Source organism: Sphingomonas natans, from assembly GCF_030546695.1.
Taxonomy (GTDB): domain Bacteria; phylum Pseudomonadota; class Alphaproteobacteria; order Sphingomonadales; family Sphingomonadaceae; genus Sphingomonas_I; species Sphingomonas_I natans.
The window spans coordinates 393,851-500,476 of record NZ_JAUOTP010000002.1; the positions used below are offsets into that span (position 1 = coordinate 393,851).

General features: G+C 67.6%; 123 protein-coding genes (1 of these 123 running past the window's edge). 56 read left to right on the forward strand and 67 right to left on the reverse strand.

From position 1 onward, the window contains the following. Positions 1-73: 73 nt before the first annotated feature. The gene (locus Q4F19_RS05615; protein ID WP_303540583.1) at positions 74-262 is read right to left on the reverse strand and encodes a hypothetical protein; all 189 of its coding nucleotides are present in this window, start codon (positions 260-262) and stop codon (positions 74-76) included. A gap of 94 nt (positions 263-356) precedes the next feature. Here Q4F19_RS05615 and Q4F19_RS05620 point away from each other — a divergent pair, with 94 nt between their 5' ends. Then, entirely contained in the window at positions 357-1,355 is a 999-nt protein-coding gene (locus tag Q4F19_RS05620) for a ligase-associated DNA damage response exonuclease (protein WP_303540584.1), read from the forward strand. Position 1,356: 1 nt separating this feature from the next. Here the strand turns inward: Q4F19_RS05620 and Q4F19_RS05625 are convergent, their stop codons facing one another. Continuing rightward, positions 1,357-1,854 (reverse strand): glycoside hydrolase family 19 protein, encoded by a 498-nt coding sequence (locus Q4F19_RS05625; protein WP_341850163.1) that lies wholly within the window; start codon positions 1,852-1,854, stop codon positions 1,357-1,359. 13 nt (positions 1,855-1,867) lie between these two features. Here Q4F19_RS05625 and Q4F19_RS05630 point away from each other — a divergent pair, with 13 nt between their 5' ends. The 3 genes from Q4F19_RS05630 to Q4F19_RS05640 all read left to right on the forward strand — a co-directional run bounded on the left by Q4F19_RS05630 (position 1,868) and on the right by Q4F19_RS05640 (position 4,744). Beyond that, entirely contained in the window at positions 1,868-2,122 is a 255-nt protein-coding gene (locus Q4F19_RS05630) for a hypothetical protein (RefSeq protein ID WP_303540586.1), read from the forward strand. Positions 2,123-2,181: 59 nt separating this feature from the next. After that, positions 2,182-3,123, forward strand: a complete 942-nt coding sequence (locus Q4F19_RS05635) for an arginase family protein (protein WP_303540588.1) — start codon at positions 2,182-2,184, stop codon at positions 3,121-3,123. Positions 3,124-3,214: 91 nt separating this feature from the next. Further along, positions 3,215-4,744 (forward strand): catalase, encoded by a 1,530-nt coding sequence (locus tag Q4F19_RS05640; RefSeq protein WP_303540590.1) that lies wholly within the window; start codon positions 3,215-3,217, stop codon positions 4,742-4,744. A gap of 90 nt (positions 4,745-4,834) precedes the next feature. Here Q4F19_RS05640 and pgmG read toward each other — a convergent pair whose 3' ends face one another. From pgmG to Q4F19_RS05655, 3 genes are read right to left on the reverse strand one after another with little or no spacing between them, the layout of a single operon-like run. Beyond that, on the reverse strand, positions 4,835-6,217 hold the full coding sequence (pgmG, locus tag Q4F19_RS05645) for a phosphoglucomutase/phosphomannomutase PgmG (protein WP_303540592.1): 1,383 nt from the start codon (positions 6,215-6,217) through the stop codon (positions 4,835-4,837). Between the two features lie 59 nt (positions 6,218-6,276). Then, a complete protein-coding gene (locus Q4F19_RS05650; RefSeq protein ID WP_303540593.1) occupies positions 6,277-6,684 on the reverse strand; it encodes a J domain-containing protein in 408 nt (135 codons plus the stop codon). Then, entirely contained in the window at positions 6,681-7,502 is an 822-nt protein-coding gene (locus Q4F19_RS05655) for a division plane positioning ATPase MipZ (protein ID WP_303540595.1), read from the reverse strand. Before Q4F19_RS05655 ends, Q4F19_RS05650 begins: the two co-directional genes overlap by 4 nt. 129 nt (positions 7,503-7,631) lie before the next feature. Between Q4F19_RS05655 and Q4F19_RS05660 the strand changes: the two genes are divergently transcribed. Then, entirely contained in the window at positions 7,632-7,913 is a 282-nt protein-coding gene (locus Q4F19_RS05660; RefSeq protein WP_303540597.1) for a hypothetical protein, read from the forward strand. A 123-nt stretch (positions 7,914-8,036) separates the two neighbouring features. Here the strand turns inward: Q4F19_RS05660 and Q4F19_RS05665 are convergent, their stop codons facing one another. Genes Q4F19_RS05665 through Q4F19_RS05680 form a run of 4 tightly spaced genes read right to left on the reverse strand, consistent with a single transcriptional unit; the run spans position 8,037 to position 10,576 of the window. Beyond that, positions 8,037-9,146, reverse strand: a complete 1,110-nt coding sequence (locus Q4F19_RS05665; RefSeq protein WP_303541015.1) for a GNAT family N-acetyltransferase — start codon at positions 9,144-9,146, stop codon at positions 8,037-8,039. A 25-nt stretch (positions 9,147-9,171) separates the two neighbouring features. Continuing rightward, positions 9,172-9,630: a RidA family protein gene (locus Q4F19_RS05670; RefSeq protein ID WP_303540598.1), complete on the reverse strand. Its 459-nt coding sequence runs from the start codon at positions 9,628-9,630 to the stop codon at positions 9,172-9,174. Positions 9,631-9,647: 17 nt separating this feature from the next. Then, a complete protein-coding gene (locus Q4F19_RS05675; RefSeq protein ID WP_303540600.1) occupies positions 9,648-10,277 on the reverse strand; it encodes an HAD family hydrolase in 630 nt (209 codons plus the stop codon). Next, positions 10,274-10,576 carry a DUF3572 domain-containing protein gene (locus tag Q4F19_RS05680; protein WP_303540602.1) on the reverse strand — a complete coding sequence of 101 codons (303 nt, stop codon included), beginning with the start codon at positions 10,574-10,576 and terminating at the stop codon, positions 10,274-10,276. The genes Q4F19_RS05675 and Q4F19_RS05680 overlap by 4 nt, the downstream gene beginning before the upstream one ends. A gap of 16 nt (positions 10,577-10,592) precedes the next feature. On the opposite strand from Q4F19_RS05680, the gene Q4F19_RS05685 reads away from it, so the two are divergent. After that, positions 10,593-10,994: a response regulator gene (locus tag Q4F19_RS05685; RefSeq protein WP_303540603.1), complete on the forward strand. Its 402-nt coding sequence runs from the start codon at positions 10,593-10,595 to the stop codon at positions 10,992-10,994. A 16-nt stretch (positions 10,995-11,010) separates the two neighbouring features. Here Q4F19_RS05685 and ribH read toward each other — a convergent pair whose 3' ends face one another. The 9 genes from ribH to Q4F19_RS05730 all read right to left on the reverse strand — a co-directional run bounded on the left by ribH (position 11,011) and on the right by Q4F19_RS05730 (position 18,456). Continuing rightward, positions 11,011-11,430: a 6,7-dimethyl-8-ribityllumazine synthase gene (gene ribH / locus Q4F19_RS05690; RefSeq protein WP_303540604.1), complete on the reverse strand. Its 420-nt coding sequence runs from the start codon at positions 11,428-11,430 to the stop codon at positions 11,011-11,013. Then, positions 11,430-12,545 carry a 3,4-dihydroxy-2-butanone-4-phosphate synthase gene (gene ribB / locus Q4F19_RS05695; protein ID WP_303540606.1) on the reverse strand — a complete coding sequence of 372 codons (1,116 nt, stop codon included), beginning with the start codon at positions 12,543-12,545 and terminating at the stop codon, positions 11,430-11,432. Before ribB ends, ribH begins: the two co-directional genes overlap by 1 nt. Further along, positions 12,529-13,143 (reverse strand): riboflavin synthase, encoded by a 615-nt coding sequence (locus tag Q4F19_RS05700; protein WP_303540607.1) that lies wholly within the window; start codon positions 13,141-13,143, stop codon positions 12,529-12,531. The genes ribB and Q4F19_RS05700 overlap by 17 nt, the downstream gene beginning before the upstream one ends. A gap of 13 nt (positions 13,144-13,156) precedes the next feature. Next, the gene (ribD, locus tag Q4F19_RS05705) at positions 13,157-14,236 is read right to left on the reverse strand and encodes a bifunctional diaminohydroxyphosphoribosylaminopyrimidine deaminase/5-amino-6-(5-phosphoribosylamino)uracil reductase RibD (RefSeq protein WP_303540608.1); all 1,080 of its coding nucleotides are present in this window, start codon (positions 14,234-14,236) and stop codon (positions 13,157-13,159) included. 17 nt (positions 14,237-14,253) lie between these two features. Further along, a complete protein-coding gene (locus Q4F19_RS05710; RefSeq protein WP_303540610.1) occupies positions 14,254-14,667 on the reverse strand; it encodes a hypothetical protein in 414 nt (137 codons plus the stop codon). Positions 14,668-14,757: 90 nt separating this feature from the next. Then, positions 14,758-16,095, reverse strand: a complete 1,338-nt coding sequence (locus Q4F19_RS05715) for a glutamate--tRNA ligase (protein ID WP_303540611.1) — start codon at positions 16,093-16,095, stop codon at positions 14,758-14,760. Between the two features lies 1 nt (position 16,096). Further along, positions 16,097-17,227 (reverse strand): acyltransferase family protein, encoded by a 1,131-nt coding sequence (locus Q4F19_RS05720; protein WP_303540612.1) that lies wholly within the window; start codon positions 17,225-17,227, stop codon positions 16,097-16,099. A gap of 77 nt (positions 17,228-17,304) precedes the next feature. Continuing rightward, positions 17,305-17,934, reverse strand: a complete 630-nt coding sequence (locus Q4F19_RS05725) for a LysE family translocator (RefSeq protein ID WP_303540613.1) — start codon at positions 17,932-17,934, stop codon at positions 17,305-17,307. A 12-nt stretch (positions 17,935-17,946) separates the two neighbouring features. Then, a complete protein-coding gene (locus tag Q4F19_RS05730) occupies positions 17,947-18,456 on the reverse strand; it encodes a DUF2306 domain-containing protein (RefSeq protein ID WP_303540615.1) in 510 nt (169 codons plus the stop codon). 124 nt (positions 18,457-18,580) lie between these two features. Between Q4F19_RS05730 and Q4F19_RS05735 the strand changes: the two genes are divergently transcribed. Both Q4F19_RS05735 and Q4F19_RS05740 read left to right on the forward strand, forming a co-directional pair. Continuing rightward, positions 18,581-19,354 carry a LytTR family DNA-binding domain-containing protein gene (locus Q4F19_RS05735; protein ID WP_303540616.1) on the forward strand — a complete coding sequence of 258 codons (774 nt, stop codon included), beginning with the start codon at positions 18,581-18,583 and terminating at the stop codon, positions 19,352-19,354. Positions 19,355-19,414: 60 nt separating this feature from the next. Beyond that, on the forward strand, positions 19,415-20,350 hold the full coding sequence (locus tag Q4F19_RS05740) for a ribose-phosphate pyrophosphokinase (protein ID WP_303540617.1): 936 nt from the start codon (positions 19,415-19,417) through the stop codon (positions 20,348-20,350). Between the two features lie 8 nt (positions 20,351-20,358). Here Q4F19_RS05740 and Q4F19_RS05745 read toward each other — a convergent pair whose 3' ends face one another. Next, positions 20,359-21,114, reverse strand: a complete 756-nt coding sequence (locus tag Q4F19_RS05745) for a PEPxxWA-CTERM sorting domain-containing protein (protein WP_303540619.1) — start codon at positions 21,112-21,114, stop codon at positions 20,359-20,361. Positions 21,115-21,235: 121 nt separating this feature from the next. Here Q4F19_RS05745 and hisN point away from each other — a divergent pair, with 121 nt between their 5' ends. Further along, the gene (gene hisN, locus Q4F19_RS05750; protein WP_303540620.1) at positions 21,236-22,003 is read left to right on the forward strand and encodes a histidinol-phosphatase; all 768 of its coding nucleotides are present in this window, start codon (positions 21,236-21,238) and stop codon (positions 22,001-22,003) included. Between the two features lie 9 nt (positions 22,004-22,012). Here the strand turns inward: hisN and Q4F19_RS05755 are convergent, their stop codons facing one another. Further along, positions 22,013-24,148: an AsmA family protein gene (locus Q4F19_RS05755; protein WP_303540621.1), complete on the reverse strand. Its 2,136-nt coding sequence runs from the start codon at positions 24,146-24,148 to the stop codon at positions 22,013-22,015. A 153-nt stretch (positions 24,149-24,301) separates the two neighbouring features. On the opposite strand from Q4F19_RS05755, the gene rpmI reads away from it, so the two are divergent. The 4 genes from rpmI (at position 24,302) to pheT (ending at position 28,468) form a co-directional block, all read left to right on the forward strand. Further along, complete coding sequence (gene rpmI / locus Q4F19_RS05760) at positions 24,302-24,505, forward strand: 50S ribosomal protein L35 (protein WP_303540623.1); 204 nt, start codon at positions 24,302-24,304, stop codon at positions 24,503-24,505. A 13-nt stretch (positions 24,506-24,518) separates the two neighbouring features. Then, positions 24,519-24,896, forward strand: coding sequence for a 50S ribosomal protein L20 (gene rplT / locus Q4F19_RS05765; RefSeq protein ID WP_303540625.1), 378 nt, complete (start codon positions 24,519-24,521; stop codon positions 24,894-24,896). A 111-nt stretch (positions 24,897-25,007) separates the two neighbouring features. After that, positions 25,008-26,102: a phenylalanine--tRNA ligase subunit alpha gene (pheS, locus tag Q4F19_RS05770; protein WP_303540627.1), complete on the forward strand. Its 1,095-nt coding sequence runs from the start codon at positions 25,008-25,010 to the stop codon at positions 26,100-26,102. Then, positions 26,099-28,468 (forward strand): phenylalanine--tRNA ligase subunit beta, encoded by a 2,370-nt coding sequence (pheT, locus tag Q4F19_RS05775; RefSeq protein ID WP_303540628.1) that lies wholly within the window; start codon positions 26,099-26,101, stop codon positions 28,466-28,468. Before pheS ends, pheT begins: the two co-directional genes overlap by 4 nt. A gap of 154 nt (positions 28,469-28,622) precedes the next feature. Here the strand turns inward: pheT and metW are convergent, their stop codons facing one another. The 3 genes from metW to metX are packed head-to-tail and all read right to left on the reverse strand — an operon-like array spanning position 28,623 to position 30,774. Beyond that, positions 28,623-29,210 (reverse strand): methionine biosynthesis protein MetW, encoded by a 588-nt coding sequence (gene metW, locus Q4F19_RS05780; RefSeq protein WP_303540630.1) that lies wholly within the window; start codon positions 29,208-29,210, stop codon positions 28,623-28,625. Next, positions 29,207-29,644 carry a GNAT family N-acetyltransferase gene (locus Q4F19_RS05785; RefSeq protein ID WP_303540631.1) on the reverse strand — a complete coding sequence of 146 codons (438 nt, stop codon included), beginning with the start codon at positions 29,642-29,644 and terminating at the stop codon, positions 29,207-29,209. Before Q4F19_RS05785 ends, metW begins: the two co-directional genes overlap by 4 nt. Beyond that, on the reverse strand, positions 29,641-30,774 hold the full coding sequence (gene metX, locus Q4F19_RS05790; protein ID WP_303540633.1) for a homoserine O-acetyltransferase MetX: 1,134 nt from the start codon (positions 30,772-30,774) through the stop codon (positions 29,641-29,643). Before metX ends, Q4F19_RS05785 begins: the two co-directional genes overlap by 4 nt. 266 nt (positions 30,775-31,040) lie before the next feature. On the opposite strand from metX, the gene hisC reads away from it, so the two are divergent. From hisC to Q4F19_RS05805, 3 genes are all read left to right on the forward strand, one after another. Next, positions 31,041-32,144 carry a histidinol-phosphate transaminase gene (gene hisC / locus Q4F19_RS05795; protein WP_303540635.1) on the forward strand — a complete coding sequence of 368 codons (1,104 nt, stop codon included), beginning with the start codon at positions 31,041-31,043 and terminating at the stop codon, positions 32,142-32,144. Beyond that, positions 32,144-33,052 carry a prephenate/arogenate dehydrogenase family protein gene (locus Q4F19_RS05800; protein ID WP_303540637.1) on the forward strand — a complete coding sequence of 303 codons (909 nt, stop codon included), beginning with the start codon at positions 32,144-32,146 and terminating at the stop codon, positions 33,050-33,052. Before hisC ends, Q4F19_RS05800 begins: the two co-directional genes overlap by 1 nt. A gap of 137 nt (positions 33,053-33,189) precedes the next feature. Beyond that, on the forward strand, positions 33,190-34,497 hold the full coding sequence (locus Q4F19_RS05805) for a homoserine dehydrogenase (protein ID WP_303540638.1): 1,308 nt from the start codon (positions 33,190-33,192) through the stop codon (positions 34,495-34,497). A gap of 5 nt (positions 34,498-34,502) precedes the next feature. Here Q4F19_RS05805 and Q4F19_RS05810 read toward each other — a convergent pair whose 3' ends face one another. Both Q4F19_RS05810 and Q4F19_RS05815 read right to left on the reverse strand, forming a co-directional pair. Next, complete coding sequence (locus Q4F19_RS05810; RefSeq protein WP_303540639.1) at positions 34,503-35,066, reverse strand: hypothetical protein; 564 nt, start codon at positions 35,064-35,066, stop codon at positions 34,503-34,505. A gap of 24 nt (positions 35,067-35,090) precedes the next feature. Continuing rightward, positions 35,091-35,555 (reverse strand): hypothetical protein, encoded by a 465-nt coding sequence (locus Q4F19_RS05815; RefSeq protein WP_303540641.1) that lies wholly within the window; start codon positions 35,553-35,555, stop codon positions 35,091-35,093. A gap of 98 nt (positions 35,556-35,653) precedes the next feature. On the opposite strand from Q4F19_RS05815, the gene glpX reads away from it, so the two are divergent. From glpX to Q4F19_RS05830, 3 genes are all read left to right on the forward strand, one after another. Further along, positions 35,654-36,622 carry a class II fructose-bisphosphatase gene (gene glpX, locus Q4F19_RS05820; RefSeq protein ID WP_303540643.1) on the forward strand — a complete coding sequence of 323 codons (969 nt, stop codon included), beginning with the start codon at positions 35,654-35,656 and terminating at the stop codon, positions 36,620-36,622. A 10-nt stretch (positions 36,623-36,632) separates the two neighbouring features. After that, positions 36,633-37,499, forward strand: a complete 867-nt coding sequence (locus Q4F19_RS05825; RefSeq protein ID WP_303540645.1) for an NAD(P)-dependent oxidoreductase — start codon at positions 36,633-36,635, stop codon at positions 37,497-37,499. Between the two features lie 66 nt (positions 37,500-37,565). Further along, positions 37,566-38,234 carry a CAP domain-containing protein gene (locus tag Q4F19_RS05830; RefSeq protein ID WP_303540647.1) on the forward strand — a complete coding sequence of 223 codons (669 nt, stop codon included), beginning with the start codon at positions 37,566-37,568 and terminating at the stop codon, positions 38,232-38,234. Positions 38,235-38,271: 37 nt separating this feature from the next. Here Q4F19_RS05830 and Q4F19_RS05835 read toward each other — a convergent pair whose 3' ends face one another. Beyond that, positions 38,272-38,469, reverse strand: a complete 198-nt coding sequence (locus Q4F19_RS05835) for a hypothetical protein (protein WP_303540649.1) — start codon at positions 38,467-38,469, stop codon at positions 38,272-38,274. Between the two features lie 159 nt (positions 38,470-38,628). Between Q4F19_RS05835 and Q4F19_RS05840 the strand changes: the two genes are divergently transcribed. Further along, complete coding sequence (locus Q4F19_RS05840) at positions 38,629-39,780, forward strand: hypothetical protein (protein ID WP_303540650.1); 1,152 nt, start codon at positions 38,629-38,631, stop codon at positions 39,778-39,780. 49 nt (positions 39,781-39,829) lie between these two features. After that, entirely contained in the window at positions 39,830-39,970 is a 141-nt protein-coding gene (locus tag Q4F19_RS05845) for a hypothetical protein (RefSeq protein ID WP_303540652.1), read from the forward strand. Positions 39,971-40,151: 181 nt separating this feature from the next. On the opposite strand, the gene rplS is transcribed toward Q4F19_RS05845, so the two are convergent. Genes rplS through ffh form a run of 11 tightly spaced genes read right to left on the reverse strand, consistent with a single transcriptional unit; the run spans position 40,152 to position 46,795 of the window. Further along, positions 40,152-40,538, reverse strand: coding sequence for a 50S ribosomal protein L19 (gene rplS / locus Q4F19_RS05850; RefSeq protein ID WP_303540654.1), 387 nt, complete (start codon positions 40,536-40,538; stop codon positions 40,152-40,154). A 1-nt stretch (position 40,539) separates the two neighbouring features. After that, complete coding sequence (gene trmD, locus Q4F19_RS05855; RefSeq protein WP_303541017.1) at positions 40,540-41,271, reverse strand: tRNA (guanosine(37)-N1)-methyltransferase TrmD; 732 nt, start codon at positions 41,269-41,271, stop codon at positions 40,540-40,542. Positions 41,272-41,325: 54 nt separating this feature from the next. Further along, positions 41,326-41,601: a hypothetical protein gene (locus tag Q4F19_RS05860; RefSeq protein ID WP_303540656.1), complete on the reverse strand. Its 276-nt coding sequence runs from the start codon at positions 41,599-41,601 to the stop codon at positions 41,326-41,328. 26 nt (positions 41,602-41,627) lie between these two features. After that, positions 41,628-43,115 (reverse strand): serine hydrolase domain-containing protein, encoded by a 1,488-nt coding sequence (locus tag Q4F19_RS05865; protein ID WP_303541018.1) that lies wholly within the window; start codon positions 43,113-43,115, stop codon positions 41,628-41,630. Between the two features lie 52 nt (positions 43,116-43,167). Further along, positions 43,168-43,464: a hypothetical protein gene (locus Q4F19_RS05870; protein ID WP_303540658.1), complete on the reverse strand. Its 297-nt coding sequence runs from the start codon at positions 43,462-43,464 to the stop codon at positions 43,168-43,170. Next, the gene (locus tag Q4F19_RS05875) at positions 43,446-43,850 is read right to left on the reverse strand and encodes a type II toxin-antitoxin system VapC family toxin (protein WP_303540660.1); all 405 of its coding nucleotides are present in this window, start codon (positions 43,848-43,850) and stop codon (positions 43,446-43,448) included. The genes Q4F19_RS05870 and Q4F19_RS05875 overlap by 19 nt, the downstream gene beginning before the upstream one ends. Beyond that, on the reverse strand, positions 43,850-44,122 hold the full coding sequence (locus Q4F19_RS05880) for an AbrB/MazE/SpoVT family DNA-binding domain-containing protein (protein ID WP_303540661.1): 273 nt from the start codon (positions 44,120-44,122) through the stop codon (positions 43,850-43,852). The genes Q4F19_RS05875 and Q4F19_RS05880 overlap by 1 nt, the downstream gene beginning before the upstream one ends. Positions 44,123-44,152: 30 nt before the next feature. Then, positions 44,153-44,620, reverse strand: coding sequence for a ribosome maturation factor RimM (rimM, locus tag Q4F19_RS05885; RefSeq protein ID WP_303540663.1), 468 nt, complete (start codon positions 44,618-44,620; stop codon positions 44,153-44,155). Between the two features lie 25 nt (positions 44,621-44,645). Then, positions 44,646-44,807, reverse strand: coding sequence for a hypothetical protein (locus tag Q4F19_RS05890; protein ID WP_303540665.1), 162 nt, complete (start codon positions 44,805-44,807; stop codon positions 44,646-44,648). 57 nt (positions 44,808-44,864) lie between these two features. After that, positions 44,865-45,290, reverse strand: coding sequence for a 30S ribosomal protein S16 (rpsP, locus tag Q4F19_RS05895; RefSeq protein WP_303540667.1), 426 nt, complete (start codon positions 45,288-45,290; stop codon positions 44,865-44,867). A 29-nt stretch (positions 45,291-45,319) separates the two neighbouring features. Further along, a complete protein-coding gene (gene ffh, locus Q4F19_RS05900; RefSeq protein WP_303540669.1) occupies positions 45,320-46,795 on the reverse strand; it encodes a signal recognition particle protein in 1,476 nt (491 codons plus the stop codon). A 396-nt stretch (positions 46,796-47,191) separates the two neighbouring features. On the opposite strand from ffh, the gene Q4F19_RS05905 reads away from it, so the two are divergent. Continuing rightward, on the forward strand, positions 47,192-47,785 hold the full coding sequence (locus tag Q4F19_RS05905; RefSeq protein ID WP_303540671.1) for a hypothetical protein: 594 nt from the start codon (positions 47,192-47,194) through the stop codon (positions 47,783-47,785). A 113-nt stretch (positions 47,786-47,898) separates the two neighbouring features. Here the strand turns inward: Q4F19_RS05905 and Q4F19_RS05910 are convergent, their stop codons facing one another. The 3 genes from Q4F19_RS05910 to Q4F19_RS05920 all read right to left on the reverse strand — a co-directional run bounded on the left by Q4F19_RS05910 (position 47,899) and on the right by Q4F19_RS05920 (position 49,719). After that, positions 47,899-48,714: a transglutaminase family protein gene (locus Q4F19_RS05910; RefSeq protein WP_303540673.1), complete on the reverse strand. Its 816-nt coding sequence runs from the start codon at positions 48,712-48,714 to the stop codon at positions 47,899-47,901. A 53-nt stretch (positions 48,715-48,767) separates the two neighbouring features. After that, positions 48,768-49,142 carry a hypothetical protein gene (locus Q4F19_RS05915; RefSeq protein ID WP_303540675.1) on the reverse strand — a complete coding sequence of 125 codons (375 nt, stop codon included), beginning with the start codon at positions 49,140-49,142 and terminating at the stop codon, positions 48,768-48,770. 91 nt (positions 49,143-49,233) lie between these two features. Further along, positions 49,234-49,719 carry a hypothetical protein gene (locus Q4F19_RS05920; protein WP_303540677.1) on the reverse strand — a complete coding sequence of 162 codons (486 nt, stop codon included), beginning with the start codon at positions 49,717-49,719 and terminating at the stop codon, positions 49,234-49,236. 102 nt (positions 49,720-49,821) lie between these two features. Between Q4F19_RS05920 and Q4F19_RS05925 the strand changes: the two genes are divergently transcribed. After that, positions 49,822-50,427, forward strand: a complete 606-nt coding sequence (locus tag Q4F19_RS05925; RefSeq protein WP_303540678.1) for a TetR/AcrR family transcriptional regulator — start codon at positions 49,822-49,824, stop codon at positions 50,425-50,427. Here the strand turns inward: Q4F19_RS05925 and Q4F19_RS05930 are convergent, their stop codons facing one another. The 4 genes from Q4F19_RS05930 to ctrA all read right to left on the reverse strand — a co-directional run bounded on the left by Q4F19_RS05930 (position 50,428) and on the right by ctrA (position 56,276). Then, on the reverse strand, positions 50,428-51,363 hold the full coding sequence (locus Q4F19_RS05930) for an alpha-E domain-containing protein (protein WP_303540680.1): 936 nt from the start codon (positions 51,361-51,363) through the stop codon (positions 50,428-50,430). It abuts the gene before it with no gap. After that, a complete protein-coding gene (locus Q4F19_RS05935; RefSeq protein WP_303540682.1) occupies positions 51,363-52,844 on the reverse strand; it encodes a circularly permuted type 2 ATP-grasp protein in 1,482 nt (493 codons plus the stop codon). The genes Q4F19_RS05930 and Q4F19_RS05935 overlap by 1 nt, the downstream gene beginning before the upstream one ends. Positions 52,845-52,967: 123 nt before the next feature. Then, a complete protein-coding gene (locus Q4F19_RS05940) occupies positions 52,968-55,457 on the reverse strand; it encodes a PhoX family protein (protein WP_303540683.1) in 2,490 nt (829 codons plus the stop codon). A gap of 123 nt (positions 55,458-55,580) precedes the next feature. Further along, positions 55,581-56,276: a response regulator transcription factor CtrA gene (gene ctrA, locus Q4F19_RS05945; RefSeq protein WP_303540685.1), complete on the reverse strand. Its 696-nt coding sequence runs from the start codon at positions 56,274-56,276 to the stop codon at positions 55,581-55,583. A 172-nt stretch (positions 56,277-56,448) separates the two neighbouring features. Here ctrA and Q4F19_RS05950 point away from each other — a divergent pair, with 172 nt between their 5' ends. Genes Q4F19_RS05950 through Q4F19_RS05965 form a run of 4 tightly spaced genes read left to right on the forward strand, consistent with a single transcriptional unit; the run spans position 56,449 to position 58,299 of the window. Next, entirely contained in the window at positions 56,449-57,114 is a 666-nt protein-coding gene (locus Q4F19_RS05950) for an RluA family pseudouridine synthase (RefSeq protein WP_303540686.1), read from the forward strand. After that, entirely contained in the window at positions 57,101-57,511 is a 411-nt protein-coding gene (arfB, locus tag Q4F19_RS05955) for an alternative ribosome rescue aminoacyl-tRNA hydrolase ArfB (RefSeq protein WP_303540688.1), read from the forward strand. Before Q4F19_RS05950 ends, arfB begins: the two co-directional genes overlap by 14 nt. A 10-nt stretch (positions 57,512-57,521) precedes the next feature. Continuing rightward, on the forward strand, positions 57,522-58,010 hold the full coding sequence (locus Q4F19_RS05960) for a GAF domain-containing protein (RefSeq protein WP_303541020.1): 489 nt from the start codon (positions 57,522-57,524) through the stop codon (positions 58,008-58,010). Positions 58,011-58,056: 46 nt separating this feature from the next. Next, positions 58,057-58,299: a hypothetical protein gene (locus Q4F19_RS05965; RefSeq protein WP_303540690.1), complete on the forward strand. Its 243-nt coding sequence runs from the start codon at positions 58,057-58,059 to the stop codon at positions 58,297-58,299. Here Q4F19_RS05965 and Q4F19_RS05970 read toward each other — a convergent pair. Next, entirely contained in the window at positions 58,296-58,967 is a 672-nt protein-coding gene (locus Q4F19_RS05970) for a glutathione S-transferase family protein (RefSeq protein WP_303540692.1), read from the reverse strand. The genes Q4F19_RS05965 and Q4F19_RS05970 overlap by 4 nt on opposite strands. A gap of 169 nt (positions 58,968-59,136) precedes the next feature. Between Q4F19_RS05970 and Q4F19_RS05975 the strand changes: the two genes are divergently transcribed. After that, complete coding sequence (locus Q4F19_RS05975) at positions 59,137-59,682, forward strand: fasciclin domain-containing protein (protein ID WP_431312367.1); 546 nt, start codon at positions 59,137-59,139, stop codon at positions 59,680-59,682. Positions 59,683-59,802: 120 nt separating this feature from the next. Here Q4F19_RS05975 and Q4F19_RS05980 read toward each other — a convergent pair whose 3' ends face one another. Continuing rightward, positions 59,803-60,987: a phospholipase D-like domain-containing protein gene (locus tag Q4F19_RS05980; RefSeq protein WP_303540693.1), complete on the reverse strand. Its 1,185-nt coding sequence runs from the start codon at positions 60,985-60,987 to the stop codon at positions 59,803-59,805. Positions 60,988-61,039: 52 nt separating this feature from the next. Between Q4F19_RS05980 and rpoZ the strand changes: the two genes are divergently transcribed. Both rpoZ and Q4F19_RS05990 read left to right on the forward strand, forming a co-directional pair. Beyond that, positions 61,040-61,381, forward strand: coding sequence for a DNA-directed RNA polymerase subunit omega (gene rpoZ, locus Q4F19_RS05985; protein ID WP_303540695.1), 342 nt, complete (start codon positions 61,040-61,042; stop codon positions 61,379-61,381). 96 nt (positions 61,382-61,477) lie between these two features. Then, positions 61,478-63,601 carry a RelA/SpoT family protein gene (locus Q4F19_RS05990; RefSeq protein ID WP_303540696.1) on the forward strand — a complete coding sequence of 708 codons (2,124 nt, stop codon included), beginning with the start codon at positions 61,478-61,480 and terminating at the stop codon, positions 63,599-63,601. A gap of 9 nt (positions 63,602-63,610) precedes the next feature. Here Q4F19_RS05990 and nusB read toward each other — a convergent pair whose 3' ends face one another. Genes nusB through hisG form a run of 3 tightly spaced genes read right to left on the reverse strand, consistent with a single transcriptional unit; the run spans position 63,611 to position 66,019 of the window. Next, positions 63,611-64,081, reverse strand: coding sequence for a transcription antitermination factor NusB (gene nusB / locus Q4F19_RS05995; RefSeq protein WP_303540697.1), 471 nt, complete (start codon positions 64,079-64,081; stop codon positions 63,611-63,613). After that, positions 64,078-65,364, reverse strand: a complete 1,287-nt coding sequence (hisD, locus tag Q4F19_RS06000; protein WP_303540699.1) for a histidinol dehydrogenase — start codon at positions 65,362-65,364, stop codon at positions 64,078-64,080. The genes nusB and hisD overlap by 4 nt, the downstream gene beginning before the upstream one ends. Beyond that, the gene (gene hisG / locus Q4F19_RS06005; protein WP_303540701.1) at positions 65,354-66,019 is read right to left on the reverse strand and encodes an ATP phosphoribosyltransferase; all 666 of its coding nucleotides are present in this window, start codon (positions 66,017-66,019) and stop codon (positions 65,354-65,356) included. Before hisG ends, hisD begins: the two co-directional genes overlap by 11 nt. A 48-nt stretch (positions 66,020-66,067) precedes the next feature. Between hisG and Q4F19_RS06010 the strand changes: the two genes are divergently transcribed. Continuing rightward, a complete protein-coding gene (locus Q4F19_RS06010; RefSeq protein ID WP_303540703.1) occupies positions 66,068-67,201 on the forward strand; it encodes a DUF2332 domain-containing protein in 1,134 nt (377 codons plus the stop codon). 52 nt (positions 67,202-67,253) lie between these two features. On the opposite strand, the gene Q4F19_RS06015 is transcribed toward Q4F19_RS06010, so the two are convergent. Next, positions 67,254-67,580 (reverse strand): hypothetical protein, encoded by a 327-nt coding sequence (locus tag Q4F19_RS06015; RefSeq protein ID WP_303540705.1) that lies wholly within the window; start codon positions 67,578-67,580, stop codon positions 67,254-67,256. Between Q4F19_RS06015 and Q4F19_RS06020 the strand changes: the two genes are divergently transcribed. Further along, positions 67,579-67,863, forward strand: coding sequence for a hypothetical protein (locus Q4F19_RS06020; protein WP_303540706.1), 285 nt, complete (start codon positions 67,579-67,581; stop codon positions 67,861-67,863). The two genes, Q4F19_RS06015 and Q4F19_RS06020, sit on opposite strands and share 2 nt — an antisense overlap. Positions 67,864-67,978: 115 nt before the next feature. Here Q4F19_RS06020 and Q4F19_RS06025 read toward each other — a convergent pair whose 3' ends face one another. Genes Q4F19_RS06025 through Q4F19_RS06035 form a run of 3 tightly spaced genes read right to left on the reverse strand, consistent with a single transcriptional unit; the run spans position 67,979 to position 69,539 of the window. Continuing rightward, a complete protein-coding gene (locus tag Q4F19_RS06025) occupies positions 67,979-68,425 on the reverse strand; it encodes an NUDIX hydrolase (protein WP_303540708.1) in 447 nt (148 codons plus the stop codon). Beyond that, positions 68,422-69,255 (reverse strand): glutathione S-transferase, encoded by an 834-nt coding sequence (locus tag Q4F19_RS06030; RefSeq protein ID WP_303540709.1) that lies wholly within the window; start codon positions 69,253-69,255, stop codon positions 68,422-68,424. Before Q4F19_RS06030 ends, Q4F19_RS06025 begins: the two co-directional genes overlap by 4 nt. Further along, positions 69,252-69,539, reverse strand: coding sequence for a BolA family protein (locus Q4F19_RS06035; RefSeq protein ID WP_303540710.1), 288 nt, complete (start codon positions 69,537-69,539; stop codon positions 69,252-69,254). Before Q4F19_RS06035 ends, Q4F19_RS06030 begins: the two co-directional genes overlap by 4 nt. 37 nt (positions 69,540-69,576) lie before the next feature. On the opposite strand from Q4F19_RS06035, the gene Q4F19_RS06040 reads away from it, so the two are divergent. Then, complete coding sequence (locus Q4F19_RS06040; protein WP_431312368.1) at positions 69,577-70,164, forward strand: J domain-containing protein; 588 nt, start codon at positions 69,577-69,579, stop codon at positions 70,162-70,164. A 208-nt stretch (positions 70,165-70,372) separates the two neighbouring features. Here Q4F19_RS06040 and Q4F19_RS06045 read toward each other — a convergent pair whose 3' ends face one another. Genes Q4F19_RS06045 through Q4F19_RS06075 form a run of 6 tightly spaced genes read right to left on the reverse strand, consistent with a single transcriptional unit; the run spans position 70,373 to position 74,015 of the window. Continuing rightward, positions 70,373-70,846 (reverse strand): SRPBCC family protein, encoded by a 474-nt coding sequence (locus Q4F19_RS06045; RefSeq protein WP_303540713.1) that lies wholly within the window; start codon positions 70,844-70,846, stop codon positions 70,373-70,375. Further along, on the reverse strand, positions 70,843-71,331 hold the full coding sequence (locus tag Q4F19_RS06050; RefSeq protein WP_303540715.1) for a VOC family protein: 489 nt from the start codon (positions 71,329-71,331) through the stop codon (positions 70,843-70,845). Before Q4F19_RS06050 ends, Q4F19_RS06045 begins: the two co-directional genes overlap by 4 nt. 9 nt (positions 71,332-71,340) lie before the next feature. Next, positions 71,341-72,129: a VOC family protein gene (locus Q4F19_RS06055; RefSeq protein WP_303540717.1), complete on the reverse strand. Its 789-nt coding sequence runs from the start codon at positions 72,127-72,129 to the stop codon at positions 71,341-71,343. Positions 72,130-72,139: 10 nt separating this feature from the next. After that, on the reverse strand, positions 72,140-72,856 hold the full coding sequence (locus Q4F19_RS21425) for a DUF1428 domain-containing protein (protein WP_431312369.1): 717 nt from the start codon (positions 72,854-72,856) through the stop codon (positions 72,140-72,142). After that, positions 72,853-73,539, reverse strand: a complete 687-nt coding sequence (locus Q4F19_RS06070) for a glutathione S-transferase family protein (RefSeq protein WP_303540718.1) — start codon at positions 73,537-73,539, stop codon at positions 72,853-72,855. The genes Q4F19_RS21425 and Q4F19_RS06070 overlap by 4 nt, the downstream gene beginning before the upstream one ends. A gap of 35 nt (positions 73,540-73,574) precedes the next feature. Then, the gene (locus tag Q4F19_RS06075; protein ID WP_303540720.1) at positions 73,575-74,015 is read right to left on the reverse strand and encodes a VOC family protein; all 441 of its coding nucleotides are present in this window, start codon (positions 74,013-74,015) and stop codon (positions 73,575-73,577) included. Positions 74,016-74,077: 62 nt separating this feature from the next. Between Q4F19_RS06075 and Q4F19_RS06080 the strand changes: the two genes are divergently transcribed. The 3 genes from Q4F19_RS06080 (at position 74,078) to cobT (ending at position 77,711) form a co-directional block, all read left to right on the forward strand. Beyond that, positions 74,078-74,773, forward strand: a complete 696-nt coding sequence (locus Q4F19_RS06080; RefSeq protein WP_303540722.1) for a winged helix-turn-helix transcriptional regulator — start codon at positions 74,078-74,080, stop codon at positions 74,771-74,773. A gap of 98 nt (positions 74,774-74,871) precedes the next feature. Next, entirely contained in the window at positions 74,872-75,876 is a 1,005-nt protein-coding gene (gene cobS / locus Q4F19_RS06085; RefSeq protein WP_303540724.1) for a cobaltochelatase subunit CobS, read from the forward strand. Positions 75,877-75,878: 2 nt separating this feature from the next. Continuing rightward, complete coding sequence (gene cobT / locus Q4F19_RS06090) at positions 75,879-77,711, forward strand: cobaltochelatase subunit CobT (RefSeq protein ID WP_303540725.1); 1,833 nt, start codon at positions 75,879-75,881, stop codon at positions 77,709-77,711. A 156-nt stretch (positions 77,712-77,867) separates the two neighbouring features. On the opposite strand, the gene Q4F19_RS06095 is transcribed toward cobT, so the two are convergent. After that, entirely contained in the window at positions 77,868-78,242 is a 375-nt protein-coding gene (locus tag Q4F19_RS06095) for a glycine zipper 2TM domain-containing protein (protein ID WP_303540727.1), read from the reverse strand. Positions 78,243-78,371: 129 nt separating this feature from the next. Then, positions 78,372-78,659 carry a 50S ribosomal protein L28 gene (rpmB, locus tag Q4F19_RS06100; RefSeq protein WP_303540729.1) on the reverse strand — a complete coding sequence of 96 codons (288 nt, stop codon included), beginning with the start codon at positions 78,657-78,659 and terminating at the stop codon, positions 78,372-78,374. Positions 78,660-78,812: 153 nt separating this feature from the next. Between rpmB and Q4F19_RS06105 the strand changes: the two genes are divergently transcribed. From Q4F19_RS06105 to Q4F19_RS06120, 4 genes are all read left to right on the forward strand, one after another. After that, positions 78,813-79,076, forward strand: a complete 264-nt coding sequence (locus Q4F19_RS06105; protein WP_303540731.1) for a hypothetical protein — start codon at positions 78,813-78,815, stop codon at positions 79,074-79,076. Further along, entirely contained in the window at positions 79,076-79,276 is a 201-nt protein-coding gene (locus Q4F19_RS06110) for a YqaE/Pmp3 family membrane protein (protein WP_303540733.1), read from the forward strand. The genes Q4F19_RS06105 and Q4F19_RS06110 overlap by 1 nt, the downstream gene beginning before the upstream one ends. A 173-nt stretch (positions 79,277-79,449) precedes the next feature. After that, positions 79,450-81,039, forward strand: a complete 1,590-nt coding sequence (locus Q4F19_RS06115) for a flavin monoamine oxidase family protein (protein ID WP_303540736.1) — start codon at positions 79,450-79,452, stop codon at positions 81,037-81,039. A 3-nt stretch (positions 81,040-81,042) separates the two neighbouring features. Beyond that, the gene (locus tag Q4F19_RS06120; RefSeq protein WP_303540737.1) at positions 81,043-81,462 is read left to right on the forward strand and encodes a c-type cytochrome; all 420 of its coding nucleotides are present in this window, start codon (positions 81,043-81,045) and stop codon (positions 81,460-81,462) included. On the opposite strand, the gene Q4F19_RS06125 is transcribed toward Q4F19_RS06120, so the two are convergent. Continuing rightward, complete coding sequence (locus Q4F19_RS06125; RefSeq protein ID WP_303540739.1) at positions 81,463-84,054, reverse strand: GAF domain-containing protein; 2,592 nt, start codon at positions 84,052-84,054, stop codon at positions 81,463-81,465. 109 nt (positions 84,055-84,163) lie between these two features. On the opposite strand from Q4F19_RS06125, the gene Q4F19_RS06130 reads away from it, so the two are divergent. The 15 genes from Q4F19_RS06130 to guaD all read left to right on the forward strand — a co-directional run bounded on the left by Q4F19_RS06130 (position 84,164) and on the right by guaD (position 101,239). Further along, positions 84,164-84,322 (forward strand): AtzG-like protein, encoded by a 159-nt coding sequence (locus tag Q4F19_RS06130; protein ID WP_303540741.1) that lies wholly within the window; start codon positions 84,164-84,166, stop codon positions 84,320-84,322. Then, positions 84,319-85,635: an AtzE family amidohydrolase gene (locus Q4F19_RS06135; protein WP_303540743.1), complete on the forward strand. Its 1,317-nt coding sequence runs from the start codon at positions 84,319-84,321 to the stop codon at positions 85,633-85,635. The genes Q4F19_RS06130 and Q4F19_RS06135 overlap by 4 nt, the downstream gene beginning before the upstream one ends. An 80-nt stretch (positions 85,636-85,715) precedes the next feature. After that, positions 85,716-87,065 carry an NCS2 family permease gene (locus Q4F19_RS06140; RefSeq protein WP_303541025.1) on the forward strand — a complete coding sequence of 450 codons (1,350 nt, stop codon included), beginning with the start codon at positions 85,716-85,718 and terminating at the stop codon, positions 87,063-87,065. Further along, a complete protein-coding gene (locus Q4F19_RS06145) occupies positions 87,065-88,627 on the forward strand; it encodes a gamma-glutamyltransferase family protein (RefSeq protein WP_303540745.1) in 1,563 nt (520 codons plus the stop codon). Before Q4F19_RS06140 ends, Q4F19_RS06145 begins: the two co-directional genes overlap by 1 nt. Beyond that, positions 88,621-89,967, forward strand: coding sequence for a Zn-dependent hydrolase (locus Q4F19_RS06150; RefSeq protein ID WP_303540747.1), 1,347 nt, complete (start codon positions 88,621-88,623; stop codon positions 89,965-89,967). The genes Q4F19_RS06145 and Q4F19_RS06150 overlap by 7 nt, the downstream gene beginning before the upstream one ends. Next, positions 89,954-91,186, forward strand: a complete 1,233-nt coding sequence (locus Q4F19_RS06155) for a pyridoxal-phosphate-dependent aminotransferase family protein (RefSeq protein WP_303541026.1) — start codon at positions 89,954-89,956, stop codon at positions 91,184-91,186. Before Q4F19_RS06150 ends, Q4F19_RS06155 begins: the two co-directional genes overlap by 14 nt. A 103-nt stretch (positions 91,187-91,289) precedes the next feature. Next, the gene (gene puuE, locus Q4F19_RS06160; protein ID WP_303540749.1) at positions 91,290-92,189 is read left to right on the forward strand and encodes an allantoinase PuuE; all 900 of its coding nucleotides are present in this window, start codon (positions 91,290-91,292) and stop codon (positions 92,187-92,189) included. A 157-nt stretch (positions 92,190-92,346) separates the two neighbouring features. Next, entirely contained in the window at positions 92,347-92,727 is a 381-nt protein-coding gene (gene hpxZ / locus Q4F19_RS06165; RefSeq protein ID WP_303540751.1) for an oxalurate catabolism protein HpxZ, read from the forward strand. Continuing rightward, on the forward strand, positions 92,724-93,227 hold the full coding sequence (uraD, locus tag Q4F19_RS06170) for a 2-oxo-4-hydroxy-4-carboxy-5-ureidoimidazoline decarboxylase (RefSeq protein WP_303540754.1): 504 nt from the start codon (positions 92,724-92,726) through the stop codon (positions 93,225-93,227). Before hpxZ ends, uraD begins: the two co-directional genes overlap by 4 nt. A 124-nt stretch (positions 93,228-93,351) precedes the next feature. After that, positions 93,352-94,770, forward strand: coding sequence for an NAD(P)-binding domain-containing protein (locus Q4F19_RS06175; RefSeq protein ID WP_303540756.1), 1,419 nt, complete (start codon positions 93,352-93,354; stop codon positions 94,768-94,770). Beyond that, positions 94,767-95,099: a hydroxyisourate hydrolase gene (gene uraH, locus Q4F19_RS06180; protein ID WP_303540757.1), complete on the forward strand. Its 333-nt coding sequence runs from the start codon at positions 94,767-94,769 to the stop codon at positions 95,097-95,099. Before Q4F19_RS06175 ends, uraH begins: the two co-directional genes overlap by 4 nt. A 1-nt stretch (position 95,100) precedes the next feature. Beyond that, on the forward strand, positions 95,101-96,543 hold the full coding sequence (gene xdhA / locus Q4F19_RS06185; protein WP_303540759.1) for a xanthine dehydrogenase small subunit: 1,443 nt from the start codon (positions 95,101-95,103) through the stop codon (positions 96,541-96,543). Further along, a complete protein-coding gene (xdhB, locus tag Q4F19_RS06190) occupies positions 96,536-98,863 on the forward strand; it encodes a xanthine dehydrogenase molybdopterin binding subunit (RefSeq protein ID WP_303540761.1) in 2,328 nt (775 codons plus the stop codon). The genes xdhA and xdhB overlap by 8 nt, the downstream gene beginning before the upstream one ends. Further along, complete coding sequence (xdhC, locus tag Q4F19_RS06195) at positions 98,860-99,711, forward strand: xanthine dehydrogenase accessory protein XdhC (protein ID WP_303540762.1); 852 nt, start codon at positions 98,860-98,862, stop codon at positions 99,709-99,711. Before xdhB ends, xdhC begins: the two co-directional genes overlap by 4 nt. Before the next feature lie 169 nt (positions 99,712-99,880). Beyond that, positions 99,881-101,239 carry a guanine deaminase gene (gene guaD, locus Q4F19_RS06200; protein ID WP_303540763.1) on the forward strand — a complete coding sequence of 453 codons (1,359 nt, stop codon included), beginning with the start codon at positions 99,881-99,883 and terminating at the stop codon, positions 101,237-101,239. Here guaD and Q4F19_RS06205 read toward each other — a convergent pair. The 3 genes from Q4F19_RS06205 to Q4F19_RS06215 form a co-directional block, all read right to left on the reverse strand. After that, positions 101,167-103,143 (reverse strand): ATP-binding protein, encoded by a 1,977-nt coding sequence (locus Q4F19_RS06205; protein WP_303540765.1) that lies wholly within the window; start codon positions 103,141-103,143, stop codon positions 101,167-101,169. The genes guaD and Q4F19_RS06205 overlap by 73 nt on opposite strands. 44 nt (positions 103,144-103,187) lie before the next feature. Next, positions 103,188-104,378: a serine palmitoyltransferase gene (gene spt / locus Q4F19_RS06210; protein ID WP_303541028.1), complete on the reverse strand. Its 1,191-nt coding sequence runs from the start codon at positions 104,376-104,378 to the stop codon at positions 103,188-103,190. 68 nt (positions 104,379-104,446) lie between these two features. Next, positions 104,447-104,695, reverse strand: coding sequence for an acyl carrier protein (locus Q4F19_RS06215; protein ID WP_303540767.1), 249 nt, complete (start codon positions 104,693-104,695; stop codon positions 104,447-104,449). Between the two features lie 86 nt (positions 104,696-104,781). On the opposite strand from Q4F19_RS06215, the gene Q4F19_RS06220 reads away from it, so the two are divergent. After that, a complete protein-coding gene (locus Q4F19_RS06220) occupies positions 104,782-105,300 on the forward strand; it encodes a Pycsar system effector family protein (protein WP_303540769.1) in 519 nt (172 codons plus the stop codon). Position 105,301: 1 nt separating this feature from the next. On the opposite strand, the gene Q4F19_RS06225 is transcribed toward Q4F19_RS06220, so the two are convergent. Together Q4F19_RS06225 and proB are read right to left on the reverse strand one after the other, a co-directional pair. Further along, positions 105,302-106,210 (reverse strand): NAD-dependent epimerase/dehydratase family protein, encoded by a 909-nt coding sequence (locus Q4F19_RS06225; protein ID WP_303540771.1) that lies wholly within the window; start codon positions 106,208-106,210, stop codon positions 105,302-105,304. After that, positions 106,207-106,626, reverse strand: the 3' end of a protein-coding gene (proB, locus tag Q4F19_RS06230; RefSeq protein ID WP_303540773.1) for a glutamate 5-kinase. The gene runs 732 nt beyond the window's last position; 420 of the gene's 1,152 nt are visible here — the last part of the coding sequence; its start codon lies beyond the right edge, outside the window; it ends in the stop codon at positions 106,207-106,209. The genes Q4F19_RS06225 and proB overlap by 4 nt, the downstream gene beginning before the upstream one ends.

Here is a 106,626-nt window from a genome sequence, read left to right on the forward strand (position 1 = left end):
AGTGCTGGACGCAAGCGACGCACTTTACGCTCCAGCATTCCGGCCTGCGCCGGAATATGGCGGTGTCCGCCAATCAGAACCGCCCCATATCCGGATCCGTCACCTTATCCTGCCGATCGATGCTCCGGTTGAGCGCGCGCGTCGCCTCTTCGGTGCGTCGCATGTCGGCTGCCGTGCGCCGCTTGTTCATGAGCGTCGCCCAGAGCAGGACGATGGCGAGAATGAAGCCGCCGATCGCGGCGACCGTACCGATGCCTTCCATGACTCTCTCCTCTCCCTGCCGGATCAACGAAGCAGCAAGCCCCGGTATCCGGGCGCGGTGGAACTGCGGGCCTCCACACCCATTTGATCAGCGAATGCCCCGCATCGGCGCCTGGATCGAACCGCACCCGCAGGGGCTGTATCTGCCGTCGGCCGACGCGTGGATCGATCCCTCGACGCCGCAGGAACGCGCGCTCGTCACGCATGGCCATGCCGATCATGCGCGCGGCGGTCATGGCAGCGTGCTCGCCACCCCCGAGACGCTCGCGATCATGGACACGCGCTACGGCGCGCAGAACGGCCAGCCGATCGCTTATGGCGAGAGTATCCGGCTCGGCGACATCGACGTGAGCTTCGTCCCCGCCGGCCATGTCCTCGGCTCCGCGCAGATCGTGCTGGAGCGCGGGGCCGAGCGGATCGTCGTCTCGGGCGATTACAAGCGCCGCCCCGATCCCACCTGCCCGCCGTTCGAGCCCGTCCCCTGCGACATCTTCATCACCGAGGCGACGTTCGGCCTGCCCGTCTTCCGCCACCCCGACACGAGCGCGGAGATCGATCGCCTGCTCGCCGCACTTCACGCCAATCCCGATCGCTGCGTGCTCGTCGGCGCCTATGCGCTGGGCAAGGCGCAACGGCTGATCATGGAATTGCGCGGGCGCGGCCACGATGCGCCGATCTACATTCACGGCGCCATGCAGCGATTGTGCGATCTCTATATCGAGCTCGGCGTGCCGCTCGGCGAGCTGCGCCTCGCCACGGGCATCAAGGCCGCCGAGATGAAGGGCCATGTCGTCGTCTCTCCGCCCTCGGCGCTCAACGATCGCTGGTCGCGCCGCCTGCCCGATCCAATCACGGCGATGGCCTCGGGCTGGATGCGCGTCCGCCAGCGCGCCGTGCAGAAGAATGTCGAGCTCCCCCTCGTCGTCTCGGACCATGCCGACTGGGACGAGCTGACCGACACGATCGCCGAGATCGGTCCCTCCGAAGTCTGGGTCACGCACGGCCGCGAGGAGGCGCTCGTCCACTGGTGCATGACCCGCCAGATCAAGGCCAAGGCGCTCGATCTCGTCGGTTTCGAGGACGAGGACGACTGACTCAGGCGAGCACGCCCAGCAGCCGCGCCCGCCGCGCCGCCACGTCGGCCAGTCCGATCGGCGCGACCTTCGGCGTCCGCGAACCACAATTGGTCAGCCCGCGCGCACCGAAATAATCGCCGGCGTCGCAGCATGCGTTGACCCCCGCCCGTGTCCAGAAATCGAGCGCGATGTGCAGCGATACGGCCGGATCCGCCGCTAGCTCCGGATGCGCGACAAGATCGATTCCCAGCCGCGCGCCCGCCGCCCGATAATTGTTGCGGAAGGTCAGCTGCAACATGCCCCGCCCGCGATAGCGCCAGCCGTCGCCGGGGGCGACATTGCCCTCCGCCGGCCGCGCATAGACGCTGTTCGCTATCGCCTCGGGCTTGCCCGCCAGCGCCGCCGCTCTGGCATTGGGACGCTTGGTCGGGGCCTTGGGATCGAGCGCGAAGCGTCCCGGCCAGGTCCGCGCGAGCCCCCGCCGCCGAATAGCGCAGATTCTCCTCGAAGCACCGATAGCCGCCCGTCTCGTGCGCGGTCTGCGCGACGAACTCCGCCAGCCGCGCGGGCGTGGTCATTCCGTAGCGCGCCAGATGTTCGGCACCGGCGGCACCGATCGCCGTCAGCACCGCATCGGGCGGCCGCTCGGCCGCAAAGGCAAACAAGGCGGTGTAAAAGCCGGAACCGCCTTTTTCACCAGCGGGATAGCCCAATGCCGCCAGCGTGCGGCCGCTCATGTCGAATCGGATCATCCCGATGATGTGCCGAACCGGATCCTACATTGATCCAACAATCGCGCAGAACCGACGCGGAACCGCCGACGCTTTCGAAACGTCTCGGCGGGATGACCGAAACCTCCGCCACCAGCCCCGCCGCCAAGAATTTCGTCGGCCTCCCCTCGGCCGATCTCGATGCGCTGGCCGGCGCCAGGGTGGTCGTCCTCGGCGCGTCCGAAGCCTCGCCTTATGTAGCGGGCGAGCGCAGCCACTCGGCCGACGGTCCGGCGATGCTCCGCAAGGCATCGGCGCAGTTCGGCGCGTCGCTCGGCCAATATGATTTCGACGTCGACGCCACGATCTTCCCAGACAAGGACGACAAACGCGGCTGCGTCGATGCCGGCGACGTCCCGACGAGCGCCTGGGAGAGCGAGGCCAATCGCGAGCGCATCCGCGCCGCCGTCGCCAAGATCCTCGAGGCCGGCGCCGTGCCGATCGTGCTGGGCGGCGATGATTCGGTGCCGATCCCGGTCATCGCGGCCTATGAAGGCCATGGCCCGATCACGATCCTGCAGGTCGACGCGCATGTCGATTGGGCCGATGTGCTGAAGGGCAATCCCTACGGCTATGGCTCGACGATGCGCCGCGCGTCCGAATGCCCGGCGGTGACCGCGATGGTCCAGGTCGGCATCCGCGGCCTGGGCTCGGGCGAAGCTTGGCAGCATGACGATGCGCGCGCCTTCGGCTCGAAGCTCGTCTCCAGCTATGCGTTGCACGAACAGGGCCCCGCCGCGGTCCTCGACCATATCGAGCCCGGCGCGCGCGTCTTCCTGTCGATCGATTGCGACGGGATCGACCCCGCCGTCCTGCCGGCGGTCAACATGCCGACGCCGGGCGGGCTGACCTATGAGGACATGGTCCGCATCCTGCGCGGGGTGGCCGCCAAGGCCGAGATCGCCGGCCTCGCGCTCGTCGAATATGTCCCCTCGCGCGACGATCGCCACCAGCTTTCGGGCCTTGTCGCCGCCCGGCTCGCTGCCGTGACGATGGGGCTCGTGCTCGGACGTTAAAATCGTATCCCTCGATATCTCACACCGATTTTTGCCATTGGATCGATCAATCGCGTCCCGGCACTGATCGCGCAGCAGATGGAGAGACGCGATGAGTGACCCCCGCAACCGCAAGACGCTGACGACGACCGCAGGCGCCCCGATCGGCGACAATCAGAATGCGATGACGGTCGGCGAGCGCGGGCCGCTCCTGCTCCAGGATTATCAGCTGATCGAGAAGCTGACGCATCAGAATCGCGAACGGATCCCCGAGCGCGTCGTCCATGCCAAGGGCTGGGGCGCGCATGGCACGCTCAGGATCACCTCGACCGAGGTCACCCGATACACCAACGCCAAGCTGTTCGACGAAGTCGGCAAGGAGACTCCGCTCTTCCTGCGCTTCTCCACCGTCGCCGGCGAACAGGGCGCGGCCGATGCCGAGCGCGACGTGCGCGGCTTCTCGATCAAATTCTATACCGAAGACGGCAATTGGGATCTGGTCGGCAACAACACGCCCGTCTTCTTCGTGCGTGATCCGTACAAATTCCCGGACTTCATCCGCACGCAGAAGCGCCATCCGCGCACCAATCTGCGCTCGCCGACGGCGATGTGGGATTTCTGGTCGCTCTCACCCGAAAGCCTCCACCAGATCACGATCCTCTTCTCGGATCGCGGCCTGCCGGTCGGCCCGCAATATCTGAACGGCTATGGCAGCCACACCTTTTCGTTCTGGAACGATGCGGGCGAGCGCTACTGGGTCAAGTTCCACTTCAAGACCCAGCAGGGCCACAAATTCTACACGAACGACGAGGCCGGCGAGATCATCGGCAAGAGCCGCGAGAGCTATCAGGAGGAGCTCTACACCGCGATCCACACCGGCCATTTCCCGAAATGGACGATGTACGTCCAGATCATGACGATCGAGCAGGCCGAACAGACCGACTTCAACCCGTTCGATCTGACCAAGGTGTGGCCGCATGCCGATTTCCCGCTGATCGAGGTCGGCGAGCTCGAGCTCAACCGCAATCCGGAAAATTATTTCGCCGAGGTCGAGCAGATCGCGATGAGCCCGTCCAACGTGGTCAAGGGCATCAGCTTCTCGCCCGACAAGATGCTCCAGGCGCGGATCTTCTCTTATGCCGATGCGCATCGCTATCGCCTCGGCACGCATTACGAGGCGCTGCCGATCAACCAGCCCAAGTCGCCGGTGAACCATTATCACAAGGATGGGCTGCTCCGCTTCTTCGCCGACAACGGCAATCCGGAGGCTTATTACGAGCCGAACAGCTTCGATGGCCCGGCCGAGGACCCGTCCTATCTCGAGCCGCCGCTGCCCGTGAACGGCGTCGCCAAGCGCTATAATCACCGCGAGAATAACGAGGATTTCAAGCAGCCGCGCGCGCTGTGGGCGATGTTCGACGAGGGCCAGAAGGGCCGGCTCTACGCCAATCTGGCGGCCGCGATGCACGGCATCCCGCAATTCATCATCGATCGCCAACTCGGCCATTTCGAGCAGATCGATCCCGCTTATGCGCAGGGCGTCCGCGATGCGCTCGCCCACATGGATAAGGCGCACGAGAAGCAGGAAACGCAGAAGGACGTGGATCGCATGGCGCTGCCCCAGAGCGAGGGCCCGCGCTGATCGGCTGAACGAGGTTCGGCGAATGGCCCCCACCCATTCGTCGACAGTCGCCGGGCGGGAGCCGCAACCCGCCCGGCGGCATTCACGATATCAATGGCCCGCTTGCGGACCCCGCTCGAGGCCCGAGAGCGCGAGCTGCTCGTCGATCTGCGCCATCAGCCGGTCGAGACCCGCCTGGTCCTTCGCCTCGGCGCGCGCGACGAGCACGTCCTGCGTGTTCGAGGCGCGCAGCAGCCACCAGCCGTCCGGCGTATTGACGCGCGCGCCGTCGGTCCGGTTGACGTCGGCGCCCGACGTCTCCAGCCGATCGAGCACCTCGTCGACCACCGCGAACTTGCGGCTCTCGTCGACCTGGAAGCGCATCTCGGGCGTGTTGACCAGTTCCGGCATCGCCCCCTTGAGCTCCGTCAGCGTCTTGCCCGACATCCGCACCGCGCCGAGCAGGCGGACCGCCGCGTAGAGCGCGTCGTCGAAGCCATACCATTCGTGGCGGAAGAAGATGTGGCCGGACATCTCGCCTGCGAGCGGGCTGTCCGTCTCCTTCATCTTGACCTTGATGAGGCTGTGGCCGGTCTTCCACATGAGCGGCTCGCCGCCCAGTTCCGCGATCCGGTCGTAGAGCATCTGGCTCGCCTTCACGTCGGCGATGATCGTGCTGCCGGGCAGCGCCTTCAGCACCGGCTCGGCCAGGATCGACAGGATCTGGTCGCCCCAGACGACGCGGCCGAGCCCGTCGATCGCGCCGATCCGGTCGGCATCGCCGTCGAAGGCGATCCCGAAATCGAGCCCCTTCTCGGCGACGAGCGCCTTCAGGTCCGCGAGATTCTTTTCCTCGGTCGGATCGGGATGGTGGTTGGGGAAGCTGCCGTCGATCTCGGTGTAGAGCAGATGATGCTCGCCCGGCAGCTTCTCGACGAGCTTCTCCAGGATGCGCCCGCCCGAGCCGTTGCCATTGTCCCAGCCGATCCGGAACGCGCCGCCCGCATAGCCGGCCATCAGGCGATCGACATACAGATCCTCGACGAAGGCATCGGTGACGTCGCCCGTGCCCTCGTCCCAGTCGCCCTCTTCGGCCATCTTGCCGATCGACTGGATGTCCTGCCCGAAGAAGGGCTTGTGCTGGATGACCATCTTGAAGCCGTTATATTCGGCCGGATTGTGGCTGCCCGTGATCTGGACGCCGCCGTCCACCTCCAAGGTCGCCTCGGCATAATAGAGCATCGGCGTCGGCCCGAGCCCGGTGCGGACGACATCGACGCCGCTGTCGGTGAGACCCCGGATCAGCTCGTCGCGCAGGCTTTCGGACGAGACGCGCCCGTCCCAGCCCACCGCCACGCGCGTACCGCCGGCGCGGCGGATGTGGGTCGCGAAGCCGCGCCCGATCGCATAGGCGTCCTCTGTCCCCAGCGTCTTTCCGACAACGCCGCGAATGTCATATTCGCGCAGAGAAGTAGGGTCGAAGCGATGCGTCATGGATCCTCCTGGAGGGCGTCAGGCCGGAATCGGCCGCGCGTTAATCGCCATAGTAACGTTTATCGTTTCACATCCGTTGCGAGCAGCGCATCGCGCGCCTGATTTATTTCGGTGGCAAGATGCGCCGAGCCGCCCACGTCGGGGTGGACGCGCTGGATCAGCCGGCGATGCGCGGCGCGGATCTCCTCGGCGCTGGCGCCGCGGCCGACATCGAGGAGCGCCCGCGCCCGGTCCGTCGACATGCCGCTTTCGGCCGCGCCGCCGCCGCGCTTGCGGAACCACAGCCACCAGCCCGCCCCGCCGATCGCGACGAGCGCGGGCAGCGCCTCGCCCCGGCTGAACAGGCGCATGCCGATCAGCGCCGCGACGACCGCGGCGACATCGCCGAAGCGCAACGTCTTCCAGTCCCGCGTCTTCCACGCCCAATAGGCGATCCCTGCCGCCGCGAGGAGCAGGAGGCCCATCATGCGGGCTCGGCGACCTTTTCGGCGGGCTCCAGCACAGGCAGCTGCAGGCCGGCGATCAGCTCGCGCAGCTCCTGCCGCGCGGCGATATGCGCCATGCCCGCCTCCTGGCCGATCGCGCCGAGGTCGAGCAGGGTCAGTCCCTTGGGGAAGAGCTCGCGATAGATGACGCGCTCGGACAGGCCCGGGATCGTGCGGAAGCCGACGCGCTTGGACAATTCGCCCAAAGCCGCCGCGACGCGCTTCATGTTGCGCGCTTCCAGATGCTGGAGGCGGTTGCGCAGCACGATCCAGTCGACCGTCGCGCCGTCCGCCTTCGCACGCGCCTTGCGCGCATCCCAGACGATCTCGGCATAAAAGCTCGGCCGCGTGACCTTGAACGTCTCGGGGTGGACCTGCCCGATCAGGTCGAGATCGACGAAACTGTCGTTGATCGGCGTCACCAGCGTATCGGCCGAGGAGATCGCGGTGCGGACATGTTCGTTGTCGTTGCCGGGCGTATCGACGACGATGACGTCCATGCCCTCGGCAAGCGCGTCGATCCGCTCGGCGACGGGCACGCCCTTGGCGGCGTCGAACGTCTCGTAGCGCACCGTCGCCAGTTCGCGATCGAGCGTCTTGGCCATCGCCGCGCGATTGTCGAGATAGCGGCCCAGCGTCCGCTGGCGCGTGTCCATGTCGAGCGCCGCTACCTTGCGGCCCGCGCTGGCGAGCGCGATCGCGACATGGACGGCGCTGGTGGATTTGCCGGATCCGCCCTTTTCGTTGGCGAAGACGATGCGATGTGCGGCCACGGAAGCGCTCTTACCCTCTTGGAACATGGGCCGTGGGTCTAGGCGATGCCCATCCGCGCGGCAACGGACTCCGAAAAAGCGTCACAGCGCCCCTCAAGGTTCACGAAGCGTTGTCGTTAATGAGCAGGAAGGCAGTTGCGTAAAGGGATGGTGGGCATGAGCAATCTTTTCGGAGTGAACGGCGCCGAAGGCGTCCGGACCGCGAGCAGCGCGGAAGCCGCATTCGATCTCGGCATGGCCTATTCCAGCGGCAGTGACGGCCTGCCGCTCGATCTGGTCCAGGCGCATCGCTGGCTCAACGTGGCGGCCTTGTGCGGCTATCGCCCGGCTCTGGCCTGGCGCGCCGAGATCGCGGCCGAAATGGAAGGGCGCGAGATCGTCGAGGCCCAGCGCCTCGCCCGCGCCACGATTACGCAGATCGAACGCAAGGCGGCCTGATCCCCGATTGGCCGTTCGGTTCGAGCAGTATCGAGCGAAGCCGAGATACGTCCGTCGAGAACCGTCTCGATTACGATCTCGACGGTGCTCGATCTCCGCTCGAAGCAAACGACATGGGATCGCCTACCCCTTCCGGAACGGCAGCTCTTCGGCGAGCGCCTCGACGTTGCGCTCGATCGCCGCGCGCTCCTGCGCCAGATAATCGTCCACCGCGCGCCGGAAGCCCGCATCCGGGATGAAGTGCGCGGACCAGGTCAGCGTCGGCTCATAGCCTCGCGCCAGTTTGTGATCGCCCTGCGCCCCTGCCTCGACCGTCTTCAGCCCGCGCGCGATCGCGGCATCGATCGCCTGATAATAGCACAGCTCGAAATGGAGGCACGGCACCTCCTCGATGCACCCCCAATAGCGCCCGTACAGCGTCTCGCGGCCGACGAGATTGAGCGCGCCCGCGATCGGCTGGCCATTCCGCAGCGCCAGCATCAGGATCACCTTGTCGCCCATCCGCTCGCCGAGCAGCGAGAAGAACGACCGCGTCAGATAGGGCGTGCCCCACTTCCGCGCGCCCGTATCCTGGTAGAAGCGCCAGAAGGCATCCCAATGCCGCTCCTCGATCTCGCGCCCGGTCAGATGGACGAAGTCGAGGCCCTCGCGCGCGGTCGCACGCTCCTTGCGGATGCCTTTGCGCTTGCGCGATGCGAGCGCGCCCAGGAAATCGTCGAAGTCGCCATAGCCCTGATTGGCCCAATGGAACTGCGTATCGGTGCGGATCAGCCAGCCCGCCGCCTCGAACAGCGGCACCTGCTCCGGCGCGAGGAAGGTCGCATGCGCCGACGACAGATCGTTCTGGACGACGACGCTCTCCGCCGCCGCGATCAGCGCCGCCGCGAGGCTTTCGTCGCGCAGCAGCAGCCGCGGCCCGGGCACGGGCGAGAAGGGTACCGCGATCTGCAGCTTGGGATAATATTGCCCGCCCGCGCGCTGCCAGGCGTCCGCCCAGCCGTGATCGAACACATATTCGCCGCGGCTGTGCGTCTTGGCATAAGCCGGCAGGATTGCCGCCGGCCGCCCCTGCGCATCGTCGATCGCGATCGGCACGGGCTGCCAGCCGGTCCGCGCGACCGCGCTGCCCGAATCCTCGAGCGCGGACAGGAAAGCGTGGCTGACGAACGGATTGTCGTCGCCCGCGCAGGCATCCCAGTCGGGCTGCGAGAAGGCGGCGATCCCGCCCGCCATCCGCGCCACGACCTCGCTCACGCGATCAGGCCCGGACGGCGAAGATCGCGTCGATTTCGACCACCGCGCCCAGCGGCAAAACGGGCACACCCACCGCGCTGCGCGCATGCTTGCCGGGCTCGCCGAACACCGCGACCATCAGCTCGGACGCGCCGTTCGCCACCTTCGGCTGCGCGCTGAAGGTCGGCGCCGAATTCACGAACACGCCGAGCTTCACGACCCGCTCGACCTTGTCGAGCGATCCCAGGGCTGCCTTCACCTGCGCCAGCAGCATCAGCCCGCAGCGTTCCGCCGCCAGCGTGCCATAGGCCTCGTCGCGATCCTCGCCGCAGCGGCCCGCCATCAGCGCGCCGTCGCGAAACGGCAATTGTCCGGAGACATGCAGCAGCCCGCCGGCCAGCACGGTCGGCACATAGGCCGCCACGGGGGCGGCCGCCTGCGGCAGCTCATGGCCGAGTTCGGCCAGCCGATCGTCGATGCTCATCCGTTCATCATCCTCATTCAGGCCGCAACCGTCTCGCCCTGGAAACGCGCCAGGACCCAAACGACCGCTTCGGCCCAGTCGTCGATCCGCGCATGCGCATCGGGCGCAGGGCCGACCTGCGCGGCGATCTCGGGCTCTGCGATCATGTGCAGGCGGAACACGTCGGGCGTGGCCTTCGCCACCGCCGCGTGATGCACCGCCAGATCGTCGACGAACACCGCCACCGACGGGCGATATTCCGCGACCAGTCGTGCGACGGGATCGCCCTTCGATCCCATGCCGTTGCAGATCACGCGATGCTCGATCCCGAAGCGCGCGAGCTGATCGACCCGGCCGGTCAGCGATTCCTCGCCGAGATTGGTGAGGACGACGATGTCGGCGACGTCGGCGATCCGCTCCAGCGCTTCCCGCGCATGCGGCACGAGCGTCTGGCGCGTCATCTCGGTCCGGAAGAAACCGTCGAGCAAAGTCCACATCTCGCTGTCTGCGAGCAAAGACCCGTCCGATTGCCGTCGCGCGGCCTTCGTGAAGAAGCCGCCGTCGGGGCGGAAATCGATCGCATGCGCCTCGTCCAGCCACGCGGTCATGTGCCGCACCATATGCAGCAGCACTTCGTCGCAATCGGTGATGAGCAAGGGCCGGCTCATGCCTGCAACTCGCGCGCCGCCGCCTGGATCGACTCGGGTGCCAATTCCAGCGCCTCGGCGCACGAAATCAGGTCGCTTTCATGCCCCGCGAGGAAGGCGACGACGGCGGCGTGCAGCGAGGGTTCGGAAATTCGTGCCCGGAGATTTTCGGGCTCCAGCCCAGTTAGCGCCAAAAACCGCGAAGCCCGGTCCGCATCGCCCAAAATCCAGCCGAGCGCGCGCAACGCAATGGTTGGCGCGTCGTTCCCGCCATGCAAGACTTGGGATCGTTTCGCCGTCGTGATCGTTTTGTCGCGCATAGAGTGTGAGGGTTCCGTGGCGAAGAAAGTGCTCGTTGTCGAGGATAACGAACTCAATCTGAAGCTGTTCTGCGATCTTTTGCGGGCGCATCATTTTGTGACGGAACCGGTGCCCGACGGGCGCGAGGCGATCGATCGCGCGCGCCATTTCGCGCCCGATCTCATCGTCATGGACATCCAGCTGCCCCACGTCAGCGGCATCGAGCTGATCGAACTGCTGAAGCGCGACGCGGCGCTCGCCGCCATCCCGGTCATGGCCGTCACCGCTTATGCCGCCAAGGGCGACGAGGAGCGCATCCGCGCGGCGGGCGCGGAGGGCTATATCTCGAAGCCGGTGACCGTCAGCAATTTCATGGCCGCCGTGCGCAAGCTGATCGGCCACGATCCGGAAGCCGTCCCCGATCATCGGGCCGCATAAGCAGGCTCCGGCCGGCTTAGCTGAACTGCTCTTTCAGCGTCAGCATCGCGATCGCGGCCTGCGCGGCCTCGCCGCCCTTGTTCTTCTCGGTCATCCGCGCGCGCGCCAGCGCCTGCGCCTCATTCTCCACCGTCAGGATGCCGTTGCCGATCGGCATGCCGTCCAGCGTCAGCGCCATCAGCCCGCGCGCGCTCTCGTTCGAGACCACTTCGAAATGATAGGTCTCGCCGCGGATGATCACGCCCAGGGCGACGAAGCCGTCATAGCGCCCCGTCTCCGCCGCCATCGCGATCGCCGCGGGCACTTCCAGAGCGCCCGGCACGGTCACCGTCTCGTGGCTGTGGCCCGCCGCCTCGATCGCGGTGCGCGCGCCCTCCAGCAGCAGGTCGTTCAGGTGCGTGTAGAAGCGCGCCTCGACGATCAGGAACGACGCCATCAGAAGGTCTCCGGAATGGGCCGCTCGCCGACGACGTTGATGCCATAACCCTCGATCGCGACGATGTTGCGATGCGCGTTCGAGAGCAGTTCGATATCGTGGACGCCGAGGTCCGCCAGGATCTGCGCGCCGATCCCGTAGCTGCGCAGGTCCATCTCGTCGCCCCCGTCGGCGACGCGCGCGGTCGGCTCGGGCCGGTTGGCCAGCAGCACGATCACGCCGGCGCCCTCGCGGCCGATCTCGGCCATGGCGCGCTGCAGCAGCCGCTTGCGCCCGCCCTGCTGGCCCAGCATGTCATCCAGCACCGAGATGGCGTGGACCCGGCACAGGGTCGGCTGGCCGTCGATCACGCGGCCCTTCTGCAGCACCATATGGTGCGCGCCGTCGGTCTTGTCGCGATAGGTGAGCAGCTTCCAGTCGCCGCCATAATCGGAGACGAAAGGCGCCTCCTCGATCTTCTCGACGAGATGATCGTAGCGGCGGCGATAGGCGATCAGGTCGCGGATCGTCCCGATCTTGAGCGCGTGGCGCTGCGCGAAGGCGACGAGGTCGTCGAGGCGGGACATCGTCCCGTCCTCGTTCATCACCTCGCAGATCACGCCCGAGGGATTGAGCCCCGCCAGTCGCGAGACGTCCACCGCCGCCTCGGTATGCCCGGCGCGCACCAGCACGCCGCCGGGGCGCGCGACGAGCGGAAAGACATGGCCCGGCGTCACGATCTCGTCCGGGCCGTTGCTGGCATCGGTGGCGACCGCGATCGTCCGCGCGCGATCCGCCGCCGAAATGCCGGTGGTGACGCCATGCCGCGCCTCGATCGAGACGGTGAAGGCGGTCTCGTGGCGCGTGCCGTTGTTGCGGCTCATCAGCGGCAGCCCGAGCTGGTCGACCCGCTCCTTCGCCAGCGCGAGGCAGATCAGCCCGCGGCCGTGCTTCGCCATGAAATTGATCGCGTCGGGGGTCGCCATCTGCGCCGGGATGATGAGATCGCCCTCATTCTCGCGATCCTCGTCGTCGACGAGGATGTACATCCGGCCGTTGCGCGCCTCGTCGATAATCTCTTCGGGCGAAGACAGGAAAGCGTGGCGCAGCCGCGCGATCTCAGCGTTTGCGGGCATGGTTCAATTCCTCCATCCGGCCGAGATAGCGCGCGAGCACATCGATCTCGATGTTGAGCGCGCGGCCGGGCTGCAATGTCTCGAAAGTCGTCATCTCGGCGGTGTGCGGGATGATGTTGAGGCCGATGATCGAGCCGTCGGGCGTGTCATCGACGGTGTTGACCGTCAGCGAGATCCCGTCGAGCGCGACCGATCCCTTGGCGGCGAGATAGCCCGCCAGATCGTCGGGCACCCTGACCTTGAGCGCGATCGAGCCGCCGACCGGATCGGCGGAGACGATCATGCCCACGCCATCGACATGGCCGGTCACGATATGCCCGCCCAGCTCGTCGCCGACGCGCAAGGCGCGCTCCAGGTTGATCTTCTGGCCCTCCGCCCAGACCGCGCCGGCGGTCCGCGCGACGGTCTCGCCGCTGACGTCGACCGCGAACCAGCCCGGCCCCTTGTCGACGACCGTCAGGCAAGCGCCCGAGCAGGCGATCGACGCGCCGAGATCGATCGAGGCCGTGTCGTAACGCGTGCCGATGCGGACACGCAGATCGCCCTTTTGCTCGATCGCGTCGACCGTGCCGATGTCGGTGATGATGCCGGTGAACATGATTCAGCAATCTCTAGTGGCGGACGCGCTCGTAGACTTCGAGCCGGTCGCTGCCAAGCATCCGCCCATCGACCATCCGCCACCGTTCGTGCGCGTCCGCCAGATCGCCGAGCCCGATGTCGCCGAGCGCCGCCTTGCCCGCCCCGATCAGGATCGGCGCGCGATAGAGAAGCAGCCGATCGACGAGATCGGCGCGCAGGAACGAAGCCGCCGTTTGCGCCCCGCCCTCGACGAACAGGTGATCGACGCCGGTAAGCGAGGCGATGTCGGCGAGCGCGCCGAGGATCTCGCCTCCCCCGCGCAAGCGGGCATCCAAACTGTCTTCTCCGCGTCTCTGCGTCTCTGCGTGAACCAAATTTTCTTTCATGCGGAGACGCGGAGACGCGGAGAGAAGAGAAGAAGCGCCTCCGGCATGATCCCCGCTGTCGCGGGAATGAGTGGAAGAAAGGAGGATGCGCCGCGGGCTCCGTGCCTCCAGCCCCGCCAGCCGCACGTCGAGCCGCGGCGCATCCGCCTCCCACGTTCCACGCCCGACGAGGATCGCCTCGTGCCGGCTCCGCTCCAGATGGACATGCGCGCGCGCCGCCTCCCCGGTGATCCAGCGGCTCGATCCGTCCGCGAGCGCGATCTGCCCATCGAGCGACGTCGCCAGCTTCAGTGTCACGAGCGGCCGCCCGAGCGCGCGCCGCGTCAGGAACCCCGCCATCGCCCGCCGCGCGTGCTCGGCCAGCAGACCGGTCTCGACCACGATCCCCGCTGCGCGCAGCCGCGCAAATCCTTCGCCCGCCGTGCGCGGATCGGGATCCTCGATCGCCGCGACGACCCGCGCCGGCCCCGCCGCGATCAGACCATCGGCACAGGCCGGACCGCGCGGGCTCTCATGCGCGCAGGGCTCCAGCGTCACATAGACCGTCGCGCCTTGCGCCGCCGCGCCCGCCTGCGCCAGCGCCATCGCCTCGGCATGCGGCCGTCCACCCGGCTGGGTCCAGCCGCGCCCGACGACGCGTCCGTCCGCCACGATCACGCAGCCGACATTGGGATTGGGCGCGGTCCGCCCCCGCCCGCGCTCGGACAGCGCGAGCGCCGCGGCCATCCATCTTGCGTCGGGCGTCAAAGCCCCCAGCGGGTCATCGCATCGTCGACCTTCTGGAACTGGCGACGCTTCTCGGCCTTGTAGGTATCGACCACCTTCTGATCGATCTTCTGCTGCTTGATAATCTCCGCATCGGTGCGGTTCGCGGACCAGTCCGCCGCGTAGATCGTCGAGGCGCCGGGCAGCACGCCGTGGCGCGATTCGAGGACGAAGCCGGTGATGATGATCGATGTCATCCCCACCGCCATCGCGCCGAACACCAGCTTGTGGCGCCGGCCCACGGAGAAAAGGCCGCGCAGATCGGCAAGCAGCTCTTTCGGCGGCGCAGGACGAGGAAAATAACCCATGCGCGCCAAGATAAGCGGTTGGCAGCGCAGATGCCAGCCCGCGCAGATCCTCCCCGGCACGGGGAGGGGGACCATGCGCAGCATGGTGGACGGGGCTCCGCACCAGCGCAGCGCCCAGCTGAGCTCCCCCTCCACCAGCCGATGGCTGGTCCCCCTCCCCTTGCAGGGGAGGATCTACCGGCTCGCCGCCCTCAGCCGTTCGACAGCCAAAGCCTTGCCGATGAGCGGCAGAAGCGCCTTCATGTCCGGGCCGTGATCCTGCCCGGTCAGCGCCTGACGCAAAGGCAGGAACAGCGCCTTGCCCTTGCGCCCGCTGCCGGCCTTGAGCGCGCCGGTCAGCGCCGACCAGACGTCAACATCCCACTCCAGCGATGCGGCGACCTTTGCCGCCTCTGCCAGGAAATCACGATCCTCATCGCCGAACGCCGGCGCCTCGATCGCGCCCGACAGCACCGCCAGCCAGTCGCCCGCCTCGGCGACGGTCGAAAGGTTGGGCGCGATTGCCGCCCACTCCGCCGCCCCGATCCCCGCCGGCAGCCGGTCCGCCACCGCCGCGAACGGCATCAGGTGGATCGTCCGCGCATTGAGCCCGGCCAGCTCGTCGAGATCGAACCGCGCCGGCGCCCGCCCGAATCGCGCAAAGTCGATTCCCTCGATCAGAGCCGCCATGTCCGCCACCGGCTCGACCGGATCGCTCGTCCCGATCTTGGCCAGCAAGGCTGCCAGCGCCAGCGGCTCGATCCCGCTCTCGCGCAGCGCATCCGCCCCCAAAGCGCCCAGTCGCTTGGAAAGCTTGCCCTCGCTCCCCGTCAGCAAGGCCTCGTGCGCAAAGGTCGGCGGCGTCGCTCCAAGGGCTGCGAACATCTGCAGCTGCAGCCCGGTATTGGTGACATGGTCCTCGCCGCGCACAACGTGCGTCACGCCCATCTCGATATCGTCGATCACGCTCGGCAGCATGTAGAGCCAGCTGCCATCCTCGCGGCGGATCACCGGATCGGACTGCAGCTTCGGATCGATCCGTTGCTCGCCGCGGACCAGATCCTCCCACACGATCGGCGCGTCATGATCGAGCTTGAAGCGCCAGTGCGGCCGCAGCCCGTCCGCCTCCAGCGCCGCGCGCTCCGCATCGCCCAGCGCCAGCGCGGCGCGATCGTAGATCGGCGGCAGTCCGCGCCCGGCGAGGATCTTGCGCTTCAGGTCCAGCTCCTGCGCACTCTCATAGGCCGGATAGACGCGCCCCGCCGCGCGCAGCCTATCGAACTCGCGCCCGTAGAGCGCGAACCGATCCGACTGGCGCACCTCGTCATCGGGTACGAGCCCCAGCCAGGCGAGATCGGCGCGGATCGCTTCGGCATTTTCCTCGGTCGATCGTTCGGCATCGGTATCGTCGAGCCGCAGCAGGAAGCAGCCCGCATTCTTGCGCGCCCACAGCCAATTGTGGAGCGCGACGCGGATATTGCCGACGTGAAGGCGGCCCGTCGGCGACGGGGCGAAGCGGGTGGTGATGCTCATATCAGGCCGGCGTGCCGGAGGTGCGCGCCGTCTGGCTCGATGCGCCGGCGCCGAGCAGGCGGCGCAGCGTGTCGGTCGCGGGGCGCAGCAGTCGCGCGATCGGCGGCTCGATCTTCGCCGCGACGACCCAGGCGAGGGCGAGCATGAGGCCGAGCACGAGGATCGGCAGCAGAATCGCGGGCAATCCGGGCAGCGCCCCGCCGATCCGCGCGATCAGGCCCACGCCGATCGCGCTGTGCATCAGATAGAAAGGGTAGCTGACGAAGCCGAGCCACAGCACCCACTTCGCCTCCAGCGCGCGCTGGAGCAGCCCGACATGCTGGACGGCGGCGAACAGGATCAGCCCGGCGAAGAGCGCGGCGCGCGACGATTTTTCCATGCCGCCCGGTAGCACCGTCGTGCACGCCGAACACAGCCCGATCGCCACCGCCATCCAGAACAGCCCTTTGTCGCTGTGCACGCGTGCCTTGAGGAACAAGGCGCCGCTCGCGAACCAGCCGAAATTCTGCAGGCCCGCATGATAGAGCAATTTTATCGCCGGGGCCGCCCAGGCAAGGTGCAGCTGGATCGCGATCGGCGTGACGATCAGGCTGAACGCGTACAGCAGCAGCAGCCCGGCGATCGATCGCGCCCAGCCCAATGGGAAGAACATCAGCCCAATCACGACATAGAAGAGCGCCTCGACATAGAGCGACCAGAAGGCGCCATCCAGCGAGCGCGCCGGCAGCGCGAAATAGTGGAAATAGAAAGGGTTGGTCAGCGTCAGCCCCGGCAGCAGATCCACCGGCCGGGGATCGCCCCCCGGCATCGCATCGCCCATCGGCAGCCGGCACGCATAGATGACGAGCGAGGCGACGAGCATGCCGGGAAACAGCCGGACCCAGCGCCGCAGCGCGAAATCGACGAAGCCCGTGCAGCGCTCCAGCGTCAGGAAAATCACATAGCCCGAGATCAGGAAGAACAGGTTCACCCCCGCCCAGCCGTAACGGACCCCCGGCCACCATTCGAACGCCCGGTCATAGGGCAGGTGCATGTGATAGATCGGCCCCAGATAATGCCAGGCGGCCGTCATCAGGATCGCGATGCCCCTCAGGCCATCGAGATAGCCGATCCGCTCCTGTCCCTTGTGCATTCCGCCCCGTCGCCCTCGCAGGCCGCGGCCTTACCAGCGCGCCTGCCTGCTTGCCACCCGCCGCATGATCGTCCGGATCAGGCCGGCCTCGCCTTGAACAGGGCCAGGCCGAAGCCGACGAAGATCAGCCCCGTCAGCCGGTTGAACCCCCGCTTGATCGCCGGACAGCTCAGATACCGGGACAGCGAACGCCCGCCGAAGGCATAGACCGCATACCAGAAGCTCTCGACGACCGCGAAGGTCGCGACCAGGATCGCGAATTGCGGGACCTGCGGCGCGGCCGGCGTGACGAACTGGGGCAGGAAGGCCGCCGCGAACAGGATCAGCTTGGGATTGCTGATTCCGATCGCGAATCCGCCCCGGAAGATGGCCGCCGCCGATACGCTCGGCCGAAGCGGTGCGCTCTCGACATCCAGCGGCGCGACCTCGCTGCGCCACGCCTTGATGCCGAGGAAGATCAGATAGGCCATGCCCGCGTAGCGTAGCACCGTGAACGCGCCGGGCACGGCCAGCAGCAACGTCGCCAGCCCCGCCGCCGATGCCGCGAGCACGGTCACGACCGCCGTCAGGCACCCGGCCATCGCCGCGACGCTGCGCTTCATCCCCATCTCGACGCTGCGCGACAGGATGTGGAGCATGTTCGGGCCGGGCGTCCCCGACAGCAACACGACCGCGACCACGAACAGCCACCACGTATGGAGCGTCATCCCGATCCCCCTTCACCCGAACAGCCACAGCCCCAGCATAAGCCCCGGCAGGAAGGCGAACAGTCCCGCCAGCACGGTGCTGCCATAGACGATCGTCATGCCGCGAACATGCCCCGCGATCCGGCCCCGGCGCGCGGACCGGATCGCGCGCGGCACGCCGATCACGACCATCAACGACAATATATGGATAGGTCCCAGATGTCCGAGCATGCCGGTCAGCCCGAAGCTGGTCAGCGCCGCGAGCATCATCAGCACCGCCCACAGCCTGCCGAGCCGCTTGTGCAGCCGATCGCCCTTGCGCCGCAGCAGCACCCACGCGCCGAGCGGGATGGCGGGGATCGCCGTGGCGAGATGGAGCGGCAGCCAGAGCGTCGCGATATCCGTTGTCGGCGACCCGAGCGCGAAATGGCGGGCGGCGGCCGATATCAGCAGCAGGCTGACAAGCCCGGCGCCGAGCGCGATGAGCCGGCGCGGCGTGGTCGGGATCGTGGGGTAAGGCATCGGTGCGACGAGGCTGGTCATGACGGGGCTCCTTGATCGCCCCGTCCTGATCGATCCCGCCTCGTCCTCAACCGCGTCTGCGTCGATCGGGCTTCGCCCTTCGCGGGCCAGGCAGATGTACAATTCGCGAAGCGCCGATGGTACGATGTCTGAGATGGCGAGCGTGCGCGACATTTCTGCCGAACTGCTGGTCATGGCCGGGCTGGGGCTCGTTCTCGGCCTGCTCGGCCCGTTCGGGACCTTCGCGATGCCCGTCGCCGCGCGCGTTGGCATGTGGCTGGTGATGGCGATCGGCGGCTATGCCTGCTTCCGCCCCGTGATCGGCGCGGGCCGGTCGCTCGCGGAGCAGGCGCATCTGCCGCTGGCGCTCGCCATCGCTCTGGCCTGCATCGTCGCGGCGGTCCCAGTGACGCTGATGGTCGCCGTTCTGTTCGGTCAGGGCCTGGAGCCTGCCGCGCTCACGGAAAGCTACCCGTACGTCCTGCTCGTCGGGGGGCTGGCGACCGCGATCCAGTTCCTCCTCTTCGCCCGCACGCCTGCACCCGCCTCGTACGCCCCGCCCATCTCCCTCGCGGCGCCTACCGAACCTGCTCCGCTCCCCGCCGCGCCGCCCGCCTTCCTCGATCGCCTCCCGCCCCATCTCTGCCGCGACCTGCTCTGCCTGGAGATGGAGGACCATTATGTCCGCGCGCACACCACGCTCGGCTCGACGCTCATCCTGATGCGGATGCGCGACGCGGTGACCGAGGTTGGCGGGGTCGAGGGCGAGCGCGTCCACCGCAGCTGGTGGGTCGCGCGCACGGCCGTCGCGGCGACGCTGCGGCGCGAGCGCGCGACGCTGCTGACCCTCTCCAACGGGCTCGAAGTTCCCGTCGCGCGCGACAGCGTCGCGCTCCTCCGATCGCGCGGCTGGCTGTAACGAGATTGCCAAACGGCGCCTCGCGACTATGAGCGGCCGCAAGTTTCAGGGGCACGCGGCATGAAGTTGATGACCGGCAACGCGAACCGGCCGCTTGCGCGGGCGATCGCCGACTATCTCGAAAACCCGCTGACCGAAGCCTCGGTCCGTCGCTTCGCCGACGAGGAGGTGTTCGTCGAGATCCACGAGAATGTCCGCGGCGAGGACGTGTTCGTGATCCAGTCGACCGGCTATCCGGCCAACGACAATCTCATGGAATTGCTGATCTGCATCGATGCGCTGCGCCGCGCCTCGGCCCGCCGCATCACCGCCGTCGTCCCCTATTTCGGCTATGCCCGCCAGGATCGGAAGCCCGGCCCCCGCACGCCGATTTCGGCCAAGCTCGTCGCCAATCTGATCACCGCCGCCGGCGCCAACCGCGTCCTCTCGGTCGATCTCCACGCCGGCCAGATTCAGGGCTTCTTCGATATCCCGACCGACAATCTCTATGCCGCGCCGGTCATGTCCGAGGATATCAAGGCGCGCTTCGGCGACCGGAACCTGATGGTCGTCTCGCCCGACGTCGGCGGCGTCGTCCGCGCCCGCGCGCTCGCCAAGCGCCTCAACAATGCGCCCCTGGCGATCGTCGACAAGCGCCGCGAGCGCGCCGGCGAGAGCGAGGTCATGAACATCATCGGCGACGTCTCGGGCCGCTTCTGCGTCCTGATCGACGACATCGTCGATTCGGCGGGCACGCTCTGCAACGCCGCCGCCGCGCTGCGCGATGCGGGCGCGGAGGATGTCGTCGCTTATGTCAGCCACGGCGTCCTGTCGGGCGGCGCGGTCGCGCGGGTCGAGGGATCGGCGCTGCGCGAACTCGTCATCACCGATACGATCGCGCCCAACGAGGCGGTCGCCGGCGCGAAGAAGATCCGCGTCAACTCGATCGCGCCCCTGCTCGCCGAGGCGATCCGTCGCATCGCCGATGAAAGCTCTGTCTCCTCGCTCTTCGACTGAGCGCGGCGTCAGCCGCGGGCGCGGCCCATCGCCGTCGCGCGTCGGCGACGCAAGCCATGTCCGATCAGCCCGAATCCGGCGACCATCATCCCCCATGTTGCCGGCTCCGGCACCGCGGCGCTGTCCTCGAAGGCCATGATCACGCCTCCGTCCACCCGGCTCGCATAGAGGCCGGTTCCCCCCGTCACCTTCGAGGGACCGGCATATTCCAGCCCGGCCGTGCCGGCCGTGATCGCATTGGCGGTCACGATATCGGCGGTCCGATAGCCGCCTTCCGAGACGGTGTTCGACAGCCGCATGCCGCTGCCCAGCGCCGCCAGCGCATCGTTCACATAGTTGTTGAGCGTCGAAAGGCTGCCATTCTCGCCGGTGATCAGGATCGTGCCGCCGCGGGCCAGATAGCGGCTCATCGCGCCAATCTCCGCAGTGGTGAAGGCATTGTACGGGGCGAAGGCGAGATACAGGCTCTTTCCGGCCAGATCGGCGTCCGTCACTTCGGCGAACGTGCCGATCGAGGCCGCGGAATAGCCGATCATGTTCCAGTAGCCGGCGGTTTGCGCGCCGACATAGCCGATGTCGGTCCAGCTGCTGTTCTGGACAAGGATCGGCGACGATCCCGCGATATTCTTCAGGAACTGCAGATTGGCCGGATTGTCAGCGATGCTGCTGAAGATGTTGCTGTCGCCGGAAACGATCAGCGTGGCTTGCGCGCTGCCCGTGAAGAACAAAGCCGTCGCACATAATAAAGGCAGGGAAAGCCGCATATCGTCATCTCCGATATGTTCTCCTGTGAGGATGGTGTGCCAGCGGAACGGCGGAGTCAAATATGGGATGGCGGCAGGCCGGGGATGTTCCCCGCACGCGCGTGGCGCTACGCCCCGCTGCATGACCGATGCCGACATCCTTTTGATCGAGCGCCTGGCCGATGCCGCCGGCGCGGCGATCCGCCCCTTCTTCCGCGCGCGCTTCACGGTCGAGACCAAGCCCGACGATTCGCCCGTCACCCAGGCCGATCGCGCCGCCGAGGCGGCGATCCGCGCCATTCTGGAGATAGAGCGGCCCGACGACGGCATCATCGGCGAGGAATATGGCACGGTGCGCGAGGACGCCGCGCGCCAGTGGGTGATCGATCCGATCGACGGCACGCGCGCCTTCCTCGCCGGGCGTCCGTTGTTCGGCACGCTCATCGCCCTGCTGGAGGAGGACCGCCCGATCCTCGGCCTGATCGACCAGCCGATCGCGCGCGAGCGCTGGCTGGGTGCGGCAGGGCGCCCGACTTTGTTCAACGGCGCACCCGCGGCCACGCGCACCTGCACGACGCTCGCCAGGGCGCATCTCGGCACGACCGCCCCCAACCTCTTCCCCGCCGCCGATCAGCCCGGCTTCGATTCGCTGCGCGGCCAGGTGCGCGACACGATCTGGGGCGGCGATTGCTACAATTACGGGCTCGTCGCATCGGGCCATCTCGATCTCGTCGTCGAGGCCGGGCTCAAGCTCTATGATTTCGCGGCCCTGGTTCCGGTCGTCGAGGGCGCGGGCGGACGGATGACCGACTGGGCCGGCGAGCCGCTCGGCCGCGCCAGCGACGGGCGGGTCATCGCCGCGGGCGACGCGGCGCTGATCGAGGCCGCGATCGCCGCACTGACGATCTAGGCACCCCGATCACAGCTTCAGCTTGATCGGCTTCTTGCTCTTCTCGGCCTGAACGTCCGCGCTCTTGCCGCCGCCGATATCCTTGCGCGCCTTGCCCTTGTCGGTCCGCTGGGCGGAGGCGGTGGCACCCGCCAGCACCGGGCCGCACGCCGCATTCTTGGCATCGCCCGGATCGACGAAGGCAAGCATCGCGCCCACCGGCCCCGCCGCGACGCCCAGCGCCACGCCGACCCCGCCGCGCAGCAGCAGCTCGGGCGTCACGATCTGGATCGCCGGCGCCGCGAAATGGCCGCCGATGCCGACGGGCGACTGGCCCGAGAACAGGCTGAACTTCTTCGCGTCGGCGCGGAAGGCGAGGCTCATCGATTCGTCGCGGAAGCTGAAGCCGCCCTTGGCGGTCATCACGTTCTTGCTCGTGTCGATCAGCACCGGATCGGCGGCGGCGATGCCGTCGCGCACGGTGAAGCCGATCAGCCCGCAATTGATCTGCACCGGCTCCTTCAATTTCTTCTCGAACATCTTCTGGACGAAGGTGCCGATGTCGAATTCGGAGAGCTGGGTGTAGCTCGTCCAGAAGGTGCCGCGCGGCAGGATCACGGCGATGCGGCCGTTCGACGTCGCGAGCGACTGGCGCACCGTATCGCCGGTCCCGCTCATCTTGACGCGCGCCTTGATCGTGCCCGTCGTGCCGCCATTGTCGACGCCGAACTTGGCGAGCAATTTGCCCATCGGCGTCGGCGACATGCGGATGTCGTAATCGGTGAACACCGCCGGCTTGCGCGCGTCGATCGCGATGTCGCTGTCGACGTGGCCGCCGGCCATGTCGAAATTGAGCGGCGAGAGCTTCAGCAGCGAGCGATCGAGATCGAGCCCCAGCACGATGTTCGAGATCGGCACGAACGGCTGCTTGATGTCCGCCACCTTGTAGGTGACCTTGGCATCGAACGCCTTGATCGCGTCCACGCGCAGCGGCGCATCGGGCAGGATCCGCGGATAGGCGCCGCGCGGGCCCTGCGTGGTCGCCGCCGCGGTCGCGCCCTGCGTCGCCAGCGCGTTCGGATTATAGCCGATGAACGGCCCGATATCGATCATGTCGACGCGCTTCGAGGCGAGGTCGGCGGCGAGGAACAGCCGCTCGTCCGTCCCGCTGCGCGGTACGGTCACGGTCATCGCGCCGCCGATGTCGCTATTGCCGTAGCTGCCGGCGATCTTCGTGAACTTGTAGTCCTGGCCTTCCTTGGTCAGGTGCGAGCGCAGCGAGTAAGCGCGCGTATCGGGCACGGCAATGCCCGCCAGATCGAACAGGTTGCGGATATTCTGGCCGCGCACGCGCACCGAAAGGTCGGCGCCCTCGATGACCGTCGCGCCCGGCAGCGTGCCCGACACGTCGAGGCTCGTCTTGGCGGCACGCGCATGCAATTCGAACTGGTTGCGCCCGCCCGCGAGCACTTCGTTGGGCGAGGTCTGGCTGCCGTTGAGCGTGAACGGAATGCCGCGCGCGGTGCCTTCGCCGTCGAAGCGGATGTTGCTCGCGAACTTGCTGTTCTGGGCGTCGATCGCCGCGAATCGGACGTCTGCGAAGATCCGCATCGCCGCATCGTCATAATGGACGCCGGTCCCCGCGACCGAGGCGCGGCGGATCAGCGGCATCTGGAAGGGCGTGTCGCCCGCGAAGGTCCAGCTATTCTTCTTGTGCGCCTTGTCCCATTCCAGGTCGATCGCGCCATTTTCGAGATTGAGCCACTCGATCTGCTTCTTGCCGAAGATCAGCGGCAGCGTCTCGATCCGCGTGTCGATCAGCTTGGACGAGAACAGGTTCGGCTTCTTCGCCCATTCGGGATTCGAGACGGTCATCCCCTCGGCGAGGAATTTCATGTCGATGGGATCGAAATAGAAATTGAAGTCGCCCGCGACACGGATGTCGCGCTCCATATATTTGCTCGCGACCTTCTCGAACGTGTGCTTGAGAAAGCGGCCCTTGGTGACGAACAGCACCAGCCAGGCGAGGAACAGCAGCCCGAAGAGGGTCGCCAGGACCGACACGACCGAGGCGATCGCGGTCTTGACCGGGTCGCGGCGGACGGGCGCGGGGTGAACGATGCGCGGATCGTCCCCGATGGACGGATGGCTGGCAATATCGGTCATTCCGGCTCCAACATCCGGAACCGGCCCCGGTTCCGGTTGCGAATCTCGGACGGCTCACCTATAGGCGCCGGCTTCCAAGCGATTATCGCGAGAACTGCCCGGCCAGTGTGGGCTGCCGTGGCCGTTCCTGATCGCCTCGACAAGGAGACGAAAATGCCCAAGCTGAAGACGAAGAGCGGCGTCAAGAAACGCTTCAAGCTCACCGCCACCGGTCTGCTGAAGCACGGTGTCGCCGGCAAGCGCCACCGGCTGATGAGCCACAACGCAAAGTATATTCGCCAGAACCGCGGTACCTCCGTGCTCGCCCATGCCGATACGGCAGCGGTGAAGCGCTGGGCGCCCTACGGCCTCAAGTAAGGAGTAGCGGGATATGGCACGCGTCAAGCGCGGCGTAACAACGCACGCAAAGCACAAGCGCATCCTCGAGGATGCAAAGGGCTATTACGGCCGTCGTAAGAACACGATCCGCATCGCCCGCCAGGCGGTGGAGAAAGCGGGGCAGTACGCTTACCGCGATCGTAAGGTGAAGAAGCGCACGTTCCGGGGCCTCTGGATCCAGCGCATCAACGCCGCGGTCCGCGTCGAGGGCCTCACCTATGGCGTGTTCATGCACGGCCTGAAGCTGGCAGGCGTCGATCTTGATCGGAAGATCCTTGCGGATCTGGCGATGAACGATGCCGGCACGTTTAGCGCCATCATCGCGCAGGCCAAGGCGGCTCTGCCGGAAGGAGCGCGGGTCGCGGCGTAAGCCTGCAACCTGAGCCTTCCAGAAGGGCGCGGCGGCCGAAAGGCTCCCGCGCCCTTTTCTTTTGTCACCCCCGTCGCCTAAGGCACGCGCGAACAGGGCCAGCACATCCTCATGACCGATACCGAGACCCAGCAGGCCGAGCTCGTCGGCGCCATCGCCGCCGCGCCCGACGCCGAATCGCTCGAGGCGATCCGCATTTCGGCGCTCGGCAAATCGGGCTCGATCACCGCGCTCCTGAAGACGCTCGGGGCGATGTCGCCCGAGGAGCGGCAGGAAAAGGCGCCTGCGATCCAAAGCCTGCGCACCGCCGTCGCCGATGCGATCGCGGCGCGGAAGGCCGCGCTGGACGGCGCCGCGCTCGATGCGCGCCTGGCCTCCGAGCGGCTCGACATGACGCTCCCCGTCGCCGCCACCCCGCAAGGCTCGATCCACCCGGTCAGCCAGGTGATGGACGAGCTCGCCGAGATCTTCGCCGATCTCGGCTTCGCGGTCGCCACCGGTCCCGAGATCGAGGACGACTGGCACAATTTCACCGCGCTCAACATTCCCGAGACGCATCCGGCGCGCGCGATGCACGACACCTTCTATTTCCCCGACGTCGATGCCGAGGATCGGAAGATGTTGCTTCGCACGCACACCTCGCCCGTCCAGATCCGGGCGATGACGCAGACGCCGCCGCCGATCCGCATCATCGCGCCGGGCCGCGTCTATCGCTCGGACAGCGATGCCACGCACACGCCGATGTTCCACCAGGTCGAGGGCCTCGTCATCGATCGCGGCATCCATCTGGGGCATCTGCGCTGGACGCTGGAGACCTTTCTCAAGGCCTTCTTCGAGCGCGACGACATCGTCCTGCGCCTGCGCCCGTCCTACTTCCCGTTCACTGAACCGTCCGTGGAGGTCGATGTCGGCTATTCGGTCGAGAAGGGCCGCCGCGTGATCGGCGGCGATCCGACCGGTCCCAATGGCGGCTGGATGGAGGTGCTCGGCTCGGGCATGGTCCATTCCAAGGTCATCACCGCGGTCGGGCTCGACCCGGCCGAGTGGCAGGGCTTCGCCTTCGGCTGCGGCATCGATCGCCTCGCCATGCTCAAATACGGGATGGACGATCTGCGCCCGTTCTTCGACGGCGATCTGCGCTGGCTGCGCCATTACGGGTTCCGCGCGCTCGACATTCCCACGCTCAGCGCGGGAGTCGGCGCATGAAGGTCTCGCTCTCCTGGCTGAAGGATCATCTCGAGACCGAGGCGAGCCTCGATCAGATCGTCGACGCGCTGACCCGCATCGGCCTCGAGGTCGAGGGCGTCGAGGATCCGTCGGCCAAGCTTGGCGGCTTCCGGATCGCGCGCATCCTCACCGCCGCCCCGCACCCGCAGGCCGACAAGCTCCAGGTGCTCACGGTCGATTCGGGCGACGGGACTCCGCTGCAGGTCGTCTGCGGCGCGCCCAATGCGCGCGCGGGCCTCGTCGGCATCTTCGGCCAGCCGGGTGCGATCGTGCCCTCCAACGGCATGGAGCTGCGCGTCGCCGCGATCCGCGGCGTCGAATCGAACGGCATGATGTGCTCCTTGCGCGAGCTGGAGCTGGGCGAAAGCCACGACGGCATCGTCGAGCTGCCCGCGGACGCGCCGATCGGCACGCTCTATGCCGAACATGCCGGCCTTGCCGATCCGGTCGTCGATGTCGCGATCACGCCCAATCGCCAGGATTGCATGGGCGTGCGCGGCATCGCCCGCGATCTGGCCGCCGCGGGCCTGGGCAAGCTCAAGCCGCTCGACGTGCCGGCGATCAAGGCCAAGACGCCCGCACCGCTGGGGATCGCCACGCTCGATCCCGAAGGCTGCCCGGCCTTCTTCGCGCGCGCCGTGCTCGGCGTCACCAATGGCGCCTCGCCCGATTGGATGCAGCGCCGCCTGCTGAGCGTCGGCCAGCGCCCGATCTCGGCGCTCGTCGACATCACCAATTATGTAATGTTCGATCTCGGCCGCCCGCTCCACGTCTACGATCTCGCCAAGCTGACCGGTGGCCTCGTCGCGCGCAAGGCGACGGCCGGCGAGAGCGTGCTCGCGCTCAACGGCAAGAGCTACACGCTCGACGAGACGATGACCGTCATCGCCGATGACGTGCACGTCCACGATATCGGCGGCATCATGGGCGGCGAGCATTCGGGCGCGTCCGAGGCGACGACCGACGTGCTCATCGAATGCGCCTATTTCACGCCCGAGGCGATCGCGCGCACCGGCGGCAAGCTGGGGCTCACCAGCGACGCACGCGCGCGGTTCGAGCGCGGCGTCGATCCCGCCTTCCTCGCCGACGGCCTCGCCATCGCCACGCGCCTCGTCACCGAAATCTGCGGCGGCAAGCCGACGCAGGCGATCGAGGCGGGCGAACCCCCGCTCGGCCGCCATACCTTCCGCTACGATCCCGCCGCCACGCAGCGTATCGCCGGGATCGAGGTCCCCGCCGATCGCCAGCGCGCGATCCTGCAGAGCTTGGGCTTCGGCATCGACGGCTCCTGGACGCTCAGCGTGCCGAGCTGGCGCCGCGACGTCGACGGCGTCGCCGACATCGTCGAGGAGATCGTCCGCATCGAAGGCCTCGACAGCGTGCCCTCCGTCGCGCTCCCCCGCGCCGACGGCGTCGCCCGCCCGACCGCGACGCCCGAGCAGAAGCTGGAGCGCGCGATGCGCCGTGCGGCCGCCGCGCGCGGTCTCGACGAGGCGATCACCTGGAGCTTCCTGTCCGAAGCCGACGCCGATGCTTTCGGCGGCGCCGCCTGGACGCTGGCGAATCCGATCAGCGCCGACATGAAGGCGATGCGGCCGTCGATGCTCCCCGGCCTCGCCGCCGCCGCGCGCCGCAACCGCGCACGCGGCGCCTCCAGCGTCCGCCTGTTCGAGATCGGCCGCCGCTATCTGAAGGACGGCGAGCGCCCAACTCTGGGCCTCCTCCTCGTCGGCGATCGCGCCGCGCGCGATTGGCGCTCGGGCAAGGCGACCGGCTTCGACGCGCTCGATGCCAAGGCCGAGGTCGTCGCTTTGCTCACCGCCGCCGGCGCGCCCGCCGATCGCCTGCAGGTGATGGAGGCGACCGCCCCCATCTGGCATCCCGGCCGCTCGGCCTCGCTCCGTCTGGGTCCGAAGACGATTCTCGCCGAGTTGGGCGAGCTGCATCCGTCCCTCCTCAAGACGCTCGACCTCGACGGGCCGGCGGTGGCCGCCGAAATCTATCTCGACGCGATCCCGGCGCGCCGCGAGAGCGGCCGCATGCGCCCGGCCTTCGCCCCGCCTGCGCTCCAGGCCGTCACCCGCGACTTCGCCTTCGTCGCCCCCCGCACCCTCCCCGCCGACAGCCTGCTCCGCGCGATCCGCGGCGCGGACAAGGCGGCGATCGTCGATGTCGCCCTGTTCGACATCTTCGGAGGCGCAGGGCTGGCCGAGGACGAAGCGTCGCTGGCGGTGGCGGTCACGCTCCAGCCGGGCGAGAAGAGCTTCACCGATGCGGAGCTGCAGGCGATCTCGGCGAAGATCGTCGCGGCGGCTGCGAAGGCCGGCGCGAAGCTGCGGGGCTAGCACCCCGACCGCTCATCCCCACCGCTCATCCTGAGGAGGGACTGAGCGAAGTCGAAGGCCCGTCTCGAAGGACCCGCACCGTCCCATCCGTCCTTCGAGACGCATTTCGACAAGCTCAATGGCTCCTCAGGATGAGCGGTGTTGGCTTAAAAGCCTATTTCCGCAGCAGAAACACCGCGTGTTCGGCGCGCAGGTTCGCCGCCCCGCCGGTGACGCTGCGCGCCCCCGACAGGAACCACTCCCCCTCCACGATCACGCCCCGCTCGGCGATGAAGGCGCGGAAGTCGTCGATCGTCAGCTGGTGGATATTCTCGGTCTCGTACCAGCTCACCGGCAGCGCCGGCGTCACCGGCATCCGCCCGCCGAACAGGAACGAGGCCCGCACCCGCCAGTAGCCGAAATTCGGGAACGAGACGAACACGCGCGCCCCGATCCGCAGCAGCTCCGACAGCACTCGATCGGGCGAGCGCGCGGTCTGCAGCGTCTGGCTCAGGATCGCATAATCGAACGCCTTGTCGGGATAATAAGCGAGGTCGGTCTCGACATCGCCCTGCACCACCGACAGCCCGCGCGCGACCGCGGACGAGACGTTGCGCGCATCCAGCTCCACCCCGCGCACGTCCGCCCCGCGCAGATCGCGCAGGCTCGCCATCAGCTCGCCGTCCCCGCAGCCGATGTCGAGCACGCGCGAGCCCTGATCGACATGGTCGGCGATGATCGCGAGATCGGGACGCAGGCTCATGCCGAATTTTTGAGGGTATTCAGGAAAGCGGGATCGATCCGCTCCATGTAGAAATCCGGCCGGATCGGCGCATGATAGCCGAGCTTGGCATAGACGCCGTGCGCGTCACGCGTCGACAGCGCCAGCCGCCGGATCCCCTGGAAATCGGGATGGTCGAGAAACCACTGGACCATCGCCCGTCCGAGACCCTGCCCCCGCCCGGCTTCGTCGACCCACACATCGGCCAGCCACGCGAAGGTCGCATGATCGGTGATCATCCGCGCGAAGCCGACTTGCCGGCCGTCCCGATAGGCGCCGACGCAGTGCGATCCGGCGATCGCCTTCTCCACCCGCTCACGCGCGATTCCCGGCGACCAGTAGCTCGACGCGAGCCAGCCATGGATCCGCCCGATATCCAGCCGGTCCTTGTCGTCGCTGATCTCGATGTCGCTCATGCCGCCGCCCGCAAGAAGCCGTCGACGACGCGGAACAGCTCCGGCACGTCGAGCAGGAAACTGTCATGCCCGAACGGCGCCGACAGCTCGACGAAGCTCGCCGCCGCGCCCGAGGCATTGAGCGCATGGACGATCGCACGCGATTCGGCGGTCGGATACAGCCAGTCGCTGTCGAAGCTGACGAGGCAGAAGCGCGTCTTCGAACCGCGGAACGCATCGGCGAGCCGCCCGCCATGCTCCTCGGCGAGATCGAAATAGTCCATCGCGCGCGTGATGTAGAGATAGGAGTTGGCGTCGAAGCGATCGACGAAGCTCAGCCCTTGGTGGCGCAGATAGCTCTCCACCTGGAAATCCGCGTCGAAGCCGAACGTCTTGCTCTCGCGCGCCTGCAGCCGCCGCCCGAACTTGTCGGTCAGCCCGGCTTCCGAGAGATAGGTGATGTGCGCCGCCATCCGCGCGACCGCGAGCCCTGCCGACGGCCCTTCCTTGCTCTCGTAATATTGGCCGCCGCGCCAGTTGGGATCGGCCATCACCGCCTGCCGGCCCACTTCGTGGAAGGCGATATTCTGCGCCGAATGCCGCGCCGCGCTGGCGATCACGACCGCCGAGCGGACGCGCGCCGGGTAGGTCGCTGCCCATTCCAGCACCTGCATCCCCCCCATCGATCCGCCGACGACGGCGGCGAGGTTCCAGATGCCGAGATGATCGAGCAGCAGCGCCTGCGCGCGCACCATGTCGCGCAGCGTGATGACCGGGAAGCGCATCGCGAAGGGCACGCCCGTCGCCGGATCGATCGAGGCCGGCCCCGACGTGCCCATGCAGGAGCCCAGCACGTTGGCGCAGACGATGAAGTGCCGCGCCGGATCGATCGGCTTGCCTTCGCCCACCATCCGCGTCCACCAGCCCGGCTTGCCCGTGCGCGGATGCGCCGAGGCGACATGCTGGTCGCCGGTCAGCGCATGGCAGATCAGGACCGCGTTCGCGCCGTCCGCATCGAGCGTGCCATAGGTCTCGTAGGCGATCTCGATCTGCGACAGGCTGGCGCCGCCGTCCAGCGTCAGCGGGCCGGGCAGCGTCACGCGCCGGTTGAGGCCGAAGCGTCGATCGTCGAGGGCAGGCGCCGCGAGCATCGGGCGCGGCTAGGTCGGAGGCTCTTTGCTGTCAACAAAGGCGGCGGGTTGGGTTTTCGGCCGGCCTGCTCTAAGGCGCTGCCTCCTTACCGCCATTCCTCCTCCGCTCATCCTGAGGAGCCATTGAGCGAAGTCGAAATGGCTCTCGAAGCCCGTCCTGAGCGACTGCCTTGGCAGGCAGTCGAAGGGGATCCTTCGAGACGGGCCTTCGCCTGAAGCTCAGTCCCTCCTCAGGATGAGCGGTGGGCAAGAAACGAAGCCTGCTTATGAACGCCCCCACGCCCAAGCCCTGGATCGCCGCGATCGCACCCTATGTGCCCGGCCGCGCGACGACCGACGATGGCCGCAAGGTGACCAAGCTCTCGTCCAACGAGAATCCGCTCGGCACGAGCCCGCTTGCGCGCGCCGCCTTCGCGGACGCCGCCTCCGCGCTCGAAATCTACCCAGACGGCGCCGCGGTCGCGCTGCGCGAGGCGATCGGCGCGCATTACGGGCTGGAGTCCGAGCGCATCGTCCACGGCACCGGATCGGACGAGGTGCTTCACCTCGCCACCGGCGCCTTCGCCGGGCTTGGTGACGAGGTCCTCTACGTCCGCTACGGTTTCTCCGTCTATCCGATCGCCGCGCGCCGCGTCGGCGCGGTGCCGGTCGAGGCGCCCGACAGGGATTATGCGACCGATGTCGATGCGCTGCTCGCCGCCGTCACCGAGCGGACGCGCGTCGTGTTCGTCGCCAATCCGAACAACCCGACCGGCACTTACACGTCGCGCGCCGAGCTCGCCCGGCTGCATGCGGGGCTCCCGGCCGATTGCCTGCTCGTCGTCGACCAGGCCTATACCGAATATCTCGATGCCGAGGACGAGGATGGCGGCCTCGAACTGGCGCGCACCCAGCCCAATGTCATCGTCACGCGCACCTTCTCGAAGATTTTCGGGCTGGCGGCGGGCCGCATCGGCTGGGGCTATGGCCCGGCGCCGGTGATCGAGGCAATGCAGCGCATCCGCGCACCGTTCAACGTCGCCACCGCCGGACTAGATGCGGCGATCGCGGCGCTCGGCGACAGGGATTTCCTGACCGCGAGCAAGGCGCACAATGATCGCTGGCGCAGCTGGTTCGCCGACCAGATTGCCAGCCTCGGCAATGCCGGCGTCCGCGCCGTGCCGAGCAAGGCGAATTTCATGCTTGTCCTGTTCGAAGGCCCGCTCTCGGCCGAGACCGCCTACAACGGGCTGATGGCGCGCGGGCTCGCGACGCGCTGGCTGCCCGGACAGGGTCTCCCGAACGCGCTGCGCATCACGATCGGCGAGGAAGCGGCGATGCGCGCGGTCGTCGCCGGCCTGCGCGAAATGATCGACGAGGTCGGCGCCTGATGCTGCCCTTCGCGCGCGTCACGATCCTCGGGCTCGGGCTAATCGGTTCGTCGATCGCGCGCGGCATCCGCGCGACGATGCCGACGGTGCGCGTCACGGGCTATGATGCCGATCCCGCCGTCCGCGCCCGCGCCCGCGCGATCGATCTGTGCGACGATATCGCCGACACCGCCGGCACCGCCGCGATCGATGCCGATCTCGTCATGCTCTGCGTCCCCGTCGGCGCGATGGGCGCCGCCGCCCAGTCGATCGCCGAGGATGTGCCCGCAGAGGCGATCGTCAGCGATGTCGGCGGCGCCAAGGTCTCGGTCGCCACCGCGATCCGCCAGGCGCTGCCGAACAATATCGTCGTCCCCGGCCACCCGGTCGCCGGCACCGAGCATTCGGGCCCCGATTCGGGCTTCGCGACGCTCTTCAAGGGCCGCTGGTGCATCCTGACGCCCGAGGGCGACACCAATCCGACCGCGGTCATGCGCATCTCCACTTTCTGGGAGTCTTTGGGCGCGCAGGTCGAGATCATGGACGCGCGCCACCACGATCTCGTCCTCGCCGTGACCAGCCACGTGCCGCACCTGATCGCTTACTCGATCGTCGGCACCGCGTCCGATCTGGAAGAAGTCACGCAGAGCGAGGTGATCAAATATTCGGCCGGCGGCTTCCGCGATTTCACGCGCATCGCCGCCTCCGATCCGGTGATGTGGCGCGACGTGTTCCTCAACAATCGCGAAGCTGTGCTGGAAATCCTCCAGCGCCTGACCGAGGACGTGACGATGCTCCAGCGCGCGATCCGCTGGGGCGACGGCGATGCCCTGTTCGATCTGTTCACGAAGACCCGCGCGATCCGCCGCTCGATCATCGAGCAGGGTCAGGACGATGCCCGCCCCGATTTCGGCCGCGCGCATGAGTGATTTCCACCCCTCCAACCCCGTTCGGTTCGAGCAGCTTCGAGCGAAGTCGAGAAGCGTCCGTCGAGAACTGTTCTCGACTTCGTTCTCGGCAAGCTCGAACTCCGCTCGAACCAAACGGAAATGAGTGAAAAACTGACATGACCAAACCCCTCCGCATCGCGCTCGCCGGCCTCGGCACGGTCGGCGCCGGCGTCGTCAAACTGCTCGACGCCAACGCCGCCCTGATCGAGCGCCGTGCCGGCCGCGCGATCGAGATCACCGCCGTCTCCGCGCGCGACCGCACGCGCGATCGCGGGGTCGACCTCTCCCGCTTCGCCTGGATCGACGACACCGCCGATCTCGCGCGCCGCGACGATGTCGATGTCGTCGTCGAGCTGGTCGGCGGCTCGGACGGTCCGGCGCTGACGCTCGCCCGCGCGACGATCGCGGGCGGCAAATCGTTCGTCACCGCCAACAAGGCGATGATCGCGCATCACGGGCTGGAGCTCGCCACCGCCGCCGAGGCCAAAGGCGTCGCGCTCAAATATGAAGCCGCGGTCGCGGGCGGCATCCCCGTCATCAAGGGCCTGCGCGAGGGTGCTGCCGCCAACGAGATCGACCACGTCTTCGGCATCCTCAACGGCACCTGCAACTACATCCTCTCGACGATGGAAAGCCCTAGTGTTTCTGGGCACGGCCGCGATTTCGGCGACGTCCTCGCCGAGGCGCAGGCGCTGGGCTATGCCGAGGCCGATCCCAGCTTCGACATCGACGGCGTCGATGCCGCGCACAAGCTCTCGATCCTCGCCAGCTTGGCCTTCGGCGCGACGATCGATTTCGATTCGGTCGCGATCACCGGCATCCGCCACGTAAAGGCCGCCGACATCGCCGAGGCGGCGGCGCTCGGCTACAAGATCCGCCTCGTCGGCCTGGGCGAAGCAACCTCGAAGGGCCTGTTCCAGCGCGTCCATCCCTGCCTCGTGCCCGTCGATCACCCGCTCGCGCACGTCACCGGATCGCTCAACGCGGTCGTCGCCGAGGGCAATTATGTCGGCCGGCTGCTGTTCCAGGGCCGCGGCGCGGGCGAAGGCCCGACCGCCAGCGCGGTCGTCGCCGACCTGATCGATATCGCGCGCGGCGAAACCGGCCCCGCCTTCGGCATGCCCGTCGCGAGCCTCGCGCATCTGCCCGCGGCACCGGCGGGCGAGCGCCGCGGCCGCGCCTATCTGCGCTTCACCGTCGTCGACAAGCCGGGCGTGCTCGCCGAACTCACCGCGGCGATGCGCGACGCGGGCGTCTCGATCGAAAGCCTGATCCAGCGCGGCCCCGCCGCAGACGGCGGCGTGCTGATCGTGCTCGTCACGCATGACGGCCCCGAAGCGTCGGTTGCGCATGCGCTGGAGAAGCTCGAAGGCTCGCCCAGCCTCATCGGCGCGCCGATGTGGATGCACATCCTCGACAGCTGAAAGCCTTACTCCGGCGGACTTGTCTCGCTGAGCCTGGCCTTCTCGGCGGCCGCCTGGTCGGCCGCCGCCTTGGCCTTTTCCTGCGCGTAAATCATCTTCAGCGTCGCATTGCGCATCTTCACCGCGCGGCTCATCCCGAACGTTGCGACGGTGATGCCCGGCCGCACCGGAATCGGCCCCGAGCCGGCGTCGGGCCGCGCGAACTCGCCGGGATGATGCGCCGGGCCGCGCTCGTTCGGCAGCGGGATCCGATCCGGCGAGCGACCGGTCGCCGCGCAGACGACGATCTCGCCCTTCTTGTGCCCGCACAGGGTCGTCGGCGGTCGCGCGCCTTCCTTGACTCCGCACGCCGTCGTCTTCTCGCCATTCGCCTTGCGGCACGTCACCGGCGCCGGCGCGCGCGGCGGCGGCGGATCGTCCCGGTGCGTGTAGGCGATGGCCTGCTCGGCCGGCGTCTGCCGCGGGATCGCAGGCACGGGCGGCCCCGCAACCGCAGCGAGAGCAGGCCCGGCCAGCGTCAGCGCGATCGCCAGCGCTACCGCGCGCATCTCCTCAAGCCTCGGCATCATCGCCGATCTCTGCCCGATCCAGGCTTAATCGGCCTGGAACGGCTCTGCCTCCGCGAACGGCAGCGGCGCCAGGTCCGGCCTTACCCAGTCCCGCCGCGCCGCCACCGAGAAAAGCCTCTCGCGGCTCCAGTGAACCAGCGGCCAGCCCGAAATGCCGAGCGGCCCCGCCATCAGCGCATCGACCGTCTCGTGCAAAGCCTCGCCCGCCGGGCGTTCGGCCAGAAACGCCCGCGCCGCCCCGATCGAGGCCTGCGTAATCGTCTCGTGATAGCCGTTATGATCGTCGTTCACCCCGCCGACCGAGGCGTTGTAGGCGCGGATCAGCGCGGGCATGTCCCGCTCCGGCACGATGTCGGGCCGGGCCCCCAGCAGCCACAAGGTCGTCGCGAAGTGCGCGGCGTGCGTCCATTCGGCCTTGGGCAGGCTCAGGTCCAGGAAAGCGGTGCCCAGCCGCGCGATCGCGTCATCGTCGGAATAAAAGAGGCTCATCTCGGTCTCCGAAAGTCGCGCTAGAGTGCCCGGCTTTTCTCGACAAGGGTACAAGGCCGTCCTATCGCCTGCGCTCCGGCAGTAAGGGGATAAGCAGCGTGGCAATTACGGCTTCGAAGGCGCTCGATCGCGTTCTCGTTCTCGAAATGGTGCGCGTCACCGAAGCTGCGGCGATTGCCGCCTCCACGCTCGTCGGGCGCGGCGACGAAAAGGCCGCCGACCATGCCGCGGTCGAGGCGATGCGCGCCGCCTTCAACGAACTCGATTTCGACGGCACCGTCGTCATCGGCGAAGGCGAGCGCGACGAGGCGCCGATGCTCTATATCGGCGAGAAGGTCGGCAAGGCATCGCCCGGCAGCCCCAAGATCGATATCGCGCTGGATCCGCTCGAGGGCACGACGCTGACCGCCAAGGCCTGGCCGAACGCGCTCGCCGTGCTCGCCATCGCCGAGGAAGGCGGGCTCCTGAATGCGCCCGACGTCTATATGGAAAAGCTCGCGATCGGGCCGGGCTATGCGCCGGGTCTCGTCAGCCTCACCAAGACGCCGACCGAGAATATCCAGGCGATCGCCGCCGCCAAGGGTGTCCAGCCCAACGAGATCATCGCCTGCGTGCTCGATCGCCCGCGTCACGACGCGCTGATCGCAGAACTGCGCGGCCTCGGCGTCGGCATCATGCTGATCCCGGACGGCGACGTCGCCGGCGTCATCGCCTGCACCGATCCCGATACGACGATCGACATCTATTTCGGCTCGGGCGGCGCCCCCGAAGGCGTGCTGGCGGCGGCAGCCCTGGCCTGCGTCGGCGGCCAGTTCCAGGGCCGGCTGCTGTTCCGCAACGATGACGAGCGCGGCCGCGCCGCCAAGTGGGGCGTCACCGATCTCGACAAGATCTATGAGCTGCAGGATCTGGTGAAGGGCGATGCGATCTTCGCCGCGACCGGCGTCACCGATGGCTCGCTGCTCCAGGGGGTCAAGGTCCGCAAGGGCGTCATGACGACCGAAAGCATCGTCATGCGCGCGAGCTCGGGCACGGTCCGCCGCGTCAAGGGCGAGCATCGCCGCTAAGGCCGCTCCGATGCGCGTCGCGATCCTCGGTCTCGGCAATATGGGTGGTGCGATCGCGCGCAACATCCTGAAGGCCGGGCACGACCTCACCGTCTGGAACCGCTCGCCCGACAAGGCGGCGGCTCTTGTCGAGGGCGGCGCGACGCTCGCCACGACACCGGCCGAGGCGGCCGCGCAGGCCGAGATCGTCTTCACGATGCTCGCCGACGATCGCGCGGTCGAGGCGGTGACGTTCGGCGAGGACGGCCTGCTCGCAGCCGACCCGCTTTGCCTGCATGTCGGCCTCAGCACGGTCAGCCTCGCGCTCGCGCGGCGGCTCGCGGAGGCGCAGGGCGATCGCTACGTCTCGGCGCCCGTCTTCGGCCGCCCGCCCGCGGCTGAGGCCGCGCAGCTCAGCATCGTCGCCGCCGGCGCGCCCGCCAGCATCGCCCATGCCCAGCCGGTATTCGATGCGATCGGCCAGAAGACCTTCGTCGTGGGCGAGGACGCGCCCGCGGCGAACCTCGTCAAGCTGTGCGGCAATTTCATGATCATGTCCGCGATCGAGGCGATGGGCGAGGCGATGGCGCTCGCCGCCAAGAACGGCCTCGACAAGCAGGCCTTGTTCGATGTGCTGACCGGCACCCTCTTCGGCGCCCCCGTCTACAGGAATTACGGCCCGGCGCTGATCGAGGGCACATACCGCCCGGCGGGCTTCCCCGCGCCACTGGGCCTGAAAGACATGAACCTAGTCGCCGAGGCCGCGACCGGCGCGCGCGTGCCGATGCCGTTGCTCGGCGTGATCCGCGATCACCTGTTGCAGGCGATCGCGCGCGACGGCGACGATGTCGATTGGTCCGCGATCGGCAAGGCGATCGGAGACAATGCCGGGCTTTGATGGCTTGATCGCCTCAACCAAAGCATAAGATATCGCGTATCTGTGGGGGCAGACGGGGAGATGAGGGTGCGCCTGATCTTACGCAGCACGGGCATTGTGGCAACGTTGCTCGCCCTGCCCGTCCTCGCCTCCTTCACCCCCATCCCGGTCGAGCAGCAGGTGCTCGATGCGCTCAATCAGGCGCGCACCGATCCAGCCGCCTATATCCTCCAGCTCAGGAAATATCGTGGCTGGTTCAAGGGCGACATCGTCAAGATCCCCGGCTCGCCCGATCTCGTCCGCACCGCCGAAGGCGTAAGCGCGGTCGACGAGACGATCGATTTCGTCGGCGATATCAAGCCTATGCCCGCCGCCGCAGGCTCGCCCGTGCTGAAGGCGGCGGCAGCCGATCATGTCGCCGAGCAGAGCCGCACCGGCAAGACCGGCCATTATGGCGCCGACGGCTCCTCCCCCGGCGATCGCGTCACCAAACGCGGCGGCGGACCCTATACGGCCGAGGTCATCGCCTATGGCTCGATCGACGGCGTCGATACGATTCGCCAGTTGATCGTCGACGATGGCGTTCCCGATCGCGGCCACCGCACGATCATCTTCTCGCCCGAGCTTCAGTTCGCGGGCGTCTCGTGCGGCAAGCATCCCGAATTCGGCACGATGTGCGTGATCGATCTCGGGATGAACGCCGATGGCACGCTGCCCAGGTCGCTGGTCGGCAAGAGCGCCGCGCCGCCGCGCTAGATCGGATCCTCGGCAGGCACGACCAAGCCACGCACGATCAGCAGGAGACGCGCCCGCCCGTCTTGGAGCAGGGGCGCCGCATCTTGGTGAGCCACCAGCTCGGCGGCGCGTCCGGATCGAAGGTCGGCGGTTCCGCCTGCGGCGCGCTGCGGGCCGGAGCCTTGGTGTCGGCGATGCCCTGATCGCCGCCGAGCGCGGTCAGCGCGAGGATCAACGGAAGAAGCAGCAATGGCATGCCGGTCACTCCCCATGAGCATGTAGGAGCCGATCCGCTTCGGGGCTCTCACTCCATATACGGCGCAAACTCGAAAAAGACTATGAGAGGCGGAATACGCCCCGACAGGCATGAAAGTGGCGCATTTCGTGGTGTCCGATCGCCCGCTACAAGGCTGCAATGCGCCTATCTTCTTCTGCTGCCGTCGGTCCGGCGGCAGCACTCCCCAGCGTCGCCTTCCTGTTCCTCGGCGAGACGTTGCTCATCCCGCATCTCTGGCCGATTGCCGAGGCGCTCGCCCAGGCGGCGCCCGATCTGGCGATCCACATCTGGGTCGCGACCTCCGCGCATGAGCGCCTGCTCGCGCCGTGGGCCGCCGCGTGGCCGAACATGTCGCTCCGCCGGGCGCCGGGGTTTCGCGATCTGCCCGATCTGCCGCCCGGCGCCAATCCGCCTTTGCCGCCCAAGCTCCCGATGCTCGCCCGCCTCGCGCCGCTGCTCCGATCATCGGCGGTCACGGTCTGCGCCGAGCAGACGAGCTTGTGGATCCCGTTCCTGGCCCCCTGGCTCGGGCTGCGCTTCGTCAAGACGTCGCACGGCGTCGGCTCGATGAGCGCGCGCGACGATCGGCGACGGCGTGCCGCGACGCGGATGCTCGTGCCGAGCGAACGCGAGCGCACGACCTATCTCGCGCGCGGTTTCGATCCCGCACGCGTCGTCGCCACCGGCTATGTGAAGGCGAGCTTCCGGCAGCGCACGTCCGCCGCCGCGCTCTTCGCGACCGATCGGCCGATCCTGCTCTATACGCCGCACTGGCAGCGCCACCGATCGTCCTGGTGGGCGTGGGGTCGCGAGATCGTCGCCTTTCTCGCCGCGCAGGATCGCTGGAACGTCATCCTCGCCCCGCACCAGCGCCTGTTCGAGCACGACCCCGAGGCGGCGGCCGTCCTCGAGGCGGTCGCGCACCTGCCGCACATGCATTGCGACCGGCAGAGCTTCGCGATGGTCGACGGCAGCTACACGGCCGCGGCCGATCTCTATCTGGGCGATTCGTCAAGTCAGGTCGTCGAATATCTTGCCCGGCCGCGCCCCTGCCTGTTCCTCAATCCGCAGAAAATCGACTGGCAGGCGACAGACGACCATGATTTCTGGCGATGCGGGGACGTCGTCGATCGGCTGTCCGATCTGGAGGACGCGCTCGCCACCGCATCGAACCGCCATCCGATCTATGCCGCGACGCAGCAATCTTTCGCGCAAAGCTCGCTCGGCGACACGTCCGATCAGGCCCCAAAAAACTGTGCGAAAACAATCCTGTCCCTCGCGCAACGTTGATTGCGTTTTTTGCATCTGCGGCGGAATGTTTTTAATTTGCGATTAACCGATGCGATCCTATCTGCGCTGCACCGCACACATCGTGCGGTTTCAGTGGAGAAATGTTGTGTTGAAGTTCGAAGGTGCCACCTCGCTCCTGATCGCGATCGTCGCGCAGGCGTTGGTGGTCGGCGTCATTCTCACCGCCTGAGCGGTGAGAAGCGGAGCGGTTGACGGCCATCTGGACCGTCCCGCCCCGAAGGCCCCTCGTTTCCGACACCACATTCCCGGCAGCCTCGATCAGGCAGCCATCCCCCCAAGCGTCCCAGACACGAAAACGCCCGCGGATCCTTGCGGACCCGCGGGCGCTGTCTCGTCGCGATGAGGGCGGATCAGCCCTCGGCGACGGCCTTGTCGCGCGTGTCGCGGCGCTCGGCGATACGCGCCGCCTTGCCGGTCCGGCCACGCAGATAATAGAGCTTCGCGCGCCGCACGACGCCCTTGCGGACGACGTCGATCGAATCGATGTTCGGCGAGTAAAGCGGGAATACGCGCTCGACGCCCTCGCCGAACGAGATCTTGCGCACGGTGAAGCTGCTGCCCATGCCCTTGTTCGAGCGCGCGATGCACACGCCCTCATAGGACTGGACGCGCGAGCGCTCGCCTTCGACGACCTTCACGCCGACCTTCAGCGTATCGCCGGGGCGGAATGCGGGAATGGCGCGCTTCTCGGTGAGAGCGGCAATCTGCTCGGCTTCGAGCTGCTGGATGAGGTTCATCTCATTCGTCCTTCTTTTGCCGCGCACCAGAGGGCGACTGGACCCGAGCGCCGATATGGCGCTCCCAAAGATCCGGCCGCCTTAGCCGTGTATCGATCTCGGCCCGTGACACGCGCCACGCCTTGATCGCCGCATGATCCCCCGATCGCAGCACTTCGGGGATCGTGCGGCCCTCCCACATTTGCGGTCGGGTATAATGCGGATATTCGAGGAGGCCCGCTTCGAAGCTTTCCTCGTCACCGCTCGAAGCCGCGCCCATTACTCCGGGAAGCAGCCGAATACAAGCATCCAGCAGCACGATCGCCGCGGTCTCGCCGCCGGACAGCACATAGTCGCCGATCGAGACCTCCTCGATCTCCCGCCCCTCGAACAGCCTCTGGTCGATCCCCTCGAACCGACCGCACAGGATCGCGACCCCGGGCCCCTCCGCCAGCGTCCGCACGCGCTCCTGGCGGAGCGGGCGCCCACGCGGCGTCATCGCCAGCAGCGGCACGCCGGGTTTGGCCGTCCCGTCGATCGCCGCGGCCAGCACATCGGCGCGCATCACCATCCCCGCCCCCCCGCCGGCGGGCGTATCGTCCACCGAGCGATGTTTGTCCGTCGCGTAATCGCGGATCTGCACCGCATCGAGCGACCATTTCCCCTCGGCCAGCGCCCGCCCGGCAAGGCTGATGCCGAGCGGTCCGGGAAACATCTCGGGATAGAGCGTGAGGACGGTAGCCTGGAACATCAGCCCCCTTACCATCCCCGCTCGTTCTGAGGAGCCACCCAGGCTCTCGGTGCGACCTCAGGCTGCGCGGCGGATCGAGAAGGTCAGCCAGCTCAGCACCAAGCCGCCCGCAAAGGTCACCCACGCGATCTGGACATTGCCGGCCTGCGTGACCGCGCTGGTGGAGTGAACCAGCGAGAGCAGAGCCAGCGGAAAGATCGCCGCCGCCGCGAGCATCGTCGCCGCCATCACCGGGCGCGACGGGCGCGGCATGAGCTTCAGCACCAGCAACGTCAGCGCGACGGGCAGGCCGAACGAGAACAGCATCATCGCGACCGCGGGAAATCCAACCATAAGCTCGGCCTTGTCTGTCGGGCGCCTCAGGGCGCCTGTACGGTATATTCCAGCGCCTGCAGCCGCACGTCGGGCGTCGGCGCGCGCTGGACGCGCCCGGCGATCCGGCCATGCTCGCAGCTCCACACGAACTTGCCCTCCATCGCCGAGACGGGCGCGACGGCCTCGTCCATGTCGCAGGTGCCGACTTCCTTCTTGAGCCCTTCGATGAGCGTCTTCCAGCGCGCCACGTCGCGATCCATCAGCATGTTGTTGGCCAGCGGCGCCGCCTCGATCCCGCTCGTCCGCCACACGGCGCGTGCGGAGTCATAAGCCGATGCCAGCCCGGCGCTGACGGCGGTCGTGCGATCCTCGAGCACACCCGCTTTGTTGAGTGCCAGCAGCGCGCGGAACGCCGGCAGTGACGCGCCGCCATAGGTCTTGCTAGAGAAGGCGAAGAAGCCGACGCCCTTGTCGGGCAGAAGGATCACGACCGAGCCGTAACCGGGATAGCCGCCCGTATGCGTGACGACGCGGCCGAGATCGCAATCGTCGAGGACGCGCCACGCCATGCCGTAGGCGCTCGCCTGCCGGCAGGGTGCCCCGCCATAGGCCGCGTTGCGCATCCCCGCGCCGACGAAATTCGCGCCGGTGACGATCTCGCGCACCGTCGCCCGCTTGACCGGCCCCGCATCCGCCCCATCGCGCGCGGGCCAAGCGGCGAGCAGATACTCGACCCACTTGGCATAATCGGTCGCACTGGTCTCGACGCCGCCCATCGCCCCGAACGCGCCGTCCTTCATGTCCGGCTCGCGCAGATAGGCATTGTCCTGCCAGCGATAGCCGATCGCGCGGCGAGCGATCGGCGAGGCGAAGATGTCGTAGCCCGTCGCGCTCATGCCGAGCGGCGCCATCAGATGCGTGCGGATATACTCCTCGTAACGCTGGCCCGAGACGTTCGAGACGATCCGCCCGAGCGTCGCATAGCCGAGGTTGGAATATTCCATGCCGAGCCCCGGCGCGCGCGCGAACGGCACGCCCGCCTTCAGCAGGGCGGTGAAGTCGGCCTCGGGCATCACCTGCTGCCGATCGCCCCACGGATTGTCCTCGACGAAGCCCGCCGAATGGGTGAGCAGGTTGCGCACCGTGATCTTCGGGCTGTCCGCGGTCGGATAATGCCAGCCCTTGAGCTCGGGCACATAGGTCTCGGCCGGCGCGTCGAGCACGATCCTGCCCTCGTCGCGCAATTTCAGGATCGCGAGCGCGGTGAACGCCTTCGACATCGAGGCGATGCGGAACAGGCTGTCCGGCGTCACCGGCTTCTTCGAGACGACGTCCTGCACGCCCGCCCCGCGCACATGGACAAGCTTGCCGTCGACGACGAGGCCATAGACGACACCCGGCACATGCGCGTCGATCGCCCAGGTATCGAAGATCCGGTCGACCTCGGCGAGCGCCGCCTTGTCGGGCGCCGCGGCCATGGCATGCCCGGCTCCCAGCAGCATCGCGCAGAACATCAGCAACCGGCCCAGCATCGTCACGTCCCCCTGCTTGCCCGAACCGGATAGGGCATCGCGCCGCCCTTCGTCACGCCCCCACCTTCGGCGCCACGAATTCAACGAGCGCGGCCACCACCGCGCCCGCCACCGCCATGCCGATCACGACCGGTACCCAGACATGAGCGAGCGCGGGATCGCCTTCCCAGAGCAACGCCGCGACCAAGGCGAACGGCGGCAGCATTACGCGAAACAGCGCCGCGATCGCCCGCGTCACCGGCGCCAGCCCCCGCTTGCGCGCGCCCACCTGCCCATAAGCGACGAGCACGAGATAGGTGGGAACGAGGAGCATGAAGAAGATGTCGAGGGTCACAGCGGCAAGGTCCAATTCTCGATCTTGAGGCCGGGAATGTCGGCAAAATCGCGTTCGTTGTTGGTCGCGAGGATCAGGCCGAGTGCCGAGGCGTGCGCGCCGATCAGGCGATCGAAGCTGCCGCGACGGAAGCTCCCGGTTCGCGCGATCGAACCATATGCCTCGCCCGCCGCCCGATCGAACGGCTGGACCAAGACGAACCGGCTCAGCGCGGCGAGACGGCGTTTATCCCCCTGCGGATCGGCGGAATTCTTCGCGCCGACCGCCAGCTCGCCGAAGGTGACGGCCGACATGGCGAGCGTACCCGGCGCGGACGCGTTCATCCGTGCCTGCAGTGACGCGCTGCGGCCCAGTGCGAAAACGATGCACACGTTGGTGTCGAGGAGGTGCGTAAGGTGCATCAGGCGGCGCGCGGCGGACGGCCCGCGGCGCTCCAGTCACGATCGGCCTGGTCTGTTTCGCCTCGCCCCTCGCTCATGAAATCGGGGGAGAAGCTGCCGAACAGCGAATCCAGCGTCAGTTCGTCCGCTTGCGCGCGACGGACCTCATAGCTGCCATCCTCGCGCGCGATGATGTCGAGCTCCTCGCCGGGCTGGAAACCCCACGATTTCGGGATGCGGATCGCCACCGAATTGCCCGACTTGAACACCTTCGCGCGATATTCGTCGCTCATGCGAGCCTCCGTATATACAGGCCGTATATACTAGATCACGAACGCCGCGTCCACGACCAGCCGCTCGGCATCCCAGCGCGGCACCGCGGTCTCGTTCATCGGCACCATGAAGGTCGCGCCGCTGTCGCGTGCGATCTCGATCACGTCGCCCGCGCCGAAATTCTCGACCGCCACAACAAGGCCCAGCGCCTCGCCCGCATCGGAGACGCAGGGGAGCCCGATCAGATCGACATGATAATATTCGCCCGCCGGCAGGGCCGGCAGCGCCGCGCGCGGCACGGTCAGCTCGGTGCCGCGCAGAAGCTCGGCGGCGTTGCGATCCGCGACGCCTTCGAAGCGGGCGATCGCCCCGTTCGATCCTTCGCGCAGCGAGGTCAGCCGCAGCGCGCGGCCCGATGCCCGGAAATCGGGATAAGCGCGCAGATCGTCGGTGAAGAGCTTGAGGCGGCACTCGCCGGCGATGCCGTGCGCGCCGATGATGACGGCAAGCGTCACCATCCGCTCGCCGGCCGCGGGCTGCGCGTCAGTCGGGCGAGCCGCTGCCGCCGGAGGGGGCGTCGTCGGCCCCCTCGGCGGGGTCGGGGGCGGAAACGCCTTCCCCTTGCGGCTTTCCGGTGGCCGGCTCATCCGCGCGCGGCCCTTCGGCCGGCTCGGGCTGCGCCGGGGCAACGGGTGCGGTGGACATCACGACTCTCCTGAAACACGTTCACGAGAGCCAACGCGCCGTCCACCGATCCGTGCCTCAAGCCTCGGTCGTCTCTTCGGCAGCGGCCTCGGCAGGCGCTTCCTCGACGGGCTCGGGGGCCGGCGGATTGGCGGCGGCTTCGGCCTCGGCAGCCTTGGTCGCACGCTCCTCGGCGCGCTCCTTGGCCTTCTCGCCCGGCTCGCCCTTCTTCAGGTTGGAGCGCGCGGCGCGCTCCTTGAGGCCGGCCGCATCGAAGAAGCGGGCAACGCGATCGGTCGGCTGCGCGCCGACGCTCAGCCAATGCTTGGCGCGCTCGGTGTCGAGCACGACGCGCTTGGCGTCATCCTTGGCGAGCAGCGGATTGTAGGTGCCGATCTTCTCGATGAACGCACCATCGCGCGGCGCGCGCGAATTGGCGACGACGATGCGATAATAAGGGCGCTTCTTGGCGCCACCGCGCGACAGGCGGATGGAAACGGACATGGTATCTTCCTTCTTCTAATTTCGGTTGATCAGCGCTTTTTCAGGAAATTCTGGAAACCGGGCGGCAGGCCCTGCGGATTGCCGCCGCCGGGCAGCCCCGGCATGTTGGGCAAGCCCCCGCCGGGCGGAAGGCCGGCGCCCTCCATCATCGCGTTGAGGTCGCCCCCGCCGCCTCCGAAGAGCTTGGCCAGCCCCTTCAGGCCGCCCATCTTCTTCATCTTCTTCATCATGCCGGCCATCTCCTGATGCATTTTCAGGAGCTTGTTGACGTCCTGCACGGTCGTGCCGGAGCCCTTGGCGATGCGGATCTTGCGCTTGGCGGCGATGATTTCGGGGCGCGCGCGCTCCTTGGGCGTCATCGACGAGAGCACCGCTTCCAGCCGGACGAGATGCTTGTCGTCGGCGGCGCCCGTCGCCATCGCCTGCTTCACCTGCTTCACGCCGGGCAGCATCGACGCGAGGCCCGAAAGCCCGCCCATCCGCTTCATTTGGTTGAGCTGGCTGCGCAGATCGTTGAGGTCGAACTTGCCCTCGTCCATCCGGCGGGCAAGCGCCTCGGCTTCCTCCACCTTGATCGTCTCGGCGGCGCGCTCGACGAGGCTGACGACGTCGCCCATGCCGAGGATCCGGCCGGCGACGCGCTCGGGATGAAACTGCTCGAGCCCGTCGAGCTTCTCGCCCGTGCCGATGAACTTGATCGGCCGGCCGGTGACCGCGCGCATCGACAGTGCCGCGCCCGCGCGCGCATCGCCGTCCATGCGCGTCAGCACGACGCCGGTCAGCGGCACCTGATCGGTGAAGCTCTTGGCGACGTTGACCGCGTCCTGGCCGGTCAGCGCATCGACGACGAGCAGGATTTCGGTCGGGCTCGCAATGTCGGCGACCGCCTTCATCTCGTCCATCAGACCCTGGTCCACATGGAGTCGGCCCGCCGTGTCGAGCATCAGCACGTCATAGCCCTGCAGCTTCGCCGCCTGCAGCGCGCGCCGCGCGATCTCCACCGGCGTCTGGCCGGCGACGATCGGCAGCGTCTGCACGTCGGTCTGCCCGCCGAGAACCGCCAGCTGCTCCTGCGCGGCGGGGCGATTGACGTCGAGCGACGCCATCAGCACCTTCTTGGCGCCGCGCTCCTTCAGGCGCTTTGCGATCTTGGCGGTGGTCGTCGTCTTGCCCGAACCCTGCAGGCCGACCATCATGATGATCGCGGGCGGCGTCACGTCCAGCATCAGGTCGGACGCTTCCGACCCCAGCATCTCGATCAGCGCGTCATGGACGATCTTGACGACCTGCTGGCCGGGCGTGACCGACTTGAGCACATTCTGGCCGACCGCGGCCTCGGTCGCCTTGTCGACGAACGCGCGCACCACCGGCAGCGCGACGTCGGCCTCGAGCAGAGCGATCCGCACTTCGCGCATCGCCTCGCGCACGTCCGTCTCGGCCAGCGCGCCCCGGCCGCGCAGACGATCGAACGTCGCGGAAAGCCGATCGCTGAGACTGTCGAACATAGGCTTCGAACTCACCTTGCCCGCGGCGAAGCGGGACGCGATTTGCCCCAACGCAAGACGCGCCGGCGGACGAAACCTCGTCGGCCGGCGTGCACGCTCCCCAAGGGAGTCGCGCGGATTCGTCTCGTTCGTCGGGAACGGATGCCGGCGCCACTAGCCGAAAGGGCGCCCGGCGGCAAGATCGCGAGCGCCGCCGCCGAATTTTCCGCTTTGCAATGTAGGATTTCCTGTGAGATCTGGTCTGTCCGCTTTCCCGAAGGAGCCGGACATGACGCCGCGACATCTGCCGCCCTCCCCCCGCTGCGAAACCGCCTTCGTGCGTGGTCCGACGCCCGTCGCGAAGCGCGCCGGCCGCTGCGTTCCGGACGAGAAGGAGCCGCACCGGGGGGTGACGTAGTGTCAACTTTGTCAACTTCCGCGCCGAAGCCGATCTCCATCTCGCGCGCCGACGGCCCGGCCGGGCCGCATCGGCGCCCGGCGATCCGCGCCGCTTCAGCCCGCCGGCTCGCGATCCTGCTGGCCGCGCTCTTCGCTGCGCCGATCGCGCAGGCCGCGCCGCTCGTCCTCGAGTCGGCCGGGCTCTCGCTGCCCTCCGGCCAGCATATTCGCTTCGGCATGAAGGCCACCGCCGCGACGGCGCTCGCCACCGCCGCGCTCGGTCCGCCGGTCAAGCGCGGCATCTATCCCGATTGCGGCCAGGGCATCCCGATCGCGCATGTCCATTACAAGGGCGAATTGGAGCTCTCGTTCATCGCCGGCAAATTCGTCGGCTGGACGCTCGACAGGCCCGGCCCGAAGACCGCCAAGGGCATCGGCATCGGCGCGACCTTCGCCGACGTCCGCCGCGCCTATCCCGATGCGGACGTGGATTTGTTCGACGATTGGGTGCGCTTCACCACCGAAAACGGCCCCGGCGGCTTCCTCGACGGCAAGGGGCCGAAGGCGAAAATCGTCTCGCTCAACGCCGGCCAGACCTGCATCGTCGATTGAGATGCTACCCTACCCACCGTTCGTGTTGAGCGTGTCGAAGCACCGCCCTTCTTGTTCGGAAGAAAGAGCAGCCCTTCGACATGCTCAGGGCGAACGGGGATTCGGTTCGCGCCTCAATCCTGCGCGGCAGGCTCCGGCCCGACATGGACGTCGATCGCCAGCGCCTCGTGCCCGCCGCCGATGCGCAGCCCCGAGATCGGCGCGGCCTCGCGATGATCCAGCCCGATCGCGACGCGGACATGCTCGTCGCGCGGGCAGCAGCCCTCGAACGCATCGAAGCCGATCCAGCCATAGCCATCGATCCAGATTTCGGCCCAGCCATGCGCGGCATGGCCGTCCGATTCGTCCGGCCGATAGAGATGTCCCGCCACATAGCGCGCGGGCAGGCCGACGGTGCGCGCCGCCGCGATCAGCACATGCGCATTGCCCTGCGGATCGGCGGCACGCGCCGCGAACCGCGCCGCCGCGCTCTGGTCGGTCGCGGGATGCACCGCCACGGGTTCGAACAGGTCGGCCAGCGCCTCGGCCAGCGCGTGCGCGCGCGGCTGGGGCTCGGCCGGCAGCCCGAGCGTTTCGACATAGTCGATCAGGGCGGCGTCCGCCTTCGTCAGCGGCGTCGATTGCAGATAATAAAGCGGCGGCAGCGTCTCGGTCGAGCCGATCACCATGCCCGCGCGATCCTCGGTCAGCACCTCGCCCGAAACCTCGATCGCGATCCGGTCGAGCGGCCCGTCGATATAGAGCATCGTCGTCTCGTTGCCGTAGCCGTCGCGCGCCGGCTTCAGCCGCGCATCGCGATCGACATCGATCCGCCACGAGACGATCGACTGGCCGGCATGGTTGCCCGGCGTCAGCCGCAGCAACTGGACGAGCCGCGCCTGCGGCTCGGAAAAGCGATATTCGCTGCGATGTTTGACGAAGAGGCGCACGATACGCGCTTTAGGCGAGCCGGTGCGTCCGCGACAAGCGCGCGCACCATTCGTCAGCCGCGGCGACGCGATCGGCCGACGGTTCGGCGACCCGAGGCGATGCCGGCCAGCCCGAGCAGCATGATCCCGAGGCCCGTCGTGACGCTGTCCGAGACGGCGAAGGTCGGGGCAAAATTGAACACGACGTCGTCGCCCTTCGCTGCCGATGGATCGGCTTGGGTATCTACATCCGTGACCGGGAAGATTGCCCCGGCGCGGCCAGGTGATGGCGCGGGCTGGCACGCGAACGCAGGCGCGTCGATCGGTGCATCGTCACACATCCCGCCTTCCGTCGCGCCGGGCGGTCCATCGGATATCAGAAAGACGGTCGCTCCCAGCGGCGCGATCAGGAGATCGAGGGCGGCGACGAACAACAGCAAGCGAAGCATCGGAACACGGTCTCCCGTCGCACGGCCTGAGGGCGCGCTCGTTAACTATACGGACGCGCGGGCCGTTTCGGCGACGCGCGCAAAATCGGGATCAGGCGGGGGTTCCGACGGGCGGGACCGAGGCGAGCAGCGTGCGCCATCCGTCGATCGTGACGCTCCGGCGATATTCGTCCTGCATCTCCGCCGTCAGCACCTCGATCATCTGTCGGCCTTCGATCCACAATTCGATGACCCCGAAGGCGCCGCCGCGCTTGCGATATTTGGCAGGCCAGCCTTCGCGCGCGGCCAGCGCGATCACAGCCGGCTCGTCGAGAATCGTCGCGATCGCGGCATGGGTCGCGGTGAGGTCGTCGCGACCGGTCGCCTCGCCATGCGCGTCTGCGTCGCCCGCGCTTTCGCGCAGGACGACGTTGATCGGATAGCATTCCAGCGCGGTGCCGCGCTCGTCGCCCGCCAGCGCGATCCAGCCATTGTCGGACACCGGCGGAAACGGGAACGCCTCCCCGCCCCAGAGTTCGGCGACGACTTCGGCGACATGACGCGGATCCCGCGCGGCGATGGACATGTGGAACAGCATGAGCAGCCCGTTTCGATTCGTTTCGAAGCCGGCTTGTGCAAACTGGCACAATTCGTGTCAATATTAAATTGACACAGGATGTGCCATTTTATATCGGGCCGCATGAGCGACAGCGATCCGATCCCTCCCGGTGCCCGTGCCCAGAAGAAGGAGGAAGCGCGCACGGCCATCGCCGATGCCGTGATCGCTTTGCTGGTCGAAGGCCGGCTCGATCTCAACCACGATGCCGTCGCCGAGCGCACCGGTCTCGCCCGGCGGACGGTTTATCGCTACTTTCCGGATCGGGAATCGCTGCTCGGTGCCGGCACCGATCGGGTCCGCCAGCTCGCCGGGCCCGGCGTCGCCTTTCCGCGAAGCGAGGCCGATCTGACCGGCCAGTTGGAGGCGATCTACACCGGCTTCGACAAGATCGCCCCGATCACCACGCTCGTGCGCTCGACTCCGCAGGGCCGGGCCATGCGCAAGGCCAACAACAAAGTCCGCGTCGAACGCTACCGCGCCGCGACCGCCGATGCGGTCAAGTCACTGCCGCCCGACGACCAGACGCTCGCCACGGCGATGCTCCAGGTACTCCACACCACGCCGTGGCTGGAGATGCATGACCATTGGGAGCTCTCTGGCGAGCAGATCGCGCGCGCCACCGGCTGGGCGATCCGCACGCTGCTGGCCGATCTGCGCGCCCGCGGCAACCGCCCGCTCGACGAATGATCAGCCGAAGCGGAACTGCGCCGCGATCGCCCGGTCCAGCCGCGCATTCTCGACCAGGAAGCCCTCCAGATATTCGTGGAGGCCGTGCGCGAAGACGCTGTCGATGCTGGTCCGGCTCAGCATCGCCTGCCGCTGCCGGCCGAGCCGATCCGCCTCGCCCTGCCGGCCCAGCCGCCGCCCGATGAAGGCGAGGTGGCCGACGACCTCGTCCGACGATCCGGCAAGGCTGCGCGGCAGTTCCGATTTGAGGATCAGCATGTCGGTGACGAGCCAGGGCTTGAGCTCGTCATGATAGAGCCAGCGATAGGCGGTGTTGGCCGAGACCGTATGCAGGATCGTCGTCCACTGGTCGCGATCGATCACGCCGCCGATCTTCTCGCCCTCGGGCAGCAGCAGGTGATATTTGACATCGATCAGCCGCGCGGTGTTGTCCGCGCGCTCCATCGCCGCGCCCAGCCCCAGAAACGCATAGGCCTCGTTGCGCAGCATCCGGTGCAGCGCGCCCTCGAAGCCGCGCGTCTCGGCGCGGATTCGCTCGATCAGCGACAAAGTCTCGCGCGTGTCGCCCATGTCGGTCACGTTGCGCAGGCCGAGCCAGGCGCGGTTGACCGTCTCCCACGCATCGCGGGTCAGCGCGGTGCGCACCGATTTCGCGTTCCAGCGCGCCGCATCGAGGCAGGAGCGGATCGAGCTCGGATTGTCCGCCGCAAGCATCAGGAAATTGGAAACCGCACGCGGGCAGACCTTGGCGCCGGCCGCCGCAAAGCCCTGATCGGCCCCGACGACGAGCAGGGCGCTTTCCCAGGCGGTGGTGCCCGCCGGACGCGCGGACAGCGCATCGAGACGGACGGTCGCCTCGATCAGGCGCGCGGTGAATTCGGCCCGCTCCACATAGCGGCCGATCCAGTAGAGCGAGGCGGCGGTGCGCGAGAGCATCAGCCCTGCCTCTGCGTCTGGCCGGCGGGGCCCTGCGACTGGAACTGGCCGGGCGTGTCGGACAGGATCAGGCTGTCCTTGGTGCCGCCCCCCTGGCTGGAATTGACGACCAGCGAACCCTCCTGCAGCGCGACGCGCGTCAGCCCGCCCGGCACGATATGCACCCCGTCCGCGCCGCTGAGCACGAACGGCCGGAAATCGACGTGGCGCGGGGCGATGCCCTGTTCGGTCAACGTCGGCACGGTCGAGAGCGCCAGCGTCGGCTGGGCGATATAGCGGTGCGGCTCGGCCTTCAGCGCGGCGCGGAAATCCTCGATCTGCGCCTTGGTCGCGGTCGGCCCGACGAGCATCCCATAGCCGCCCGATCCGTCGACCAGCTTCACGACCAGCTTCTCGAGATTGTCGAGCGTATATTGGAGCGCGCCGGTCTCGCGGCAGCGGAACGTCTCGACATTGGGCAATTTGGCCTCGCCGCCCGAATAATATTTCACGATCTCGGGCATGTAGCTGTAGATCGCCTTGTCGTCGGCGATGCCCGTGCCGGGCGCATTCACGAGCGCGATATTGCCCGCGAGATAGGCCGCGATCAGCCCCGGCACGCCCAGCAGCGAATCCGGGCGGAAGAACAGCGGATCGATATAATCGTCGTCGATCCGCCGATAGATCACGTCGACGCGCACCCGCCCGTCGATCGTCCGCATCCAGACGATGTCGTCATCGACCTCGAGATCGGCGGGCTCGACCAGCTCGATTCCCATCGAATCGGCGAGGAAGCTGTGCTCGTAAAACGCCGAGTTGAAATGGCCGGGGGTCAGCAGCACGCACACCGGCTCCGATCCGCGACCGCGCGGCGCGACCGATCGGAGCGTATCGCGCAGCTGATCGGGATAGCGATCGACCGGGCAGACGTTGAAGCGGTGGAAGATCTCCGGGCACAGCCGCAGCATCGCCTCGCGATTCTCCAGCATGTACGAAACGCCCGACGGCGTGCGGGCATTGTCCTCCAGCACCCAGAAATCGTCGGGGCCGGTGCGGACGAGATCGATCCCGCAGATATGCGCGAAGATGCCGTGCGGCGGCTTCTGTCCCGCGAGGAAGCCGCGGAACTGCGGATTGGCGAGCACCAGTTCCTGCGGGACGACGCCGTCCGCGAGGATCCTGCGCTCGCCATAGATGTCGGCGAGGAAATGGTTGATCGCCTCGACGCGCTGAACGAGCCCTTCCTTCAGCCGGCTCCACTCGGCGCCGGTGAAGATGCGCGGCACGATATCGAACGGGATGATCCGCTCGGAACTGTCCTCGTCGCCATAGACCGCGAAGGTGATGCCCAATTGACGGAACGCGGCCTCGGCCGCCTTCTGTCGGCGATCCAGTTCCTTGTCCGGAGTTTCCTCCAGCCACGCCCCCAGGGCAGCAAATTCAGCGCGGGGCTGGTCGCCACCATTCCCGAAAATCTCGTCAAAAGCGATCGGAGAGGACATCTGGCTCCTGGGTCTGGGAGGATAGAGGTTAGACTGCAACGCCGGAGGGCGCTGCACAAGTGCCTAACGTCGCAGTGCCGCAGGCGTTTCCTGCGGCACTGCGCCTCCCATAATCGTCCTAGGTCAGAGGCCGACCACCCCGCCGTCATTCTTGGTGATCACGATCGTCGCCGAACGCGGACGGACCCCCGTTGCGGCGGTGCCGCTCTGGTTGGCCGGCCAGTTGCTCGTGATGTTGCTCGGGCTGCCATTCTCGCCCGGATGCTGGATGTTGACGAACAGCGAGCGGCCGTCCGGCGTCGAATCGATGCCGGTGATCTCGCATTCCTTGCAGCCGACCAAGAAGCGGCGGAGCGCGGTGCCGGGCGCCCTGCCGACGCGCGTCGCCTGCGTGCCGGTCGTGGCGCCGATCGTGTTCGTGATCGTGCGCACGCCGCCATCATTGACCGTGCCGGGCTGCGCGGCGAGCAGCATGCAGTTGGTCACGTCGGTGTAGGCGCCGTCGTCGGTCTCGATCCACATGACCGGGCTGACGAGACCCGACGCGTTCGACGAGCGCCCGAACCACAGGCCGTCCGGCGACGAGAAATCATTGGTCGCGTCCAGACCCGACAGGTTGATGTTGGTCGGGTTGAGGTCGCTGCCGGCGCCGAACGCGTAGATATCCCATGCAAAGGCCGTCGCCTCGCTCGTGTCGCCGGTCTCGCGCAGGCGGATGATATGGCCGTTGGCGTTGCCGTTGGTGACCGTCCCATTGGTGCGCGGATCGGTATAAGCGCGCGGGTTGGGCGCATCGGTATTGGCGACGGTGCGCGAGCTGTTGTTGGTCAGCGTGCAATACATCTCACCCGAGACCGGGTTGATCGCCGTCCATTCCGGGCGATCCATCCTCGTTGCGCCGAGCACGTCGGCAGCGAGCCGCGCGTTGATCAGCACGTCCGCCTGGTCGGCAAAGGCATAGGTGGTGTTGCTCGCGGTAATGCCGCCCTGCCCGAAGATCAGCGGCAGCCAGGTGCCCGTCCCGTCGGCATTGAACCTCGCGACGTAGAGCGTGCCCGTGTTCAGATATTTGTCGCCGGTGGCGAGCCGGTCGGTCGGGCTCGCATCGGCCGCGACCCAGGGCGTCGCCGAGACGAACTTGTAGATATATTCGTTCTGCGCATCGTCGCCCATGTAGAAGGCCGGCCTGACGCCGACGATCGTGCGGCCCGCCCAGCAGCCCTCGTGGTTCATCCGGCCGAGCGCGGTGCGCTTGCGCGGCACCGACGTGTTCGTGAACGGATCGATCTCGAGGCACCAGCCGAACTGGTTGGCTTCGTTGCGGAAATCGCCCGAGCCGTCGGCGGCAGCGCCGGGCTGTACGGTGATGTTCCAGCGGCGGTAGATCGTGCTGGCCGCATCGGCGGGGGTGACCGTCGACCAGGCATAGTTGCCCGGGCGGTTTTCGGGGATGCCGTAGCGGGCGAGGCTGACATTGGCTTTTGCGGCAGCGCCGCCGCGTGCGGCCACGTCGCCCGTGTCCCGGCGGAAATAGCCGGCCCAATTCTCTTCGTTGGTCATGTAGGTGCCCCACGGCATGTAGCCGTTGGCGCAATTGTTGATCGTGCCCCGCCCGGCGACGCCGGTCGGCGAGAAGGCAGTGCGGAGCGCGGCATTGCCGGCCACCGGACCCACGAAGCTCGTCGGCGTAAGCGGCGTAACGCGGCGGTTGAGCGTTCCGGCCTGGACATAGGACCAGGCACCGCTGAGCGACGCGCGGACGATCTCGACGACGGAGACGCCGTGGCACTCCATCTCCTTCAGCGCTTCGCCCTCGGGACGCGCACCGCCGACGGTCGTCGCGCCGTTCACATGGAGATAGGCCTGGTTGATATTCTCGTGGTTGAGCACGAGCAGGCCGCGCAGGCTGTTCGCCGGATCGGGCGTGTTGCCGGTCGCGGCGAGGCCGAAATAGGACATGCCGTCATGATGATCGCCGGCGCGGTTCGCATAGCCCGTATCGGTGCCGTTGTTGGCGAAGGCTGCGGTCGCGGTGTTGATCGGATCGCCGAGCCGGTAGAGCACGGTGACGCTGTAACCATCAGGCACCTTGACGATATCGTCGAGGCTCTTGGGGACGGCGACGAAGCCGATCGCGGCAGGCGTGACGGTAACGGTCGTATCCGCCGTCAGCGCGCCGCTGCTTGCGGTCGCGGTGTAGCGGAAGGTCAGCACGGTCGACGCGGAGACGCTGGGCGCGATGAAACTCGCCGTCGTTGCGGTCTTCGTGTCGAAAGTGACGGACGGCCCGCTGACCTGCGTCCAGGCGTCGGCGCCAGCGGTGGCGTTCGTGGTGGAGCCAGTGAGCGTGACCGCCTTGCCCGCGCTCGTCGTGATCGCGGACCCGGCGTTGACGACGGTACCAGAGCCGAAGGCCGGCGGGTCGCTGTCGCCGCCGCAGGCGGAAACCATCCCGCCGAGCGTCGCTACCGTCAGCGCCGAAATGCCACCGAACAGCGTCTGCCGACGCGAGTAACGCTGGTCGATCAGCTCCTGGATCGTCGGATTGGCGCTGGTGTTGGTGTCGATCAGGCCATCGTCATAATGGCCCGCGCCGCCGAGAACGTCTGTCATCCTGAATCCCCCTTGAACGATTTGGCGGGGAATTAGCTGGCGGCAGCGACAGTCCCGTTGCGGGACTATTTCAATCCGATGACAGATGGGGGCGGGCGGGCACGGGCCCGCCCGGACATCGGTTTAGGCGACCTTGGCGACCTCTTCGGGTTCGCGCAGCACGTAGCCGCGGCCCCAGACGGTCTCGATGTAATTCTCGCCGCTGCAGGCCAGGCTCAGCTTCTTGCGGAGCTTGCAGATGAAGACGTCGATGATCTTGAGCTCGGGCTCGTCCATTCCGCCGTACAGGTGGTTCAGGAACATTTCCTTCGTGAGCGTGGTGCCCTTGCGGAGCGAAAGCAGCTCCAGCATCGCATATTCCTTGCCGGTCAAATGGACGCGGCTGCTGTCGACTTCGACCGTCTTGGCATCGAGGTTCACGGCCAGCTTGCCGGTGCGGATGACCGACTGGCTATGCCCCTTCGAACGGCGCACGATCGCATGGATACGCGCGACCAGCTCCTCGCGGTGGAAAGGCTTGGTCACGTAATCGTCGGCGCCGAAGCCGAGCGCGCGGACCTTGGCGTCGGTCTCTGAAGTACCGGATAGGATCAGCACAGGAGTCTGGACGCGGCTGACGCGCAGCTTCTTGAGAACATCGTAGCCGGTCATGTCCGGCAGGTTCAGGTCGAGGGCGATCAGGTCGTAATCATAGAGCTTGCCCAGATCGAGGCCTTCTTCGCCCAGATCGGTCGTATAGACATTGATGCCTTCTGCGCCGAGCATGAGCTCGATGCTGCGTGCCGTGGTGGGATCATCCTCGATCAACAGAACCCGCATGTGCCTAACCCTTCGTTACCACCCCTGACAGGCCCCTGCCCGTCGCTCGTTCATACATATGAACAAGAGAAGTTAATGGACCTTTAAATTCAATATCGCGACGTAAATGTTAGTAAACAAAGTTGGTACCGCTCAAGGAGGCGTTCGTGCCGCTCTTGTGCTAGGGAGCCGCATGAATCTGCCCATCCTGTTCGAAGACGCCGAAGCTCTCGTGATCGACAAGCCCGCTGGCCTCGCGGTCGATCGTCCCCGCGCGGGGGGCGATTCGCTCGACGCGCGACTTGGCAATCTGCGATTCGGTTTCCAGCGACCGCCCAATGCGGTCCACCGCCTCGATCGCGATACGTCGGGGTGCCTGCTTCTCGCGCGCAATCCCAAGGCGATGCGCCGCTTCGCCGCCACCTTCGAGGAACGGCTGGTCGCCAAATCCTATCTTGCGGTCGTCAAGGGCGAGGTTCCGCCCGAGGGTGAGATCGATCTCGCGCTGACCAAGACAAGCACGGCCGAAGAGGGCTGGCGCATCGTTCCAGATCCGAGTGGCAAGCCGGCGGTGACCCGCTGGCGGACGATTGCGGCGAACGGCGATCACAGCCTGTTGCTGCTCACGCCCGAGACGGGCCGTACCCACCAGCTCCGCGTCCATCTCGCCAGCGGCCTCGATCGCCCGATCGTCGGCGACCCCGTGTACGGGCGCGGCGCGGATCTCGGCATGATGCTTCACGCATGGCGGCTCGTCGTGCCGCGCGGTGAACGCGCACCGATCAAGGCCGAGGCGCCGATCCCGCAGCGCTTCGCCGCCTTCGGCTTCTTCGCGGATTCGCTCGATGGCATCGACTGAGCCACCTGCCTTGCCCGAGAGCGCACTGGAGGAAAAGTTCCTCGCCGCGACCGGGCCGGGCGGGCAGAATGTGAACAAGGTCGCGACCGCCTGCCAGCTCCGGCTCGATGTCTATGCGCTGCGACTGGCGCCCGACATATTCGATCGGCTGAAGTTGCTCGCCGGCAGCCGCTGGTCGCAGGGCTCGATCCTGGTGACGGCGCGGCGCTTCCGGACGCGCGAGGCGAATCGCGAGGATGCGCGACACCGGCTCGCCGAAATGGTCGCGCAGGCCCATATCCGCCCCGAACGGCGCGTGAAGACCAAGCCGAGCAAGGCCGCCAAGGCTCGCCGCGTAGAGACCAAAGCGCAGCGCGGCACGATCAAGCAGGGCCGCGCACGCCCCCAAATCGACTAGGATGACCTTGATGTATCAGTTCGAGATTGCCGGCTCCGACAAGGCGACGCTCTATCGCGAGCTTGCTCAGGCACTCGATGCGCTCACCGCCAACGAGCCGGACGCGATTGCCAACATGGCCAATGCCGCCGCTCTGCTGTGGGAATATCTGCCCGAACTCAACTGGGCGGGCTTCTATCGGAACGTGGGCAATGAACTCGTCCTCGGGCCGTTCCAGGGCAAGGCCGCCTGCATCCGCATCCCGTTCGGCAAGGGCGTGTGTGGCACCGCGGCGGCAAACCGCACGGCGCAGCGCATCGAGGATGTCCACGCTTTTCCTGGACATATCGCCTGCGATGCCGCGTCGGCGTCCGAACTGGTCGTCCCCATCGTCCAGGACGGTCGGCTGATCGGGGTGCTCGATCTCGACAGCCCCGCGCTTGCCCGCTTCGATGCCGAGGATCAGGCGGGGTGCGAGACGCTAATGAGGCTGCTCGGCCCGCGCATATCGGCTTCGTAACAGTCCGATACACACAGGCGCGAGGGACCGGATTATACGGTCCGTCATGAACAGCATCCTTCGCCCTCTGCTTCCGCTCCTGTTGCTGGTGCCGCTGATGGCGGCGGGCTCCGCGCGCGCCGCTGTCCCCGCCCCGTCGATAGCCGCGCTAGTGGCACAACCGCTGCGCCTGCCCCCGCCGGTCCGGTCTAGCGGCGAGATCGTCCGCGCGGAGCGCGCATCGGTCGCCCGCCTATTCACCGTCTCGGCGCTATCCTGCGTCCGCACCGGCAATCGGATGGTCTGCTAGAAATCCAGCTTGTCGTAATGATCGGGCGGGGAGATCACCTCCATCCGCTCGGCAAGGAGGGGCCGGAAGCTCGGCCGGCTCTTCATCCCCGAATACCAGTGGCGCGTCCGCTCGTGCCCGCGCCAATCGATCCCCCCGAGATAGTCCGCGACCGAGATGTGCGCCGCGGCGGCGAGATCGGCGAGACTGAACAGGGGGCCTGCCATCCAGCGGCGATGATCCAGAAGCCAATCGACATAATCGAGGTGGCTGTTTGCCCCGCGCATCGCATCGCGCAGCGCCTTCGCATCGGGGGACTGGCGGTGGACGAGCCTCTTCTCCATCCGCTCGAACATCAGCGGACGCACGACTTCGTCATGGAATTTGCCGTCGAACCAGGCGGCGAGGCGGCGGACCTCGGCGCGGTTGGCAGCCGTCCCCGGCAGCATCGACGCGCGCTCGATCGTCTCTTCCAGATATTCGCAGATCGCGCCCGAATCGATCAGCGGTGCGCCGGAGTTCTTGTCGACCAGCACCGGCGTCTGCCCGGCGGGATTCATGTCGATGAATTCGTCGCGCTGCTCCCACGGATTTTCGCGAATGAGCTCGCACCCCTCCCCCTTCTCGCCCAGAAGAAGACGGACCTTGCGCGAGAACGGACAAAGGGGAAACTGGTAGAGCTGCCACATGCTGATGCCACGTTATGGGAAGCTCGCGCCGGATTCCAGCGCAGCGAACGCGCGGCTCCGCTATTTTTGCAGGCGAAGCGCTCGCGGCCTTTTGCCGATGCAACTTTCCTAAGCGCGTTTCCGTAGCTTGCAGGCGCCGCGATGGCCGGCGCTCTCGAGAGGACGCACAATGAAAATCCTGCACACGACGATGCTGGCGCTCGCCGCCACCGCGCTCGCTCCCGCCGCTTTCGCCGCGAACCCGATGGTAGGCGGCGCCGCAATGTATCCGACGAAGACGATCGTCGATAACGCCGTCAATTCCAAGGATCACACGACGCTGGTCGCGGCCGTCACTGCGGCCGGGCTCGTCGATACGCTGAAGGGCCCCGGCCCCTTCACCGTATTCGCGCCGACCAACGCCGCCTTCGCCAAGCTTCCCGCCGGCACGGTCGATACGCTGGTGAAGCCCGAGAACAAGGCGACTTTGACCTCGATCCTCACCTATCATGTCGTCTCCGGCGCGATGACGTCCAAGGATATCATGGCGGCGATCAAGGCCGGCGGCGGCAAGGCCACGCTGACCACCGTCCAGGGCGAGCCGCTGACCGCGAGCATGATGGGCAAGACGCTGATGCTCACCGACGCCAAGGGCGGGATGAGCCACGTCACGATCAAGGACGTCATGCAGTCCAACGGCGTGATCCACGTCGTCGACACGGTGCTGATGCCGTAATTGCTGCCCCCTCCTTGAGGGGAGGAGTTGGGGGTGGGTCGCTATCTATCGGGCGGTGCGATCCGCCCAGAGCCATCCACCCCTCGATCCCCTCCCTGCGTGCAGGGAGGGGAAGCTGTTTCAGAATTCCTGGGCCTCGCCGCCGAAATTGAGCCGGCGCGTCACGCTCGCGTCGAGCACGGCCATCACGAAATAGGCGAAGCTCCAGCGCAGGCGATCGACGATTCCCGCCTTGGCCAGCAGCGCCGGCGTGATCTGCCGCGAATCGGCCATCTCGCCTTCGAAATAGCGCCGCATGTGCGCGGCGACGGCAGGATCGTCGATCCGCAGCATCAGTTCCAGATTGAGGAACAGGCTGCGCATGTCGAAATTGGCCGATCCGATATGGACGACCTCGTCGATCACGTAGAGCTTTGTGTGCAGGCGCTGTGGCTGATATTCGAACACTCCGACGCCGCGCTTCAGCATCCGCTTGAACAGATGCCGCGCTGCCGCGACCGCAACCGCATGATCCGATTTGGACGGCGTGATGACGCGCGCCACCCCGCCGCGCTGCGCGACGCGCTCCATGCGCCGCATCATGAGCGGGTGCGGCGCGAAATAGGCAGAGATGATGTCGAGCTTCTGCGCATGCTGGATCTCGTGCTTCACCGTCCGTGCCCAGGGCGAAAGCTTGCGCGTCGGCCCGCCCAGCAGCCAGCGGACCGGGCCGCCCTTCGGCTCGCTCCATGTCGCGAGTGCCTTGCGCAGATCGCGCAGCCGCGCTTTGGGCTGGTGCGTCCACTGCGCGAGCGCGTCGAAATAGCCGACGAGGCGCGTCGCCGCCGGCCCCTCCACCAGCAGCCCCAGATCGCGCCAGCCGGTCTCGTCCTCGAAATAATCGTCCTGGATGTTGAAGCCGCCGATGATCACGCGCTCTTCGTCGGCCAGCGCGAGCTTCTGGTGATTGCGCAGCAGATAGCGCCGCCCGTAGCGAGGCAGGAAACGGCAGACGTCGGCGCCACCTTGCGAAAGCGCATCGAAGAAATCGGCGGGGACCGAACTGCCGAAACCGTCGACGATCACGCGCACGTCGACCCCGCGGTCCAGCGCCTGCTTCATCGCATCGCGCACCTGCCGGCCGGACGCATCGTCGCAATAGATATAATAGAGAATGCGCAGCGACCGCGCCGCCCCGTCGATCAGCGCCAGCAGCGCGGCCAATCGCGTGCTGCCGGCGATGAGCGGCGTCAGGCGATCGCCGTCGACCTCGAAGCTCGGCGCGCCGCCCTCGCCCGCGAGATTGACTTCCGGGGCGTCATTCATTATCTGGCCGGTCCTTCCGAAAGTCCGAAAATTCTCATAGCGGAGCGTTGGCATGGCGCGCGTAACGGTCGAAGATTGCGTCGACAAGATTCCCAATCGTTTTGACCTGGTGTTGCTGGCGGCTCAACGCGCCCGGCAGATTTCCGGCGGCGCCGAACTCACGATCGATCGCGATCGCGACAAGAACCCCGTCGTCGCGCTGCGCGAGATCGCCGAGGAGACGGTGGTTCCCGACGAGCTTCAGGAGCTGGTCGTCTCCAATCTGCAGCGTGTGCAGGTCGATGACGAAGACGCGCCCGACGCCGTCGGCTCGCTCGCCGCTTCGGCCGAGGCGCTGCGCCTCACCGCCGCCGCGCCGCCGCGCAACCAGAGCCTCGGCGCCGATTACGAATAAGCGAATGTGGCCGGCGCGCGACGCCGCCGGCCTTTTCGCGCTCTAAATATCGCTGCGCGCTTGCCTTGAGGCGCGCGCACCCCCCATCTTGGGAGGGTGCTACGCCAATATGAGCTTATCGACCGGGTCCTGAGCTACGATCCGACGGCCAACGAGGCCTTGCTGAACCGCGCCTACGTCTTTTCGATGGCGGCGCATGGCAGCCAGAAGCGCGCGTCGGGTGACCCTTATTTCAGCCACCCGATCGAGGTGGCCGGCATCCTCACCGATCTCCACCTCGACGACGAGACGATCGCGACCGCGATCCTCCACGACACGATCGAGGATACGGTCGCCACGCAGGAGGAAATCGAGGCGAAGTTCGGCCCCGCGGTCGCGCGCCTCGTCGACGGCGTCACCAAGCTCTCCAAGATCGAGGCGCAGAGCGAGAATGAGCGCGCTGCGGAAAATCTCCGCAAGTTCCTGCTCGCCATGTCGGACGATATCCGCGTCCTGCTCGTGAAGCTTGCCGATCGTCTGCACAATATGCGGACGCTCCATCACATTCCGAAGCCCGAGAAGCGCCGCCGCATCGCCCGCGAGACGATGGATATCTATGCGCCGCTGGCCGAGCGGATCGGCATGTACGGCTTCATGAGCGAGATGCAGACGCTCGCTTTCCGGGAGCTGGAACCGGAAGCCTATGCCTCCATCACGAAGCGAATGGAGCAGCTGCGCGAAGGCAGCGGCGATCGCGTCGCGCGGATCACGTCGGGACTCAAGCTGCTGCTCGGCCAGAAGGGCATTGCGGCCGAGGTCCAGGGCCGCGAGAAGCAGCCCTTCTCGATCTGGCGCAAGCTCGCCGAACGCCATGTCAGCTTCGAACAGCTGACCGACATCATGGCCTTCCGGTTGATCGTCGACGATCCCGAGCAATGCTATCGCGCACTCGGCATGATCCACCAGCGCTGGCCGACCATTCCCGGCCGCTTCAAGGATTATATCTCGACGCCGAAGCGCAACGGCTATCGCTCGCTCCACACCGCGGTCATCCATTCCGAACGCGTCCGCATCGAGATCCAGATCCGCACGCAGGAGATGCACGAGCAGGCCGAACATGGCGTCGCCGCGCACTGGGCCTACAAGCAGGGCACGCCGATGCGCGGCGACAGCTATGGCAGCTGGATCCGCGATCTCGTCGATCTCGTCGATACCGCCGCGTCTCCCGAAGAGCTGCTCGAGAACGCGCGGATGGCGATGTACCAAGATCGCATCTTCGCGTTCACGCCCGCGGGCGAGCTGATCCAGCTGCCGAAGAATGCGACGCCCGTCGATTTCGCTTATGCCGTCCACACCGATCTCGGCGACCAGACCGTCGGCGCCAAGGTCAATGGCCGCGTCGTGCCGCTGCGCACCGTCATCCACAATGGCGATCAGGTGCAGATCCTCAAATCGAAGGCGCAGGAGCCACAGGCGGCGTGGGAGAGCTTCGCGGTGACCGCCAAGGCGCGCGCCGCGATCCGCCGCTATGTCCGCCAGAAGGACGAAGCGGAGTCGGTAGCGCTCGGCCGTCGGCTCTACGAACAGATTATCGCCCGCCTGCCTGCACAACTCGCGCCTGACGCGCTGTCGCTGGCGCTCAAGCGCCTGCGCCTTCCCGATGCGGACCGGCTGATGGGCGCGATCGCGCGGCGCAAGCTGACCGACCAGCAGGTCATGGAAGCGCTGATGCCGGGCTCCGCCGGCGAAGGCCAGCTTCCGGCCAAGCCCGCCAGCGCGCCGCGCTCAATCTCGATGAAGGGACTGACCCCCGGCGTCGCCTTCACGCTCGCGCCCTGCTGCACGCCCGTGCCGGGCGATCGCATCGTCGGCGTCCGCCTGCCCCACGCGCCGGTCGAGGTCCACGCGATCGAATGTCCGGTACTGGCAAGCGCGCAGGAAGAGGATTGGGTCGATCTTGCCTGGGGCGACGGCAGCGAGGGCGGCACCGCGCGGCTCCAGGTCGTCGTCCGCAACGAGCCCGGATCGCTGGCGGTCATGGCCGGCATCTTCGGCGCGCAGGGCGCCAATATCGTCAATCTCAACCTCGCCCAGCGCGACGCCAGCTTCCACACCTATCAGGCGCTGATCGAGGTCCACGATCTCCAGCATTTGACCCGCATCCTCGCATCGCTGCGCGCGACGGATGCGATCGTGCGTGCCGAGCGGATGGAGCGGGCGGTGGCGGTCGCCGCGGAATAGGCTTTCGCCTCACGCGGACGGCGGCGTGCTGCTCCGGACTTTCTGGCCGATCTTGTCGAGGATGCCGTTGACGAAGCCCGTCTCGCGCTTGTCGTAGAAGGCGTCGGCGACATCGACATATTCGGTGATGACGGCCTTGGTCGGCACGTCGATCCGCGCCATCAGCTCGTACGTGCCGGCGCGCAGGATCTGGCGCAGCGGCTTGTCGAGCCGGGCGAGGTTCCAGCCCGTCGCCAGATGCGCCTCGATCGTCGCGTCGATCTCATCGCTGCGGGCGGTCACGCCGCGGACAAGATCGTCGAAGAAGGCGACCTCGGCCTGCGTATAGCGCTCGTCGTCGATCTCGGCGCCGAGGCGGTGCTGGTGGAATTCGTCGAGCAGGCGCGCGAGCGGCGTGCTCTCCATATCCTGCTGGTAGAGCGCCTGCACCGCGGCGAGACGCGCCGCCGAACGCGAGCGCGAGCGCGCAGCCCCGCTCACAGCCGCACCGCCACCGAGGCGGCATGGGCAGGCAACCCTTCCGCATGCGCCAGCGCGACCGCGGCCGGGCCGATGGCGCGCAGGCTCGCCGGCGTGCACGCGATGAAGGAGGTCCGCTTCATGAAATCCAGTACCGACAAACCAGAGGAAAAACGCGCGCGCCGCCCGGTGGGCAGCACATGATTGGGGCCGGCCACATAATCGCCGACCGCCTCCGGCGTGTGGCGGCCGAGGAAGGCCGAGCCGGCGTGGCGCACCCGATCGAACAGGGCGTCCGGATCGGCGACGGCGAGTTCGAGATGCTCGGGCGCCAGCCGATCGACCAGGGGTAGAGCGGCGTCCAGCGTGGGCACGAGGATGATCGCGCCGTTCGCCTCCCATGCGGTGCGCGCGGTGACACCCGTCGCGAGACGAGCGAGCTGTGCCTCGATCTCCGCCGCCACCGCATCGGCGAAGGCGGCATCGTCGGTGAACAGGATCGACTGGCTCGTCGGATCATGCTCGGCCTGGCTGAGCAGATCGGCGGCGATCCAGACGGGATCGTTCGCGCCATCGGCGACGACGACGATCTCGGAAGGTCCTGCGACCATGTCGATCCCGACCACGCCGAACAGCTGGCGCTTGGCCTCCGCCACCCAGGCGTTGCCGGGGCCGACGATGACGTCGACGGCCTTCACTTTGTCCGTCCCGTAGGCGAGCGCGGCGATCGCCTGCGCGCCGCCGATGCGGATCACCTCGTCGACGCCGGCGATCTCGGCGGCCGCCAGAACCAGCGGGTTGATCTCGCCGCTGGGGGTGGGCGTTACCATCGTCAGCCGGCCGACGCCCGCCGCCTTGGCGGGGATCGCGTTCATCAGCACCGACGAGGGATAGGCGGCGCGCCCGCCGGGGACGTAGAGCCCGGCCGCGTCGACCGGCCGCCAGCGCGCGCCGAGGCGGACGCCCGCCGCATCGATCTCGTCGCGATCGGCGGGGCGTTGCGAGGCGTGATAGAGCGTGATCCGCTCGGCGGCGAGTTCGAGCGCGGCGCGCAAGTCGTTGTCGAGCCCGTCGAGCGCGGCACGGCGGGTCGCGCGGTCGATCTCCCAGCCGCCGGCGTCCAGATCGTGGCGGTCGAAGCGCTGCGTATAATCGCGCACTGCCAAATCGCCCTCGCTGCGGACGCGCGCGACGATCGCGGCGACGTCGCGCGAGACATCCTCGTCCGCCTCGCGCCGGGCATTGACCAGCAGATCGAAGGCGCCCGCGAAATCCGGCGCTGCCGAGTCGAGCCTAAGCGGCACTCTTGCGCTCCACGGCGGCGCGGAACGCCTCGATCAAAGGGAGCACCTGCGCCGCGCGCGTCTTGAAGGCGGCGCGGTTGACGATCAGTCGCGCCGAGACATCGGCGATGCGCTCGACCTCGACCAAACCGTTCTCGGCGAGCGTCCGGCCCGATGAGACGAGATCGACGATCCGGTTCGACAGGCCGAGCACGGGCGCGATCTCCATCGCGCCATTCAATTTGACGCATTCCGCCTGGACGCCGCGCGCCTCGAAGTGGCGGCGCGTGACGTTGGGATATTTGGTCGCGACGCGGACGTGGCTCCAACTGCGCGGATCGTCCTTCGCGGCCATGTCGGCGGGCTCGGCCACGGACAGCCGGCAGTGGCCGATGTCGAGATCGACCGGCGCATAGAGCTCCGAATAATCGAACTCCATCAGCACATCCGAGCCGACGACGCCGATCTGCGCGGCGCCGTGCGCGACGAAGGTGGCGACATCGAAGGCGCGCACCCGGATCAGGCCGATATCGGCGCGATCGGTGGCGAAGCGGAGCGCGCGGCTGGCCTCGTCGCTGAACGCCGGCTCCGGGTGGATGCCGGCGCGCGCGAATAGCGGCATGACCTCGGCGAGGATGCGCCCCTTGGGGACGGCGATGATCAGGGGCTGGCTCATGGGAGGGCGCGCTTTACTTGGCCCGCCGGTGCGGAGCAATGCTGGCGAATGGCGGACGAAGCGACGAACCGCGACTCGCTGCGCTGGCAGGCGGAATTCTGCGCCAAAAGCGGGATGACGATCATCACCCGCATCTGCGCGGGGCTCGCCGAGGCGCTCGACCACAATAGCCGGACGGGCGCCCGCGCGCTCGAGTGGCCGGGCGATCCGATCGCCGCTGCGCTGCCGCTGCGATTGGTCGGCGGACTCCATGCGCTTTATCGGGCGCGCCGCGTGCTGGCGCCGGTGTTCGAGGGCGGCGAGACCGATCCGGTCGCGATCGCCGCCGCGATCGGCGCGACGCTCGTCGCGCATGACGACGAACTCTATCCGTGGCTCGACGGGCCGCCGCAGACCAACGAGGCGGCGCGGTCTGCGGTGCTGATGGCCGGGCTGCTCGCGCTGGCGGAGCGGTTTCGCGACGGGCTGGGGACGCCTGTGCGGTTCGAACTGCTGGAGATCGGATCGAGCGCCGGGCTCAATCTGATGATCGACCGCTACGGCTTCGATCTCGGCGGCGTGCGCGTCGGGCCGGAGGATGCGCTGATCCGGATCACGCCCGAGTGGCGGGGCCCGCCGCCGCCCGATGTACCGATTGAGATCGCGAGCACACGCGGCGTGGACATCGCGCCGATCGATGTCGCGGACGAGGCGGCGGCGGAGCGGCTGATGGCCTATGTCTGGATCGACCAGCAGGACCGGCTGGAGCGGACGACGCAGGCCATCGCGATGGCCCGCGCCGGCCCGCCGCGTCTGGAGCAGGGCGACGCCGCCGGCTGGCTGGAGGCGCGGCTGGCCGAACCGCAGGCGGAGAACACCGCGCGGGTCCTGATGCACAGCATCGTCTGGCAATATCTGCCGGCCGAAGGGCAGAGGCGGATCGAGGCGGCGATGGCGGCGGCGGGCGCGAAGGCGACGCCCGAACGGCCGCTCGGCTGGGTGCGCTACGAAGCCGATCGGGCGCTGAAGACGCATCGGCTGACGATCCGGTCCTGGCCGGGCGAAGGCGCGGCGGAAGATCTGGCCGGCGCGCATCCGCATGCTGCGTGGGTGAGCTGGGAGGGGCTGGCGCCGGATAGCGGCCTCGTCGCCCGGTGCGGACATTCAAACGCGCATACGGCCCTGCGACGGCAGGGTCGGTAAAGGTTCCCGGCGGATCGAATGGCGGCGGCGAGCCCGATCCGAAATCCCGGTTTTACCGTATCTTGCACGAGCGAAGTTGAGGAAGTTGAGGATTGCGTGCGCTTTTCGCTAAACCGGCGGCGCGGCTTATGCTGATGCTGAGAAAGAGCCAGCGGACGGAATATTGCGCGCCGCCCCTGTAGGACAGCGATTTTTGCTCCGCAGGCGACCGGCCGCGCTTCCACCACTTCCTGCCGTTCGCGCCGGCGAACGCGAGCACCCAAAGCGGTCTGTCGGCTTTCGCCCAGATGTTGCCGTTGGTTGATCGACGACGCTTGCCCGTTAGCCGCCCCACGTTCATCTTCGTTCCGCGAAAGCTTGCATTGGAGCCGCTAAACATGCCCGAGATTATCGCGTCTCGTCAGATGTTTGTCAGAGACGAGGAGCGGTTCGCTCCGATGTTGATCAGCGTATCGAAGCCCGAAGAGGCAGAAAATGGCCTTTTCTCTTGCCATGTCTCTTTTACAGGCACGCCAAAATACAATGCGAATATCAAAGGGGGGGACGCTATAAACGCCCTTGAATGCGCGTTGTTATACATCGACGGCATCTGCGCTAACAGCGAAGATCCCGAATTTCATTCGGAGGAAACCGGCGGGCGGCACAAGGGGCGTCCTCTATAGCGTTCATAGGGCCAAAAGCCGACCGTCTCAAAACCACCAAAAGCGGACATCAGCGTAACGCATTTCGACGACGGTCAGCACGCCAGCACAATGCTATCTCGCTACGAAGAGCCGGCTACCAGACGCTGAGCTCTATCAGCATCTCCGGCAGGTCTTCCGGGAAGAACGGCTCGTCCAGCGCCGTCAGGTCAGCGGCATCGAACCAGCGCCACTCGCGCATCACCGCTTGTTCCAGCGCGGTGTGGCCGCCGGTCGCGATATGCGTATCCTCGGTGCGGACGAGGAAATAGCGCTCGTCGGCCGAGACGGGGACGCCTTCGATCGTGACGAATTCGGCGTGGCGCTGCGCGACCTGTTCGCCGCACTCCAGCACCAGCCCGGTTTCCTCGCGCAGCTCGCGGACGGCGGCCGCCTCGTAGCTCTCGCCGGGATCGACCGCGCCGCCCGGCGTACACCAGAAAGGCGGGCGATCCTGGGGGACGAAGCGGAACAGCAAGGCCCGCCCCGCGGGATCGACGAGCAGGATGCGCGCGGCGGGGCGCAGCGCGCGCGCCGTGCTCACTCCCCGTCGAGCTCCGGATAATGGCGGAAGATGCCGTTCGAGAAAGGCTGGCGCCGATCGCTGGCGAGATAATCGGCCAGCTCGGGCAGCGCCACGACCGCATCGTGCAGCGCGATCAGCTTGGGTGTATCGCGCGCGACGGTCGCCATCCGCCGCGGGAAGGCGAAGTTCAGCCCCTCTATCAGCTGGAAAAGCGAGAGATCGGCATAGCTCCACGCATCTCCATTGAGCCACGGCCCCCGATGCGCGAGCGCGCGTTCGAACCAGTTGAGGAATTTGGGTAGGCGATTCGCCCGGAAATCCTCGGCGCGGCGCAGCGCCTCGGTCTTCTGGTCCTCATAATAAGACCCGATCTCGACCGGATGATGCGTGTCGTGGACCTCGGCGACGACATCCGCGATCGTGAGCTGGCACTGGTTGGTCCACAGCCACCCCGCCTTGTCGGGCGGGGACAGGCCATGTTCGGTGCCGAGAAAGGCGAGGATGTTGGCGACCTGCGCGATCACGAGCCCGTCGACGACGATATATGGCGGGGCGAAGGGCGGGGTCTCGCGCGGCTCGGCCAGATCGCGCGACAGGACGGCCACGCCTTCCTCACCCGCCTCGATCGCGACATCGCGATAGGGGATCCGGCCCGCCTCCAGCGCGAGGCGGACGAACTCGCCGCGGCCGGGAATGCCAGGCCAATAATAGAGATCGATGAACTGGGGCGTCGCATCGACATTTTCCTCGACGGCCTCCACCGGCAGAACGCGGCGGTGATCGACGCGGCCGGGCGATTTCTTCTTGCGCGAGAGCGAGGCCCGCGGCGGATGCGATTTGCTGCTCATGCCTCCCCCGGTGCCTTGGCCTTGATCGCGAGCGCATGGACGCGCTCGGCCAGCAGCCCGGCGAGCGCCTGGTTGACGAGGCGATGGCGATCGACGCGCGACTTGCCGGCGAAGGCATCGGCGACGATCTCCACGGTGAAGTGGCTTTCGCCGCGCGCATCATGGCCCGAATGGCCGCGATGCTTCTCGCTATCGTCGATCACGGCGAGCCGTTCGGGGGCGAGGGCGGAGCGCAGGCTCCGTTCGATTTCGGCGGCCACAGGACCGGTTTCAGAGGCTGTCATGCTTCCTATATAGGCCGTTTTGCCGGGAGGATCGCAAGTGGCGGATGGCGCGAGGAACACACGCTTCCATGGCAGGGTGCCCGGGGAACGCGTCTGTTCGGAGCCCGGCTGCCTAGAGCCGGGCGAATTCCGCGCGCCTGCCGACGGCCCGCGCGGCGGCTTCGACGGGCCGGGCGAATGGCGCTTCCTGTGCCTCGATCATGTCCGCGCGTTCAACCAGCGCTACAATTTCTTCACGGGCATGACCGCGGACGAGATCGCCGCGCAGCAGCGGCCTTATGCGGGCTGGGAGCGCGAGACGCGCGCTTTCTCGACAGGCGGCGCGGATCGCCCGCCGAGCTGGGCCGATTTCGTCGATCCGCTCGACGCGATTCAGGCGCGCTTCCGCGCGACCCGGCCCGCCGAGCGCCAGGATGGGCGGGGTCTTTCGGGCGACGAGCGCAAGGCGCTGAAGGTGCTGGGGCTGGAGGTGGACGCCGATCGCCGGGCGCTGCGCCAGCGTTATTCGGAACTGGTGCGGCGCTACCATCCCGATCGCAACGGCGGCGACCGGAGCCACGAAAGCGCGCTGCAGGCGGTGATCGAGGCGTATCAGACGCTGCGGAGTGCGGCGGCGTTTGCGTGAGCCTGGCGAAAACGATCCGCTCATCCTGAGGAGGGACTGAGCCTGTCGAAGGCCCGTCTCGAAGGACCTTCAACGTTGCGTGCGTCCTTCGAGACGCCATTTCGACTTCGTGCCTGCGGCACGAAGTTTATCCTGAGCGCCTGCCTTAGCAGGCAGTCGAAGGGCTCAATGGCTCCTCAGGATGAGCGGGGATTTTTGTGGCAAGGTGTCACGCCAGCCGCTTCGCCACCGCTTCCCACTGCTCGGCGACTTTGCCCCAGCCCGCCTCGAAGCCCATCGTCTTGTGCTGTTCGAGCGCGTCCTTCGTCCAGTGGCGCGCGCGGCCGCGGTAGAGCGTCTTGTCGCCTTGCGGTTCGAACTCGAAGATGCCGACCATGAACGGGCCGGCGGGCTTCCAGCCGGCCTGGAAGGCATCGGTGAAGACGATTTTGCGCTCGGGAATCACCTCCAGATAGACGCCGTCGTTCGGCACGACTTCGCCGTCCGGCCCATACATCGTCACCAGCGCGCGGCCGCCCGCGCGCAGCTCCATCACCTGCACCTCGGCGCGCCACGGCGGCGGGCAGAACCAGTCGTTCAGGTGATCGGTATAGGCCTTCCAGACGGCCGCGACCGGCGCGTCCATCAGCCGCTCGACGACCAGCTCGAGCTCGTCGACCGTCTCCATGCCACTGCAGCTCATGCCTCTTCTCCCGCGAATGCGCGCGCGATCCCCGCGACGTCGATCTTCTGCATCGTCATCATCTTTTCCATCGCGCGTTTGGCGGCGGCGCGATCGGGCGAGGTCATCGCCTCGTTGAGGATGCGCGGCGTGATCTGCCAGGAGAAACCCCAGCGATCCTTGCACCAGCCGCAGTCGCTCTCCACCCCGCCATTGCCGACGATCGCGTTCCAGTAACGATCGGTCTCGGCCTGATCCTCGGTCTCGACCATGAAGCTGACCGCCTCGTTGGGCTTGAACATCGGCCCGCCGTTGAGGCCGAGGAAGCGCCGGCCGAGGACGGTGAACTGCACCGTCAGCTCCATGCCCGCCTCGCCACCGGGAAAATCGGTCGCCGCCTCGGCGGCGCGGCCGACATGGCTGTCCGGAAAGACGCTCGCATAGAAGGCCGCCGCCTTGCTCGCCTCGCCATGATCGAACCACAGGCAGTTGATCATCTTGTCCATGATCGCTCCTCAGGGTTTGGGCGCGACGAAGCCGACCACCGCGCCCTGCGGATCGATCGCCATGATCACGCGCTCGCCGCCCGGCACTTCCATCGGCCCGGTGACGATCCGGCCGCCCTCGGCCTTCACCGCCGCCACGCAGACATCGATATCGGGCACGCGGAAGTAGAAGAGCCACGCCGGGACGGGCTGGCTGGGTTGCTGAGGCATCATCGCGCCGAACGGCTCGCTTTGGCTGGTGTGCCGCAGGAAACTATATTCGCCCATAGCGCCCATCGGCATCGCGCCCTCCTCCACGAAGCCGAACAGGCGGCCGTAGAAAGCGAGCGCTGCGGCGTCGTCGGGGGTGATCAGCTCGTTCCAGCTGCAATGGCCGAGCTCATAGCGGCCATAAGCGGTGCTGCGCTCGTCGGGCTCGCCGCGCATCACATAGAAGCTGACGCCCTGCGGATCGGCGAGCAAGGCGAAGCGGCCGACGCCCGGCAGATCATGCGGCGGCATGTAGATCGCGCCGCCGGCCTGTTCGACCGCGGCGGCCGTGCTATCGACATCGTCGACGCCGAGATAGCCGAGCCAGGCGGGCGGCATCGGCGCGCCTTCGGGGATCTTCATGAGCCCGCCGGCGGGCCTGCCGTCGGGCGCGGTCAGGATGCGATAGTCCATCGGCGAAGGCTCGCCGTTGAGTTCGGCGCGGGCGATCGTCCAGCCGGCGACTTTCTCGTAAAAGGCCTGCGCGGCGTCCGCGTCGCTCGTCAGCAGCTCGTACCAGACCCATTCGCCCTGGCGGTTCCGGCTCATGTCTGTCTCCTTATGCGTCTAGGATCGGGGCGAAGCCGCCAAAGATCATGCGCCGGGCATCGAACGGCATGTCGGCGGGCGGCGTCTTCATCCGCGGATCATCGCTCACCGCCTTCATGCCGGCGTCACGCGTCGCCTTGTCGGGCCATTCGAGCCACGCGAAGACGATGCTCTCGCCGTCTTCGGCATGCGCCGCGCGGTAGAAATCGGTGGCCTTGCCGCGCGGCACGTCGCTGCCCCAGCCCTCGACATAGCGGGTCACGCCATGATCGCGGAACACGACCGAGGCGGCGCGCGCCATGTCGAAATAGGCGTCGCGGTTCGCGTCGGGCACGGGCAGGACGAAGCCGTCGACATAGGACATGGGGCCGCCCGCGCCGTCTTCGATGACCACGTCGAACGCGCCATAGACCATGCGCTTGCCGTCGAAGGGCGGCGGCGCCATCGTCTCCATCCGCGGATCGGCGCGGATGCTGGTGACGGCGGCGTCATAGGTCGCACGATCGGGATATTCGATCCAGCTGAACAGGATTGTCTCATTCGCCTCGCGCAGCACCGCGCCGTGGAAATCGTTGATCTTGCCCTCGGGCACATCATCGCCCCACGTCTCGACCATCCGCGTCGCGCCATACTGCTTGAACATCGGCACGGCTTCGGTCGCGTGATCGACATAGGCTTGGCGATTGGCGGTCGGGACCGCAAGCAGGAAGCCCTGGACGATGGTCATGCCGCCAGCCCCTGCTTCTCGAGCCACGCCTGCATCGCCGGTGGCGCCTGCCCGGTGAAGCCCGCCATCTGCGCGGCGAGCGCGCGCTGGAAGGCGGGGCGGGCGGTGCCGCGCGCAACATAGGTCTCCAGCGTCGGATGCGCCGCGAGCAGGGGATCGCCTTCGAGGATGCGGAGCACCGCGATCATCAGCAGATCGCCCGCGCTGAATGCGGCGCGATACCAGTCGCGTGTTCCCAGGCGATCTGCGGTCTCGGCGAGCCGCTCGGCGATGCGCTGCTCGATCGCGGGCAGACGCGGCTTGGACCAAGGCTTGTCGATCTCGAACAAGGTGGCGATCGCCTGATCCATGATCGGCGGCTCGACCGTGTTGAGCGCGGCGAACGCCCATTCGGTGGCGTGCGCGCGGCCGGCCGGATCTGCGGGCAGCAGATCGCCTTTGCCGGCGATGTGCAGGACGATCGCGCCGGATTCGAACAAGGTGAAATCGCCTTCCTCATAGGTCGGCACCTGGCCGTAGGGCTGGAGACTGCGATGTTCGGGCCGCTTCTGCTCGCCCTGGCTCAGATAGCGCACGTCATACGGCTGGCCGACCTCCTCCAGCGCCCAGCGCACGCGCAGATCGCGGACCTGGCCCTTGGCGAAATCAGGCACCCAATCATAAGCGGTGATGACGGGGTTCATCCTCTCTCTCCTCGTTTGTGACTGGGGGACGCGGGCTAGGCCGCGACCGGCTCGACCGCTCCGCCTGCCATCGTCTGCTCGGCGGCGGCCATGTCCATATAGAAGGGTCCGTAGCCGTGGCCGTCGGGATCCTCGAAGGCGCGCGAATACATGAAGCCCATATCCTCGGGCTCGTGCAGCTCGCGCCCGCCCGCGGCGAGCGCCGCCTTGGTGAAGGCATCGACCTCGGCACGGCTATCGAAGGCGAGCGCGAACAAGGCGCCGCTCTGGCGTTTCGCGTCGATGATCTCCTTGCCCGTGAAGGTCCGGTAGAAATCGAGGCCGAGCAGCATGACGTGGATCGTCTCCGACCAGATCATCGCCGAGCCCTGCGCGTTCGAGAACAAAGCATGTTTCTCAAAGCCGATCGCCTCGTAAAAAGCGGTTGCCGCCGGGACATCCGCGACCGGCAGATTCACGAAGATCTTTTTCGCCATCGTCACTCTCCTGCGCCGATTCGGTTTGCGCAGGATGACAAGGCGAGTTATTAAAAACAACCATGAAGTTAGATAAAGTGACCGAGCCGGAAAAGAGGGTGCCGAAGCGCTGGTATGACGATGCCTGCGGCACCGCGCTGGCGCTGGAACTGGTCGGCGAACGCTGGTCGCTGCTGATCGTGCGCGAATTGATGTACGGCCCGCGCCGCTTCGGCGAGATCAAGGCGGCGCTGCCGGGGATCAGCGCCAATGTGCTCACGCAAAGGCTGGAGAGCCTCGAGGAGGCGGCGATCCTACTGCGCCGCAAGCTGCCGCCCCCCGCCAACGTTCAGGTCTATGATCTGACGGCTTGGGGGTGCGAGAGCGAGCCTGCAATCATGGCGCTCGGCAAATGGGCGACTCGCTCGCCACTCCACGATCCGACCTCCTACATGAGCGGCGCCTCGCTGATGATGTCGATGCGGACCCTGCTCGTGCCTGGGCGGATGGGCGACCTCGCCTTCACGCTGGGGCTGAGGCTGGGTGCGGACCACTTCACCGCGACGATCGGTGGGGAGGACATCGTGGTCGCGCGCGGCATGGCCGAGGCGCCCGACGTGACGATCGAGGCCGAGACCGCCTTTCCGATCCTGGCGGTCCTGTACGGCAAGCTGCCGCCCGAGGCGATCGAGGCCGAAGGCGGCCTGCGCATCGGCGGCGAGCGCGATCTGGCGGCACGCTTCGCCGGCCTGTTCGAGTTGCCCGCCAAGATCGCGTGAACCCGATGCAAAGCATTGCGATCACCGCCCCGCCTGCTTAGGCACCCGGATGACGACGCGCGCGTTCTGGTGCGCATGCACAAGGCCCCGAGGTTCGAATGAGCGACATCCCCAACGTCCAGCCCGACAGTCGCGAGGCGACGGTGCTCGATGCGCCGGACAAGATGATCAAGGTGCGCGAGGCCTTCGGCATCGACAGCGACATGGAAGTGCCAGCTTTCTCGGAAGCCGACGAGCGCGTCCCCGATCTGGACCCGGCCTATGTGTTCGATCCCGAGACGACGCTCGCCATCTGCGCCGGGTTCGCCTTCAATCGCCGGGTGATGGTCCAGGGCTATCACGGCACGGGCAAATCCAGCCACATCGAGCAGGTCGCCGCGCGGCTCAACTGGCCGACGATTCGGATCAACCTCGATGCACATATCAGCCGCATCGATCTCGTCGGTCGCGACGCGATCGTGCTGCGCGACGGCCAGCAGGTCACCGAATTCCGCGAGGGCCTGCTGCCCTGGGCACTGCAGACCCCGTCCGCGCTCGTCTTCGACGAATATGATGCGGGCCGGCCCGACGTGATGTTCGTGATCCAGCGCGTGCTGGAGACTGAGGGCAAGCTGACCCTGCTCGATCAGAATCGCGTGATCCGCCCCAATCCCTGGTTCCGCCTGTTCGCGACCGCGAACACGGTGGGCTTGGGCGACACGACCGGCCTCTATCACGGCACCCAGCAGATCAATCAGGGGCAGATGGATCGCTGGAACATCGTGATCACGCTCAACTATCTGCCGGCGGCAACCGAGGCGCGGATCGTGCTCGCCAAGAGCGGCGAATATGACAAGCCCGACGGCAAGAAGACCGTCGACAATATGGTCAAGGTCGCCGAGCTGAGCCGGCAGGGCTTCATGGCGGGCGACATCTCGACCGTGATGAGCCCGCGCACCGTGATCTCGTGGGCGCAGAATGCGCTAATCTTCGGAGATATCGGCTTCGCCTTCCGCCTCTCCTTTCTTAACAAATGCGATGAGGCGGAGCGCGCGCTGGTGGCCGAATATTATCAGCGCGTGTTCGGCAAGGATCTTCCCGAAAGCATCGTGGCCAAGAAATAAGGATGGCCGAACGCACGCCCATCGAAGCCTTTCGCGAGGTGCTGGCGGGCACGGCGCGGGCGATGGCGCACGAGCCCGAGCTGGAGCTGAACTTCACCTCGGAGGCACCTTCCGCCTCGTTCAAGCAGGTCCGCGTGCCGATGCCGGCACGCAACCTGCCCGCCGAGCAGGTCGCCGAGGCGCGCGGCTTCGCAGACGGCTTCGCGCTGCGCGAGCGGCATCATGACGCGAAGGTCCACAATCGCAACGCGCCCGCCGATCCGACCGCGCGCGCCGTCTATGACGCGGTCGAGCAGGCGCGCGTCGAGGCGCTGGGCGCGCGCGCGATGGATGGGGTGCGCGCCAATCTGACGCAGGCGCTGGAGACGCGGCTGCGCTCCGATCCGCTGACGCGCGCGCGCAGCAAGGCCGAGGTGCCGCTCAGCACCGCGGTCGCGCTGCTGGTCCGCGAACGGCTGACCGGCGACGCGCCGCCTGCCGCCGCGGAGGCGGGCCTGGGCTTCGTGCGCGACTGGATCGAGGACAAGGCCGGCGGCGGGCTCGACGCGCTCGGCCTCGCGCTCGACGATCAGGCCGCCTTCTCCGTGCTCGCCAGCCGCCTGCTGCAGGATCTGGAGCTGATCGAGGCCGAGGTCGCGCCGAACGAGCAGGAGGAAGCCAGCGAATCCGAAAACGAGGACGATTCGGACGAGGGCGGCGAGAGCGAGCAAGACGAGGATCAGCCCGGCGAGGCGGGCGAGTCGCAGGCCGAGCAGCGGTCCGAGCAGGGCCAGGACGGCGAGGAGGAAGCCGCCGGCCAGGAGCAGCAGGAAAGCGAGTTCGAGGGCGAAGGCGAGATGGGCGAGGAAGGGCAGGACGGCATGCTGCCGACCCGCCCGAACCGGCCCAGCGCCGACATGCCCGGCAGCATCGACTATCAGAGCTACACGACGCGCTTCGACGAGATCATCGAGGCGGGCGAGCTGTGCACCGAGGAAGAGCTGACGCGGCTGCGCGCCTATCTCGACCAGCAGCTCACGCATCTGCAGGGCGCGGTGACCAAGCTCGCCAACCGGCTCCAGCGGCGGCTGATGGCGCAGCAGAACCGGAGCTGGGATTTCGATCAGGAGGAAGGGCTGCTCGATGCGGCGCGACTCGCGCGGATCGTCGTCAGCCCCGGCCATTCCTTGTCCTACCGGATCGAGCGCGAGACCGATTTCCGCGACACGATCGTCACCCTGCTGCTCGACAATTCGGGATCTATGCGCGGGCGGCCGATCTCGATCGCGGCGATCTCGGCCGATATCATGGCGCGCACGCTGGAGCGCTGCGGCGTGAAGGTGGAGATATTGGGCTTCACGACGCGCGCCTGGAAGGGCGGGCAATCGCGCGAGGCATGGCTGCAGGCGGGGCGACCGACCGCGCCGGGGCGGCTCAACGATCTGCGCCACATCGTCTACAAGCGCGCCGACGAGCCCTATCGCCGCGCGCGCAAGAATCTCGGGCTGATGATGCGCGAGGGCCTGCTCAAGGAGAATATCGACGGCGAGGCTTTGTTGTGGGCGCACAGCCGGCTGATCGCGCGGCCCGAGGAGCGCAAGATCCTGATGGTGATCTCAGACGGTGCGCCGGTCGACGATTCGACGCTGTCGGTGAACTCAGGGAGCTATCTGGAGCGGCATCTGCGCCAGGTGATCGGCTGGATCGAGACCAAGTCGCCCGCGCAGCTGGTGGCGATCGGAATCGGGCATGACGTGACGCGCTATTATGCGCGCGCGGTGACGATCATGGATGCCGAGCAACTGGGCGGCACGATGATCGAGCAATTGGCGGGGTTGTTCGACGACGCGAAATAGGGTTTGGGAGCCAATCTCTTCCTCCGCTCATGCTGAGGAGAGACTGAGCTCGGCGAAGGCTCGTCTCGAAGCAGCTCTCCGGACGTCCTTCGAGACGCCACTTCGACAAGCTCAGTGGCTCCTCAGGATGAGCGGGGTCCGAATGGGGGCAGACGCTCAGCAGTCCCGGTCGATCGCGCGGCCTGCCAGCGCGCCGACGCCGGCGCCCACGAGCGCACCCGTCGTGCGATCGCCGCGACCCGCTACCGAATTGCCGAGCAGGCCGCCCGCAATCGCGCCGAGGATCGTGCCGCCGGTGCCCTTGTCGCAACGGCCGCGGCCGCCACGATAATTGCCGCCGCGGCGATCGTCGCGCCGGCTGCCATAGCCGCGATCGTCATAACCACGGCGATCATAGCCCCGGCCATAGCCGCGCTGATCGATCTGCTGATAATAGCCCGGCTCGCCGCGCCAGGACTGCGCGTCCGCTGCGGCGGGCACGCTGAGGACCGCCGCGAGCACTGCTCCGGCAAGGCCGATCCGCTTGAACATCGCCACTCTCCTCATACGCGGCCCTGGAGCCGGGGATGGGAACCCATCCACGACTCGCTTATGGCGCGTCGTGGCTGAGTGACGTCTGAATAAGCCCGTTAGCGGAGGTTCAGCCTCCGCCGACGCGCATCAGGCAGCGATCTGGGACTTTTCGATCTCGCGCTTCAGGCGACGCGCGCGCAGCGAAAGCTTCTCGCCCGCCGTCTTCAGCAGCCAATTGTCGAGGCCGCCGACATGCTCGACCGAGCGCAGACCGTGCGTCGAGACGCGCAGACGCACGCCCTTGCCCAGCGCGTCGGAAAGAAGCGTCACGTTCTGCAGGTTGGGCAGGAACGTCCGCTTGGTCTTGTTGTTGGCGTGGGACACATTGTGGCCCACCTGCCGGCCCTTGCCGGTCAGTTCGCAAATACGCGCCATGCGCTCAAATCCCGTTTAGATCGGTGTTTCCGGAAGGTGGCGGCCCATAAGGAAAGCCGAAGCGCGCGTCAAGTTTCGAGGCGCGCGAACGGGCCGAGTGCAACCGGAACGGGTGCGAACCGTTGTCGCGCAAAACGTAAAAAGGATCGAGCCATGCGCGCCATCGTCACCCTCCTGGTCATCGTCGTGATCATCGGCATCGTCGGCGTGGCCACGGGCTTCTTCAAATTCTCGGGTTCGGGCGGCAGCCTGCCGAAGGTCGCGGTCTCCGGCGGCAGCCTGCCCAGCGTCAACGCCGATTCGGGCTCGATCTCGCTCGGCACGAAGAAGGAGGCGGTCTCCGTCCCCGACGTGACGGTCGAGACGAAGAAGACCTCGGTCGACGTGCCGACCGTCGCCGTGCGCAAGCCCGAGTGATGGCGGCGCCCAAGCCCACGATCGGCCAGATCGCAGCCGCGATCCTGCTGCCGCCGCTCGCCGTCTATCTGGCGCGCGGGCTAGGCCCCACCTTCTGGATTGGCGTGCTGCTGACGATGTTCTGGTGGGTACCGGGCGTCATCTACGCGTTCGCCGTGCTGTTCGCGCCCGATCGGATACCGGGCATCGTGCGCGGTTGATCCGATTCGGGCGGGCATGACCCCTGCCCCGCGCGCCGGCGCACGAAAACGAGCCCTCGCCGCCCCTACGCGGCGGTTTCCGCTAGAAATCGGCCGCGCCTTATTGCTGCATTGCGGCGCAGGAGCGAAATCGACACATTCCCTGCCGGGGATCGGCAGGGGACGTGCTCGGCATGACGGATTTGGGGAAGACGCCGACGCGGCGCGAGTTGCTGACCGCGATCGGGATGATCGGCGGGACGGCGGCGCTGTATCAGGCGATGACGACGATGGCGCATGCCGCCGAAACGCAGTTCGCCGGCCCGCCCAATCTCTCCGGCGCGCGCAAGGGCGCGACCGTGATCGTGCTCGGCGCAGGGCTTGCGGGCATGCTCGCCGCATATGAGCTGACCAAGGCCGGCTATCGCGTCCGGATCCTCGAATATCAGAATCGCGCGGGCGGGCGGAACTGGTCGCTCTATGGCGGCGACACCTATACTGAGCTGGGCGGCGCGACGCAGAAGGTGCAGTTCGCCCCCGGCAATTACCTCAATCCCGGCCCGTGGCGGATCCCGCATCACCACCGGACTTTGCTTCATTATTGCAAGGCGTTCGGGGTCAAGCTGGAGCCGTTCATCCAGTTCAACCACAATGCCTATGTCCATAGCGACGCGTTCGGCGGCAAGCCGCAGCGCTTCAAGTCGCTGGCCGCCGACTTCGAGGGCAATGTCGCCGAATTGCTCAACAAATCGATCGACCAGAAGGCGCTGGATGCGACGCTGACCGCGGAGGATCGCGACAAGCTGAAGGAGGCGCTGCGCGACTGGGGCATGCTCGACAAGGACATGCGCTACACGAAGAATCTGCGCTCGTCCGAGCATCGCGGTTTCGATCGCCCGCCCGGCGGTGGCGTCAACGGATCGCCGATCCCGTCAGAACCCTTCGCGTTCAAGGACGTGCTCGATTCGCGGATCTGGACGCAGATGGCGTTCTTCATGAATTACGAATTCCAGACGACGATGTTCCAGCCGGTCGGCGGCATGGGCATGATCGGCAAGGCCTTCGGCGCACAGGTCCAGCCGCTCGTCACCTTCAACGCCAAGGTCAGCAAGATCCTGCAGGACAAGAAGGGCGTGACCGTCTCCTATACGGATACGAGCACCGGCCAGGCGCAGACCGCGCGCGCCGATTATTGCGTGTGCACGATCCCGCTCGGCATCCTCAACCAGATCGAGAGCAACCTCTCCGATCCGCTGAAGGCGGCGGTCGCGGCGGTGCCTTATTCCAACTCGGTCAAGATCGGCCTCGAGATGAACCGCCGCTTCTGGGAGGAAGACCAGGCCATCTATGGCGGGCACAGCTTCACCAACCAGGAGATCAGCCTGATCTCCTATCCGAACTTCGATTATCTGAAGGACGGGCCGGCGGTGCTGCTCGGCGCCTTCGCGAGCGGGATGGGCGCGTATCGGCTGGGCGGCATGACGCCCGAGGAGCGGATCGAGACGGCGCTGGCGCAGGGATCGGTCTTTCACCCGGCGCAGTATCGCAAGGAATATCGCAACGGCGCCTCGGTCGCGTGGAGCCGCGTGCCCTGGACGATGGGCTGCTGCGCGCGCTGGAACGAGGATACGCGCAAGCAACATTACCAGACGCTCGTCGGCATCGACGATCGCGTCGTGCTGGCGGGCGAGCATGCCTCCTATGTCGGCTGCTGGATGGAGGGGGCCCTGCTCTCGTCGATCGACGCGATCACGCGTCTGCACAAGCGCGCGCTGGAGGCCTGATCGATGACCAAGACGCACCTCCGCATCGCCGCCGCGCTCGTCGCCATGCTCCTGATCGCGCATCCCGGCCGCGCCGACGAGCCGGGTCCGGGCGGCCAGAAGGTGCCCAAGCCCGTGACCGGCGAACAGGTCTATCGCACGGTCTGCCAATCCTGCCACATGGCCGACGGCAAGGGCGCCGAAGGCGCGGGACGGATGCCCGCGCTCGCCGCCAATCCGCGCCTCGCCGCGGCGGCCTATCCGATCGTGATGATCGCCAAGGGGCGCGGCGCGATGCCCGGCTTCGTCGGCACGCTGAGCCCGGCGCAGGCCGCCAACGTCGTCACCTATATCCGCACCCATTTCGGCAACGCCTATGCCGCGCCGGTGACCGAGGCCGAGGTGAAGGCGCTCTATGGCGCGCCGCCGCCTGCGGAGCGCTGATCAGGCGAGCATCTCGCGCACCCGACTTGCGAGCGCGTCCATCGCGAACGGCTTGGTGAGCAGGGCCATGTTCGGATCGAGCTGGCGACTGCCGATCACGGCATTCTCGGCATAGCCGGTGATGAACAGGACGCGCAGCTCGGGCGAGAGCGCCAGGGCCGCATCGGCGACCTGACGCCCGTTCATCTGCCCGGGCAGGCCGACATCAGTGATCAGCAGATCGATGCGCGCGCCCGATTGCAGGATGCGCAAAGCCGCGGCGCCGTCACCGGCCTCCAGCGGCGTATGGCCGAGTTCCTCGAGTACCTCGACGACCAGCATCCGCACGGTCGGTTCGTCATCGACGATCAGGACGGTGCGCGCGTCGGCGCTGGCGCCCTCGCCTTCGATATCGCTTTGCGCCGTCAGGGGCTCGTCGGGCACGGCATCGCCATGATGACGGGGCAGATAGATGCAGACCGTCGTGCCGGTTTCGAGCTCGCTATAGATGCGGACCTGCCCGCCCGACTGGCGCGCGAAGCCATAGATCATCGACAAACCGAGGCCCGTCCCCTGCCCGAGCGGCTTGGTCGTATAGAAGGGATCGAAGGCGCGCGCCTGGACCTGCGGCGTCATGCCCGTGCCCGTATCCGTCACGCACAGCGAGAGATATTGGCCGGGCTCGAGATCGCGCTCGCGCGCGGCGCGCTGGTCGAGCCATTTGTTGGCGGTCTCGATCGTGATCCGGCCGCCATCGGGCATCGCATCGCGCGCGTTGATGCACAGATTGAGGATCGCATTTTCGAGCTGATTGGCATCGACCAAGGCGGGCCACAGGCCCGGCGTGCCGACGACCTCGACATGGATAGCCGGGCCGACCGTGCGGCGGACCAGTTCCTCGATCCCCGAAATCAGACGATCGACGGCGACCGGCTTGGGATCGAGCGTCTGCCGGCGCGAGAAAGCGAGCAAGCGGTGCGTGAGCGCAGCGGCGCGCCGCGCGGCGCCCTGCGCGGCGCCGACATAGCGATCCAGCTCGCCGAAGCGCCCCTGCGTGACGCGGATCTGCATCATCTCGATCGCGCCCGAAATGCCGGTCAGGAGATTGTTGAAATCATGCGCAAGGCCGCCGGTGAGCTGGCCGACCGCCTCCATCTTCTGCGCCTGGCGGAGATGCTCCTCGGCGGTCATCAATTCCTGCGTGCGCGCCTCGACCTGTTCCTCCAGCGAGGCGTTGAGATCAGCCAGCTCCTGCTCGGCCCGGCGCCGCTCGACCGCGTCGCGCGTCCGCTCGGCGACGTCGCGGACGAACGCCAGCTCCTCGGCGGGCCACGGGCGCGCGGCCTCGTGGTTCAGATAGAGCAAGGCGACGAAACCGCCCTGTTCGGTCAGCGGCATGTTGATGAAGCTCTGCGCCGAAATCGCCTTCAGCGCATCGGCGGTGTCGCGGGTGCGGGGGTCGGCATACGCATCCGACACGGCGACGGTCTCGCCGCGCTTCAGATTGTCGATATAGGATCCGTAATCGCGGAATTCGAGCGTGCCGGCCAGCGTCTGGATGCCCGGCGCATTCCAGTCGCGCTCCACCACGATCGTCTCGGCCACGGGATCGATCGTGCCATAGCCCGCGCGGCTGACGCCCAAGGTTCGCCCGAGGATCTCGGCGGCGGCATAAGCGAGATCGGCCGCCTCGCCGGACTCGCGCAGGCGATCGTTGAGCTCGACCAAGGCGGCGAGACGCAATTCACTGGTTTTGCGCGCATCGATATCGAAGCTGACGCCCGGAAAGCGCAGCGGTACGCCATCGGGCGACAGCAGGACCTGCCCCTGTGCCGCCACCCAGCGCGATCGGCCATCGGGCCGGACGAGGCGATATTCGGCGTGGAAGGGCCCGCCCGTCCGCAAGGCCTGCTCGATCGCCTCGCCCGTCGCCGGCAGATCGGCGGGGTGAATGTGCGCCATGAACTCGGCGATCGGCGCGCCTTCGCGCGCGACGGCACGATCAACGCCGTAAAGGTCCGCAAAGGGCGGATCGGCGGTCACCCGATCGGCCTGGATGTCCCAATCCCACGTGCCGATGCTGCGCGAATCGCCGCCTGGTGCGCCGGGGAGCATGCCGAGATCGATTTCGCGCGCGACCTGCCGGGCGAGCGCCTCCAGCGCCAGCGCCTGGCGGGCGTTCAGGCCGCCGGCACGCGGCGCCACATCGATCGCGCAGAGGCTGCCGAGCGGCTGGCCATGCAGGCCGACGATCGGGAAGCCCGCATAGAAGCGGATGTGCGGCGCATCGGTGACCAGCGCGAAATCGCGCGTGCGCGGATCGGCGGCGAGATCCTCGATCTGGAAAAGGCCGTCCTGACGGATCGCCAGCGCACAGACCGAGGTCGCGATCGGCGTCTCGCACGCATCGACGCCGACCTTGGCCTTGAACCACTGGCGATGCGCATCGACGAGACTGACGAGCGCGATCGGCACTTCGCAAAGGCTTGAGACAAGCGCGACGATATCGTCGAAGCGCGGCTCGGGCGGCGTATCGAGAATCCGCGCCGCCGCCAGCGCGGCGAGACGATCGGCTTCGGTAAGGGCAGGCTGGGAGACGGGACGGTCTTTCATGGACGTATGTGGCAATAACCCTGGTTAAGCCCGGAAGCTCCCGCAAAATGACGCGCTACTGCCGGGCGAACCGCTTTACGACGCAGTCCGCCTATGCGAGCCAGACGTGATGGACGAGAGCGTGGAGGACAAGGCGCGCGCCGCGGCGCTGGCCGTGGGCATCGATCTGCCCGCGGCGTGCGTGCCCGGCGTGATCGACAACCTCGCGCTGTTGGCCTCGCATGCGGCGCTGCTGGATCGCTTCCTAGCCGAGCATCCCGAGATATGACGATCGCCGGAATTGCCGCCGACGTTCGCGCGGGGCGGTGCAGGGCCGTCGACATTGCGCGCGAGGCACTCGATCGGCTGCGCGCCGACCCGTATGTCGCGGTGACGCAGGTGCTGGAGGACCGCGCGCTGGCCGAGGCGGCGGCGGTGGACGCGATCGTGGCGGGCGGGGGCGACCCCGGGCCACTCGCGGGGGTGCCTTATGGCGTGAAGGATCTGTTCGACGTGGCAGGCTTGCCGACCACGGCGGGAGCACGATCGCGGATCGATGCGCCGCCCGCGATCCAAGATGCCGAGGCTATCGTCCGCCTGCGCGCGGCGGGCGCGGTGCTGACCGCGACGCTCAACATGGACGAATTCGCCTACGGCTTCGCGACGATCAACGCGCATTTCGGCACCACCCGCAACCCGCATGATTCTGCGCGGATCGCCGGGGGCTCGTCGGGCGGATCGGCGGCGGCGGTCGCGGGCGGGCTGCTGCCGCTGGCGCTGGGATCGGACACGAACGGTTCGATCCGCATCCCGGCGGCGCTCTGCGGACTCTATGGGCTCAAGCCGACGCACGGCGGACTGCCGTTAGAGGGTGTCTATCCGTTCGTCGACAGTTTCGACGATATCGGGCCGTTCGCGGCCGATATCGCCGGGCTGCGGATCGCGACCGAAATACTGTCCGGGGCAAGTCTCGCCGCGCCGGTGCCGACACGCATCGCGATCCTCGGCGGCTGGTTCGCCGACAATCTCGCGGATGACATGACCGCCGCGCTGGCGCGCATCGCCGCATGTCTCGGCGCGGGCACGGCGGAGCTGCCGGCGGTCGATGTCGCGCGCTCGGCGGCGTTCCTGATCACCGCGCACGAGGGCGGGACCTTCCACGTCCCCGCGCTCGCGGATCATGCCTTGCTCTACGATCCGGCGACGCGCGACCGGCTGATCGCGGGCGCGACGCTGGCGGAAGGAACGGTGGCGAAGGCGCAACGCTTCCGGACATGGTTCGCCGAGCAAGCCGATCGGCTGTTCGACGCGTGGGACGTGCTGATCGCGCCGGCGACGCCCTGCGCCGCGCCGACCATCGCTGATCCGACGATCCTCGTCGGCGGGCAAAAGGTGCCCGCGCGCGCGCATCTCGGCATCTACACCCAGCCCCTGAGCTTCATCGGCCTGCCGTCGCTGGTCGTGCCGCTGCGCGATTGCGGGCCGCTGCCGCTCGGGCTCCAGCTCGTCGGACCGCCCGGGGGCGAGGCGCGGCTGTTCGCGCTGGCCGAAAAGCTCGAGCGCGACGGCGTCAGCGGCGGCTGGCCCGCCCCCGGCTTGTAAGGGCGAGTCTCTCTGCTAGACCCTTGAACAAACACAAAGGCGAGGATGTCGGGGCTGCGATCGGGGGACGGCATTTGACGATAAGGTCGGCGGGCGACACGAAAGCGGCGGGCTGGCTGGAGCGCCGCTTCGAGCTGGCCGAACGCGGCACCGATGTGCGCACCGAGATCGCCGCGGGCGCGACGACCTTCCTGACGATGGCCTATATCGTGCTTGTCAATCCGGCGATCCTGGGACAGGCGGGAATGCCCGTCGCCGCGGTCGCCGCCGCGACCTGCTTCGCCGCCGCCTTCGCCAGCATCCTGATGGGGTTCGTCGCCAACATGCCCCTCGCGCTCGCGCCGGGCATGGGACTCAACGCCTATTTCAGCTTCACCGTCGTCCAGGGGATGGGCGTGCCATGGCCGATCGCCTTGGGCTGCGTGTTCGTCTCGGGGTTGTGCTTCCTTGCGCTGACGCTGGGCGGGGTGCGGCAGGCGATCGTGCGCGCGCTGCCGCCGCATCTGCTCGCCGCGACGGCCGGGGGGATCGGGCTGTTCATCGGCTTCATCGGGTTGCGCAACGCCGGGATCGTCGCCTCGTCGCCCGCGACATCGGTGACGCTCGGCAATCTCCATGCGCCGGGCGCGTGGCTGGCGATCCTCGGACTGCTGATCATCGCCGGCCTGAGCATCTGGCGGATCAAGGGCGCGATCCTGATCGGGATCGTCGCGACGACCGCTCTGGCCTGGGCGCTGGGCGACGTGACGATGACGCCCGCGCCTTATGATCTCGGCGCGATCGGCGGGACCGCGTTCAAGCTGGATCTGGCGGGCGTGCTCGGCTTCGGCGGCAAGGCGGGGCTCGGCGTCGTCGAGATCCTGTTCGTGTTCCTGTTCGTCGACCTGCTCGACAATATCGGCACCTTGGTGGGCGTCACGCGCCGCGCCGGGCTGACCGGGCCCGATGGCGAGATCCCGAACCTCAACCGGATCCTGATCGCGGATTCGGTGGCGACGATGGTCGGCGCGGTCGCGGGCACATCGACCGTGACCTCCTATGTCGAAAGCGCGGCGGGCGTGGAGGCGGGCGGGCGCACCGGGCTGACCGCGATTGTCACCGGCATATTGTTCCTGCTGACGATGTTCGTGGCGCCTTATGCGCAGCTCGTGCCGCTGGCCGCGACCGCGCCGGCGCTCATTCTGGTGGGCGCGCTGATGATGTCGCCGCTCGTCGATGTCGACTGGCACGATCCGATGGCGGCAATCCCCGCCTTCCTGACCGTGGCGATGATCCCGCTGACCTTCTCGATCGCCAACGGCCTCGCCTTCGGCATCACCGCGCACGCGGCGCTGCGGATCATCCGCGGGCAGGCGGGCAAGAAGGATGCGGCTTTGCTGATCCTGGCCGGATTGTTCGTGGTGCGCTTCGTCTGGCTCTCGGCCGGCTGATGCTCGAGACGCCGCGCAGCGACCGGGGTATGGTCACCTCGCCCCACCACCTCGCGAGCCAGGCCGGGCTCGATATCCTGAAGGAAGGCGGGACCGCGATCGAGGCGGCAGTGGCGATGGCCGCGTGCCTGGCCGTCGTCTATCCGCATATGACGGGGATTGGCGGCGACGGCTTCTGGCTGATCGCCGAGCCCGACGGCCGGGTGCGCGGGATCGACGCCTGCGGACGCGCGGCCCGGGCGGCCGATCCGTCGCTGTATGCGGGTCATGCGGCGATCCCGACGCGGGGGGCCCTTGCCGCCAATACGGTCGCTGGGACGGTTTCGGGCTGGGAGGCGGCGCTGGTGATGGCTCCGGGCACGCTGCCGCCGGCGCGGTTGCTGCGCGACGCGATCCATTATGCCGAGGCGGGCGCGCCGGTGACGCGCAGCTTCACGGAGACACTGGCGGCGAAGCGGGCCGAACTGGCGGGGCTTCCCGGGTTCGGAGAGGCTTATGCCGTCGAGGGCGGTCGGCTGCGCCAGCCGCGCCTGGCAGAGACGCTGCGGCGGATCGCCGGGGAGGGTCTCGACGCTTTCTATCGCGGGGAGCTGGCTGCGGACATCGCCGCCGATCTGGCCGATATCGGCAGCCCTGTGACCGCCGCCGATATCGCCGCGCACCGCGCGAGCGAAGTCACGCCGCTGTCGGTCGAGGCGTTCGGGGCGACGCTCTACAATCTCCCGCCGCCGACGCAGGGGCTCGCCTCCCTGCTGATCCTCGGGGCGCTCGATCGGCTCGGGACGCTCGGCCCGCAGGACGGGTTCACGCATATCCACCTGCTGGTGGAGGCGGTGAAGCAGGCGTTCCTGATCCGCGACACGCATGTCGGCGATCCTGCGGGGATGACGCTCGATCCGCAGGCGTTGCTCGACGATCAGGCCGCGCTGGAGGCGATGGCAAAGCGGGTGGATCGCGCGCGCGCCTTGCCTTGGCCGCAGCCGCCCTCGGCGGGGGACACGACCTGGTTCGGCGCGATCGACCGCGAGGGGCGCGTCGTCAGCGTGATCCAGAGCATCTTCTTCGAATTCGGATCGGGGATGGTGCTGCCGCGCACCGGCATCGTCTGGCAAAATAGGGGCTCCAGCTTCCGGCTCGCCGAAGGGGGCTGGAACCCGCTGAAGCCGGGCGCGAAGCCCTTCCACACGCTCAATCCCGCGCTGGCGCGGTTCCGGGACGGGCGGGTGATGGCCTATGGGACGATGGGTGGGGAAGGTCAGCCGCAGACGCAGGCGCAGATCTTCGCGCGCCATGTCATCTATGGCGAGCCCTTGCAGCAGGCGGTGACCGCACCGCGCTTCCTGCTCGGGCGGACATGGGGCGAACCGAGCGTGACGCTGAAGCTGGAGGATCGCTTTCCGCCCGAGACGGTGGCGGCGCTGGTCCAAGCGGGGCATGACATCGAGATGCTGCCTGCCTTCACCCCGACGATGGGCCATGCCGGCGCGCTCGTTCGCCATGTCGACGGGCTGCTGGAGGGCGCGAGCGATCCGCGCAGCGACGGCGCGGTGGCGGCGTGGTGAGCGCCCCGATCCCAGGGGGCGCCCGGGCGAAGGCGCGCTGCGATGCGCTTGGGGTCGCGCCCTATAGCGACAGCGATACCGGGCTGTTCCGCGCGTATCTGACCCCTGCCCACGCCGCCGCGCAGGAGGCGATCGGGGCTTGGATGGTCGGGGCGGGAATGGTCGTGCGGCTGGATCAGGCCGCCAATCTGATCGGGCGCTACGAGGGGTCGCAGGCGGACGCGCCGGTGCTGCTGTTCGGCAGCCATATCGACAGCGTGCGCGATGCGGGGCGCTATGACGGGCCGCTCGGGGTGATGCTCGGGATCGAGGTGGTCGCGCGGCTGAACGAAGCCAAGCGGCGCCTGCCTTTCCCGATCGAGGTGATCGCGTTCGGCGACGAGGAGGGCTCGCGCTTTCCCGCCTCGATGCTGACCAGCCGGGCAGTGGCGGGGACGTTGGAGGCGGACGCGCTGGAGGTGGCGGATCGGGATGGGGTGACTTTGCTCGATGCGCTGGCCGCCTTCCCTGCCCGTCATGCTGAACTTGTTTCAGCATCCATGGCCCGCCCTCTCGACGTGCCTGCCGGTGGCGAGGACGGGAGTTGGACCCTGAAACGAGTTCAGGGTGACGGATTTTTGAGGGCGGCGCGCACCTCCGGCTCGGTGCTCGCTTATGTCGAGCCGCATATCGAGCAGGGGCCCGTGCTCGAGGCCGAGGGGCTCGCGGTGGGGACGGTCACCGGGATCGCCGCGCAATTGCGCTATCAGGTGACCGTCAGCGGCACCGCCGGCCATGCGGGAACGACCGCGATGGGGCTGCGCCGCGACGCGTTGACCGCTGCTGCGGCCATGATCCTGGCCGTGGAGAGCGAAGCCCTGGCCGCGGGCGGCGACGTGGTCGCGACGGTCGGGCGAATGGCTGTCGGCCCGGGCGCGGTCAACGTGATCCCGGGCAAGGTGGAATATTCGATCGACGTCCGCTCGGGCGACCCGGCCGCGCGCGACGATGCGGCCGCGCAGATCGTCGACACGATCGCCGACATTGCCGAGCGGCGCGACGTGGAGTTCAACATCGAGCGGGTCCAGGACCTGCCCGCAGCACCCTGCGATCCGAAGCTGATCGCCCTGATGGATGCCGCGATCGCGCGCTGTGGCCAACGGCCGCGCCGGCTGGTCTCGGGCGCGGGGCATGATACGATGGTGATGGCAGCGCTGGCGCCGACGGCGATGCTCTTCATCCGCTGCGCGGGCGGCGTCAGCCACAATCCCGCCGAGAGCGTGACCGACGCGGATTGCGCGATCGCCCTCGACGTTCTGACCGCCTTCGTCGATCTGCTGGAGCATGATGTCCTTGCCTGACCTGTTTCGCGAGATCGATCCGCCCCAGCGGCTGCTGATGGGCCCCGGCCCGGTCAACGCGCATCCGCGCGTGCTGCGCGCGATGGCGGCCGATCTGCTCGGCCAGTTCGATCCCGAGATGACCGACTATATGAACGAGGTGATGGCGCTCTACCGCCCGATCTTCGGGACGGAGAATCGCTGGACCTTCCTCGTCGACGGCACCGCGCGGGCGGGGATCGAGGCGGCGCTCGTGTCGATGGTGTCGCCGGGGCAGAATGTGCTCGTTCTCTGCTTTGGCCGCTTCGGATTGCTGCTGACCGAGATCCTCGATCGGATCGGCGCGATCGTCGAGATCATCGAAGTGCCGTGGGGCGAAATCGTCCCGCTCGACCAGATCGCGCAGGCGATCGAGCGCTTCGGGCCGAAGCTCGTCGCGACCGTGCATGGCGATACGTCGACGACGATGGCGCAGCCACTGGAGGGCCTGGGCGACCTCTGCCGCGCGGCGGGCGTGCTCTCTTATGTGGATGCGACCGCGACGATCGGCGGGATGGAGATCGCCGCCGACCGCTGGGGCGTGGATGTCGTCACCGGCGGCCTGCAGAAATGCCTGGGCGGGCCATCCGGCTCGGCGCCGATCACGATCTCGGACATGGCCGCCGAGCGCATCTTTTCGCGCCGGCATGTCGAGCTCGGACTGCAGACGGCCAAGCCGATCGAGAATCGCGGGCGGCGGATCGGCTCGAACTATTTCGATCTGGCGATGATCATGGATTATTGGTCGGAGAAGCGCCTCAACCATCATACCGAGGCGACGACGATGCTCTACGGCGCGCGGGAATGCGCGCGCGTGACGCTGGGCGAAGGGCTCGAGGCGCGGTTCGACCGCCATGCCGCCGCGGGCCGGGCGATGACGGCCGGGCTGCGCGCGATGGGCCTCATCGTCTATGGCGACGATCGCTACCGGATGACCAACATCACCGGCGTCTATATTCCCAAGGGCGTGGACGGCGAGGCCGTGCGCCGGCGGATGCGCGAGGATTTCGAGATCGAGATCGGGACGGCCTTCGGGCAGCTCGCCGGCAAGATCTGGCGGATCGGCGCGATGGGCTACAATGCGATGAAGCATAAGGTGCTGATCACCCTGGGCGCGCTGGAGGCGGCGTTGCGCGCGGAGGGTTTCCAGGCGCCGCCGGGGGCGGGTGTCGATGCCGCGCTCGCGGCATGGGGCGAATGAAAGCGCGCCTCTTCCCGTTCGTCCTGAGCGAAGTCGAAGGACGGGCCACGGGCGTTGCGCTGGCGAGCACGTGCTTCGACTTCGCTCAGCACGAACGGATTTTATGGCGTTCGGGGGAAAGCGCCGCGTGAGTAACCGCGATCTCGTCGGCTATGGCGCCTCGCCGCCCGATGCGCGCTGGCCGGGTGGCGCGCGGGTCGCGGTGCAGTTCGTGATCAATTATGAGGAGGGCGCCGAAAATTCGGTGCTCAACGGCGACGAACGCTCCGAAGGGTTTCTGTCCGAGATGGTCGGCGCGGCGACGCATCCGGCGCGGGCGATGGCGATGGAGAGCCTGTACGAATATGGCAGCCGCGCGGGCTTCTGGCGGCTGCACCGGATCTTCACCGAGCGAGCCGCGCCGGTGACGGTGTTCGGCGTCGCCAAGGCGATGGAGGCCAATCCGCAAGCCGTCGCGGCGATGCAGGCCGCGGGCTGGGAGATTGCCAGCCATGGGCTGCGCTGGATCGACTATCAGAGCGTGCCCGAAGAGGTGGAGCGCGCGCATATCGCCGAGGCCATCACGCTGCATACGCGGCTGACCGGCGAGCGCCCGCTCGGCTGGTATCAGGGGCGGACCTCGCCCAACACCGCGCGGCTCGTCGCCGAAGAAGGCGGCTTCGTCTACGATGCGGACAGCTATGCCGACGATGTGCCTTATCATGCGCCATCCGGGCAGTTGATCGTGCCCTATACGCTTGACGCGAACGACATGAAGTTCGTCGCGCTGAACGGCTTCACCGCGCCCGACCAGTTCTTCGCCTATCTGCGCGATACGTTCGAGCAATTGCGCGCCGAGGGCGGTCGGATGATGTCGATCGGGCTGCACGGGCGGATCGCCGGCAAGCCCGCGCGCGCGGCGGCGGTGGCGCGCTTCCTCGATCATGTGATCGCGAGCGGCGACGCGTGGATCGCGCGGCGGATCGACATCGCGCGGCACTGGCTGGAGGTGCATCCGGCATGAGCCCCGCCCCCTGCCCGCAGGGCCTCTCTTCCTCCTTCTCCTCCGCGTCTCCGCGTCTCTGCGTGAAAAGAATTTGGGTTCACGCAGAGGCGCAGAGACGCAGAGGAGAGAATGAGAGCATGGCCCTGCGGGCCGATGCAAACGGGGAGGGTCAGGCATGATTTTCAACGATCCCGAGACCGTGGCGGCGGTGCGCGCGGCGTTCGATGCCTATGAGGCGGCGCTGATGGCGGACGATGTCGCGGCGATGGATGCGCTGTTCCACCCTGCCGACACGACGGTGCGCTACGGCGTCGGCGAGGTGCTGTACGGGATCGACGAGATCCGGGAATTCCGGAAAGGGCGCGGCGGATCGCCGCAGCGCGTGCTGGAGCGCGTCGAGATCGCGACCTTCGATACCGATCTGGCCATCGCCAATGCCGAATTCCGGCGCGAGGGGGATCCCCGGCGTGGGCGGCAGAGCCAGACATGGGTGCGCTTTGCGGACGGCTGGAAGGTCGTTTCGGCGCATGTCTCGATCGAAGGGAGCACGTCGTGACGATCGACGAGATCAATGCGCTGGATGCGGCGGGCTTCGTCGCGAAATTCGGTTTCCTGTTCGAGCATAGCCCCTGGATCGTGCGCGAGGCCGAGGCGCGGCGACCGTTTGCCGACATCGCGGCGATGGAGGCGGCGATGGCGGACATCGTCACGCAGGCGCCGCATCTCGACCAGCTCAAGTTGCTGCGCGCGCATCCGGAGCTGGCGAGCAAGGCGGCGGTCGACAAGACGCTGACGCAGGCCTCGAACGCCGAGCAGGCCTCGGCCGGGCTCGATCGGCTGACGCAGGACGAGTATGACCTCTTCCACGATCTCAACCGCCGCTATCGCGAGCGGTTCGGCTTTCCGTTCATCATCTGCGTACGGCTGGCGGACAAGGCACAGATCCTTGCCGCGATGCGCGAGCGGCTCGGCAATACCGAGGACTACGAGATCGAGACCGCGATCGGCGAGATCGGCCGGATCGTGCATCTGCGGCTGAAGGATGTGCTCGGTTGAAGATCGTCCCCCCTGCCTCCGTTCGTGCTGAGCGTAGTCGAAGCACGGGCCCCGAGCGGTGCCGCTTGCAGCACGTCCTTCGACTTCGCTCAGGACGAACGGATGAATATTCGAGGAGGGTGGCATGAGCCTCGCTGCCCTCGAAGCACGCGTCGCCGCCGATCTCGCCGCGCTCGATCATGGCAAGCCGAGCTGGGTGCGGCCGCGGCGCGAGGCGTATGACGTGGTCATCGTCGGCGGCGGGCAATCGGGTCTGGGGGCGGCGTTCGGCCTGCTGCGGGAGCGTATCTCGAACATCCTGATCATCGACGAGAATCCGGCGGGCTACGAAGGCCCGTGGGACACCTATGCGCGGATGATCACGCTGCGCACGCCCAAGTCGATCACCTCGATCGACCTCGGCATACCGAGCCTGACCTTCCGGAGCTATTGGGAGGCGCGCGCGGGCGCAGCTGCGTGGGAGGCGATCGACAAGATCCCGCGGCGCGACTGGATGGACTATCTGCGCTGGTATCGCGCGGTGCTCGATCTGCCGGTCCGCAACGACGTGACCCTCGAACGGATCGAACCGCAGGACGGCGGCGTACATCGCCTGCACGTGACCGGGGCGGGCGCGCCCGAAGGGGGCACGATCCTCGCGCGCAAGGTGATCCTCGCGACGGGCATACAGGGCGGGGGCGAATGGCATGTGCCGGGCTTCATCCGCGCGGCACTCCCCGCCTCGCGTTATGCGCACACGTCCGAGGCGATCGACTTCGCCGAATTGCGCGACCAGCGCGTCGCGATCCTCGGCGGGGGCGCGTCGGCGTTCGACAATGCGCAGCATGCGCTGGCTGAGGGCGTCGCCGAGGCGCATGTGTTCCTGCGCCGGCCTGAGATGCCGCGCGTCAATCCGATCCGCTTCATGGAATCTTCGGGCCTCGTCGGGCGTTTCGCGGGGCTGGACGATGCGGGCAAATATCGCGTGATGGAGAGCTTCTTCCGCCGCAACCAGCCGCCGACCAACGACACCTTCTCGCGCGCGGCCGCCTATCCGGGCTTCACCCTGCACCTCGGCGAACCGTGGGAGAGCGTGCGCGAGGAGGGCGATGCGGTGATCGTCGAGACGCCCAAGGGCGCCTGGCCGTTCGATTTCCTGATCCTCTCGACCGGGCTGGTCACCGATCCCAAGCTGCGGCCCGAACTGGCCGAGCTCGCCGACGACATATTGCGCTGGCGCGACCGCTACGACGCGCCTGCCGACCTCGCCAATCCGCTGATCGATGCGCATCCCTATCTGGGGGCGGGGTTCGAGATGCAGGGGCGCGACGCGGGGGCGGAGGCACGCGTCCACGGGCTGTTCGCGTTCAATTACTCGGCTTTGATCAGCCTGGGGCTTTCCGCGGCGGCGCTGTCGGGGCTCAAATATGCGGTGCCGCGGCTCGTCGAGGGGGTCGCGCGCCAGCTGTTCCTGGATGACCGCGAGGCGATATTGGGCGACTATGAGGCCTATGCGGAGCTGGAATTCGTGAGCGACGGGCTGACCGGGGAGAGGCGCGCATGAGCCTGTCGACGCACGTCCTCGACACGACGCACGGTTGCCCGGCCGCGGGCGTATCGATCCTGCTGGAGGCGGGCGGCGCGATCCTGTTCGCGGGCGAGACCGACGGCGACGGGCGCTGCCCGGGGCTGAAGGGGCTCGCCTTTCCGGTGGGATCGTATCGGCTGACCTTCGCGGTCGCGGATTATTTCCGGTGCCGGGGCGCGACGCTGCCCGAACCGCCCTTCCTCGATCGCGTGAGCGTGGACTTCGGGATCGCCGATGCGGGGGCGCATTATCATGTGCCCTTGCTCGTCTCGCCCTTCGGTTACTCCACCTATCGGGGGAGCTGAGATGGGCGTACGCTTCCTGCTCGACGGCGATGTGATCGAGACGGGACCCGTCGATCCGACGATGACCGTGCTGGAGCTGCTGCGCTATCGGCTGCGGCGGACGGGCACCAAGGAAGGCTGCGCCGAGGGCGATTGCGGGGCGTGCACCGTACTGGTCGGCGAACTGCTCGAGCCGGACAGCTCGATCGTGAAATGGCGCGCGGTCAATGCGTGCATCCTGTTCGTCGGGATGATCGACGGGCGCGCTTTGATGACGGTCGAGAGCCTCGGCGGGAGCGCGCCGATCCAGCGCGAGATGGTCGCGCGGCACGGATCGCAATGCGGCTTCTGCACGCCGGGCTTCATCATGTCGCTGCACGCGCGCAGCCTCGGCGCGAGCGGGAGCGAGCTGCCGGTGGCGGACGTGATCGCGGGCAATCTGTGCCGCTGCACAGGCTATGGGCCGATCCTCGCGGCGGGCGACGCGGTGCCGCCGGCGCCTCATCACGACGGCGCGCTGGTCGATGCACTCTCCGCGATCCAGCGCGCGGAGCCTCTGTCCTTCACTTTTGACGATCCGCTCGTCGGGCACGCGCGGAGCTGGTTCGCGCCGCGATCGATCGACGAACTGGCCGCCTATCTCGCCGATCGTCCCGAGGCGCGGATCGTCGCGGGGGCGACCGATGTCGGTCTGTGGGTGACGAAACAGCAGCGCATCCTCGACGAGATCGTCTGGGTCGGCGACGTGCGCGATTTCGATCTGATCACGCCCCACGACGACGGTTCTTGGACCTTCGCCGCAGGCGTCCGCTATGCGAGCGCGCACGCGATCCTCGCTGCGATCCATCCCGAGCTGGGCGAGCTCGTCCGCCGGATCGGCGGGCTGCAGGTGCGCAATTCGGGGACGATCGGCGGCAATATCGCCAATGGCTCGCCGATCGGCGACATGCCGCCGGCATTGATCGCGCTCGGCGCGACGCTGGTGCTGCGGCGGGGAGACGCGGTGCGCGAGATGCCGATCGAGGCGTATTTCCTCGATTATGGCAAGCAGGACCGGCGGCCGGGCGAGTTCGTCGCCGCGGTCCGCATCCCGCCTGCGCCGCCCTTGTTCCGGATCGCCAAGCTGTCGAAGCGCTTCGACAGCGACATCTCGGCTGTGTGCGCCGCGTTCGCGCTCGACATCGTCGATGGCGTGGTGCGGACGGCACGGCTCGCCTTCGGGGGGATGGCGGGCATCCCGAAGCGCGCCGCCGCAGCGGAGGCCGCGCTTGTCGGGCAGGCGTGGAGCGAGGCCGTGGTCGAGGCGGCCGCGCTCGCGCTCGCGCAGGACTTCACGCCGCTGAGCGACATGCGCGCCTCAGCCGCCTATCGCCTGCTCGCCGCGCAGAACCTTATCCGCCGGCTGTGGATCGAGAGCGAGGCGCCGGAAGAGGCACTGTCGGTGCTGGCGCTGGCCGATGGCTGAGCGCGATCCGCCCCGGCTGCGCGCGGTGCGCCAGTCGCTGCCGCACGACAGCGCCGAGGCGCATGTCGCAGGAGGCGCTGTCTATGTCGACGACATGCCCGAGCCGCCGGGGATGCTGCACCTGGCGTTCGGCCAAAGCGCGCATGCTGCGGCTACGATCGTGGCGATGGACCTGTCGCCGGTGCGCGCTGCGCCGGGCGTGATCGCGGTCTTCGCGCGCGACGACATTCCCGGCACGAACAGCGTCGGCCCCGTATTCGACGACGACAAGCTCTTCGCCGAGGATGCGGTCTATTGCGGCGGGCAGGCGCTGTTCCTCGTCGCCGCGACCAGCCCGACGGCGGCGCGGCGCGCGGCGAAACTGGCGCGGATCGATTACGAGGTCGCGAGCCCGCTGGTAACGATCGCTGCGGCGCGGGCGGCCGGATCGGTGCTCGAAGACGCGCAGCATATGACGCGCGGCGATGCCGATGCTGCGCTCGATGCTGCGCAATACCGGATCACCGGCAGCCTGGAGATCGGCGGGCAGGATCACTTCTATCTGGAGGGCCAGATCGCGATCGCGACGCCGGGCGAAGGCGGCACGATCCACATCCTCTCCTCGACCCAGCATCCGAGCGAGATCCAGCATATCGTCGCGAAGCTGCTCAAGCTCACCCATGCCGACGTAACCGTCGAGGTGCGGCGGATGGGCGGCGCGTTCGGCGGCAAGGAGAGCCAGGCGTCGCTGTTCGCGGCGGCCTGCGCGCTCGTCGCCGCGAAGACCGGCCGCCCCGCCAAATTCCGCGTCGACCGCGACGATGATATGGTGATGACGGGCAAGCGCCACGATTTCACCGCCGATTACGACGTCGGCTTCGATTCCAACGGCCGGATCGAGGGGATCAGGCTGGAGCTCGCCTCGCGCTGCGGCGCGACCGACGATCTGAGCCGCGCGATCAACGATCGGGCGATGTTCCACGCCGACAATTGCTATCATCTGCCTGCGGTCGCGATCGTCAGCCACCGGTTGAAGACCAATACCGTCTCCAACACCGCTTTTCGCGGCTTCGGCGGGCCGCAGGGGATGCTGGCGATCGAGCGCGTCATCGACGCGATCGCCGATGCGGTGGGCCGCGATCCGCTCGAGGTGCGGCGGATCAACCTCTACGGGCCGGGGCGCGACGTGACGCCCTACCATATGCAGGTGACCGACAATATCGCGCCCGAGCTGATCGAGGCGCTCGCCGCCTCGTCGCGCTACGCGGAGCGGGCGGCAGAGGTCGCGGCGTGGAATGCCTCGCATCGGATCATCAAGAAGGGGATCGCGCTGACCCCGGTCAAGTTCGGGATCAGCTTCACGACGACGCATCTCAACCAGGCCGGCGCGCTGGTGCTCGTCTATGCGGACGGATCGATCCAGCTGAATCACGGCGGGACCGAGATGGGCCAGGGGCTCTATATCAAGGTCGCACAGATCGTCGCCGACGTATTCGCGGTGCCGGTAGAGTGCGTGCGGATCACCGCGACGACGACGGGCAAGGTGCCCAACACCTCGGCGACCGCCGCTTCCTCCGGCGCCGATCTCAACGGCATAGCCGCGCAGCGCGCGGCGGAGACGATCCGCGACCGGCTCGCGGCACTGGCCGGCGAGCTTCACGGCTGCGCGGCGGACACCGTGCGCTTCACGAGCGAGGGCGTACGCGCGGGCGAGGCGCTCGTGCCGTTCCATGATCTGTGCCGGCAGGCGCATCTCGCGCGCGTCTCGCTCGCCTCGACCGGCTTCTACGCGACGCCGGACATCGCCTATGACCGCAAGACGCACAGCGGGCGTCCTTTCTATTATTTCGCCTACGGTGCCTCCGTCTCCGAGGTCGCGATCGATACGCTGACCGGCGAGCACAAGGTGCTGGCGGTCGACATCCTCCACGATGTCGGGCGCAGCCTGAACCCTGCGATCGATCTCGGCCAGATCGAGGGCGGGTTCGTGCAGGGAATGGGCTGGCTGACGACCGAGGAACTGGTGTTCGACGATGCCGGGCGGCTGCGCACGCACGCGCCCTCCACCTACAAGATCCCGACCGCAAGCGACCGGCCGGCGCGGATGGAGATCGCGCTCTGGGACGGGCGCAACGTCGAGCCGACCGTGCATCGCTCCAAGGCGGTGGGCGAGCCGCCCTTGATGCTGCCCATTTCGGTCTTCTCCGCGCTGACCCGTGCGGTTGCCGCCGCGGCGCCGGGCAAGGGACTGCCCGCGCTCGATGCGCCCGCGACCCCCGAGCGCATCCTGCGCGCGATCGGCGAATTGCGCGCGCGAGCGCCCACGTCGGCAGCGCTGTGACGGAGCTGCTCAAAACCCACGCCACCGCCCGCATCACCGTGCTCGCCACCGAAGGTTCGGCGCCGCGCGGGCCGGGCACGGCAATGACGGTGACGGTCGACAGCGTCGACGGCACGATCGGCGGCGGCAATCTCGAATATCGCGCAATCGAACAGGCGCGGCTCCTGCTCGCGCATCCCGAAGGCAAGTGGCGCGTCCAGGATTATCCGCTGGGGCCCCTGCTCGGCCAATGCTGCGGCGGGCGGGTACGGCTGCTGATCGAGCGGATGGACGAAGCACTGCCGGACGGGACCGTGCTCCATTTCGCGCCCGATCGCGTGGCGCGCGAGCCCGGCGACGCGCCGCCCCTCTCCGCGCGCGGCACGCGTCCCGAGCCCGGCGAGCGCTGGGCGGCGCCTGCCGATATTCCCCGCACGCCGCTGATGCTGTTCGGCGCGGGCCATGTCGGCCGCGCCGTCGCGCGCGCGCTGGACGGCCTGCCCTATCTGGTTGGCTGGTACGACACGCGGCCGGATTATGCCGATCTGCCCGGCGTCACGCTCTGCACCGACGACGCGATCGAGGAGTGCGTCGGCGAATTGCAGAGGCATGGTGCGATCCTGATCATGACGCACGATCATGCGCTCGATTACCGGCTGGCGCGCGCGGCCTTGAGCGGCGGCGCGCGCTATATCGGGCTGATCGGATCGCACACGAAGCGCGCGCGCTTCGTCTCGCGGCTCGAGGCCGAAGCCATCGACGTGACGCGGCTGACCTGCCCGATCGGCCTCCCGGGCATCGCCGGCAAGGAGCCCGCCGTGATCGCTGCCTCGGTCGCCGCGCAACTGTTGATCGAGTGCGCGCCGTGACGCCGCTTTTCGCTTTTCCCGCGCAGCGGTTCCCTTCTTTTTTTTCTCTCCGCGTCTCCGCGCCTCCGCGTGAACCCCCTCTTCTTTCACGCAGAGACGCAGAGACGCAGAGGGCGACAAACGAGGGTCGGCCTTCCGCTTCCGGGGGCATGGCGATGGGCGCGTCGGCATGACGGTTCTGGGCATTCGCGCGGAGTTGCTGGCGGTGCGCGGCGATCCGGCGGTCGCGGGCGAGGAGGCGATCGTCCATCATGCCGACGGGCTGATCGTGATCGAGGATGGGATCGTCGCCGCATATGGCGATCATGCGGTGCTGGCGGAACGGCACCCGACGCTGGCAATCGAGGACCGGCGCGGACTCCTGCTCGTGCCCGGCTTCATCGACTGCCATGTCCATTATCCGCAGACCGAGCGGATCGCGGCACATGGCGCGCAATTGCTCGACTGGCTGGAGCGGCACATCTTCCCGGCCGAGCAGGCCTTCGCCGACCGCGCGCATGCCGACGACGTCGCGGGCTTCTTCCTCGACGAATTGCTGCGCAACGGCACGACGAGCGCGCTCGTCTTCGCGACCGTGCACGCCAGCTCGGTCGATGCGCTGTTCGATGCGGCGCTCGCGCGCGACATGCGGATCATCTCGGGCAAGACGCTGATGGATCGCGAAGCGCCGACGGCCCTGTGCGACACGGTCGAAAGCGGGCGCGCCCAGAGCGAGGCCCTGATCGCGCGGTGGCGCGGGCGCGGGCGGCTCGGTTATGCGGTGACCCCGCGCTTCGCTTTGACCTCGACGCGGGCGCAGCTGGCAAGCGCTGGCGAGCTGCTCGCCGCGCATCCCGACGCGCTGCTCCATACGCACCTGTCCGAGAATCTCGGCGAGATCGCCGCGGTCGGCGCGGCCTTCCCGGAAGCGGCGGACTATCTCGACGTCTATGCGCGGCACGGGCTGGTCGGCGCGCGCTCGGTGTTCGCGCATGGCGTGCATCTCGACGACGGGGCGATGGCGCGGCTCGGCGCGGCGGGATCGGCGATCGCCTTCTGCCCGACCTCGAACCTGTTCCTCGGCTCCGGATTATTCGATCTGGCGCGGGCGGATGCGCGCGGCGTGCGCGTCGGGATCGGCACCGATGTCGGCGCGGGAACGAGCTTCTCGATCCTCCATACGCTCGGCGAGGCGTACAAGGTCTGCCAGATGCGCGGCGCCAGCCTCGATCCGTTCCGTGCCTTGTGGCTCGCGACGGGCGCCGGCGCGCATGCGCTGCACATCGCGGATCGCGTCGGCGGGCTGGCGCCGGGGCAGGAGGCCGATTTCGTGCTGCTCGATGCCGCGGCGACGCCTTTGCTCGCACGGCGAACGGCAGGGCTCCCGCTCGCCGAGCGGCTGTTCGCGCTGCAGATATTGGGCGACGATCGCGCAGTGGCGGAAACCTGGGTCGCCGGGCGCCCGGCGCACCGGCGTCAGGCGTTCGCGAGCGGCTCCGACGTGACCAGAGCGGCGGCGACGGCGCCGGCCAGGCCCGCCAGCGTATAAGGCTTTCTCAGCACGTCGTGGCCCGAGAAACTGTCCGCCTCGCCCGCCTCGCCGACATAGCCAGTGACGAACAGCACCGCGAGGCCGGGATGCCGCGGGCGGACCGCGCGGACGAGTTCGGGCCCGGTCATGCCCGGCATCAGCACATCGGTGATCATCAGGCGGATGTCGCTGCGCTCGGCCAGCAAGGCGATCGCCTCCTCGCCCGATCCGAGCAGGATCGGCGCGTAGCCGAGCTCGACGAGCGCTTCGCCCGTGGCGGAGCGGACGCGGACGTCATCCTCGACGACGAGGATCGCCGGCACGTCATCCGACGGCAACCGCTCGGCAATAGCGTGTGCAACGGGCGCTTCGGCCGCCGCCACCTCGCCCCGATGGCGCGGGAGATAGAGCGAGACGGTCGTGCCCACGCCCTCGCGGCTCTGCAGGATCACGTCGCCGCCCGACTGGCGCGCGAAGCCGAAGATCTGGCTGAGGCCGAGCCCCGTCCCCTCGCCGACCGCCTTGGTCGTGAAGAAAGGCTCGAAAACGCGCTCCAGCACCGCTTGGCTCATGCCCTGGCCGTTGTCGGTGACGGCGATGCGGACATAATCGCCGCCCGCGAGCACGCCGATCGCACCTTCGCGCACGCGCGCATTGGCCGCCGCCATGTCGAGGATGCCGACGCCGCCCATCGCATCGCGCGCATTGACGCAGAGGTTCAGGATCGCATTTTCGAGCTGATAGGGATCGATCCAGACCGGCCACAACCCGGGTTCCGACTGGATGCGGACCTCGATCCGCTCGCCGATCGTGCGATCGATCAGGTCCTGCATGCCGTGGAGCAGCTGGCCGCCGTCGATCGCCTGCGGCAGCAGCGGCTCGGCGCGCGCGAAGGTGAGCAGGCGCCGCGTGAGCGCGGCGGCGCGGGTCGCCCCGTCCATCGCGCTGTCGAGGTGGCGAGAGGCCTCGGCCGCCTGATCGATGACGCGCTTGCGCGCGAGCTCTAGCCCGCCGATCACGACCGCGAGCATGTTGTTAAAGTCGTGCGCGATGCCGCCGGTGAGCTGGCCGACCGCCTCCATCTTCTGGATCTGACGCAGCTTGGTCTCGGCTTCCTCGCGCGTCGCCGCCTCGGCGACGAGCTTGCTGTTGGCGGCGCTCAGCTCCTCGGTCCGCTCGGCGACCGCGCGCTCGAGCAGGAAGGCGCGGTCGAGCTCGGCCATCGTCTCCTCATTGGCGATGCGGCGTTCGTTGAGCGCGGTGACGAGCATCCAGCCCGCGGCGATCGCCGACAGCATCAGCACCGCGCCGACCGCGGACATCATCTTGGTCAGCCAGTTCGAGCGATAGGCCGAGGCCCAGGCCTGGCTGTCGCGCTCGTCGAGCAAAGCGCGCTCGCTGTCGATGATCTGACGGAGCAGCAGGGTGATGTCGAGCACGTCGTCCGATCGCGCGGCGCGCCCGAAGATCGAGAGCGCGGCGCTGTTCTGCTTATAGTTGAGCCGCGTCGCCGAGGCGCGCAGTTGCTCGCCGCGCCTCTCGTAGAGCGCCTGCAGCTTCTCGATCCGGGCCAGCTGCGGCGGATCGCCCGCGACCAGATCGTGCAACGTGGCGATCTTGCTGCCGGCGGTCTGCCATTCGTCGTAGAAAAGCGTGCCTTTCTCGCGATCGGTATTGATGATCGCGCGGCCGAGCGCTGCCTCCGCGCGCGCCATCGCGCCATCCGCCTCGCCGGTCAGGAGGATGACGTTGAAACTGTGCTGCTTGCGGTTCTGCGCGGCCTCACGCTCCTCGCTCGACCGCTGGACGAGGATGATGAGCGCAGCGAGCAGCAAGGCGGCGAGCAACGTGAACAGCCCGGCGAGCACGCGCGCGCGCAACGGCCCGGCATCGGCCCTGGCGAAGTCGCCCTGCTCCATCATCGCATCGTCTTACGCCGCGGTTTGCCGCCGCGAAAGCGGAAGCGTCAGCCTATATGCCCGATCGCGCGCCCGGCGGCGGCGAAGATGGCGAGGATCTCGTCGACCTGCGCGTCGCTATGCTCCGCGCACAGCGAGCAGCGCAGCAGGAAGGTGCCCGCGGGCGTCGCGGGCGGGCGCGCCAGATTCACATAGACACCGCCTTCCAGCAGAGCCTGCCACAGGGCGACCGCGGTCTCCTGATCGGAGAGCATGATCGCGATGATCGCCGATTGCGCGGTCTCGGTCGCGATCGTGAAGCCCAGCTCGCGCAGCCCCGCATGGAGGCGGCGGCTGTTCTTCCACAAATGCGCGCGCTTGTCGGAGGCGTGCATCAACTTGCGGATCGAGGTGGCGGCGGTCGCGACGACCGACGGCGGCAGCGACGCGGTGAAGATATAGGGCCGGCAGACGAGGCGCAGCACCTCGAAATCGGGATGGTTGGAGACGCAGAAGCCGCCGACCGTGCCGACCGACTTGGAGAAGGTTCCGACGACGAAATCGATATCGTCCTCGCAGCCCATCTCCTCATAGACGCCGCGGCCGTTGGCGCCGAAGAAGCCCATGCCGTGCGCCTCGTCGCACAATATCATCGCGCCATGCTTGCGCGCGACGGCGACCATCTCGGGCAGCGGCGCCACGTCCCCGAACATCGAATAGACGCCCTCGAGCACGACGAGCTTGCCTGCCTCGCGCGGCAGGCGGCCGAGGCGCTTGTCGAGATCCTCGACGCTATTGTGGCGGAAGCGAACGATCTCGGCATTGCCGAGCCAGCAGCCGTCATAGATCGAGGCGTGGCTGTCGGCATCGAGGATGATGTAATCGCCCTTGCCGGCGAGCGTGGAGATGATGCCGAGATTGGCCTGATAGCCGGTCGAGAAGACGATCGCGTGATCGGTCCCGTAAAATTCCTTGAGCGCGTCCTCGCACTCCTTGTGGCCCTGATAGGTGCCGTTGAGCACGCGGCTGCCCGTCGTGCCCGCGCCATATTCGTCGAGCGCCTTCTTGCCGGCGGCGATGACGTCCGGATCGAAGGTCATCCCCATATAATTGTAGGTGCCGAGCAGGATCGTGCGCTTGCCCTGGATGATCGCCTCGGTCGGCGACAGCACGCTCGTCATCACGATCGAGAAGGGATCGCGCACGCCGGTGGCGAGCAACGCCTCGCGCTCCTCGACCAGCGGGCGGAAGCGGGCCATCAGATCGCGGCCGGCGGGGGGCAGAAGATCGGTGGCGGCGATCGCGTCGGGGGTCTCGATCGAATCGCTCACTTGGCGGCCTTCAGCTTGGCCACGGCATCGGCGAGCTGGCCGACCGTCTCGATCTCGGCCTGCATGTTCATCGTGATCAGGATATCGAACTCGTCCTCGACGGCGGCCACGAAATCCATGACGGTCAGGCTGTCCCACTCCAGATCGCCGGCGAAGGTCGTTCCTTCGGTCAGGATCGCGCGCTTCTTGTTGAAAGGCTCGATCTGCTCTGCAATCTGGGCGAAGATATCGTCGCGCTCGCTCATCGGGGTCCTTTAGGAATGACGTGCCTGCTTGCCAAGCGAATGCGGCCGCCTTGTGACGCGCGCCCTTGCCACTTCCGGGATCATCGATGACCGAGCCTTTCGTGCCGAAACCCCCGGCCACGCCCGCCAATGCGATCCACATGATCCGCACGACGCAACAGGCGCATTACACGCTGAGCCAGATGGCGGACCAGAAGGCGTCGATTCTGATGGCGGCGACCTTCGTGATCTTCACGATCACGATCGGCCAGTCGCGCGAGGGTGCGGGGCCGCCGCTGGCGCTGATCGTGCTGGGCGGCTTCGCCTTCCTTTCGGCGATCCTGACGATGCTTGCGGTTCTGCCGGCGACCAAGGCGCGGCCCAACGCGCACCCCAATCTGCTCTTCTTCGGATCCTTCACACAACTGGATCAGGAGGAATATGTCCGCCGGATGCTGATCGCGCTGGAGACGGATGAGAGCATCTTCCGGACGATGGCGACCGATGTCTATCAAAACGGAACGGTGCTCGCCCGCAAGAAATATCGGCTGCTGGGCTATGCCTATCGCGTCTTCCTCGTCGGGCTGACGGCGAGCCTGCTGACGTTCGTCGCGCATTATCTGTGAGCTAGAGCCAGCCCTCGGCACGATACCAGGCGGCGGTCTCCGCGAGGCCCTGCTCCGTTTCCACTTCGGGCGCCCACAGCTCCGCCGGCGGCCGCCGCGCGGGCGAGGCGGTCCAATCGGGATGGCAGAAATAGGCGACGCGATCGGGCGTGAGCTTGGCGCCGCCGCGGCGGATGAGACCGTCGGCCGACGCGCCCCAGCGCAGCAGCCGCTGCGGGATCGGCAGAGGCAGGATTTTCTTCCGGCCGATCGCCTTGCCGATCAACCGGACGAAATCGGCATGCGGCCACCCGCCGTCCCGCCCGTCGTCGGGCTCGAAGATGCGCGCGATGCTAGCGGGTTTCTGGATGCAATCGAGCAGCAGCCGGGCGAGATCCGCCACCGCGATCACCGACAGGTGCCCGCCCGGGGGCAGCGGCACGACGCCCAGCCGGGCGACGCGGAACAGCTCGAGCAGTTCGCGATCGCGCGGGCCATAGATGGCCGGGGGGCGGACGATCGTCCAGTCGCCGCCCGAGGCGATCACGCTCTCCTCGGACGCGCATTTGGAGCGGCCATAAGCCGAGAGGCCCGGCTCGCGCGCCGCAAGCGAGGAGACATGGATGAAGCGCTTGATCCCGGCCTGCGCCGCCGCATCGATCATCTTTTCCGTGCCGACGACATTGCCGAGGTGGAATTCCTCGTCGCTGCCATTAATGACCCCGGCAACATGGATCACCGCGTCGCAGCCCTGGACCAGCTTGGCGAGGCTCTCCGGTCGATCGAGCGCACCTTCGATCCAGACGATCCCGCTGCGCGGCGGCTGCGGCCGGCGGGTCAGCGCGCGAACCTGATAGCCCCGCGCGAGCGCCAGATCGATGAGCGTGGCGCCGACGAAGCCGGTGCCGCCGGTGATCGCGAGGACGCTCATACCAGCACCATATGATCGCGGTGGACCATGGCGGTGCGCGGCGCATAGCCCAGCAGTTCGCCATGCGCATCGCTGCGCCGGCCGACGATGCGCGCGGCATCGGCCGCATCATATTCGGCAAGGCCGCGCGCGAGCAGCTGGCCCTGCGCATCGCTGATTTCGATGACGTCGCCGCGCGCGAACAGGCCCTGCACGTCGGTCGCGCCCGCGGCGAGCAGGCTGCGGCCGTCGCGCAGCGCCCGGGCGGCACCGGCATCGACGACGATCCGCCCGCGCGCGGTGAGCCGCCCGGCGAGCCACGCCTTGCGCCCGCGCTTGGCCTCGCCGCCCCAGAATAAGGTGCCGATGCCCGTCTCGGCGAAGCGCGCGAGCGGATGATCGAACCGGCCCGAGACGATCGCGAGATGCGCGCCCGA

Excerpts from the sequence above, each read along its gene's own strand:
- Q4F19_RS05615 (WP_303540583.1), bottom strand. The coding sequence starts at position 262 with ATGGAAGGCATCGGTACGGTCGCCGCGATCGGCGGCTTCATTCTCGCC.
- Q4F19_RS05620 (WP_303540584.1), top strand. The coding sequence starts at position 357 with ATGCCCCGCATCGGCGCCTGGATCGAACCGCACCCGCAGGGGCTGTAT.
- Q4F19_RS05635 (WP_303540588.1), top strand. The coding sequence starts at position 2,182 with ATGACCGAAACCTCCGCCACCAGCCCCGCCGCCAAGAATTTCGTCGGC.
- Q4F19_RS05640 (WP_303540590.1), top strand. The coding sequence starts at position 3,215 with ATGAGTGACCCCCGCAACCGCAAGACGCTGACGACGACCGCAGGCGCC.
- pgmG (WP_303540592.1), bottom strand. The coding sequence starts at position 6,217 with ATGACGCATCGCTTCGACCCTACTTCTCTGCGCGAATATGACATTCGC.
- Q4F19_RS05650 (WP_303540593.1), bottom strand. The coding sequence starts at position 6,684 with ATGATGGGCCTCCTGCTCCTCGCGGCGGCAGGGATCGCCTATTGGGCG.
- Q4F19_RS05655 (WP_303540595.1), bottom strand. The coding sequence starts at position 7,502 with ATGTTCCAAGAGGGTAAGAGCGCTTCCGTGGCCGCACATCGCATCGTC.
- Q4F19_RS05660 (WP_303540597.1), top strand. The coding sequence starts at position 7,632 with ATGAGCAATCTTTTCGGAGTGAACGGCGCCGAAGGCGTCCGGACCGCG.
- Q4F19_RS05665 (WP_303541015.1), bottom strand. The coding sequence starts at position 9,146 with ATGGCGGGCGGGATCGCCGCCTTCTCGCAGCCCGACTGGGATGCCTGC.
- Q4F19_RS05670 (WP_303540598.1), bottom strand. The coding sequence starts at position 9,630 with ATGAGCATCGACGATCGGCTGGCCGAACTCGGCCATGAGCTGCCGCAG.
- Q4F19_RS05675 (WP_303540600.1), bottom strand. The coding sequence starts at position 10,277 with ATGAGCCGGCCCTTGCTCATCACCGATTGCGACGAAGTGCTGCTGCAT.
- Q4F19_RS05680 (WP_303540602.1), bottom strand. The coding sequence starts at position 10,576 with ATGCGCGACAAAACGATCACGACGGCGAAACGATCCCAAGTCTTGCAT.
- ribH (WP_303540604.1), bottom strand. The coding sequence starts at position 11,430 with ATGGCGTCGTTCCTGATCGTCGAGGCGCGCTTCTACACGCACCTGAAC.
- ribB (WP_303540606.1), bottom strand. The coding sequence starts at position 12,545 with ATGCCCGCAAACGCTGAGATCGCGCGGCTGCGCCACGCTTTCCTGTCT.
- Q4F19_RS05700 (WP_303540607.1), bottom strand. The coding sequence starts at position 13,143 with ATGTTCACCGGCATCATCACCGACATCGGCACGGTCGACGCGATCGAG.
- ribD (WP_303540608.1), bottom strand. The coding sequence starts at position 14,236 with ATGGCCGCGGCGCTCGCGCTGTCCGAGCGCGGGCGGGGGCGGACCGCG.
- Q4F19_RS05710 (WP_303540610.1), bottom strand. The coding sequence starts at position 14,667 with ATGCTGCGCATGGTCCCCCTCCCCGTGCCGGGGAGGATCTGCGCGGGC.
- Q4F19_RS05715 (WP_303540611.1), bottom strand. The coding sequence starts at position 16,095 with ATGAGCATCACCACCCGCTTCGCCCCGTCGCCGACGGGCCGCCTTCAC.
- Q4F19_RS05720 (WP_303540612.1), bottom strand. The coding sequence starts at position 17,227 with ATGCACAAGGGACAGGAGCGGATCGGCTATCTCGATGGCCTGAGGGGC.
- Q4F19_RS05725 (WP_303540613.1), bottom strand. The coding sequence starts at position 17,934 with ATGACGCTCCATACGTGGTGGCTGTTCGTGGTCGCGGTCGTGTTGCTG.
- Q4F19_RS05730 (WP_303540615.1), bottom strand. The coding sequence starts at position 18,456 with ATGACCAGCCTCGTCGCACCGATGCCTTACCCCACGATCCCGACCACG.
- Q4F19_RS05735 (WP_303540616.1), top strand. The coding sequence starts at position 18,581 with ATGTCTGAGATGGCGAGCGTGCGCGACATTTCTGCCGAACTGCTGGTC.
- Q4F19_RS05740 (WP_303540617.1), top strand. The coding sequence starts at position 19,415 with ATGAAGTTGATGACCGGCAACGCGAACCGGCCGCTTGCGCGGGCGATC.
- Q4F19_RS05745 (WP_303540619.1), bottom strand. The coding sequence starts at position 21,114 with ATGCGGCTTTCCCTGCCTTTATTATGTGCGACGGCTTTGTTCTTCACG.
- hisN (WP_303540620.1), top strand. The coding sequence starts at position 21,236 with ATGACCGATGCCGACATCCTTTTGATCGAGCGCCTGGCCGATGCCGCC.
- Q4F19_RS05755 (WP_303540621.1), bottom strand. The coding sequence starts at position 24,148 with ATGACCGATATTGCCAGCCATCCGTCCATCGGGGACGATCCGCGCATC.
- rpmI (WP_303540623.1), top strand. The coding sequence starts at position 24,302 with ATGCCCAAGCTGAAGACGAAGAGCGGCGTCAAGAAACGCTTCAAGCTC.
- rplT (WP_303540625.1), top strand. The coding sequence starts at position 24,519 with ATGGCACGCGTCAAGCGCGGCGTAACAACGCACGCAAAGCACAAGCGC.
- pheS (WP_303540627.1), top strand. The coding sequence starts at position 25,008 with ATGACCGATACCGAGACCCAGCAGGCCGAGCTCGTCGGCGCCATCGCC.
- pheT (WP_303540628.1), top strand. The coding sequence starts at position 26,099 with ATGAAGGTCTCGCTCTCCTGGCTGAAGGATCATCTCGAGACCGAGGCG.
- metW (WP_303540630.1), bottom strand. The coding sequence starts at position 29,210 with ATGAGCCTGCGTCCCGATCTCGCGATCATCGCCGACCATGTCGATCAG.
- Q4F19_RS05785 (WP_303540631.1), bottom strand. The coding sequence starts at position 29,644 with ATGAGCGACATCGAGATCAGCGACGACAAGGACCGGCTGGATATCGGG.
- metX (WP_303540633.1), bottom strand. The coding sequence starts at position 30,774 with ATGCTCGCGGCGCCTGCCCTCGACGATCGACGCTTCGGCCTCAACCGG.
- hisC (WP_303540635.1), top strand. The coding sequence starts at position 31,041 with ATGAACGCCCCCACGCCCAAGCCCTGGATCGCCGCGATCGCACCCTAT.
- Q4F19_RS05800 (WP_303540637.1), top strand. The coding sequence starts at position 32,144 with ATGCTGCCCTTCGCGCGCGTCACGATCCTCGGGCTCGGGCTAATCGGT.
- Q4F19_RS05805 (WP_303540638.1), top strand. The coding sequence starts at position 33,190 with ATGACCAAACCCCTCCGCATCGCGCTCGCCGGCCTCGGCACGGTCGGC.
- Q4F19_RS05810 (WP_303540639.1), bottom strand. The coding sequence starts at position 35,066 with ATGATGCCGAGGCTTGAGGAGATGCGCGCGGTAGCGCTGGCGATCGCG.
- Q4F19_RS05815 (WP_303540641.1), bottom strand. The coding sequence starts at position 35,555 with ATGAGCCTCTTTTATTCCGACGATGACGCGATCGCGCGGCTGGGCACC.
- Q4F19_RS05825 (WP_303540645.1), top strand. The coding sequence starts at position 36,633 with ATGCGCGTCGCGATCCTCGGTCTCGGCAATATGGGTGGTGCGATCGCG.
- Q4F19_RS05835 (WP_303540649.1), bottom strand. The coding sequence starts at position 38,469 with ATGCCATTGCTGCTTCTTCCGTTGATCCTCGCGCTGACCGCGCTCGGC.
- Q4F19_RS05840 (WP_303540650.1), top strand. The coding sequence starts at position 38,629 with ATGCGCCTATCTTCTTCTGCTGCCGTCGGTCCGGCGGCAGCACTCCCC.
- Q4F19_RS05845 (WP_303540652.1), top strand. The coding sequence starts at position 39,830 with ATGCGATCCTATCTGCGCTGCACCGCACACATCGTGCGGTTTCAGTGG.
- rplS (WP_303540654.1), bottom strand. The coding sequence starts at position 40,538 with ATGAACCTCATCCAGCAGCTCGAAGCCGAGCAGATTGCCGCTCTCACC.
- Q4F19_RS05860 (WP_303540656.1), bottom strand. The coding sequence starts at position 41,601 with ATGGTTGGATTTCCCGCGGTCGCGATGATGCTGTTCTCGTTCGGCCTG.
- Q4F19_RS05865 (WP_303541018.1), bottom strand. The coding sequence starts at position 43,115 with ATGCTGGGCCGGTTGCTGATGTTCTGCGCGATGCTGCTGGGAGCCGGG.
- Q4F19_RS05875 (WP_303540660.1), bottom strand. The coding sequence starts at position 43,850 with ATGCACCTTACGCACCTCCTCGACACCAACGTGTGCATCGTTTTCGCA.
- Q4F19_RS05880 (WP_303540661.1), bottom strand. The coding sequence starts at position 44,122 with ATGAGCGACGAATATCGCGCGAAGGTGTTCAAGTCGGGCAATTCGGTG.
- rimM (WP_303540663.1), bottom strand. The coding sequence starts at position 44,620 with ATGGTGACGCTTGCCGTCATCATCGGCGCGCACGGCATCGCCGGCGAG.
- Q4F19_RS05890 (WP_303540665.1), bottom strand. The coding sequence starts at position 44,807 with ATGTCCACCGCACCCGTTGCCCCGGCGCAGCCCGAGCCGGCCGAAGGG.
- rpsP (WP_303540667.1), bottom strand. The coding sequence starts at position 45,290 with ATGTCCGTTTCCATCCGCCTGTCGCGCGGTGGCGCCAAGAAGCGCCCT.
- ffh (WP_303540669.1), bottom strand. The coding sequence starts at position 46,795 with ATGTTCGACAGTCTCAGCGATCGGCTTTCCGCGACGTTCGATCGTCTG.
- Q4F19_RS05915 (WP_303540675.1), bottom strand. The coding sequence starts at position 49,142 with ATGCTTCGCTTGCTGTTGTTCGTCGCCGCCCTCGATCTCCTGATCGCG.
- Q4F19_RS05920 (WP_303540677.1), bottom strand. The coding sequence starts at position 49,719 with ATGCTGTTCCACATGTCCATCGCCGCGCGGGATCCGCGTCATGTCGCC.
- Q4F19_RS05925 (WP_303540678.1), top strand. The coding sequence starts at position 49,822 with ATGAGCGACAGCGATCCGATCCCTCCCGGTGCCCGTGCCCAGAAGAAG.
- Q4F19_RS05930 (WP_303540680.1), bottom strand. The coding sequence starts at position 51,363 with ATGCTCTCGCGCACCGCCGCCTCGCTCTACTGGATCGGCCGCTATGTG.
- Q4F19_RS05935 (WP_303540682.1), bottom strand. The coding sequence starts at position 52,844 with ATGTCCTCTCCGATCGCTTTTGACGAGATTTTCGGGAATGGTGGCGAC.
- Q4F19_RS05940 (WP_303540683.1), bottom strand. The coding sequence starts at position 55,457 with ATGACAGACGTTCTCGGCGGCGCGGGCCATTATGACGATGGCCTGATC.
- ctrA (WP_303540685.1), bottom strand. The coding sequence starts at position 56,276 with ATGCGGGTTCTGTTGATCGAGGATGATCCCACCACGGCACGCAGCATC.
- Q4F19_RS05950 (WP_303540686.1), top strand. The coding sequence starts at position 56,449 with ATGAATCTGCCCATCCTGTTCGAAGACGCCGAAGCTCTCGTGATCGAC.
- arfB (WP_303540688.1), top strand. The coding sequence starts at position 57,101 with ATGGCATCGACTGAGCCACCTGCCTTGCCCGAGAGCGCACTGGAGGAA.
- Q4F19_RS05960 (WP_303541020.1), top strand. The coding sequence starts at position 57,522 with ATGTATCAGTTCGAGATTGCCGGCTCCGACAAGGCGACGCTCTATCGC.
- Q4F19_RS05965 (WP_303540690.1), top strand. The coding sequence starts at position 58,057 with ATGAACAGCATCCTTCGCCCTCTGCTTCCGCTCCTGTTGCTGGTGCCG.
- Q4F19_RS05970 (WP_303540692.1), bottom strand. The coding sequence starts at position 58,967 with ATGTGGCAGCTCTACCAGTTTCCCCTTTGTCCGTTCTCGCGCAAGGTC.
- Q4F19_RS05975 (WP_431312367.1), top strand. The coding sequence starts at position 59,137 with ATGAAAATCCTGCACACGACGATGCTGGCGCTCGCCGCCACCGCGCTC.
- Q4F19_RS05980 (WP_303540693.1), bottom strand. The coding sequence starts at position 60,987 with ATGAATGACGCCCCGGAAGTCAATCTCGCGGGCGAGGGCGGCGCGCCG.
- rpoZ (WP_303540695.1), top strand. The coding sequence starts at position 61,040 with ATGGCGCGCGTAACGGTCGAAGATTGCGTCGACAAGATTCCCAATCGT.
- hisG (WP_303540701.1), bottom strand. The coding sequence starts at position 66,019 with ATGAGCCAGCCCCTGATCATCGCCGTCCCCAAGGGGCGCATCCTCGCC.
- Q4F19_RS06010 (WP_303540703.1), top strand. The coding sequence starts at position 66,068 with ATGGCGGACGAAGCGACGAACCGCGACTCGCTGCGCTGGCAGGCGGAA.
- Q4F19_RS06020 (WP_303540706.1), top strand. The coding sequence starts at position 67,579 with ATGCCCGAGATTATCGCGTCTCGTCAGATGTTTGTCAGAGACGAGGAG.
- Q4F19_RS06015 (WP_303540705.1), bottom strand. The coding sequence starts at position 67,580 with ATGTTTAGCGGCTCCAATGCAAGCTTTCGCGGAACGAAGATGAACGTG.
- Q4F19_RS06030 (WP_303540709.1), bottom strand. The coding sequence starts at position 69,255 with ATGAGCAGCAAATCGCATCCGCCGCGGGCCTCGCTCTCGCGCAAGAAG.
- Q4F19_RS06035 (WP_303540710.1), bottom strand. The coding sequence starts at position 69,539 with ATGACAGCCTCTGAAACCGGTCCTGTGGCCGCCGAAATCGAACGGAGC.
- Q4F19_RS06045 (WP_303540713.1), bottom strand. The coding sequence starts at position 70,846 with ATGAGCTGCAGTGGCATGGAGACGGTCGACGAGCTCGAGCTGGTCGTC.
- Q4F19_RS06050 (WP_303540715.1), bottom strand. The coding sequence starts at position 71,331 with ATGGACAAGATGATCAACTGCCTGTGGTTCGATCATGGCGAGGCGAGC.
- Q4F19_RS06055 (WP_303540717.1), bottom strand. The coding sequence starts at position 72,129 with ATGAGCCGGAACCGCCAGGGCGAATGGGTCTGGTACGAGCTGCTGACG.
- Q4F19_RS21425 (WP_431312369.1), bottom strand. The coding sequence starts at position 72,856 with ATGACCATCGTCCAGGGCTTCCTGCTTGCGGTCCCGACCGCCAATCGC.
- Q4F19_RS06070 (WP_303540718.1), bottom strand. The coding sequence starts at position 73,539 with ATGAACCCCGTCATCACCGCTTATGATTGGGTGCCTGATTTCGCCAAG.
- Q4F19_RS06075 (WP_303540720.1), bottom strand. The coding sequence starts at position 74,015 with ATGGCGAAAAAGATCTTCGTGAATCTGCCGGTCGCGGATGTCCCGGCG.
- Q4F19_RS06080 (WP_303540722.1), top strand. The coding sequence starts at position 74,078 with ATGAAGTTAGATAAAGTGACCGAGCCGGAAAAGAGGGTGCCGAAGCGC.
- cobS (WP_303540724.1), top strand. The coding sequence starts at position 74,872 with ATGAGCGACATCCCCAACGTCCAGCCCGACAGTCGCGAGGCGACGGTG.
- cobT (WP_303540725.1), top strand. The coding sequence starts at position 75,879 with ATGGCCGAACGCACGCCCATCGAAGCCTTTCGCGAGGTGCTGGCGGGC.
- Q4F19_RS06095 (WP_303540727.1), bottom strand. The coding sequence starts at position 78,242 with ATGTTCAAGCGGATCGGCCTTGCCGGAGCAGTGCTCGCGGCGGTCCTC.
- rpmB (WP_303540729.1), bottom strand. The coding sequence starts at position 78,659 with ATGGCGCGTATTTGCGAACTGACCGGCAAGGGCCGGCAGGTGGGCCAC.
- Q4F19_RS06105 (WP_303540731.1), top strand. The coding sequence starts at position 78,813 with ATGCGCGCCATCGTCACCCTCCTGGTCATCGTCGTGATCATCGGCATC.
- Q4F19_RS06110 (WP_303540733.1), top strand. The coding sequence starts at position 79,076 with ATGGCGGCGCCCAAGCCCACGATCGGCCAGATCGCAGCCGCGATCCTG.
- Q4F19_RS06115 (WP_303540736.1), top strand. The coding sequence starts at position 79,450 with ATGACGGATTTGGGGAAGACGCCGACGCGGCGCGAGTTGCTGACCGCG.
- Q4F19_RS06120 (WP_303540737.1), top strand. The coding sequence starts at position 81,043 with ATGACCAAGACGCACCTCCGCATCGCCGCCGCGCTCGTCGCCATGCTC.
- Q4F19_RS06125 (WP_303540739.1), bottom strand. The coding sequence starts at position 84,054 with ATGAAAGACCGTCCCGTCTCCCAGCCTGCCCTTACCGAAGCCGATCGT.
- Q4F19_RS06130 (WP_303540741.1), top strand. The coding sequence starts at position 84,164 with ATGGACGAGAGCGTGGAGGACAAGGCGCGCGCCGCGGCGCTGGCCGTG.
- Q4F19_RS06135 (WP_303540743.1), top strand. The coding sequence starts at position 84,319 with ATGACGATCGCCGGAATTGCCGCCGACGTTCGCGCGGGGCGGTGCAGG.
- Q4F19_RS06145 (WP_303540745.1), top strand. The coding sequence starts at position 87,065 with ATGCTCGAGACGCCGCGCAGCGACCGGGGTATGGTCACCTCGCCCCAC.
- Q4F19_RS06155 (WP_303541026.1), top strand. The coding sequence starts at position 89,954 with ATGTCCTTGCCTGACCTGTTTCGCGAGATCGATCCGCCCCAGCGGCTG.
- puuE (WP_303540749.1), top strand. The coding sequence starts at position 91,290 with ATGGCGTTCGGGGGAAAGCGCCGCGTGAGTAACCGCGATCTCGTCGGC.
- hpxZ (WP_303540751.1), top strand. The coding sequence starts at position 92,347 with ATGATTTTCAACGATCCCGAGACCGTGGCGGCGGTGCGCGCGGCGTTC.
- Q4F19_RS06175 (WP_303540756.1), top strand. The coding sequence starts at position 93,352 with ATGAGCCTCGCTGCCCTCGAAGCACGCGTCGCCGCCGATCTCGCCGCG.
- uraH (WP_303540757.1), top strand. The coding sequence starts at position 94,767 with ATGAGCCTGTCGACGCACGTCCTCGACACGACGCACGGTTGCCCGGCC.
- xdhA (WP_303540759.1), top strand. The coding sequence starts at position 95,101 with ATGGGCGTACGCTTCCTGCTCGACGGCGATGTGATCGAGACGGGACCC.
- xdhB (WP_303540761.1), top strand. The coding sequence starts at position 96,536 with ATGGCTGAGCGCGATCCGCCCCGGCTGCGCGCGGTGCGCCAGTCGCTG.
- guaD (WP_303540763.1), top strand. The coding sequence starts at position 99,881 with ATGACGGTTCTGGGCATTCGCGCGGAGTTGCTGGCGGTGCGCGGCGAT.
- Q4F19_RS06205 (WP_303540765.1), bottom strand. The coding sequence starts at position 103,143 with ATGATGGAGCAGGGCGACTTCGCCAGGGCCGATGCCGGGCCGTTGCGC.
- spt (WP_303541028.1), bottom strand. The coding sequence starts at position 104,378 with ATGGCCCGCTTCCGCCCGCTGGTCGAGGAGCGCGAGGCGTTGCTCGCC.
- Q4F19_RS06215 (WP_303540767.1), bottom strand. The coding sequence starts at position 104,695 with ATGAGCGAGCGCGACGATATCTTCGCCCAGATTGCAGAGCAGATCGAG.
- Q4F19_RS06220 (WP_303540769.1), top strand. The coding sequence starts at position 104,782 with ATGACCGAGCCTTTCGTGCCGAAACCCCCGGCCACGCCCGCCAATGCG.
- Q4F19_RS06225 (WP_303540771.1), bottom strand. The coding sequence starts at position 106,210 with ATGAGCGTCCTCGCGATCACCGGCGGCACCGGCTTCGTCGGCGCCACG.